Origin of the sequence: Pseudoalteromonas luteoviolacea (genome assembly GCF_001750165.1) — a bacterium.
GTDB classification, from domain to species: domain Bacteria; phylum Pseudomonadota; class Gammaproteobacteria; order Enterobacterales; family Alteromonadaceae; genus Pseudoalteromonas; species Pseudoalteromonas luteoviolacea_G.
This window is the reverse complement of sequence record NZ_CP015412.1, coordinates 403,699-519,041: the sequence shown is the minus strand read 5'-3', so window position 1 is coordinate 519,041 and position 115,343 is coordinate 403,699. Positions and strand designations below refer to the sequence as shown.

Annotated in this window: 63 protein-coding genes (1 of these 63 running past the window's edge); 14 read left to right on the top strand and 49 right to left on the bottom strand. The window is 40.5% G+C overall.

Annotated elements, in window-relative coordinates:
• The 10 genes from S4054249_RS22810 to S4054249_RS22765 form a co-directional block, all read right to left on the bottom strand.
• On the bottom strand, positions 1-536 hold the beginning of the coding sequence (locus tag S4054249_RS22810) for a tetratricopeptide repeat protein (protein ID WP_046357518.1). It extends 769 nt beyond the left edge of the window; the window shows 536 of its 1,305 coding nt (coding positions 1-536); its start codon is at positions 534-536; the stop codon falls past the left edge of the window.
• A gap of 20 nt (positions 537-556) precedes the next feature.
• On the bottom strand, positions 557-1,162 hold the full coding sequence (locus S4054249_RS22805; RefSeq protein ID WP_046357517.1) for an energy transducer TonB: 606 nt from the start codon (positions 1,160-1,162) through the stop codon (positions 557-559).
• Positions 1,163-1,171: 9 nt separating this feature from the next.
• Positions 1,172-1,582: an ExbD/TolR family protein gene (locus S4054249_RS22800; protein ID WP_039610430.1), complete on the bottom strand. Its 411-nt coding sequence runs from the start codon at positions 1,580-1,582 to the stop codon at positions 1,172-1,174.
• Between the two features lie 18 nt (positions 1,583-1,600).
• Positions 1,601-2,128: a MotA/TolQ/ExbB proton channel family protein gene (locus S4054249_RS22795; protein ID WP_046357516.1), complete on the bottom strand. Its 528-nt coding sequence runs from the start codon at positions 2,126-2,128 to the stop codon at positions 1,601-1,603.
• Between the two features lie 2 nt (positions 2,129-2,130).
• Positions 2,131-3,450 carry a MotA/TolQ/ExbB proton channel family protein gene (locus S4054249_RS22790; protein WP_419555216.1) on the bottom strand — a complete coding sequence of 440 codons (1,320 nt, stop codon included), beginning with the start codon at positions 3,448-3,450 and terminating at the stop codon, positions 2,131-2,133.
• A gap of 60 nt (positions 3,451-3,510) precedes the next feature.
• Positions 3,511-4,263, bottom strand: coding sequence for a DUF3450 domain-containing protein (locus tag S4054249_RS22785; protein ID WP_046357514.1), 753 nt, complete (start codon positions 4,261-4,263; stop codon positions 3,511-3,513).
• 186 nt (positions 4,264-4,449) lie between these two features.
• Positions 4,450-6,339, bottom strand: coding sequence for a methyl-accepting chemotaxis protein (locus tag S4054249_RS22780; RefSeq protein ID WP_046357513.1), 1,890 nt, complete (start codon positions 6,337-6,339; stop codon positions 4,450-4,452).
• Positions 6,340-6,516: 177 nt separating this feature from the next.
• Entirely contained in the window at positions 6,517-7,278 is a 762-nt protein-coding gene (locus S4054249_RS22775) for a basic secretory protein-like protein (protein WP_052961083.1), read from the bottom strand.
• A 2-nt stretch (positions 7,279-7,280) separates the two neighbouring features.
• Positions 7,281-9,608, bottom strand: coding sequence for a GH92 family glycosyl hydrolase (locus S4054249_RS22770; protein ID WP_230851957.1), 2,328 nt, complete (start codon positions 9,606-9,608; stop codon positions 7,281-7,283).
• A 185-nt stretch (positions 9,609-9,793) separates the two neighbouring features.
• On the bottom strand, positions 9,794-11,065 hold the full coding sequence (locus S4054249_RS22765) for a sugar MFS transporter (RefSeq protein WP_046357511.1): 1,272 nt from the start codon (positions 11,063-11,065) through the stop codon (positions 9,794-9,796).
• A gap of 235 nt (positions 11,066-11,300) precedes the next feature.
• Between S4054249_RS22765 and S4054249_RS22760 the strand changes: the two genes are divergently transcribed.
• From S4054249_RS22760 to S4054249_RS22745, 3 genes are all read left to right on the top strand, one after another.
• On the top strand, positions 11,301-12,491 hold the full coding sequence (locus tag S4054249_RS22760) for an AGE family epimerase/isomerase (protein ID WP_046357533.1): 1,191 nt from the start codon (positions 11,301-11,303) through the stop codon (positions 12,489-12,491).
• Positions 12,491-13,441 (top strand): carbohydrate kinase family protein, encoded by a 951-nt coding sequence (locus tag S4054249_RS22755; RefSeq protein ID WP_046357510.1) that lies wholly within the window; start codon positions 12,491-12,493, stop codon positions 13,439-13,441. Before S4054249_RS22760 ends, S4054249_RS22755 begins: the two co-directional genes overlap by 1 nt.
• Positions 13,442-13,846: 405 nt before the next feature.
• Complete coding sequence (locus S4054249_RS22745; protein WP_046357508.1) at positions 13,847-14,941, top strand: MBL fold metallo-hydrolase; 1,095 nt, start codon at positions 13,847-13,849, stop codon at positions 14,939-14,941.
• A 49-nt stretch (positions 14,942-14,990) separates the two neighbouring features.
• Here the strand turns inward: S4054249_RS22745 and rnd are convergent, their stop codons facing one another.
• From rnd to S4054249_RS22730, 3 genes are all read right to left on the bottom strand, one after another.
• On the bottom strand, positions 14,991-16,121 hold the full coding sequence (gene rnd, locus S4054249_RS22740) for a ribonuclease D (protein WP_046357532.1): 1,131 nt from the start codon (positions 16,119-16,121) through the stop codon (positions 14,991-14,993).
• A 52-nt stretch (positions 16,122-16,173) separates the two neighbouring features.
• Positions 16,174-17,823, bottom strand: coding sequence for a long-chain-fatty-acid--CoA ligase FadD (fadD, locus tag S4054249_RS22735; RefSeq protein WP_046357507.1), 1,650 nt, complete (start codon positions 17,821-17,823; stop codon positions 16,174-16,176).
• Between the two features lie 118 nt (positions 17,824-17,941).
• Entirely contained in the window at positions 17,942-18,817 is an 876-nt protein-coding gene (locus S4054249_RS22730; protein WP_052961082.1) for an alpha/beta fold hydrolase, read from the bottom strand.
• 130 nt (positions 18,818-18,947) lie between these two features.
• Between S4054249_RS22730 and S4054249_RS22725 the strand changes: the two genes are divergently transcribed.
• Positions 18,948-20,243 (top strand): alkaline phosphatase, encoded by a 1,296-nt coding sequence (locus S4054249_RS22725; protein WP_046357506.1) that lies wholly within the window; start codon positions 18,948-18,950, stop codon positions 20,241-20,243.
• A 62-nt stretch (positions 20,244-20,305) separates the two neighbouring features.
• Here the strand turns inward: S4054249_RS22725 and S4054249_RS22720 are convergent, their stop codons facing one another.
• Positions 20,306-20,821, bottom strand: coding sequence for a DUF2867 domain-containing protein (locus S4054249_RS22720; protein ID WP_046357505.1), 516 nt, complete (start codon positions 20,819-20,821; stop codon positions 20,306-20,308).
• A 500-nt stretch (positions 20,822-21,321) separates the two neighbouring features.
• Positions 21,322-22,164, bottom strand: coding sequence for an alpha/beta hydrolase (locus tag S4054249_RS22710; protein WP_046357503.1), 843 nt, complete (start codon positions 22,162-22,164; stop codon positions 21,322-21,324).
• Between the two features lie 943 nt (positions 22,165-23,107).
• On the opposite strand from S4054249_RS22710, the gene S4054249_RS22700 reads away from it, so the two are divergent.
• A complete protein-coding gene (locus S4054249_RS22700; protein WP_046357501.1) occupies positions 23,108-23,482 on the top strand; it encodes a hypothetical protein in 375 nt (124 codons plus the stop codon).
• A gap of 247 nt (positions 23,483-23,729) precedes the next feature.
• On the opposite strand, the gene S4054249_RS22695 is transcribed toward S4054249_RS22700, so the two are convergent.
• A complete protein-coding gene (locus S4054249_RS22695; RefSeq protein WP_046357500.1) occupies positions 23,730-25,769 on the bottom strand; it encodes an alpha/beta hydrolase family protein in 2,040 nt (679 codons plus the stop codon).
• A 586-nt stretch (positions 25,770-26,355) separates the two neighbouring features.
• Here S4054249_RS22695 and S4054249_RS22690 point away from each other — a divergent pair.
• Both S4054249_RS22690 and S4054249_RS22685 read left to right on the top strand, forming a co-directional pair.
• Complete coding sequence (locus tag S4054249_RS22690) at positions 26,356-27,933, top strand: S8 family serine peptidase (RefSeq protein WP_046357499.1); 1,578 nt, start codon at positions 26,356-26,358, stop codon at positions 27,931-27,933.
• Between the two features lie 1,002 nt (positions 27,934-28,935).
• On the top strand, positions 28,936-32,217 hold the full coding sequence (locus S4054249_RS22685; protein WP_046357530.1) for a TonB-dependent receptor: 3,282 nt from the start codon (positions 28,936-28,938) through the stop codon (positions 32,215-32,217).
• A gap of 101 nt (positions 32,218-32,318) precedes the next feature.
• Here S4054249_RS22685 and S4054249_RS22680 read toward each other — a convergent pair whose 3' ends face one another.
• From S4054249_RS22680 to S4054249_RS22665, 4 genes are all read right to left on the bottom strand, one after another.
• Positions 32,319-32,909, bottom strand: a complete 591-nt coding sequence (locus S4054249_RS22680) for a hypothetical protein (protein WP_046357498.1) — start codon at positions 32,907-32,909, stop codon at positions 32,319-32,321.
• Positions 32,910-33,101: 192 nt separating this feature from the next.
• Positions 33,102-33,755, bottom strand: a complete 654-nt coding sequence (locus S4054249_RS22675) for a hypothetical protein (protein ID WP_046357497.1) — start codon at positions 33,753-33,755, stop codon at positions 33,102-33,104.
• Positions 33,756-33,940: 185 nt separating this feature from the next.
• On the bottom strand, positions 33,941-34,414 hold the full coding sequence (locus tag S4054249_RS22670) for a hypothetical protein (protein WP_046357496.1): 474 nt from the start codon (positions 34,412-34,414) through the stop codon (positions 33,941-33,943).
• A 51-nt stretch (positions 34,415-34,465) separates the two neighbouring features.
• Entirely contained in the window at positions 34,466-35,572 is a 1,107-nt protein-coding gene (locus S4054249_RS22665; RefSeq protein ID WP_046357495.1) for a M35 family metallo-endopeptidase, read from the bottom strand.
• A gap of 390 nt (positions 35,573-35,962) precedes the next feature.
• Between S4054249_RS22665 and S4054249_RS22660 the strand changes: the two genes are divergently transcribed.
• Positions 35,963-37,921, top strand: coding sequence for a methyl-accepting chemotaxis protein (locus S4054249_RS22660; protein ID WP_052961081.1), 1,959 nt, complete (start codon positions 35,963-35,965; stop codon positions 37,919-37,921).
• Between the two features lie 88 nt (positions 37,922-38,009).
• On the opposite strand, the gene S4054249_RS22655 is transcribed toward S4054249_RS22660, so the two are convergent.
• The 3 genes from S4054249_RS22655 to S4054249_RS22645 are packed head-to-tail and all read right to left on the bottom strand — an operon-like array spanning position 38,010 to position 42,294.
• Positions 38,010-39,110: an NAD(P)/FAD-dependent oxidoreductase gene (locus S4054249_RS22655; protein ID WP_063881478.1), complete on the bottom strand. Its 1,101-nt coding sequence runs from the start codon at positions 39,108-39,110 to the stop codon at positions 38,010-38,012.
• A 9-nt stretch (positions 39,111-39,119) separates the two neighbouring features.
• Positions 39,120-41,276: a LodA/GoxA family CTQ-dependent oxidase gene (locus tag S4054249_RS22650; protein WP_046357613.1), complete on the bottom strand. Its 2,157-nt coding sequence runs from the start codon at positions 41,274-41,276 to the stop codon at positions 39,120-39,122.
• Entirely contained in the window at positions 41,269-42,294 is a 1,026-nt protein-coding gene (locus tag S4054249_RS22645; RefSeq protein WP_052961092.1) for a ferritin-like domain-containing protein, read from the bottom strand. Before S4054249_RS22645 ends, S4054249_RS22650 begins: the two co-directional genes overlap by 8 nt.
• A gap of 392 nt (positions 42,295-42,686) precedes the next feature.
• On the opposite strand from S4054249_RS22645, the gene S4054249_RS22640 reads away from it, so the two are divergent.
• Positions 42,687-44,585 carry a di-heme oxidoredictase family protein gene (locus S4054249_RS22640; protein ID WP_046357614.1) on the top strand — a complete coding sequence of 633 codons (1,899 nt, stop codon included), beginning with the start codon at positions 42,687-42,689 and terminating at the stop codon, positions 44,583-44,585.
• Between the two features lie 145 nt (positions 44,586-44,730).
• Here the strand turns inward: S4054249_RS22640 and S4054249_RS22635 are convergent, their stop codons facing one another.
• The 4 genes from S4054249_RS22635 to S4054249_RS22620 all read right to left on the bottom strand — a co-directional run bounded on the left by S4054249_RS22635 (position 44,731) and on the right by S4054249_RS22620 (position 50,962).
• Positions 44,731-45,324 (bottom strand): pentapeptide repeat-containing protein, encoded by a 594-nt coding sequence (locus S4054249_RS22635; protein ID WP_052961093.1) that lies wholly within the window; start codon positions 45,322-45,324, stop codon positions 44,731-44,733.
• A 251-nt stretch (positions 45,325-45,575) separates the two neighbouring features.
• Complete coding sequence (locus S4054249_RS22630) at positions 45,576-47,189, bottom strand: alkaline phosphatase (protein ID WP_080928432.1); 1,614 nt, start codon at positions 47,187-47,189, stop codon at positions 45,576-45,578.
• Positions 47,190-47,208: 19 nt separating this feature from the next.
• On the bottom strand, positions 47,209-48,264 hold the full coding sequence (locus S4054249_RS22625) for an alkaline phosphatase D family protein (protein WP_046357615.1): 1,056 nt from the start codon (positions 48,262-48,264) through the stop codon (positions 47,209-47,211).
• Positions 48,265-48,610: 346 nt separating this feature from the next.
• Complete coding sequence (locus tag S4054249_RS22620; RefSeq protein WP_046357616.1) at positions 48,611-50,962, bottom strand: TonB-dependent receptor domain-containing protein; 2,352 nt, start codon at positions 50,960-50,962, stop codon at positions 48,611-48,613.
• A gap of 208 nt (positions 50,963-51,170) precedes the next feature.
• Between S4054249_RS22620 and S4054249_RS22615 the strand changes: the two genes are divergently transcribed.
• Together S4054249_RS22615 and S4054249_RS22610 are read left to right on the top strand one after the other, a co-directional pair.
• On the top strand, positions 51,171-51,884 hold the full coding sequence (locus S4054249_RS22615; RefSeq protein ID WP_046357617.1) for a UTRA domain-containing protein: 714 nt from the start codon (positions 51,171-51,173) through the stop codon (positions 51,882-51,884).
• Positions 51,885-51,996: 112 nt separating this feature from the next.
• Positions 51,997-53,304 (top strand): DUF5690 family protein, encoded by a 1,308-nt coding sequence (locus S4054249_RS22610; protein ID WP_046357618.1) that lies wholly within the window; start codon positions 51,997-51,999, stop codon positions 53,302-53,304.
• A gap of 64 nt (positions 53,305-53,368) precedes the next feature.
• Here the strand turns inward: S4054249_RS22610 and S4054249_RS22605 are convergent, their stop codons facing one another.
• On the bottom strand, positions 53,369-54,415 hold the full coding sequence (locus S4054249_RS22605) for a fibrinogen-like YCDxxxxGGGW domain-containing protein (RefSeq protein WP_063881479.1): 1,047 nt from the start codon (positions 54,413-54,415) through the stop codon (positions 53,369-53,371).
• Between the two features lie 474 nt (positions 54,416-54,889).
• Here S4054249_RS22605 and S4054249_RS22600 point away from each other — a divergent pair, with 474 nt between their 5' ends.
• On the top strand, positions 54,890-55,663 hold the full coding sequence (locus S4054249_RS22600; protein WP_046357620.1) for a hypothetical protein: 774 nt from the start codon (positions 54,890-54,892) through the stop codon (positions 55,661-55,663).
• A gap of 157 nt (positions 55,664-55,820) precedes the next feature.
• Here the strand turns inward: S4054249_RS22600 and S4054249_RS22595 are convergent, their stop codons facing one another.
• Positions 55,821-56,642: a hypothetical protein gene (locus S4054249_RS22595; RefSeq protein WP_145925097.1), complete on the bottom strand. Its 822-nt coding sequence runs from the start codon at positions 56,640-56,642 to the stop codon at positions 55,821-55,823.
• A gap of 475 nt (positions 56,643-57,117) precedes the next feature.
• On the opposite strand from S4054249_RS22595, the gene S4054249_RS22590 reads away from it, so the two are divergent.
• A complete protein-coding gene (locus tag S4054249_RS22590) occupies positions 57,118-58,026 on the top strand; it encodes an IS5 family transposase (RefSeq protein WP_069949100.1) in 909 nt (302 codons plus the stop codon).
• Positions 58,027-58,582: 556 nt separating this feature from the next.
• Here the strand turns inward: S4054249_RS22590 and def are convergent.
• Positions 58,583-59,131, bottom strand: a complete 549-nt coding sequence (def, locus tag S4054249_RS22585; protein ID WP_046356047.1) for a peptide deformylase — start codon at positions 59,129-59,131, stop codon at positions 58,583-58,585.
• 706 nt (positions 59,132-59,837) lie between these two features.
• Here def and S4054249_RS26735 point away from each other — a divergent pair.
• The gene (locus S4054249_RS26735) at positions 59,838-59,978 is read left to right on the top strand and encodes a hypothetical protein (RefSeq protein ID WP_167354865.1); all 141 of its coding nucleotides are present in this window, start codon (positions 59,838-59,840) and stop codon (positions 59,976-59,978) included.
• A 134-nt stretch (positions 59,979-60,112) separates the two neighbouring features.
• Here the strand turns inward: S4054249_RS26735 and S4054249_RS22580 are convergent, their stop codons facing one another.
• From S4054249_RS22580 to S4054249_RS22490, 19 genes are all read right to left on the bottom strand, one after another.
• The gene (locus S4054249_RS22580) at positions 60,113-60,469 is read right to left on the bottom strand and encodes a ribosome recycling factor family protein (protein ID WP_046356046.1); all 357 of its coding nucleotides are present in this window, start codon (positions 60,467-60,469) and stop codon (positions 60,113-60,115) included.
• A 272-nt stretch (positions 60,470-60,741) separates the two neighbouring features.
• Complete coding sequence (locus S4054249_RS22575) at positions 60,742-65,727, bottom strand: ATP-binding protein (RefSeq protein ID WP_145925098.1); 4,986 nt, start codon at positions 65,725-65,727, stop codon at positions 60,742-60,744.
• A 28-nt stretch (positions 65,728-65,755) separates the two neighbouring features.
• A complete protein-coding gene (locus S4054249_RS22570) occupies positions 65,756-66,196 on the bottom strand; it encodes a hypothetical protein (protein ID WP_046356044.1) in 441 nt (146 codons plus the stop codon).
• 828 nt (positions 66,197-67,024) lie between these two features.
• The gene (locus S4054249_RS22565) at positions 67,025-68,047 is read right to left on the bottom strand and encodes an Ldh family oxidoreductase (protein ID WP_046356043.1); all 1,023 of its coding nucleotides are present in this window, start codon (positions 68,045-68,047) and stop codon (positions 67,025-67,027) included.
• A complete protein-coding gene (locus S4054249_RS22560; protein ID WP_046356042.1) occupies positions 68,044-69,300 on the bottom strand; it encodes a PLP-dependent aminotransferase family protein in 1,257 nt (418 codons plus the stop codon). The genes S4054249_RS22565 and S4054249_RS22560 overlap by 4 nt, the downstream gene beginning before the upstream one ends.
• A gap of 53 nt (positions 69,301-69,353) precedes the next feature.
• The gene (locus tag S4054249_RS22555) at positions 69,354-69,842 is read right to left on the bottom strand and encodes a VOC family protein (protein WP_046356041.1); all 489 of its coding nucleotides are present in this window, start codon (positions 69,840-69,842) and stop codon (positions 69,354-69,356) included.
• 1,566 nt (positions 69,843-71,408) lie between these two features.
• Positions 71,409-72,467: a S41 family peptidase gene (locus S4054249_RS22550; protein ID WP_046356040.1), complete on the bottom strand. Its 1,059-nt coding sequence runs from the start codon at positions 72,465-72,467 to the stop codon at positions 71,409-71,411.
• Positions 72,468-72,654: 187 nt separating this feature from the next.
• Positions 72,655-75,738 carry an efflux RND transporter permease subunit gene (locus S4054249_RS22545; protein WP_046356039.1) on the bottom strand — a complete coding sequence of 1,028 codons (3,084 nt, stop codon included), beginning with the start codon at positions 75,736-75,738 and terminating at the stop codon, positions 72,655-72,657.
• Positions 75,735-76,727, bottom strand: a complete 993-nt coding sequence (locus S4054249_RS22540; RefSeq protein ID WP_187301407.1) for an efflux RND transporter periplasmic adaptor subunit — start codon at positions 76,725-76,727, stop codon at positions 75,735-75,737. The genes S4054249_RS22545 and S4054249_RS22540 overlap by 4 nt, the downstream gene beginning before the upstream one ends.
• 155 nt (positions 76,728-76,882) lie before the next feature.
• Positions 76,883-78,232: an aspartate aminotransferase family protein gene (locus S4054249_RS22535; protein ID WP_046356037.1), complete on the bottom strand. Its 1,350-nt coding sequence runs from the start codon at positions 78,230-78,232 to the stop codon at positions 76,883-76,885.
• Positions 78,233-78,260: 28 nt separating this feature from the next.
• The gene (locus S4054249_RS22530) at positions 78,261-85,622 is read right to left on the bottom strand and encodes a non-ribosomal peptide synthetase (RefSeq protein WP_046356036.1); all 7,362 of its coding nucleotides are present in this window, start codon (positions 85,620-85,622) and stop codon (positions 78,261-78,263) included.
• A gap of 2 nt (positions 85,623-85,624) precedes the next feature.
• On the bottom strand, positions 85,625-95,434 hold the full coding sequence (locus tag S4054249_RS22525) for a non-ribosomal peptide synthetase (protein WP_046356035.1): 9,810 nt from the start codon (positions 95,432-95,434) through the stop codon (positions 85,625-85,627).
• Positions 95,431-98,718 carry a type I polyketide synthase gene (locus S4054249_RS22520; RefSeq protein WP_046356034.1) on the bottom strand — a complete coding sequence of 1,096 codons (3,288 nt, stop codon included), beginning with the start codon at positions 98,716-98,718 and terminating at the stop codon, positions 95,431-95,433. The genes S4054249_RS22525 and S4054249_RS22520 overlap by 4 nt, the downstream gene beginning before the upstream one ends.
• 304 nt (positions 98,719-99,022) lie before the next feature.
• Entirely contained in the window at positions 99,023-104,557 is a 5,535-nt protein-coding gene (locus S4054249_RS22515) for an SDR family NAD(P)-dependent oxidoreductase (RefSeq protein WP_046356033.1), read from the bottom strand.
• Positions 104,538-107,777, bottom strand: a complete 3,240-nt coding sequence (locus tag S4054249_RS22510) for a non-ribosomal peptide synthetase (RefSeq protein ID WP_046356032.1) — start codon at positions 107,775-107,777, stop codon at positions 104,538-104,540. Before S4054249_RS22510 ends, S4054249_RS22515 begins: the two co-directional genes overlap by 20 nt.
• Before the next feature lies 1 nt (position 107,778).
• Positions 107,779-109,518 carry a cyclic peptide export ABC transporter gene (locus tag S4054249_RS22505; RefSeq protein WP_046356031.1) on the bottom strand — a complete coding sequence of 580 codons (1,740 nt, stop codon included), beginning with the start codon at positions 109,516-109,518 and terminating at the stop codon, positions 107,779-107,781.
• A gap of 9 nt (positions 109,519-109,527) precedes the next feature.
• Entirely contained in the window at positions 109,528-112,008 is a 2,481-nt protein-coding gene (locus tag S4054249_RS22500; RefSeq protein WP_145925099.1) for a penicillin acylase family protein, read from the bottom strand.
• A gap of 72 nt (positions 112,009-112,080) precedes the next feature.
• On the bottom strand, positions 112,081-112,851 hold the full coding sequence (locus tag S4054249_RS22495) for a phytanoyl-CoA dioxygenase family protein (RefSeq protein ID WP_046356030.1): 771 nt from the start codon (positions 112,849-112,851) through the stop codon (positions 112,081-112,083).
• Positions 112,852-114,315: 1,464 nt separating this feature from the next.
• Complete coding sequence (locus tag S4054249_RS22490) at positions 114,316-114,834, bottom strand: hypothetical protein (protein WP_046356029.1); 519 nt, start codon at positions 114,832-114,834, stop codon at positions 114,316-114,318.
• Between the last annotated feature and the right edge of the window lie 509 nt (positions 114,835-115,343).

Sequence of the window (115,343 nt, the reverse complement as noted above, 5' to 3'; positions counted from 1 at the left end):
TTTTTATTCTGGTAAAGCGCTTGGGCTTTTAACGTATAGTAATTGGTTTTAATAGGTTGGGTATTTAAAGCTTTCCAATCATCTAAATATGCGACCGTTTTACCGTAATCGCCATTGGCCATAGCAAGCTGCGCTAAACTAAAGGTCGTCGACAGCTTTAAAGACTCAGGAATGGCCTCTTCAGCAACAACTTTCTCAAAAGATGAAATTGCTTTATCTAATTGATTTTCGTTGTAGTAAATAAACCCATAAAAGTTATGCATCATCGCAACTTCATAAGAGTTCATGCTCGAAGCACGCCCTTTTATCGAGTCTAAAACATCGAGACCTTCTTGTACATTGCCATCATCAGCAAGCTTTTGCGCTCTCGCAAGCTGGCTATATACCTTCTCTCTCAATGCCGGTACACGCTTTGTTTTGGTCGCAGCATACGCACTTGAAAGTGAAACTTCTGGTATCAAAGAGATCATACTGATAGAAGCATTCATGGCTAACGTCGTCGCACTAAGAACCAGTATATTTTTGATTAATTTCATAATACAAACTCCTAACTTCACTAGCCATTAATTTGGAAGGTGATCTTGTTTTGTACACCAGCCACTTCTACAGCCTCACCATTTACAACGCGCGGCTTATACTTAAACTTCAATGCAGCATCCATTGCAGCACGATTAAAGATATTTTCAGGCTCAGCTTGCACAACAACAGGGTCACGCACTGTGCCTTGCTTAGTTACAACAAACTCTACGATGACAAAGCCTTCAATTCCTCTTGACAGTGCACGTCTTGGATAAACTGGTGCAACTTTTACAATCGGTAAGTACTCACCATCACTGGACTCAAGTGCCAAGCCACCCGCTAAATCCACATCAGTATCAACGTTGGCTGAAAAATCAAAGTTAGCACCTGCTGCATCAAGGTTATTTGCCTGCATTTGCGGAGCATCCATTGGAGGCGGTGGCTCTTTTGGTGTTGGCGGTTTCTCAGGCTTGCGCTCTTTCTTCTCTATTGTCTCTTCTTTTTTTAACCTGACAAAGTCAAGCACATTACCCTTAACAGGTTCTGTTGCAGTACCTTGACCACCGTTGATCAAAGCCTGCATACCCAGAAACAAGAAGAAAGTAACGACACCTGCAACTAATAATGCAATTATGTAACGCATCGTGTGCCCTTAAGATTCTTGTGCAGCGATAGACACATCAAACGCACCTGCTGCTCTTGATGCATCCATTACTTTAATTAGAATTTCTGTCGTCGCTTTTTTATCTGCTTGAATAACGACACTGCCTTGCGGGTTTTCTGCCTTTAAACGTTCGATATTAGCTTGCACTGCACGAATATCGATTTGACGTTTATTAATCCAGATTTCCCCTTTGTCAGAGATTGCAACTAATATATTTGCTCTTTGCTTTTTCACAGCAGTTGCCGCTTCTGGTCGGTTAACATCTATGCCTGCTTCTTTCACGAATGAAGCAGTTACAATGAAGAAAATAAGCATGATGAATACAACGTCCAACATCGGCGTCATGTTAATTTCTTCGGTTTCTTCTTCTTGGAAAACTTTTGCTAGAGGGGCTCTCATTTCTTTACCTCAAATTCTTTAGTGGTCTAACAGCAATTTATCTTCTAAAAGCTCAACTTCACGTTTTGCTTTGCGCTGTAAATAGGTAGAAGCAAATACACCAGACAGTGCGGCTACCATTCCGGCCATGGTCGGTATGGTGGCTTTTGATACACCCGCGGCCATCGAGCGCGCGCTACCTGAGCCAGTAATTGCCATTACATTAAATACTTCAATCATGCCTGTAACGGTACCAAGTAGGCCAAGCAAAGGACAAAGCGCGACCATCACATTGATAAATGGCAAGTTACTGTTAAGTGCAATACCTGCTTTTGATATCATGGCTTGACGAATTTGTTCTGCATTCCAGCTATTTCTTTCAGCTCTACTTTGCCAAGTCTCTACTGTGTGTTTTTTATAGCCTCTGTACTTGCCAAAAAAGTACATAAAACGCTCCAGGATAAGTAACCACATAGCAAAGGTGACTACTGCGATGACCAGGAGAACCTGGCCACCCGTATCAAGGAACTCTTGTAGTGCGGTGATAGCATCTACTAGTAGCACCATGATTACGCTCCCTTTTCACTTCGCTCTGCGATAATACCTGCGCTTTGCTCTTGAAGGATAAGAAGCAGGTTGCGTGAACGTGTATTCAATACTGTGTATAAAAATACCGTCGGGATAGCGACGACAAGACCAAGTACCGTAGTGACAAGTGCTGTCGAAATGCCACCAGCCATAAGTTTAGGGTCGCCCGTACCAAACAAAGTAATTGCTTGGAAGGTATTAATCATACCGGTAACAGTACCTAATAGACCGAGTAGAGGCGCGACCACTGAGATAATCTTAATTAATGTTAAGTTACGCGTAATTTTTGGCATTTCGCGCAATATGGCTTCACTTAACTTAAGCTCTAATGTGTCATAAGCCACATCTGGATATTGATCTTTGACTTTCATTACGCGTCCAAGCGGGTTGTCATCTTTTGCAACATCTGATTTAAGCTGGCGCTTAATCTTGGCACCAATCAACATAAGCGAGACAAAGCGCTCAAGAGCGATTAATAAGGCAAGTGCACCTACAGCCAAAATTACATAACCAACAACGCCACCTTGCTCAACTTGCTCTTTCCTATTTGGTGCCTGAACAAGTAAGCCCAAGATTGAACCACCGGTTGGGTCCAATGCAAAATCAACATTACCTGAGTTTGCACCTTGTAAATCAGCCGCGCTTTGTTGGAAACGAGATACAGGCTGACGAGTCAACTCTGAGATTGTGTTTGTTTCAGGGTTAAACGTGAGATATTTCCCATCTGCAATTAGGTTGAATGCGCCGACACGCATCACTTCTTTATTCATCTTCTCGCCACCAGCAACAATGACATCAGTGTTATAGCGGGTAACCTTACCCTGCTCAGTCATTTCGCGCTGAAGCTCAAACCATACCTTTTCGATGTCTTCTATCGACGCAAGCTTAGATGTAGAACCCATTTTTTTAGCCATCTCATCCATCACATCACTGCGATTTTGAATTTCGGCAGAGACGACAGAGGTTCTGAATTTAGAACTAGCGTCGCCTGAAGCTTGCTGCAAAACGCCAAATAATTCTTTTAAAGAGCCCATACGCTTAGATAGTGTATCGCTTAGATTACCTAATTTGATCTCGTTTTCTTCAAACTGGGTTTCCATACGTTCAGAGCGATTCAACTGATTGTTACGATCTGATACAAGTGCGTTCAACATTCTTACTTGTTGGTCTTCACGAGATTTGAATTCAGCTTCACGCTGTTTATTTTGTTGAGTTTGCGCAGCTTGACCTGACTCTAACGTTTTAAGTAGTGCATCTAAATCCATCGCTTCATTTGCAAATGCTGATGCACTTAGTGCCATTGAAGATACAAGTAATGCTTTGCGGCTAAATGATTTTAAAAAGCTCATTAGTTATACCTCTTATTGAGCAGCTTGGACTGGCAGTGTTAACATATCAGGGGCAAGTTGCTTACGCGCAATACGTACACCCTTATTAATTTGGCTAATGTTGGTATTAGGCAGAGCGACAAATTGCTTTGACTCTTTATTCCAACTGCCAGCTTTTGCAGCGTCTTTAGTGACATACAATAGCTCTAGACGACCAATACGCAGCATGTCTACTTCACGTTCTTGTCCATCAATAGTAATCAGAGTTGAATAAGCTTCGATTGTGCGACCGTATTCAACCTCAACTTGATAAGCCTCTAAAACACGGCGGAATTTTTCACTTGAAGTGATGTCAGCTCTGTCCATCATTGCTTTAAGCGTCGCTATACGATTAGCACGCTCTTCTGATAAAAAAGGCACATCTAACGCGACAAATTGCTCAAGACCTGCAATCATTCGAAGCATTAATGGCGTTATCTGACGCTCAATAACAGACACTTGGTCCATCGACGCATTGATCGCTGCCATTTCTTCTAATTGGTTATTAATTTGCTTTTCTAATTGGCTGTTGTATACAACAAGGCCTTCAATTTCCTTATTCAGCGTTCTAAATTGCTGCAGACGAGACTGCATATTATCTGAAATCGCATCGATTTTATTTTGAGAAGTTAGCGCTGATTTATTAATGGCAGAGCTAGAGTCTATTACTTGATTGAGATCGTTTGCCTGCGCACTGCTTGCTACTGCAAACGCGCCCGCTAAAAGCAATTGGTTAACGCACTTCATCTCACACACCTTTTATAATATTTGCTTGTTCCAATTTTGAAGTGTGTGCAGTTTAAATACGAAAAATGACAACCGTGTTGCGCAATTAATACATTACTGTGACAGGTGTAATATAAGTTTAAAGAAGGGGTTTATACTAAATAATTCAATATTAAAAAGGGCTGCATTTATACAGCCCTTTAATTGTTATACTTTAAATTTATTCATCATGTGTTCTAATTCATCAAATTGCAATTTTAACGTTTTGCATTCATCCAGCGTTTGCTGCAAACTTGCACTGCCCTGAACACATAAATCGCTTATGCCGTGAATATCCCCATCTAAGGATTGTATTACGGTATTTTGCTCCTGAGTTGCATTTGCAACAGCATGATTCATGCCATCAATGGACTCAATAGCATGAGAGACCTCTTGCATTTTGGTGCCCGCTGACTGAGCTTGCTCAGCACTGGCACTAGAGTCCTCAATACTCAGTTTCATCACCGCAACCGCAGAAGCAGAGCCTTGCTGTAATTCACCAATGGTGTTTTCAATTTCTTGCGTCGATTCTTGAGTACGCTGTGCAAGTTGCCTTACTTCGTCTGCAACAACCGCAAACCCTCGACCCGCCTCACCGGCACGTGCAGCTTCTATCGCCGCATTAAGCGCAAGTAAGTTTGTCTGCTCACTCACCCCTTTGATAACTTCCAATACCTGACCGATACTTGCGGTCAATCTATCCAAACCATCAATGGTTGACTGGGCTTCTTGCATTTTAGAGCTCAGTGCGCCGATCTCTTCAATATTAGAGTTTAACGCTGATTGACTTTCATCCGATAGCGTATTGGCACCCGTTGCTAATTCCGATGCATGCTTGGCATTGTTTGAAATCTCAATTGCACTTGAGGACAATTCATTGATAGCTGTTGCCACATTGTCTGTACGCTTGGTTTGCTCGGTGTAAATATCAAGCGCTTCCTGAGTTTGTTTTTGCAACCCTTCCATCACACTTTCGAGCGCATCTGTAGTGCTTTTTACTTTTGAAATACTCTGATGGATTTTCTCAACAAACAAATTGAAGTAATTAGACAATTCACCAAACTCGTCGTTATTCTCAACAACAAGACGTCTAGTTAAGTCACCTTCACCTTGAGCGATATCTTTAATTGCTTCGTTAAGATGAGTCATTGGTCTCATTAAATACTTAAGTAACAATTGCATCATCACCACAATGACAACAACACCCAATAGCATATAAATCAGAGCCATATTTCTAAACGAAGAAATTGATGAATATGCTATTTCTTTGTCGATAACCACACCTAAAAACCAATCAACATTTTTAATACCATGCATTTTGACAAAAGAGACTAGCTTTTCTTTGCCGTCTATCTCAAGTTCAACAAATTCCTGTTGCAAATTGAGCTGCTGGCCGAATAACTGACGCATATTTTTGTCATTCATCTGTGTATTTGGGTGACTTAAGATACGCCCCTCACCATCGAGCAAAAACCCATATCCAAAGCCAAGAAAATCAATCTCATTGATGATTTCTGTGATAGTTGCCATATCTATGTCACCACCGGCAGCGCCAGCCAAGACACCGTTACTGTATACAGGTACCACGGCCGTGATGGTCAGCTCATTGGTTGTTGCATCTGTATAGGGTGTGGTAAAGGCCGTGTCACGCTTTTGCACCGCAAGTTGATACCAAGGGCGTGTTGTGGCATCAAAATCGCTAGGTAAGACAATAGACGCATCATTTAACACAAATTGACCATCCGGCGTACCTATGAAGGTATTTTTGAAATGACCTGCTGCTGCGGCTGTTTGCAATCTTCGGCGCACATCTTCATTACTGTCAGACTTTAAATGACCTTCAGCAACCGACTGAACGATGTCTAAGCGGTCATTTAACCAGTTAGCAATATTTTGTGATACTGATTGAGAAATTTCTTGTAATACAAGTGTTAACTGGTCTTGAGTCTGAGAACGCATCAAGACAAAGTTATTCACTGTAAATAGACTTAAAACGATAACAAGTACGACCGAGGCCGCAAGTGTGATTTTGGTGGTAAATTTAAAGGCGCTAAACATGCAGATCCTGTTGTTGTTCTTATCTACTACTAAGTAGGTTGTATCAAATCTTTAAGAGTTTGTCCCCCTGTTATCGGCAGTTTTTATCTTTATATTATAAATTTATTGAATTATTTTTAATTGGCAATAAAAAAGGCAAGTTAGACTTGCCTTTGATATAGTAAAAAAGAACTAAAATTAGAGCTTACTTTGATAATTTGACCAAGCTGTATCGAGATTGATTTCCATCTCTGATGAAAAGCTCTTCCAGCTCCATTTTTTGTTATCAGAAGGATCTAATTGGGCGTTTAGCTCTACCAACAAGTTAGGGTGATGATTTTCTTCTAACCAATGCAAGAAAAACGCAGTGGTCTTATAACCTGTGTCATAATTTCCACCGATTTTACGGTGCTCAAAATCAACATACCCACCTTTCATGCGCACAACATCAGCAATACCTTCAATAATTGGCCCAATCTCTTGGTAATTATGATCATCTAGCTGATATGCATGGGCAATTTCATGATAAAGCACGCCAATTAACTCATCATATAACGCTTGTGCACTCTTGTTTTGTGCAAATTTATTGAGATATTGCGCACTGATATGGATTTTAGCGCCATCGAAGGTCCCTTCTTTATACGCAACGCCATCCATATCTTCGATGATAATCTCTAATAATGGTAACTTTGGTGCACGCTGTTTTTCACTATATAAAATACGTGCAACGTTATACGAGATCTGCTTTATCAAATTGACATTAATGTGCTGCCAAACAGGCACAGTTTCTTTGCTGAAGTTTCTAATTTGCACATTAGGCAAAGGAAACTGTTGCCACGCAATGTCAGCTTGAAACTGTATTGGCTTTATTGCGGTATCAATTTTGTCTAACGCTGATGCGCTATGGACCATAAGGCCCATAGCCACTGCAAGCGAAGAGATTGCAGTTGTCACTTTCATGCTTAGTTATACTCCGACATTGATGGTGGACGCGCGGTAATTTCGCTTCCCCATGCCTTGTTCGGCTTATCGCTCATTACATACTTAAGTTCACCACCAGCCATAATGTCTGCATGCGTTAAGTAGTTACGGTTAAGTGGCTTGCCATTTAAGCTCACAGACTGAATATACTTATGTGTTTTGCTTAGACCTTTAGCAGTGGTTGTAAATGTTTTACCATTTGCCAGCTTTAAAGTTACTTTTGGTGTTTGCGGCGCACCAATTGCGTATGACAAATCACCTGGGGCTACTGGATAGAAGCCCATCGCTGAGAAAATATACCAAGCAGACATCTGACCAACATCATCGTTACCCGCAAGGCCATCAGGCTTATCAGAGCTTAATGTATCCATGATTTGGCGGATACGCTCTTGTGTACGCCAAGGCTTACCAGCATAGTTATAAAGATAAGCAATATGGTGACTTGGTTCGTTACCATGAGCATAGTTACCAATTAAGCCAGCGATATCTTCATGTTCTTTGATCATGTCCGCAGATAAATGGGTATCGAATAAGTCATCTAAACGTTTTTCAAATGCGTCATCGCCACCCATCAAGTCAATTAAGCCAGCAACATCATGCGGTACATAAAAGCTGTATTGCATTGAGTTACCTTCAGTAAATGCGCCCATATACTTTGCTTCATATGCATTAAAGTCTGGGTTCCAGTTGCCTTTAGTATCACGGCCACGCATGAACTTAGTTTCAGGGTCAAACACGTTTCTATAGCTCATTGCACGCGCATAGTAATCTTTAGCAAGCTCTGTTTTGCCCATCGCTTCAAACATACGAGCAATTGCATAGTCGTCATACGCATACTCTAGCGTAATAGACACTGACTCAGGCAATACATCCATTGGTACATAGCCATACTTTTTATACTCTGGGATTGCGTCATACACCTTGTTATTTGCGGTGTTAGTTATCGCTTCAACTGCTAAATCAATATCATAGTCACGAATGCCTTTAAGGTAGGCATCAGCGATCACTGATACAGCATGATAGCCAATCATTGTCCAAGTTTCGTGTGCATGGAAAGACCAGATAGGTAGCATCTTTTCATAGCTCTGTTGATAATGAACCAACATAGATTGGATCATGCCTGATACACGATCTGGATCAATATAAGTCAGTAACGGGTGAAGAGCACGATAAGTATCCCAAAGAGAAAACAGTGTATAGTGCTCAAAGCCTTTCCCATCATGGATTTCACCATCAACACCACGGTATTGACCGTTTACATCTTGGTAAATGCTTGGTGCTTGTAATGCGTGGTAAAGTGCTGTGTAGAATTGACGTTTCTCAGATACCGTGCCTTCCACATCAACTTTATCTAAATAATTAGCCCAAAGTTGTTTTGACTCAGCACGCACTTTATCAAAGTCCCAATGAGGGATTTCTGCATTTAAGTTTTCAAGCGCATTGGAGCGACTCACTGCTGACAAGCCAACTTTAACATAAAGCGGTTTGTCTTTTAGACCATTGAATGAAGCTACAAATTTAACCGCTTTACCCGCCGTCATTTTTACTGCTTTGTTTTCAATCGTTGAGTGCTTTTGCTTGGTATTCAGACAATTCATACATCTGTAACGCATGTTGTCTTCATTGATGAACTCATAGTCATCGATAGGCTGCGAGAATTGAATCGCAAAGTACATTTGTCGGTTGCGTGCCCATCCATTTGTCGCACGGTATGCAACTAACGTTCTGTCATCCACTTTACGAATGTCACTCCAAATAACCTTACTTTCAAAGTTATAGATAGAGCTTGTTAAATCAAATAGGACATGACCGTCATCATGACTATTAAAGGTATATTTGTGCATACCCACACGTGTTGTTGCCGTTAGCTCGGCTGTAACATCGTAGTCTTGTAATTCAACGCCATAATAGCCTGGTTCAGACCACTCTTTATCATGTGAGAAACGCGAGCGATAACCTGTATCAGGTTTTTCTGCAGTCCCAGCTGTTAGCTTCACATCGCCGGTAATTGGCATTACCAATAAGTCACCTAAATCAGAATGACCGGTACCAGAAAAGTGCGTATGAGAGAAACCAACAATCGTATGATCATCATAATGATAACCTGCACAACGCTTATATATTTCTGGTTGTGGTGAAACGCCGCGCATTGGGTTATCAGTATCAGGACTTAATTGGACCATACCAAATGGAACAACTGCACCAGGGAAAGTATGACCATCCCCCCCAGTACCGATGAATGTATCAACCCACTGCGTGTTTGATTCGCTTGCAACACTTACCGAAGAAACAGAGGTAAGTGACAACATAGCTGCAGCCCAAATAGAGCGATGCATGTGCCTCTCCTTTATTCTAAATTATGATTGGATCGTTCCAACTGAGTTTAATATACAACGTCTATGAATACGTATTCAATACTTATGAGATAGAAATTTATAAATTTAAGTTAAAAAAGGCAAGTGAACACTTGCCTTTTTAGAAAGAAGTTTTTTCGCTACGCTATTTTGTCATGCCATTGCTTGGATAGCTTTTCGACATTTAAGCCGTACCAAGCGATAAAAATATAGCAAACAAGTGGAACAATGAAGCTGATTTGAATATGCATGGTATCTGCTACAACACCTTGTAGTAGTGGAATAATTGCACCACCCACTATGGCCAAACACAACCAACCAGAACCTTTACTTGTCAGTGAACCTAGACCTTCAATAGCCGTTGTAAAAATAGTTGGGAACATGATTGAGTTAAACAAACCTATCGCCAACACAGACACCATTGCAATATTACCTTCTGTAAACATAGTCATTGCCAGCAACAACATGACAAATATAGAATTGAATACTAATGCTTTAGACGGTGCCACAAATTTAAGCGCTTGAGAGCCAATGAAACGACCAACCATCGCCCCACCCCAGTAATAACCAAGCAATTTAGCTGCCGTTGGCGCATCTAAGCCGCCGATATGTTCTTCAGCGAAATAATTAACAATAAAGCTTCCAATAGAAACTTCCGCGCCAACATAACAAAATATAGCCACTACACCCATTATTAAATGCGGTGCTTCTTTTAAGTTCTTGTCTTTGACTTTACAGTCTTCGGTTTCGATATGCGCTTCGATTGTAGGTAGCTTTAAAAACGCAAATACGACCGCGATTGCAAGCAAACAACCTGCAATAACCAAATAAGGAACTTTTACAGAATCAGCATTGGCAGCTTCTACAACTGCTGCACTGCCTGCACCAAAAAGTAGCATTCCACCAGCAATGGGGCCTAAAGTAGTCCCTAGTGAGTTTAACGCTTGCGCCAAGTTTAATCGACTAGATGCCGTTTTAGGAGCTCCGAGTGCTGCAACATAAGGATTAGCAGACACTTGTAAGATAACAATACCAGATGCCATTACGAACAATGCCGTTAGGAACACCCAGTACTGATGCACGATAACCGCAGGATAAAATAATAAACAACCTGCTGCAGCGACGATTAAGCCAATAATGATCCCTTTTTGATAACCTAATCGCTTAACTAAATTGCCTGCTGGAAGAGAAACAACGAAATAGGCAATAAAGAAGCAAAATTGGATTAACATTGCTTCTGTATAGTTTAAGTCAAAAACGCTTTTTAACCTCGGGATTAAAACATCGTTAAATACCGTAATAAAACCCCATAAAAAGAATAGGGTTGTCATTGCAGCAAGCGGAAAAAAATAGTTTTTTTCGTTGTTCTGGGTGCCTGCAGCAAAGCTTTGATTCATGTTGATTTCACTCACTCGGATTACTCCATGTTAAAGGATGTAATGATTCTACACATTGTTACAAGAAAATCACAAATGTTTTATTGGATCGTTCCATTATTTTTTTTAAGATGCTACAGTAAATGAATAAATGAGAAAACACGGTCAATACACTGAGTAGAGAAAATTCAGATAAATAATGTATACATCGCAGTTTATTAAGCGATTACATGCATTGACCGCTAAGCGATTTGAGAGTGGAGCACAAATAATGTCGCTAGATTTTAAAAGTAGAGATTTTTTACAGCAACATATCGATAAAACTATGGCGTTTTATCACCCTAGATGCATAGACAACCAGGGTGGGTTTTATCAATTCTTCAAGGACAATGGTGACATTTATGATGACAGCACTCGTCATCTGGTTTCTAGCACGCGCTTTGTTTTTAACTATGCCATGGCCTATATCAACACGGATAAAACGGAATATCTGGAATTAGTCCAACACGGTTTAGATTATTTAGAAAAGTTCCACAAGCAAGAAACCGGCGGATATGCCTGGCTTATCGAAAATGGGGAGGCAAGCGATCTCACCAACCATTGTTATGGCCTTGCATTTGTATTGCTTGCAAATGCGATGGCTGTAAAAGCCGGTATCAACTCAGCAAAAGATACTATCGAACAAGTCTGGTCACTATTAGAAGAAAAATACTATGACTCAGCATTTGGCTTATACCTAGATGAATTTAACACCAACTTTACAGAAGCAGATAAGTATCGAGGTCAAAACGCAAACATGCATATGTGTGAAGCACTGCTGATGTGTTTTGAAGCAACCAATGATAACAAGTTTTTAGACCGCGCTTACACACTTGCCCACAATATGACGGTAAGACAAGCAAGCTTAGCTGATGGTCTGGTTTGGGAGCATTACAACAACAATTGGGAAATCGATTGGGATTATAACAAAGAGAATCCTAAGCATTTATTTAGACCTTGGGGGTTCCAGCCAGGTCACCAAACAGAATGGACCAAACTGTTGCTTATCTTACATAGACATAAACCTGAAGCATGGATGGTAGACAAGGCTAAGTTCTTATTTGATCAAGCGCTTGAGTATGCGTGGGATAAAGAACATGGCGGAATTTGCTACGGCTTCGCACCAGATAAAAGTATTTGCGATGGCGATAAATACTTCTGGGTTCAAGCTGAAAGTTTCGCTGCAGCAGCGTTATTAGCAATTGAAACTAACGATGATAAATACTGGCAATGGTATGAGAAAATCTGGCAATACAGCTGGGATAATATGATCGACCATAAATATGGCGCTTGGTATCGAATTTTAACTCAAGACAACCGCAGTTACAGTGATGAAAAGAGTCCAGCTGGCAAAACAGACTATCATACAATGGGTGCCTGTTACGAAGTGTTAAGAGCATATAATTTAAGAGAGAAAAGTTAATGGCTGTTGTTTGTTTTGGTGAAGCTCTAATCGATTTCTTGTCCGATGGCGGTACGCCAGAGTCTTTTACAAAATATGCTGGCGGCGCGCCAGCAAATGTATCTGTTGCTGTTGCTAAGCAAGGTGTAAAAAGCACATTTTGCGGGATGCTAGGCGATGACATGTTTGGACGCTTTTTAAAAGAAGAATTGTCAGGTCATCAAGTAAATACTCAATTCGTAAAGTTTACCGCTGAAGCAAAAACAGCCTTGGCTTTTGTTTCACTAGATAGTGAGGGCGAGCGCAGTTTTAGCTTTTATAGACCACCTGCAGCCGATTTACTTTTCCGTGCAGAAGATTTCGAAGAAGAGATGTTTGAGCAAGGTAAAATCTTACACGTATGCTCTAACAGTTTAACTGAGAAAAACATCTATCTCAGCACTGTGACTGCAATGGAAAAAGCGAAACAACATGGTCTTATCAAAAGTTTTGATATGAACTTACGAGAAAACCTGTGGCCGTCGATGAATCATTGCCTTGATAGGATTTGGCATATCATGTCGCAATCTGATGTCGTCAAACTTTCTAAGGAAGAGCTGATTTTCTTAAATACTCATGCACATCCATCTAAAGACGAGCAAAATACCATCGAAGCGATATTATCGAGTCAGGTTAAGCTGCTGATTATCACAGACGGTGCGAATGACATTCGTTATTTTACAGAGCAATTTTCTGGTTACATTACACCACTAAAAGTGAATGCTGTAGATACAACGGCTGGTGGTGATGCATTTGTTGGTGGTTTGCTGGCAGAAATCACAAGGAAACTATCTCAAACTTCATTCTCAGACATTGTAAATTGTGAAGCTAAAATACTAGATTTAGTGAACTTTTCAGCTAAATGTGGTGCATATGCTGTGACAAGATATGGTTCATTCTCATCGCTTCCAAGTAACCACGACATAGACTAAAACAAATTTCCTAAGTGTGAGACAGGCTCAAGGAAGAGCCTATTTAGCCTCTAGACATAGACTAAATATTCATTGTAAAACCAAAAGACAATCGGTCCACATATTAACCACCCAATGAGAAAAGGTTTAAAAAAACCGATTCGTTTCGCGTCTAGCTCTTCCACAACGGACTCATGATCAGAAGGTTTTACAGGAAACACTTTTCGATACATTTTAAATATTGCTAGCCCTATTAAAAAAGGTACTATTATCAGCGAGAAAAACAATAAAACTGCGTACCAAGTTTCGTCTGACACTCGATCCATAACACTCCCAAAGTGACTTGATGTTAAATAACGTTTGAGTAGTTAACGCAATTTCAGGATAGAGACAGACAACACTAAATACAATAAGAAATTTATATCTATGATAAACAAATATCTACCGCTTCCTTTGTGCTTACTAATAGCAAGTTGTGCGTCACAAAATAATGTCAACCGCTTAGAACCGACTAAGGACATTAAGTATAAAGTCACAGAAGGTTATACTCACCAATTTGCCAATACTTACAAGATGCCTGAAGATTATCCTTATACTTGTAAAGACAATTGCTACCCTAAAAGTCCAGAAATTCAGTGCGAAAATGACATGGAACGGTGCCAGTATGTTGGCCACAACCCTACCCTCTCAATTGCTACAGAAAATACATTCCATGTCAGGTGGTTAGGCCATGCTAGTTTTACTGTTACGACACCTACTGGAGAGACCATATTAATTGACCCTGTCACCGGCCAATTCGACTGGCCAGTAGATTGGGCATTTGTACATTTGGCTGGTGGCTTTTACCGGACAGAGCCAAATGCTTATTCAGAACAGACATTAAAGAACACCAAAGCTGTTGTGTATTCACATATTCACTATGATCACTTCAATAAATCGGATATAGAGAACATTGGGAATCATCCCACTTATCTCACTCCATTAAATTTCGCTGATTACTTCCCCACAGGAGGTTATAGCATCGTCGAAATGCCTTGGTTCTCACAATATGATATTGGCGAGACAAAGATTCACTTTGTACCTGCACACCATTTTAGTAGCCGTATTGTTGTACCGATGATCACGAGTGATGATGATGAAACACTTTGGGGCGGCTGGGTATTTGAAAGTAAAGGCAGAAAATTATTCTTTGCCGGAGATACTGGTTACTCAGGGCATTTTAAGGATATTCATCAACAGTATGGTGATATGGATGTCTGTCTCATCCCAATCGCCTCTTACCATCATGAAAAACATGGAAAATGGTATAGAAACGTCCATTTAACGCCAGAAGATGCACTCATTGCAGCTGATGAGCTAAATTGCGGTGTTATGATCCCTTGGGGGCATGGAAATATGAGCTGGAAGATGGGTGACCATACATCTCACTCTGCGCTTTTCAGACTATTACATATGAAGGAAGAACTGAAACCCCTTTCACCCCTATATATTTTGAATGAAGGTGAACAAGTTAAGCTCTGACTTTGTCAATCTAGCGAAGCCCTAGCTTCGCTAGAATAATCTAAAGAGGTTATATTTCCCACTTTTTAAGTGCATCACCAATGAGTTGTTTACGCCAACCTTGGAACAAATCGGGTTTAATCATAACCTCGCGCTCTTTGTCACTGAGCTTCCAGTTCCAACTAATCACTTGATTGATTTGTTTTTTTGAAGCAATTACATCCACTGGCAAATCGAACTTTTTAGCCACATCTGTAATATCAGACTTTATTTCCTTAGCTGCTTTCTTGTACTGGGCAAAATCAATCAACCTTTTCACTTTTGAGGGTAATACATCTTCAGAAACCGCTTTACCAGCCTCAATACAAGCTAAAATTTCTTTTCCTGAGCGATTTACTTCCATTGCGTCAACTTCAGGTATATTTCTCATGCTTGAAAGGGAACTCGGGCGCCTTTTGGCAATTTCAACCATGTTGAGTTCTTTTAAAATGAAATTAACAGAAATGTTCTTTTTCTCTGCTTTATTCATCCGCCATGCAGCCAACTCCCTTAATACCGCAAGGTCTCGGCCTCTTAACTGCCAAACATTTTTAATATTTAGATAAAGGTACTCATCAGGGACTCTAAAGGCACGCTTTTTAGCGATCAGCTCACTTTCAGATATAACAACATCAAAAAGTTGTTTTTCTTCTATTTTAAGAATCAATTTTTCAAAACAAGGTAAAAGATAAAATACATCAGCCGCTGCATATTCTAGTTGTTTGTCAGACAGAGGGCGCTTCAACCAATCCGTACGTGACATACTTTTATCAATTTCTACATCCAACAGGTTTTTGACCATGTTTGCAAAACCGACACAATTACCCTCTCCCAATAGCTGTAATGCGAACTGAGTGTCAAACAAGGGTGAAGGAACAATACCAGCAAACTTTTGAAATACTTCAATATCTTCGGAAGGAGAATGAATTATTTTTATTACTTCTTGCGAGTTAAACAATGCCCATAAAGCTGAAAAGTCCATATCAATTAAAGGATCGATCAAAGCAAGATGAGCACCATCAAATACTTGAAACAAGGCACTTTCCGGGTATAGCGTTCTACGACGCATAAACTCGGTATCTATTGCTAAAATTTTACTATTAGAAATGAGCTTAACAAACTCATCTAACTCAGCTTGATTTTGAATAAACTGATACTGCAACATTGACTCCTTCGCTCTTAGCGAAAAAAAACCGGCTTATGCCGGTTTTTCATTATTTTAACGCCCTACGTAATATCTTGCCCACATTCGTTTTTGGCAATTCATCTCTGAACTCAACCATTTTTGGGACTTTGTAGTTTGTTAGGTTTTCACGACAATGCGCTATTATATCTTTTTCTGACAAGGATTGGTCTTTTCTGACAACAAAAACTTTGACTTGCTCGCCACTTACCTCGTGAGGTACACCTACAGCTGCAACTTCAAGTACCCCATCATGACTCGCAACAACCTCTTCAATCTCATTTGGGAAGACATTAAAGCCAGACACAAGTATCATGTCTTTCTTACGGTCTACGATATAAAAGAAACCTTCATCGTCATAGGTAGCAATATCACCAGTAGCAAACCAACCGTCTTGTAAACACTCTGCGGTTGCATCAGGTCGATTATAATAACCTGCCATAACCTGTGGGCCTTTAACTAAAAGCTCACCTGGTTCTCCTTTAGGTGCCTCTTCCCCGCTTTCAAGCACAACTTTTAAGTCTGTACTCGGAGCTGGCAGACCAATTGAGCCATTGTAACCTTCTAAGTCCAGCGGACAAATTGTTACAAGAGGGGCACACTCGGTCAAACCATAACCCTCTAATAAACGAGAGTTTGTTACCGACTGCCATCTTTCAGCAACAGGTCGCTGAACAGCCATACCCCCGCCCAGAGATACTTTTAGTTTAGAAAAGTCTAACTGTGCAAAGCCATCAGTATTGAGTAAGCCATTAAAAAGTGTATTTACACCCGTGATAACCGTAAATGGATACTTAGCCAAGTCTTTAACAAAGCTGGCCATATCTCGTGGATTAGTGATCAAGATATTATGACCACCATATTTCATGAAGGTTAAGCAATTCGCTGTCAATGCAAAGATGTGGTAAAGCGGCAATGCGGTTACCACTACTTCCTTGCCTTTATCCAATACCTTATCTAAACAACCAGATACCTGCTCTAAATTCGCCACCATATTGCCATGAGTTAGCATAGCGCCTTTAGATACACCGGTTGTACCGCCTGTATACTGTAAAAACGCCAGATCATTTTGACTAACATCGGGTTTGCTATACCCGTTAGGATCTGCATTCATAGCTTGCGTAAATGGAATGGCTGACGGTAAGTTATAGTCAGGCACCATTTTCTTAATCTTTTTGACGACAAAATTGACTAGGTGTTTTTTTACGCCGCCAAGTAAATCGCCAATTTGTGTAAGCACAATGTGCTCAACAGGTGTTGAAGGTAATGCTTTTTCTAATGTGCTAGCAAAATTAGCCAAAATAAAAATAGCCTTAGCTTCTGAATCATTTAACTGATGTTCAAGTTCTCTAACGGTGTAAAGCGGGTTTACATTTACAACGGTACAGCCAGCTCTCAATACACCTAAAATGGTAATTGGCGTCTGCAATAAATTCGGCATCATAACCGCGACTTTATCACCTTTGCCAAGTTTAAGTGTATTTTGAATATAACTTGCAACCGATTTAGTTGCGTCATCAATTTCTTTATATGTCAGTGTCTTACCCATGTTCGAATAAGCAGGTAACTGAGCATAATTGGTGAAACATTCGTCTATTAAATCTAGCAGCGAGTTGTAGTGTTCTGGATCAATCGTTGCCGGCATGCCTTCTGGATAGCGCTTTAGCCAGATTTTTTCCACTCTTAGCTCCTGTGTTCTCGTTCTTTTTTTACATTTACCTTAAAGCAAATAAGGCACTTAAACAATTGAGTAAATACTCTAACTGAGGGATATTCCCATATTTAAAGCAAAGTTACAATCAACAAAGCGTCTGCTCTTCGATATGTTTAACAATCTTTTTTAAGATATCTTCAGGGTATTGCATATGGCAATGATGGCCTCCTGATACCCTTGAAACACTAAGCTTATCAAAACACGAAAGAAATTGTTTCATGTTATCACGCATTTGAGCATATCCTTCTTCCGGTAGAATAAGCATAGTGCCTACTGAAATTTTATCTAATAAGCTCATCGCCTGTTCTTGGTTTAGTCTTATAGTAGATGGCAGTTTTAGTTTTGGATCTGAACTTAGCCTATACTGGCCTTGCTCAGTAATAATATTTCTTGCCATCAGAATCTCAGCTAATTTTTCATCAAAGCCACCAACTTGGGCCCTTGCTTTAATGATAGATTGTTTGTCATCAAACCAACGTTTATTTTGTTTCGTTAACTTTAATCGCTCTTCAAAGGCTTTGATTAGGTTTGCTTTAGCATGTTGATGTCCCTGATATATGAGTCCAATACCATCAATTAAGTTCAATGACCGAACGTAATTTGGGAAAATACTCGATAATAGATTAGCAATAAGTGCCCCCATCGAGTGGCCCACGAAATGCGCACTATTAACGTCAATCACATTCATGAAGCGTATAACATCATAAAGATACTCAACGAAGTAGTATTGCGCGTCATCAGATTTCCACGAGGACAGTCCGTGCCCAGGTAAATCAAGCAAATACCAAGTATACTTTTTTAACTCACTTTCAGTCAGCATGTCGGTCATAGGTATAAAGCTATTGCTATTATCTAACCACCCGTGCAAACAAACTACAGCTTGCTTACCGCAGCCAACCTGTTGCCAAGCAAAGCCGTCTTTAAATTTGTCTTTCATCTCATTTTTTTTATTAATCAGCATTTATTGATATTCTTCACAAACACATTTAGTTAAGATCATACGCGATAAAATCTAGACGCCTAAAGAAATAATTAATTCAATTATTACATATTAGGGTTTAAATCAAACACGGGAATTCAAAGGAAAAACTATGTCACGCAAAATTTCGGCAGTTGCAGCGGCTATTTCAATCATGGCAAGTAGTCAAGCCTACGCTGCACCAAAAAACATCATTTACATGATAGGTGACGGCATGGGTCCAGCATATACAACTGCTTATAGATACTACAAAGATGACAAAACAACAAAAGTAGTAGAACCAACAGTGTTTGACTCAATTTTAGTTGGTATGGCGCATACTTATCCAGACGATAACACAGTAGTGACAGATAGTGCGGCGGGTGCGACGGCACTAAGTACGGCAAAAAAGAGTTACAATGGTGCAATCGCAGTCGACACAGCTAAAAAGCCACTTAAAACAATGTTGCAAATGGCAAAAGAAAAAGGCATGACTACAGCGTTAATCGCAACATCACAAATTAACCACGCAACACCTGCAAGTTTTGCTGCACATAATGAGTCAAGAAGAAACTACGATGAAATCGCCAACGATTATGTAGATGTCAAAATAGCAGGCAAATTACCTGTCGATTTAATGTTAGGTGGTGGTACAAAGTACTTCATTCGAGAGGATAGAAATATCGTTTCGGAATTCAAACAGGCAGGCTATCAATACATTGATGATTTAAATAATTTAAACTCACTTAAATCAGTTCCTGCAATTGGACTTTTTGCCGAAAAAGGCATGCCGCATGCTATTGATGAAAACCCTATTCGCCTTACTCAGATGACGAATAAAGCACTCACCCTACTTGATCAAGACAAAAACAAAGAAGGCTTTTTTGTCATGATCGAAGGCAGCCAAATTGACTGGTGTGGACACGCTAACGACATTGCGTGCGCTATGCAAGAAATGGATGATTTTGCTCAGTCGATTGAATTAGCTAAGGACTATGTCAACAAAAACCCTGATACACTCTTAGTTATTACAGCGGATCACTCTACCGGAGGTCTGACATTGGGTGCAGATGGAGACTACAAATGGGAACGTGATGTCGTTGCCAATGTTAAAGCTTCCGTTAAAACCATTACCTCAAAACTAAAAGATAGCAAGAACATAGAAAAAGACTGGGTCGCACTCACTGGTTTAGAGTATACCTCTGAAGTCGCAGAGGAGCTTAAAGAAGCAAAAAATGAAGGTGATAGAGCACTTTTTAAAGCGATAAACGAGCAAATAAACGAAGCCAGTTACACAGGATGGACAACAGGTGGGCATACCGCCATAGATGTTCAGGTGTTTGCACACGGAAAAGGCCGCGAAGAGTTTATTGGTTCACAAAACAACACGCAAATTGCAGAAAAACTAATTTCATTTATTGAACGTTAGATTCTCATTGAGCAAGGGGTTGGTTGTGGCTTTTAGCAACCAACCTGTCAAAGTATTGCCTATCAACATTCATTTTTCATGCTGCAAAGCCGCTGTAATAATGTCGGTACTATCAACTTATGTACTGGCTTTATAAAAAACATATACCACTTACCAAATGTATTGTTTATATGGACAACCGTAGTCGCATAGATTTGGGCACCAGAACAATTTGGTACGACATAAAACGATACTTTAACGTTTAAGTGTTTATCTTTGTCCTCTAATATCACTTCATGTTGCGTATTTTTATAAAGAGTAAAAATCCCGACTCTATCTCCAACATTTATATTCTCTAAACTTATCTTCAGATTAACATCGTCAATCGCACCAAGATCTTTCATGCCAAAGCGAGAAATAAGCTTATTGCGTACGGCCATTAAAAAGTTAAACCAACCGGGTGAGCGTGACACTGAGGCTACAAATAACTCAAGTGCTTTTTCGCCTCGATAAAAATCAATATCAGACACAAAGCAGTCATAAAAATCTGCATCGTCAACATATGACTTAATAAGAGAAGAACTCGGTATTTCATTCATAAAACGGCACTCGTACTGAAGTGTATTAAATAGACAGTATCAATATCCTGTTTCATGCTCAAGCGCCTCTAACTTTATATAATTCAATTCATGAATATAAAGCAACAAGCTTATAACGAACTGAATGGCCTTTTATAAGCGAGCAACTATTGTCAGGAACCACCTCAAAAAAACGATTTAAAACAATTTGTTTACATTTGTTTCTAATTAATATACGTTAATTAGAACCAAGTTCATTTAAGGAAAAAACAATGAAAAAACTAAATAAAAAAACACTAAAAAGTTTATCTAAAGACAAGATGAAACTGCCACTAAATATGACTCCCCGTATTGCAGGGGGTGATCACACTGATAAATATTCTGATGAATGCGGTCCCTCGGTACCTCGTAACCCTACTTGGTATTCTGAGTGTGGTTGTCCAACATCGCCCTGCTGATACGAAGGACCTATTTAAAAGTTGGGTTAGCAAAGGCTTGATGCGAGCCCAATACACATATTCCTATAGGCTCATAACAAAATCATCATAGGAACGACGTACTTGTTTATCTTCAAACATTTGATAATGACCCGCTTCATCAGAGATCACGATTTCCTTGTCCTTACTTTTACTGGCAGAGTACAAGGCATGTGATAGAGAAACTGGTGTTTGTTTATCTTCGCCACCACCAATAACTAATAAAGGTCCTGAGTAAAACTGACTTACTACCTCCTTATTATCAACAGTGAAAAAAACGTCATCCACTTGGACATCAACAAGCAACTTTTTATACCAAGGGACCGCTTTATCTATCCACTCACTAATATTTGTCGCAGAGCCTTGCATGACTAACCCATCAATAGGCTTAGTTTTAGCAACTTGAGCAGCAACGAAACTACCTAATGAAAATCCATGTACAACTATTTTATCTGCTTGTAGTTGACGCTGTGTATAATCAAAAGTAAGTTGAGCATCCTTAACTAAACTTGCAATTGTAGAAGTTCCATTGCTGGCCCCCAACCCTCGTCGATCAAACACAACAATATCAAGATTATATTGAGCTAACTCCACCAATGCTTTCTCTGCAGAGTTTTCAATACTCATCCCATTTCCAGGGATATACAAAATTGTGTTATTTGTATTGGGGTTGTCTAAATGCACTCCGTGCAGCTCAACGCCCTCATCACGAAGCGGTATAGAAATCATGTTAATAACATGGTTAGGAGTTATCTGATCCACTTTAGTGATAAACTCTTTTGTGTAAGGTGTAACTGTATCATCCTGTCTGATAAAGCTCTTTTCATTGATCGATACTGAGCAGCCAGTTAGAGCAGTTGCAGCGAAGGCAATTGCAAGTTTTTTCATTGTGATGGCCTTATTAAATTTAAATAACAACCTACAACTTATCAGAAACATTTAACTTAGTGTTGCTTAGAAATATTTTGTAACCATAAAGGGGCCATTAGACCCTCTATTTAATATGTAAAATGAACAATAGCTCAATGCTTTTTGTATGCGAATAGACAATTAAAAAGTAATCTTTATTTGCTGATAAGTATTTTAATAGCGCTTCTAAGGTGACACAGGTAATTAAACAATTATAGGAAAAGTCAGGACACCCTATATTTCATCTTCCCGTCAATTTTTAGACATAACAAATCCGTAAAATAAACCTTCATTCACATACATTGTTGCTTTATAGATTTTTTTATTTATGACATGAATTATAACGTTAGAAGAATAAAAGAGATATTGACGAACAGATAATGGGCGAAATGACTCGCACCAGACTTAACACAATACGTGATTCAACAAATATGTTAGCCAATTTTCATAGACTGACCTCAGATATCCGAAAACAACAGATAAACAACAAAAAAACAACGCAAAAATGTAGTTTAGCTAAAAAAGGTACTCAGTCACTGTGCTTTAAGCATCACACGTGTACAAAAATATTTTTTATTCAAACAACTCATGAGTTTACAGAAAAAAAATATCAAAGAGATTAAAAGTTTACACTTAAGCGTAATACCCAAAGCCATTTTTAATTTCAAACTACACATTATTGCACTATAAATCTAAAAATAAGAAGTTAAAACATATGCTTCACATGCAATTACATAAAATGCAACACTTAAAAATAAGAATAACCTCACCAAATAAATAGAAAAAATCAAATATATATTACCCGAAAAAGGTCATAAAACGAACAAAACCACCCTTGACTCATACCTCGAATATTTACTAATTTGTTAACTCGCATAGAAAATGCGTTTAACGATAAAAAATCAATAAACAGGAAAATAAAATGAAAACAACTTTAAAAGCTTTTACTCTGATCGCTGGTACTTTCTTTGCAGGCTCAGCTTTTTCTGCTCAACTTGTATGTGATGTATACGCAAAAGGTAGTGGTAACTCATGGGGAAATGGTACTAAAAACTGTATGGCTTTTGACTTCTCTTTCGGTAGTTCTACTACTGGACGTTTTTATTTAAAAGATGTGACAAAGCCTATTCAAGAGGTGCAATGGAGTGGCGTTGCAAGATGTAACGGCGGTACAAGTTGTAATGTTACAGTGAGAGCATACTCTGGAAACAATAATGCTTCAGCAATTATTCTATACAAGGATGGTACATGGGAGCAAACAAACACAGCCAATGCTTCATATGAAACTGGCCACTAATTAGCAGCAACTAGATCTAGAGAGCGCCTAAAGGTCGTTTAGGCGCTCTTAAATATATGACTTTTTGGCTACTGAGATTTGAGTAAATTGGTCGCAACGCTATCTTAAAAGCAAGATCACATAACATGAAATGGTCATGAACAGTACAATCTTGCCTTTAAAAAGTCTTTAATAACTAAATTCGCACATTGACCCATCTCGTTATCTACAAAAATTGCATTTTATTTTAACTTTAATTACTCAGCGACTACTTTGCGCCTGGCTCAGCAAAACGCGCCACCCACTTTTCGACCTCGTTGTACCAGTAGATTGAATTGTTTGGCTTCAAGATCCAGTGATTTTCATCAGGAAAATAAATCATCCTAGATTCAACCCCTTTTGTTTGCAAAGTTCTGAATAACTCAAAGCCCTGCCCTACAGGTACTCGATAATCAAGTTGACCATGTACAATTAAAGTTGGAGTATCAAAGTTCTCCGCATAATAGTGTGGTGAGATCTTTTTATAGATATCAGGCTGCTCCCAATAGTTACCAAAACGAGGTGAGTGAACTGCGAAATCTGCCGACATCTGAGAGTACATATTGTAAACAGCAGCATGAATTAAAAATGCTTTGAAAGAATGTTTATCTCCAAGCAAAGTAGAGCTTAAAAAACCACCATAACTTGCACCAGCCGCAACCATACGCTCGGGATCTATCCATGACTTTTGCTCAAACCATTTTGTTGCCAACTGTACATCTTTGAGCGGTTTCGTGCGCCAATCAGGGTTGATGGCATCAGCAAAAGCTTGCCCAAAGCCACTGGAGCCATGGAAATTTGGCCACGCTGTTACATAGCCCCAAGAAGCGAAAGTCTGTGCATTCCAACGATAATGAAATCCATCTGTAATTGCATTATGTGGCCCACCATGAATTAACATCATTAATGGGTACTTTTTAGATTTATCAAACCCTGGTGGATAATGAACCCACATTTGTATGTCCTGTCCTTCAGCACCCTTGTATGTTACAGACTCATAAGTGCCTAACTCAACCTCTGACATAACGGCTTTATTCAAACTATCTAAGCGATTTATTTTACCGTTACGTGTATTTACTACCACTAAACGCTTCGGATACAAAAAGCTCTCGTTTGTAGTAACAAGTTTGCGTGAACCAAGTAATTTGGGATCACCAAAATTAGTGTCTTTAGTGATGGCGCGAGTTTTACCACTCTTACCGCTAATGTGGTAAATACGCCTAGTACCAGCATCGTCTATCGAACTATAAAAGTCACGACCGTTATCAGCCCATGTAATATTTGTAACTGAACGATCTTTGTCTATGTTAAGTGTTGTCGTTTTTTTGCCTTTTAAGTCATATCGTTTTATTACCGCAGTGTCAGCGTAAAACCCCAGAATACTTCGACTCAAATAGGCTAAGACTTTTCCGCTTTGGTTAAATTTTGGTGAGAAATCGGGGGCATTATTATCAGGTGTAATATTTACAACATGCTTAGTGCCAATTTTACCCACAAAAATATCGGTCTTTGTATTAACTTGGTTTTCCCAACCATTAGAATTAAAGGCAATGTGCGTCTCTTGTGGATCAATGTCATAACTCAAAGCAGATTGACTTGAACGAACTAGCTGTTTTCCCATAGGCTCGGTAATGGATTCTACTTGGCCGCCGTGTGCTGGGATACGAAAAATATGCGCTTGTCGGTCTTCATCAATGAAGTGATCAAAAGAAGAGTAAGGCAGCGCGTTCCACTGGCGCGCAGACACCTTCGTTTCTTTTTGCTTTTTTACAAGGCCTTCCATTTCAATCCACGTTTTTTGAGGCCAAACTGAACTGATAAAATAAAGATGCTGCCCTACCCACTTTATACCTTTCACACCGGTTGGAATACGCGTCAATCTTTTTGCTTCTCCAGGCTCTTTTAGAGGCAAAATATAAATTTGACCAGCCTTATCATCTGCACGCTTGCTGATAAAAGCCAGTTGAGTTGAGTCAGGAGAAAATACAGGCTCACTCGCTCTCAGTTTAGCTGATGTTAATGCTCTAGCAGGTTTCCCTTGAGCATCAAACAACCATAATTGCGTATCGCCTTTATTCTTAGCAACATCAAACTTAGTCACAGGCGCGACGATAAAATTTCCATCTGACGAAACAACAGGCGAACCGAGCCGTTCCATCTGCCATAAGCGCTCTACGTTAAGAGCAGTACTAGATTGTGTAGAAGTTGCATGCACATTGAACGTCCACCCAACCAACAACACGAACATTAAAAATAAACGAGTTTTCATCGGTTTGTGATACCTCTAATATTTGAAAGATGCAAAATACCACTTGGCATCAAATGAATCATACCAATTGGGATAAATTGCCCTAAACATGTGTTTACTTAACCTTTAGCGTCGAAGCTTAGCTTTTTAGTTAAAACAACTGGCTAAATATGCTTGTATTAAAATGTCATAGAATAATAGTCACAACGTTTGAAATCTTCAGCAAATTGACTGAAACAATGTTTTCGAGGATAAACAAACACGCTGCATATTTTGCACCCAACAGCAATTCATGTACCCACAAATCTAGCAAAAACCCCTGTATTAATATTTTTCAAGTTGAAGTATATATTCATATATAACAACAATTTCTGGTCAAAAATCAACCGAACAAGACAGCGCTATATCACTTTAATACATAAAGAACATTGCCATTAGACCGTTCCAAGTATTATGTTATTTAAAAGAACACAAATTGTTACTGATATGTATATCACATATTACAGACACACCCTGTCGCACATAAATTAAAAATTTAGTGCAAACGGCTGAATAAGTGATGCTGTGGATCAGCTAACAAGAAACTTAAACAACGAAGGAGCAAAACATGAGTATCAAGCGATTTAAACTTTCAGCAATCACGACGCTAATGGTAACCGCAGTAAGCTTGCCTACATTTGCGAGTGAACCGGTACTTGAAGGGTACGAGTCAGATCAGAAGTTACAAACCAAAGCCGTACAAAGTAACCGTTATATTGTTAAGTTTAAAAAACAAAAGTTCGGTGAACAAAGAGCATTTAACGATTTTATTGCACTAAATTATTTGTTTACGGCGGGTGCTGAACCATTGTTTGCGCTCAACGATGAGCAAGCCATGGTCGCTGAGCTAGATGATTTTAGTCTTAGAACATTGCGCAAAATGTCCTCTGTGGAATCAATCGAAATTGACCCAAAACGTTACCTGTCAAAAACAGCCTCTCAAGATTCTATTGTACCTTACGCACAAAGCACACCATATGGCATAAACATGGTACAAGGGAATCAACTTTCACAAACTAACACCTCAGCAAGAAAAGTATGTGTTATAGACACGGGTTATAACTTAGGCCATCCAGATTTACCTTATGGTAATGTAACAGGCGTTGCTAATAATAATGCAGTGGGCAGATGGAATAATGATGGAAATGGCCACGGTACACATGTGGCAGGTACCATTGCAGCTGAGAACAATAATCAAGGTGTCGTAGGTGTTTACCCTGGTGTAGATCTGCATATTGTAAAGATTTTTGATGACAACGGTCAGTGGACTTACGCGTCAAATCTAATTAACGCGATTCAACAATGTAAAGACGCAGGTTCAGACGTCGTGAATATGAGTTTGGGAGGTGGGAATTACTCAAATACAGAGAATACTGCAATGCAGAACTTTGTTAATGGCGGTATGATGTTAGTTGCAGCAGCGGGTAACGACGGCAACGGAACAAAGTCATACCCTGCGTCGTATAATTCTGTGATCTCAGTTGCTTCTGTGACATCCAATGAATCACGCTCTTCATTCTCACAGTACAATGATCAAATTGAAATATCAGGACCTGGTTCAAACGTTAACTCTACCTATCCAACCAACACTTATAGAAGTTTAAGCGGTACTTCTATGGCATCACCTCATGTTGCCGGTGTTGCAGCATTAGTTTGGAGTCATCATACGCAATGTACAAACCAAGAAATACGTGCCGCGATAAATGCAACAGCCAAAGACAAGGGTGCAGCAGGGTATGACATTTATTATGGTCACGGTATTGCACAAGCAAGAAGCGCATCTGACTACTTATCAGCCAATGGTTGTCAAGGTGGTGGCGATCCCGGAAACCCGGGAGATGTTAAACCAGTAAATGGGTCATTACCTAATTTGCAAGGAACACAAAATGGCTGGACTCATTACACTTGGGATATACCTCAAGGAGTAAAAGAAATGAGTTTGAATATCACAGGTGGTACAGGTGATGCGGATCTCTACGTTAGATACAACGCGCAACCTGATTCAAACAACTATACCTGCCGACCTTGGAAAGATGGCAATGAAGAGCAATGTACTTTCACTAACCCAAGTTCTGGTACCTGGCATATTAGTTTATTCGGATACAGAAACTACAGTGGTGTTACTTTAAATTACGCTTATAAATAGCACCTAAATAAACAAGCGGGATATCCTCCCGCTTGTTCAAAACCAACCAACATAAAGACAGTTAATTTGATGATTTTAACCTTACAGTAAAAACCACACAAAAAAGGACAATAAATTTAACAATAAAACCTTTAATATTCACAATAATAGAAATAACTTATTTTCATCTCAAAGACCGCTCATGCAGTGCTGCTTTTAATAGCATTAGTTCATAAAAAAACTAAAATCGACATTGAAAATAAACATAATTACCATACCTTACATATATATAAGACAAACTTATTACTTATGTAACGTCTAGATTATATAGCGCCCAAAGCACTGTAAATAAAAACAGTACCCCATAAAAAAATTGCTTAACAACTAAAATATATACGCAAAATATGTGTATTTTTTATTCTTTTTGATGATAATTACTTTGATAACTTAATCAAGCTTGAGTTATAATGCGCGCCCATAATTGCACAAAACCAAAGGGTGATTAGTTCTACTCTATGATGTTCTTAGGACGTTTGACTGTAACTTTCAAACTACTGACTTGAACGAGGGGAGCGAACTTTAAAGCACACTTAATTGAATACACAGGATGAATGTCCGGTAAATTCAATTTATTTATTACATAACAGTGTGTCAGCCTGTAAAGATGATCGGAAAGACTAGAAAGTGGTAAGTCAGTACGTAATGTTGTTAAAAATTAAAATTGCAAATTTCGTGAACCCGCGTGTCAAACGCTTGGTGATGGATCCCCTATCTTCTCTAAACCTAGTTCATCCTGGTCAATATACTCTTTGGTACAAAAAAAACTAAAAGCAGTCATTCCTATCTATTGAAATTCATACGCGACCAACTTCAAGTTAGCCTCCTTTTGGAAGCTCGCTTTTTTTTGGCCTGAAAACGTAGATAGGATAAAGCAGTTTTTGACCCGCTATGAGATGTACAAATCACATAGCTGGCTTAATTAAATTTAAATTGAAACAACCTAAACACACGGGAAACAACACAATGAAAAACGTTCGCTTATCGAAAGTGGCCGGCGCTCTAGCACTCGCTATAGGTGTGTCAGCAAGTGCATTCGCATCTGACACGTCATCAGCAATGCGTGGTAAAATTACAACACCAAATGGTGACGCTGCCGCTAACGTTAAAGTTACGGTTATTCACGAGCCAACAGGCACAATTAACACTTTTACAACCAATGACTCAGGTGCGTTCATCGCAAAAGGCCTTCGAGTTGGTGGTCCTTACCGAGTAGTGATTGATTCTGATACATATTCAGATGCAGAGCTTAACGGTATCGAACTTAAGCTAGGTGATACACACCGTCTTACAAGACAGTTAGAACCATTACAAACAATCGAAAAAATTCAAGTAAGCGGTTATACGTTAGTTCAACAAGCTGGCGGCTCAAGCAGCGTTTTTGGTGAAGACACCATTAACAACGTACCTAGTTTCAACAATGATATTAAAGACGTTGCACGCCTGAACCCACTTGCAAGCATTAATGGTAACGGCGAGTTAACTATTGCAGGTAACAACCCAAGAACCAATGCTTTAACGGTTGATGGTATTGGTCAAAACGATGACTTTGGTTTGAATTTTGGCGGTTACCCAACAGCTCAACCACCAGTTGCACTTGATGCAATCGAACAGATCTCTGTTGACAGCTCTCCTTTTTCAGCTAAAAAAGGTAACTTTGGTGGTGGTACCATCAATGCAGTAACAAAGTCTGGCTCAAATGAGTTCACTTTCTCAGGTTTTTACGAAACAAGCACGCCTAGCCTTGCAGGTAAAGTAGATAACATCTCTGAAGCTAAATACAAAGATCACGTTAAAGACGAAAACGGTGAGATCATTCACTACGCTGGCTCTAACAAGCTAGACGAAGATGGTCACAAAACATTTGAAGTTTCAAGCACAGATCCAATTGAAACTGAAGCAAGAATGGGCTTTAGCACTGGCGGTGCAATCATCAAAGACGAGCTATTTTTCTTCGTGAACTACAACTCTTGGAAACAAGAGAGAGAAATGGACTATGGCTTTGATGGTTCAGGTACTTCACATGAATTTGATATCTCTGAGCAGGATTACAACAGATTCAATAGTATCTTAAACGAGACTTACGGCCTACAAGACGAGCTTGGTGGTGATCCTGAGAATACCAGTGACAGCCTACTTGTTAAACTTAGCTGGAACATCAGCGACCTGCACCGCGCAGACTTTACTTACCAGTGGCAAGACGAAGAGAGCGATAAAGGGTATGCAACGGGTGGTAACACCATTACTATGGCTTCAAGCCGCTACCAATATGTAACTAAGTTCAATAACTTCGCTACTAAACTATATTCAGATTGGTCTGATGATTTCTCAACAGAAATTGGCCTTGCATATAAAGATGTTTCAAACAACAGCCTTACAAATTCAGATTTAGGTCAGATCCAAGTTTACCTAAACAATAGTGACCGAGGTGAGTCTATCCAGTTTGGTCGTGACGATATTCGTCACATCAACGTATCTGAGACTGAAACGTACGCTTTCACATTCGATGCAACTTACTTAATGGGCGATCACGAGATCAACTTTGGTGCTCAACTGGAAAGCAAACGTCTTTATAACCTATTTGGTCAAAACTCAATGGGTACTTGGAAGTTCGGCAGCTTAGATGATTTTGAAAACAAAAAGCTTTATCAAAACAGATGGGATGACTATCAGTTCTCATACATGAATGCAAATTCAAATAATGTAAATGATTTAGCGTATGATGCAACACGTGAGCAACTAGCACTTTATATAGAAGACAAGTTCTATTTGACAGATGATCTAGAAATCACAGCAGGTGTTCGTTACGAGCGTCTATCATCAAATGATAAGCCGAACCTTAACGAGAATTTCCTGAAAACATACGGACACACAAACCAAGAAAACCTCGATGGCGCAGACATCATTCTTCCGCGTATTGGCTTTAAGTTCTACGCAACGGATGCATTAACAATTAATGGTGGCATTGGTCGTTTCCAAGGTGGTATCCCGAACGTTTGGTTTAACAACCCATTCCAAAAAGATGGCATCACCCAGGTTGTTGCAAATCAAGATGACATCAATGCCTACTTTGCTAATGTAGAGCAAGTTGACATCACACGTGTACCTGAAGGAATTCAATCGACGCTTACTGAAGGTGCAGGTAACACAGCTTATACAGATCCAGACTTTAAACTACCTTCAAGCATCCGTGCTCAGATTGGTTTCGAATATGAATTCGATTCAGAACTATTAGGTGATGGCTTCAAATGGTCTGCTGAAATTGCATACCAAAATAAGCAAGACGAAGCCGTTTGGCACAATACTGCGATTGAGGCAGTGATGGAGAACGGTGAAGTTGTTCGTTCTGACACGGGCCGTGTCATCTATCAAAGCATTTACGCAAATGACCCTGTACGTAAAGACAATCACGACATCATGATGACGAATTCAGATCTTGATGCACGTTCAATCATCTTCTCAACAGCAATTGCCAAGCAATTTGATAACGGACTTTACGTTTCAGCAAGTTATACACACCAAGATGTTGAAGACATTGCGCCAGGTAGTGCTTCACAAGCCGAAGGCAACTATAAGCACGCTACAACTCACAGCCGTAACGTAGACTTAGTTGGCCGTGGTCACTACGAAGTTGAACATAGCTTAAAACTAAACTTACGTTATGAAACTGAGTTCTTTGAAGGTTATGCATCGAAGTTCAACATGTTCTTTGAACGTCGCTCTGGTCGTCCATTTAGCTACACTATGGGCTCATACAATGATGGCGATTTTGGTGATACACGTGGTCTAGACAGAACTTCAGCATACCTTGCATATATCCCAACAGGTCCTGATGATGCAAACGTTAACTGGGAAAAATCTAAATTGTCATGGGATGAGTTAGAAGCACTTCTTAACAGAGCCGGTATTTCAGAGCGTGGCCAATTACTTGACCGTAATACAGGTACTCAGCCTTGGGTTACAACAATGGACGTAAGCTTTACTCAAGAAGTGCCTGGTTTCTATAAAGAGCACAAAGGTGAAGTTTACTTCATGATTGAAAACTTCGCGAACCTACTTAACAGCGATTGGGGTGTTGAGAAGAGACTTGGCTACAGCGACCAAAAACTATATGATTTTGGTGGTCTAGAAGACGGTCAGCTAGTTATTGACCCTCGTTACCAAGGCTCAGACGTTCGTAACTACTCTCAGATCACCAAAGGTGCTTCTGCATGGCAAGCTAAAATTGGTATCCGCTACTCTTTCTAATAGCGTGAAGATTTAGTTTTAAAAGGCCAACTTATGTTGGCCTTTTTATTGTACGTTTGAAAATTATGTTAAATTAGAGCTAACCCTGTTTTAGGCAGTATTTAGTCACATCCAACACGCTTCTGTTCATGCTTGATAAAATCACTAACTCGATTTGCATTAAAAGGTAAATGCTCAACAGGCTCATCCCCTTGCGGGTATGACTTGGCTCTTGCAAGTAATGCATTTGCTAGCGCTTCACACTCTTTATCTTTTTCACCCAAAGCGTAATATGCTGTCGATAGACTCATATACAACTGAGTCTGTAAGTCATAATTGGCCTCTGTTCCGTTGTACGTTAACGCTTTTAAAATGTGCTCAATTGCATGTTGATATCTATTTTCATAAGTCGCACCAGGATCATGAAAGCCCCAAAGGCTAAAAAATTTTTTATGCTTTTTAAGCAACGGCGATACATAAAAGTGCCCATAGTATTTATGGGCTGTAACCAAACACTCGTTATTTTGGATCTGATTACAATACTCAATGACCCGATTAAGATTATAATCAATTCGGCCTGGGGTAACGCCTTTTTTTAACAAACGAGCCGCGTTGAAAATATCCTTATCAGCTTTAGCCTGATCATATGTTGCTTCGCAACCGCTCAATATTGTAGCCGTAGCAGCTATTGATAAAATTGTTTTTATACTCATTACTTCTCTGATATCAGTTGGTAATATTGGCGTTACTATAATTCATATAAGTTGCACGCCTAAGTTTGGTATTTAGGGTGTCTAATGTATGTAACATAATAAAATCACTATACTTTCCTTCAATAAAGACTCTGTTGACCGAGCAATAATAAGACCTATCAAGTGCCTTACATACCACAGGCTATACAGTACCTAACTTTTTATGGTTAATTTGTCACATCCAGCTCTTTGCTTTTGGTATTCTATATAATCACTCAAGCGCTCAAAACTCAAAGGGACTTTTTCAACAGAGATATCATCATTTGGATAAGCTTCTAAATGGAAAGCTAAGCTTTTGTCTAATGCATCACATTCTTTAATTGGATCTGCAATTAAGTAATAGCTTAAAGATAATTGTATATAAAGAAGTGAAATGGCCTCTTGGTCATTCGTGCTATCCAGATAGCTGATCGCTTTTTTAAAATGTTTGGCTGAATAATGGTATTTATTTTCATAAGTAACGTTTGGCTCGATAAAGCCATTTTTCAAGTAATAATCTTGCTCTGCGATGACTCTTTTTGAACGATATAGATGGCCATAATATTGATGTGCTACAGATAAACAATCTTTGTCTTCCTCTTTAGTACATATCTTAATCGCATTTTGGAGGCGACGCTCATTACTGACAGGGTTTCCCGATCGCTCTATTGATTGGCCAGTATTATGTAAATTAGCGTATACATGAAATAAATCTACAGTACTACTACATCCATTTAATAGCAGAAACAAACCACACATCATCAGGCCGAAAATGGTTTTTTTTGTATTTTTAAACTCGTGATTTGGATTGGTAACTTTCAATGACATAATAAGCGCTTGATAAAAATAAACCGTGCCATTGTATGCTATAAACACTGAAAATGGATATCAAAACAAGCTCGCTATGGTTTCGATCGCTCAATTTAAATACGCTTAGAGTGAAAATCACTGTTATTGTAATATATTTATCGACTCCACAATCCCATCCAAAGACATATGTTAAACGTTCGAATCTATGGCCGTATTGGTAAAAGACTTACCGAGCAGTACGCCTCCAATTTTTCTGGATGAACTAAATTATTTTGGTAGGTGATTGTAAGCGGTGCTTCAACATCAAACTGATAAGCTTGTGCTAAATCTATTAAAGCTACTTTTGTTTCATTGGGTAAAAACGTTATGTAGTCATCTTCATCCGCAGCTGAACGTTTAGCCATCGGCCCTAAGTAATCGAGTTTCTTTCCATTTTGTTCAACGAGTAGAAATTTACTCCACCATCCCTCAAATGGTGTATGCCATGTTAACACCCGCACCGAGCTATCAGACATATTGGTAAATCTAAACTCTACAGGGTAACCCATATTTGGAAAGGTGGCGTTTGCCTGAGCAATGTCGCACTCAAAATTGCTATCTATACCAATATTAAAGGTATTATCCTTGCACCCTGTTATAAAGAGTGACGCTATCAAGCACATCCATTGTTTTTTCATATATTCTAGGGCACGACGGTGCGCACCCTACTCCGTTGATACTAATTACGATTAATTTTGATAAGGTGTATTTTCAGCAAAATATTCGTAACTGTCTGCATTTTCGATTGCTTTTTTAACATCTGACGATGCTAACTGCTTTGCACCACTGTGTCCATAGGCATGGTCATCAGTGCCGGCGACCGCATTGAAATGACTGACTTCATGAATAATGGTACCTGCTTGAGAGTCTGTACCGGTACGTGGAGCTCCCCAAAACGCACCACAAAAATAGATTTTATAAGGCTGTGAAGGGTAAACGTAGGCATACGTACCAGAACTGGTGCAACTACAATCAAATGATAATGGTTTATTTTTAATTGCATCTGTAGTCTCGGTAAAGTTGTCCTCAACTCGCTCATGTGCTTTAGTTAACCACAAAAAACCAACTCTCACAGTTGGGTCTCCAAACCAAGTGGTATAACGAGCTGAGTTTTCTAATTGGCTTGTGCTTCTGCCAGTCAAATAGCTGGTCGCATTAGCAGACATCGTTTTTGCACTGCTCCAAGCTGAATTAATAGTGGATTTTTGACTGTTACTACAAGACGTGTAACTGGTGGTTGCGAAAATTAAGTCGGTTTGCAAGTCATCATTATCAAATACCTGCACTTCACCGTCTAACCAAGTCACAGCAACATTCGATTTAAGTGCGCTGACTTTACGAGGCAACGATTTGCTTGTAAAAGCCTGTATGTCTTTATTTCGATACAAATGTATAGATTCAGCATTGTAGCTTATTTCGTATTGCCCAGGTGCAGAAAAGTCATATAGTGCTGACAACTCGATTTTATAGCGCACACTCTCACCAGGTAAAATCTCTAAGTAATCCTGTTCAGTTGGTGCTCTACGTTTATAAAGCGCGCCTAAGTAAGGCACCTCTTTTCCATCTCTCTTAACAGAAAATAAATCTCCTGAAATTCCCTCATCAGCAGTTGCCCACTTTAATAAATCGACAGACTTACTTTCATGATTTGTCAATTCAAGTTCAATATGTATATCCCCATCAATGCTGTGAAGCTGCTGTGCAAATTGTATCGTTGCACTGACATTTTGCGCATTAGCAAAACAAGACAGTAATAAAGCACTCGAAACACAAGATAATTTTAAAATACGCATCATAACAATTTTCCTTTTTTAATATATGCAGCTCTAAGATAGATCAATTTTTAATCTAAAACCAACATTAAATTAACCTTAAATGAATTTATTAATCCCAATCAACGTAATACAACATATCGATTTATTAACCAGAAAAGGACAAAGGAAATACGCTAAATACATATAAATTATGCCGTCGGTTATGACGACAGGAGTCAATCGTTCCAACTTCAAATTGAATATTCTAGAAACTTCTACATCAGTACATGATGAAATAATTTATATAATCACTTATATGACTGAATAATATAAAAAACCAGAATATAATTGCGCTAAAATCACCAATTAGACTGTTCCAATTTGAAGATCTACCAAAAACTATACTTATCATTTGCTTCTGTAGTAAGCTTAATGTTCATCAGCAGTGTGATTATTTGGGCTAAGTCTCAATCTCTCACTGATACTCAAAACGAAATAAAAACAGATGACGTGCCCGGCGTTATTTACTATATGCAATTGAATGCAACGCTTGCTGAAATCGAGACACATTTATTGAGTTATCTTGCAGGAGAGGAAGAAAGTAAGCATGCATTTTACCAAGCACATAAAAGATTCAATTTAGTACTTTCTGATCTTAAACCTCTAGAATCAGCAACAATCTCCGACAGAGAAAAAATACAAAAAGTTTCAGATTTGTCCCGAGAAATTAAAAGTCAAGCACATACTCATATCTTCAATATATATAACCCTTCAATGCAGAAGTCTGCATTTTCTGCAGTCGATAAACTAGAAAACCAACAAGTTGCGCAAATATCAAAACTACTCAAACGACTGAAACAACAAGAGTTCGAAGATGCAATGAGATCCGCTGACCTCCAAGAAACTCTTGCTGATGACTTGCCAGGTGTAAAACTTTACTTTGAGCTATACAGTGCTCAGGCAATGATGATCGCATCATTGACTGAGTACATTACGGGAGAGGTCGATGAAAAGGGTTCATTTGAACAAGCGTCGATTCAGTTTAAAAAGCACTTAACTGCATTAAAACCCCTTGAAAATAAAAGACAAGAAATCGATGATTTAGCACAAGTGGAAAAGTTGTTTGAAGCAATTTATCAGCACGCCCAATCTGTCTTTGCTCAATACGACCCCAGTGTTTCAGTCCAGGCGAAACAAGTCGTTAGGCAGCTTCGACAAGTCCAGTTTAAAGAGCTTAAAACCATTTTAAATCGTTCAAGTGAAGAAGAAAAAAATGATAGTATTCAGGCTTTGATAACCTTATCAGCAGGCATGTCATTGATGGGCAGCACCATTGTGATCGCAACATGTATCGCAGCCCTTCTAAGTATGTTAATTGCTTACAAATTAAGTCATTCCATTAGTAACAGACTCAACACGCTGTTGACTGTATCCAAGCAGACCGCAAATGGGAATATTTCTACAACTAAACTTGAGCCTAAAGGAAGGGATGAAATTGACGATTTAGCTCATGCCTCTAATGATATGACAAGTTCATTAAACAGCTTAATCACTCAAATAGGACAGTTAGCAGGTCTAGTAAATATTGCGTCGAAAGAGATTGCGAGATCAAATGACAGTATTTCTACGCGCAGTCAGGCAAGCTCAGAGCAGTCTACCTTGATTGCCACGGCAATAGAGGAAATGAGCACCAGTATCGCAGATGTCGCAAGACAAAGCCAAGATGCAAATACACAAGCCAGCCAAGCGAAAGAGCTAGCATTGCAAGGCGGAAAAGTGGTGGACCAAACCATCTCTGAAATTGACGATGCTTCACAAGCTGTACAAAAAACGTCTGAACAAGTCATCAATTTAGGGGAACTAGGTGCACAAATAGAAGAAGTGATGGGTGTGATCAGCAGCATTGCTGAACAAACAAATCTACTCGCGCTTAATGCTGCTATCGAAGCTGCACGTGCTGGCGAGCAAGGTCGGGGATTCTCGGTCGTCGCTGATGAAGTACGCACACTGGCAGAGCGGACCTCACAAGCGACCAATCAAATTGTTGAAACAGTCCAGACTATTCAACAGCAGACAACTCAAGCGGTGAATGCAATGCAAAACAGTGTGGACAAGGTATCAGGGTGTGTGCACTCAGCACAGCAAGCTGGCAACTCCCTATATGCAATTGTAGACAGTGCAACCAGCATTGCTGACATGGTCCAGTCTATCGCGACAGCAACAGAGGAACAATCTGTGGTTTCCAGAGAAATGGCACTAGAAGTTGTAAAAATAGAAGAAAGCAGTAAATCCACTTTTGATGATACTCAATTAGCATCGGTTGAGGCGAATAAACTCGCTGAGCAAGCACAAGCTTTATCAAGTTCTGTTGGCCAGTTTAAACTGCGATAGTCATATCGACATATTTCAAAATACTGCGGTACTTTTTATTACCGCAGTAAATTATGACCATATTGTGTGCATAAAGATAGAACTGACATTAACTTGCTCGTCGATTAGTCCAAAACTCTGCTTCATTCCAACGTTGCTCTTGCTGGTAAAAATAGGCCCGTTGCTCTAAGTAATTTATGAAATCACTCGCAACGCTTTTTCGATAATCAATTAACAAACCTGGATCGCCCTCAAGCCATTGTATAATGGCGGGTGCAGCTTGCAAGCCATTTGATAGCGCTTTATAAATACCTTGTGAGCTAATCGGATCATAACATGAAGCAGCGTCCCCCACTGCACACCAACCACTTCCTGCCGGCGGATTTAATATACTTGAGGGTGTTTTCCAACTGTTTAAGCGCTTTGGCGCACGGAGGCCATAAGTGCGTGATTTGACGTATTGAGTCTGTTCAAGCAGTGAAAACCAGCTAGCAGGATCTTTTGCCCTAAACGCTTTGAGCAGATTAGCATCGCTGGTAAGGCTAACAATAAGCTGGTTGTTTGGCAGTGCTGCACAATACCACCAGCCATATTCAACAGCTTCTAATAAAGTCAGTTTATTTTCTCCAAGCTTTGTATCTTCACAGTTAAAGTAGGCTGCGATACTCATCATGGAGTCGTGCGTGTTAACCTGGGCACCAAATTTACGAGCCAACTTCGCTGACTGACCTGTTGCATCAACCACAAAACGACTACGGATGTCTTGGCCAGTTACAAAACTAAGTTGTATTGGGTATAAAGCCCCTTGATTGACAGCAACATCATCAAATCGATTATTTTCTATAAGCTCGCCACCTGATTTTTGAAACTGTAATGCCATAAACGAATCAAATCGACAACGATCTAAATGCCAACCATGACCATGTGGGTTAAATACATTATCGTTAAAGCCCAGACTTGAGTCTCCCCAACAAGAATAGCTACCCAAGCAGTGCTCGTGGTTCTGAAGAATAAAATCATGGGCAATACCTAAACGCTGGAAGAGCTTAATTGTATCTGGTGGTATGCTCTCGCCTACTTTAGGCTTTGAATAGGTACCCGCCTCTACGGCTAGTACCTTTTCAAGACCTAAGTTTTTTAGCGCGATCCCCGCTGCCATGCCAGCAGGACCTCCTCCAATTATGACGACGTCGTAACAAAAATCGCGCATAACAACTCCTTATTTTTTGCGTGTTGCGCTACCGCTACCAGCCAATAAAGGCCAAGGTTTGGGTGGGGCCAGCATAGGTTCATCGCCTGTTAAACGGCTTTCAACTTCCAAATACACATCGGGTTCGTAAGAGCGATTATCATCAATAATGGTCGCTTGGACGACAACGCCGATGTCATCCCATTTAGTCAACATGTCTCTGTATTCCCAAAAACGTCCTGCGTTCGCCAAATCATGCTTATCACTTGGCGTATTTTCTAGCGGATATGTACCTGTGCCTCTTACAGAATAACGCTGAGGTGGCAGCGTTTGGGTTTCAGTATCATAATCCTGAGCGACATACACGGTAACAGGGCGCTGTGCAGGCCAAGACCAGTACAAGGTCTCTGATTTAAGCTCATTGGGAGATGTTTGATGAATTGCACAAGAGTTATAATCAGCATGCCAAGGTAAAGCCATGAATTTAGTGGCGTCGCCTGGTTCTAACCCTAAATGCTCAACCGCTTCATGACGTGGCACCCAACCTAACCCCAAAAACGCGGTGTGCGTATTATCAATGTTTGCATAGTTAAGTGGCTTATGTTTTATCCTAAAAGGACCGGCCCCCGATTGCCAATCTTGATACATCGCCGTCTCTCGGATAATCCAAGTCATATCGATCCCAGGACTGAATCTCCCTCCGAGACAGTTTTGTAATGTCGCTCTATCTAAATACTCACCTTCTCCCAACTTTTGCTTCGCAGTATCGACATATTGGTGATTAGACCAACTATGTAAAAACTGATATTGCGTGATGGTCGGAGTTAAAAATGGTTTACCTCCAGCTGCACTTGAGTCACCAAGTGATAAAGGCATCAATGGTGCGCCTTCATCGATTGACTGAGATCGCCAAGTCGCTTCTGTACCAGGGTTTGGCTGCCGAATATATGCGAGTCCCGCCAAGATTGTCGTATCGGGATCATCGCTCGCTTTAATTGAATCTACTGACTTATGTGCCTGAACTGCTATCTCCGGTAAGTATGCATTCCAAAGTTGTTGTCCAGTGGCCTTAAAAATTGGCTTTATATGATCATCAAACGCAGGTTTGTAGTCAGGATTAAACTTACCGCCACTGAAGACTTCAGGCTGCAAATTCAGTTTCCTTACAAAGGTGTCATAAGCTTCATCAAATAAAGAAACAACATTCAAAGTTTGTGGCGCATAACTTGGGTCTGTGACAACCACCCAACCGCCAAAGACTTCTTCCGTTGAGCCATCTTCAAATTCAACCACCGCTGTAACAGGGCCATCCGAAGTATCATCAAACCATTGGTCATTGTTAACAGGCCCATCTATAGGAACGGGTTTATCTATGTTATCTAAACGCCAACCTACCGCCTTTCCATAACCTCCAGCCACTATAAGACGACCATTTTCATCCGTATGCATGCCCCCAAGGCTGGTTATCCCTGTCGCAGTAGTATTTTTTTGCAGACGCGCACCTTTGCAATCCGATAGTTTTTCCCCTTTCTCAGGTACATCTAAATAATCAAAGTGCATAAAAGGAAATGAAACCGGATAATCTTCAACGCTTACTTTGTCACCAGCTTGTAGGTAAGCAGCTTGCTTTTGGCTTTTGCTGTCGAACTCTGCCGTTCTACATTCGTTATCAAGCACTCTGGGACCTGCATCAATGACTAGACGCCGCAATCTACTTTCATTGTATGGGTCTAAGCCTTCTGCCAAGTTTCTTAACACTGGAAAGTTGCTATTTTCATATGCAACGACGCCGTGGTCGTCATCATTCACAAACCAAGCTGCTTTTTTATTGGCTAAATGAACACACCATTTAATGTCAGTGACAGTTTTTCCTTGTATGACTGAGCCTATTGTAACTTCTTGGTTTTCTGCTTTTTCTGGATAACTTGGCTTATCGATATCACTGTATGCAAATATCCGAAAGCGTGCAGCTTGGCGTTTAAACGCGCCATGTTTGTCCCTGAGTTGAGAGCTTTTAATAACCTCTCCAGATTCGGGGTCAAGTGGTAGACCACCAGTGGTTTTATCATCTGGCTTGTTAGGTTGCTTCAAAGCGGCAATGCTCTCTGGAGCTAGATAAAACTCCTCGCTATTACCAACACGTGCGATCCCAATTGCTGGGTGTACTCTAAAAATTGCCTTAGACATGAGTTTGCTCCTTGTCACCATCTGACAGAGCAAACATAGGAAGAACACCATTTTGCCAACATGCCGCTATCGCAGCACCATTTTTATACATGACTGTAGGAAAATCATCAGGGGTTTTACCCGTGGTAAATGTTTGGTTCATGATTTCTAAAAATTCATTAAAATGTGATAACTGAATTTGTTGAAGTTTTCTCTGTCTTTCCCCGTACGCCTGAATTGGATAAGTGTCTGGTAAAGGTTGCTTTAGTAAATAGGTGAATTTTTCGTAGTGATCCCACGTCGGCTGAATGTCATCAACACGGTTTTGGTATTCCGGCGGTATATACTGTTCGTCTTTTTTAATCCCCTCGCCTTGGTCGACAATCAAATTAATTAAATTATTTACTTGGGGTAACCCCTTCTCTTTGGAGTCAGTGATTGTTAACTGAGTATCTGGGTAAAATCGTTCAAAGTGATTAACTTGCTTATGATTTCCTATAATACATTCTTTCAACAACTCACAGCCATGTGCGATAGCATCATATAACTCACCGATAGAGCCATATTCATCCGTAGCTTGTAGGCTGTTTGAGCCAGACCAATCTGGATACTCAATGATACACATGGTATTAAGCCGTTGAATGTCAAATGCACCAATTGCTGTCGAGTAAGGATGATAGATATTTTTTGGATTTGGCTCATCTAAGTCAAAATCTAAGTGAGGGATCTCAGCACCATACAAAGGTGCCTGTATCTTCAGTTTGGTACCATACGCATTGGCAATATTTGCCGCGCTTTGCATATGCAGCATCTCTTGATTTACTACGGACTTGATCAATCGACCAGCTTCTGTAGATTGATCTTTTATTGAATACATTGCCGACATGTAAAATGGAATAGTATACAACTCTACATCTACAGCCCACTGTAAGTGAGCCTGCAACGCTGGTAGAGTCCAGTCCTCATCACTTGCTACTTTTTTTGGCTTGTTCAGATTTTTCGCCTTCAAATATGGCGAAGGGTTTTGAAGATTAATCATGATAATTCCTTTATGAGTTTAGCCTCTCTCAACCGGTTTATAATTCTGAAATTGCATATATTTTTTAAATATATACTCTCTATAAACGCATGATTTAAGGAGGCTTTGACGGTACATAAGGTGTAATTAAAAAGCGGTAAACGAACCTATATCAATATTCAAATCAACAGCCAGACCCAAGCTATCGAAAGATAAATTTGATGATACTTAGTGAATTACTCGCCCCAACGAAAAGCTAGTACCAATGAGGGAAAAAGACATTACACAATATTACGCCGAAACACAGACCTGATGTAACAAAGTGTAATAACAAAAAGTTGTTCCTATCTTATTATTCTCTGAGTGTTCTTTTTTGAACATGCAATTTACGTCACAATGAGCAAGGGATTATCATGAAAAACCGTCCAAGCATATCAAACGGCAAACTTAAGATCGGGCTGGCATCTACCGCTTTAGCTTTTACGATTGTTGGCTGCAATGTTTATACACAAGATGAAAAAGCTGAAGATCCAAAGGGCTTTAAATTTACAAAATCAGGTATACGAGAAATATCAACAGATTTATACGTGCCTTTCCCTAAAGGAGGAGAAGAAACACCCCAGCGTCTACCCAACATTGAACAAGATGATCTACTCGCTGGGAAGTATAGTCTCGCTCAACTACTCGAGGCTGGACAAAACCAATTTAACGTCCCTTTTGACCCGATAAATGGTCATGGTGAAGGACCAAAAGGACCACGTTCAAAGCAAAGAGCTATTTGGAATAGTCGCGGTGGGACTATCAAAGACCCAGCAGCTTGGCCTTTTTTACGCGTTAACGGTTTGGACTCTCAAAGTTGTTTTGAGTGCCACAATACCATAGGCCAATACAGCCCTCCAGGCGCGAAAACAGTGGCGCAAGTCAGAAAACCAGCTGCACAAGGTGGTTCCGCGGGGCTTGCCAGTAATGCTTTTATCAATGACCAGTTCCCAGAAGCACTCGAACAATTGTTGATCAAAAACCCAAGTACGAAAGCGGTAATGACAAAATTTGTACGAAACCCACCTCATGTATTTGGTACAGGCTATACGCAACGCCTAGCGACTGAGATGACGACTGAATTAAAAGCACAAGTCGAAGCGGCAAATATCGCGGCCTTATTACATCACAACAAAGAACATAGTATTTCCCTCAAATCCAAAGGAATAGAATTTGGCCGTTACTCAGTCTCCTGTACAAGTGACAATTTCGAAGACTGTCACCCGGTTAAAGAGCACATCGTCGGGGTGCAAGATGACTTGGTTGTTAGACCATTCCAATGGGGCGGGATAGCTTCAACAGTAAGGCATTTTGCGCGAGATGCGTTAGATTTCCACTTCAGTGTACAGGCGGTAGAAAAAGTAGGAAATAAAGATTGCGATCTCGATGGCTTGATAAATGAGATCTCTGTGGGCAATGTTTCAGCCTTAACAGCCTATGTGACTATGTTCAGACCACCGAATCAAGTTATCGATTTCAACAATGCGCCAGATATTGAACTGGGCAGGAAGCATTTTGAGCAAGTTGGCTGTATCAATTGTCACGCCTCTACCTTAAAGATGGACAATCCAACCTTAACAATTATGACTCCGCCTGAAGTGCCTAATAGCGAACCGTGCCCACGTGAAGTTGCACAGCTTAGCAACCCTATTGACGGACTAACAGATTCTGCAAAAGAAGCGACCATGCAAGTCAAACGCGCCTTTAATAGCAATAAGTTAATCGCTTTACGGCGCTCGACAGGCCGAGTGACCGCTGAGCAACTATACCAAGCTGTTTTGCCTGAGCTGCATGATGCGAATGTGAAATTCCTTGCTAAGAGCAACTTTCAAATTGACTTAAATCTGAGTAAATTTAAAAGAGGAATGCTACCTGATTACGTGTGGCCAAGATTAGATTATACTCCTGGTCAACCGACATCTGTACCTCTGTATAGTGACTTAAAACTACACTATATGGGTAAGCGGTTATCAGATGATTACCCTCAACCAACTGATACAGAGGGATATGAAGCAAAACCTGGCGTATACGTAACAAGACCTTTGTGGGGAGTGGCAGACACAGCACCATATATGCATGATGGCAGAGCTCGTACACTTACAGAGGCCATCCAATTGCATGGTGTGAATGGCAGTGATGCTAAGTCCGTTTACGACAACTTCAATAAATTGCGTAAAGAAGAACAACAGCAGCTCATTAAGTTTTTAGAGAGTCTTCGTTTACCGATTCAAGAGGGTGTCAAAGAAGCAGAGTACCTCAGTGCTGCTAGATAATGACTGTGCTTTTTAATAATCACAGCTCACGTACGATGGGGCACTATCGATATAAGCAAAGTTACTTTATGCGTATAATCCAAATAGAGTGACCCATCAAGTTAATATGGATAAGGCCATTTGTTTGGCCTTTTACCAGGGCAAATTATACCAATTCAACCTCTAAGCAATTAAGCAGTCTCGTTGCTTCAAAACGGTCAAATTTAGCTTTGTTGATTGTGTTGCTAAATATATCGATATCAAAGCCTGTCGCATTTGAAAAGTCTGTGGCTGAGAGGTTAGTGCTAGAAAACATTGATCCAGCGAACTCGCTGTCTTTGAAGCTTGCGCTTGCAAAGTCGCCATCTCTGAAGTCTACACCACGCGCGACACAGCGTTCTATTACGACACCTTGCAACTGTAAACCATAAAAAGAACTGTCATTGAGTATGCAATCGTAAAACTTGATTGGCGCGCTAAGCATTAGCCTAGGCCAAGCGGCTTTGGTCCAATCAATACCAATTGCTTTGGAATCACGAAAGACCACATCTGAAAACTGACTATAGTGCATTTTTGCAAGGCTTAAATTGCACTTAATAAACTCACAATCAACAAATTTACAACTGCGAAAACTGGTTTCTGAGAAGTTGCAGCCTATAAAAGTACAATTTTCAAACTCTTTAGATATGAATTCATCTGTGGAAAAATCTTCACCATCAAATGTCTTTGACCACAATTCATCGTGTTCATGAATACTCAATTTACTTCCTTTTTAATTTGCTCGACTCGTCTATGTGTATTCTAACGTCAAAAGTTAAATTTTGTCCTATAAATGAAAAATAGATTTTTGCAAAAGGCTCCCCTACGCGATTAAAAAAAGATGAAACCTGCCAACTCCCTGCGAATCAAATGAATCGATACATCCAGCTAAATTTCACTGCACCAATATTTATTGGGGCGCATTAATCTCCCTTTGACTTAACTCAATACCCTAAAAAAAGCTGACATGGTCTAATACCCAAACAGAACTCGTTGCATTATCTTGCCAAGCTCAACATGAGTATGTAATCCATTGAACTGTTCAATAGCATATGAGGGACCTAAAGCAAAAACACCTACCGGAGTGTGCGTGTGCGTGCCAGTCGACCATACGATATTTTGTTTCGCAGCAAGCGCCCTACCAATTAAATTTAATGGTCTTTCATTAAGATAAACATAAAATGGGGCAAAATCATTTATCTTACCAGCTGTTTTGAGGCCTAAACTTTTATGTCCCCGTTTAAAAAAGGCATTTTTCTGCTCTGCTAAAATAGCGTTCGCATCTGTGTTATCTATTTTGAATTCACTGTTTTGATTAACTATTTCTACTAACTGTTCTGCCTCAGGATGCGCTTTGCCTCCCTTAGCAGCTTTCCACATCTCAGCATAGCTTCGCTTTTGCAAATAAAGTTTATCTAATATCGCAAGCTCACCAAAATTATAATTAGGTTTATATACATCTCTATTTAAATTATCGAGCTGCACAGCTTGCGGTAAATTCATACCACTATAACTAAAGCCAAACCCACCCGTTTCATGGTCAGCGGTTACAATCACGACAGTATCGTCTCTGCCATTTGCCCATTGTAAAACTGATTCAACCGCACTATCGAACTTCAACATCTCGTGTAACAAAGTACCTGCATCGTTGTTGTGACCAGCCCAGTCAATTTGACCGCCTTCTACCATCAAGAAGAACCCTTTTGGATTTTTTGATAACTTTTTGATGGCAACTTCGGTCATATCTCGTAGACTTGGTTGGCCTAAATAACGTTTATTAGACGCTTCAATACCATCCACCATCGCACTGTTAGCAAACAAACCTAATATACGTCCTCTTTGCGCCTCTAGCAGTTGGCTTTTAGTAAAGACTAATTCATAACCCTGATTTTCAGCTTGTTGCAAAATATTGTTGCTATCTTGTCGTTTTGATTTTAATGATAAACCACTGTTTGCAAGTTTGGTCTCCAAAACAGTTTGTTGAGCTGATAAAACATAAGCTTTGGGTATGAAATGACGTAATCCGCCAGACAACATAACGTCAACAGAGTCACTAAGTACCATCTGCTCTGCGATTGCATTTTCCATAGAGCGATGAATTTGGTGTGACGCAAAGGCCGCTGGCGTTGCATGCGTCAGTCTGGTATCAGAAACTAGCCCCGTTGATTTACCAAATGCTTTTGCTTTTTGCAAAATCGTCGGCACTTTGTGTCCCGCACGATTTAACCCTATCATCTCACTACCTGAAGCAACACCTGTCGCTAATTGGGTTGCAGAGCACGCAGAGTCGACAACCAATTTATCAGCAGGCCCATGCAGAGATAACCCCGTTACCCCCTGATTGGCAAGTTTCGCTATCGCACTACTTTCACCTTGATAAACAGACTGCGGCGCTCGTGTCGCATACTCTTCCAACAAACCCACTTGCTGTGGACCCATGCCGTCACCAATTAATAAGATGACGTTTTTAATTTGTGGCGATGATATTTTTTCTTGATAAGCATTACTTTCAATTAGTTTGCATCCGCAAAGACTAAGAGGTAAAACAACAGATAGTGGCAATAATTTTTTTAACCCTAACAGCATTTCGAATACTCCCCACAAACTAATTAAATTGCAGCGATGAAAGTGGCATGCTCTGCAGGTGTGTAACATCCCCTTGAATATCCTTAAGCCCGAATCGAATATTCGGGTCAGCTTGTTCCCAATCAATTTCTATAAAGCCGTAATTGACTTGAGCTGTATACGCGCCTACACGGTGGCGGTTAGGGCTTACATCTTTCCATTTTTGCGTCAAGCCTGAGCTTGTGATCTCCCAAAGCGGATAGCCATGTTTAGAATCGTATCTCGACAATTCTCCCCAATGGGTGTCACCACTGATCATCAGTACACCACCAATTTTATGCTTCTCGATAAAGTCAAAGAGCCTTTGTCTATCAGCTGGAAAGTTTGCCCAGCTTTCCCACCCGGTGAAGTCTGGAATGAGCTGTAAGCTCGAAGCGATTATTTTCACCTTTGCTGGTTTTAAAAGTTCTTTTTCGAGCCATTGCCACTGTGCCTCGCCCAACATAGTGGTCTTATTATCAACAGGTCGATAAGGGCCTTTATTATTAAAAAAGCTACCAACCCAATAGCTTAACTGTCCAATCGAGTTAAGCTCAGGCCGATTCCAACGTAAGTCAGGCAGGATCACTTGCACATTTTGATGCTGATCGCCATACATATACGAAGTATAAATACCAGACGAACGTGTGCGTCTTGGACTATTTTCCGGCTCATCCCAAAAGTCCAACATAATTTGGCGAGATTGCTCCTTAAAGAGATACTCTTTACCCGCGTCATTTTCACCATAATCATGGTCATCCCAAATGGCGATGGTCGGCGTTGTCGAACGCAGCGTTTTAAACCCCTCTTTGCTTCCCAATTTTTGATATTTAGCGGCTAGCTCAGTCATATTCTCGGTGTCGCCATACACATTATCACCAAGAAACACAAATAGGTCCGACTGCTCTGTGTTAATTGCATCAAAAACCGGAATATCTTTGTCTTGGTGGCTACATGAACCAAATAAAATTTTATCAATGGAGCCTGTCGCCTCAGCATTGGCAGCTAAACAACCAAAGACAAATAGTGTAGATAGCAAGGAACGTCTGAAATTCATGCGCTTATGACCTCAAGTTAGTACTGCCTGCCTGTGATTGACGTTAACTCAATAATTCCCGCTTTATTGCTGAGCCAATAGAGTTTCACGTTGGACAGATAGTTACTTTTGTTTAGTTGAATTCTTACTTAAATGTATTTTTTTAAAAAAGAGCTAAGTAGTCAGGGGAAGGAGAATACTTAGCTCTCGTGCGGCATAGTGTTTTAGAGCGAGTTACGCAGTGATATCCATGCTTACGCGGTATGCACAACTCAAGAGCCTATCAACAACTATTAATATCCTTTCATACCGCAGTCATGGGCGAAAGAGATGACGAATGAGTTTTATCGTCCGTCATCAATAAAGATTAAAAACGTGTTTGGAAGTTAATAGCAGCAGTGCGTGGCGCACCAATCCAGCCACCCCAACCGCCTGCAACACTACCAATATAACTTTCATCAAATAGGTTGTTCACTGTTAAGCGAATTGAGGCACCTTTGAGCACACCAACTTCTTCTAAATCTACAGCTACATATAAATCACTTACTGCATAAGCATCAATACGTTGAGTATTGTCTGCGTCCATCCAACGCTCACCAATCCACTTCGTAGACAGGCCCGCTGAGTAAATATCAGATTGCCAGTCAAGTGATAAAACAGCCATGTCTTCTACTGAGCCAAATACTGTGTTGCCGGCTTTAATATCAACTGTACCATCGGTGTACTCTGAGTCATTACTTGTGTATGACATGTATACAGACAGAGATTGCGTTGGATAATATGTTAGTGATGCTTCAACACCTGATGATTCGATACCACCCGTATTGATGTACTGACCACTAGTACCAACTAGGTAATCGTTACCAGATGCAGACTCAGGGGCAACAAACGTCAAACGGTTTTGAAAATCGATGCTATATAAGGTGATGCTGGCATCAAAATCGCTATTGTCATAACGGATACCAAAGTCCATATTTTCAGCCGTTTCTGGTTCGATGTTACCAAGTGCTGATGCATCCGCTTCTAGTACTTGGTCTTTAATTGCTGCAAAGTTCTCAGCGTAACCCGCAAATACTTCTAAACCTTCTACAGGCGTATACCAAACAGCACCCGCTGATAACAATGTATCTGAATCTGAATTAACTGACTTATTGGTACTTGTGAATTTGTCATGGCTGTCTAAATCAACTAAGTACTTTTTCACACCTGCACGCAATGTTACCGTATCCATCTCTATCGAGTCTTCAAGGTATAACATGGTTGTTTCTACTGGGTATGTACGGTCGTACTGTATCCAATATGGGTTGTGGTCAAAGTCAAAGCTGCTTTTTGAGTCTATGATTTTGTGCCAATCACGATACTCAGAGCGCTCGTAATCTTCATACCAAATACCGCCACGTAAGATGTTGTTGTAGTCACCAATCTTGGTTTCCCAAGTCAGGTCTGCATTAATACCAAAACGTTCTTTTTCATAGTGGCTATTACGGTATGATCCCACTGGGCGTGCGCTCGCAGCGTAGCAATTTGGATCATATTCAGCATCTGCACCGCCATATGGGAAAGTGATTGAACTTTCGCAACCTTTCATTGGCTGAAGTGATTTACCGTCTGCATCAACAAAATAAATCTTACCTAAAGAACTACCACCTTGATAAGTAGTACCTGATACAAGCTCTGAATGGCCATTCGCGCCATCATGATTCACATCGACGATATAAGGTGGTACCCAGTCACCACGGCCTTGGTTTTTATGGAAGTAAGCATTAGCAGTGACCTCCACTTCGCCAAACATAGTGTCGACTTCTATGTAACCAAATAAGTTCTCACGCAGTGTTGACCAACCGCGACGATACACCTGATCAATATAAGGAATTCCTGTCCACTCACCAGTTAGTCCATCTGACTCTGGATTTTGTTTGAAGCTTTCCAATGAAACACGCTGATAGTTATCTTCATGAACGTCGTCGTAAGAAAGGTATGCTGTGATCTCCAAATCACTGTCCATACCTTTAACAAATTTAGCTGCAAAGTGGTCACGAGTGTTTTCTGCTGTGCCTGTGATCCAGTCGCTATTGCTGGAGTTTGAATAGCTCAACCAGCCATAGGTATCATCCATTACTTCGCCGGTTTCAATTCGCATATAGTATTTTTGTGCATCGAAATTTGCCAAAGATACACTTGCAACAATACCCTGCTCAGTACTTGGGTCTATTGTCGTAAAGTTTAGCGTACCGCCAAGTGCTTCGTTAGAACGAGAGCCGATATCTGCCGTACCTTGAGACACTTCAACCGCCATTAGGTTTTCAGTATCGATATAACGGTTTGCTTTAGCACCTCCACCATAATTAGAATTACCGTTTGAAATACCATCAATGGTAATACCTACTTGTTGCTCATCTAAGCTCAGCTGAAAACCACGAATTGATACTGTTGTTGACCAATCGTCAGAACCAAATGTATCACCTTCATTGATTAACACACCTGGTAAGTTATCAATCATTGCCATCGCACTGGTCATTGATGACTGTTGCTTAAACATTTCTTCAGAAGTTGCGTTATTTGCGTAAGAAACACTTTTACCAACAACCATAATCTCTTCGATTTGCTGGTCCGCTTTTACTTGATCATCTTCTGCAAAAGCCGGTGCCGATAAAGCGGCTGCGACCGCCATTGCCAGCATAGATATTTTTGTAGAGCCTGTAGAGTATAAAGTTTTCATTATAATTCCCGAAAGTGATTGGTACATACCAAAATTACGAACGGGGCAAATCTTAGTTCTGTATCATTACAGGGACTTTACAGAAATATGTAAGTTTAAAAACAATTGGTATGGACCAAAATTTATTAAGATGAGTTTCTATTTTGTTAAGTATGTTGTAATGTGATAACAATTAATTTATCAGCACACTGCAAAGAATAAGTCATCTATGAGCGACACCAGTTTTGCCTATGCCCAAGTAAGACAGGCTATTAGCCAACAAATTGTTGAACAAAAATTAACAGGTAGTTTGCCTTCAGAACGAGAGTTATGTGTCAAATATGATGTTGCACGTTCTACATTGAGGCAAGCACTCGGCCAGCTTGAAAATATGGGATTAATCTACAGGAAGAACCGAAGTGGATGGTATGTTTGCCCTCGAAAGCTAAAGTATGACCCCATGCAACATACTTCTTTTTTACAATACACGACAGCTCAGGGCTTTCAACCAAGCACTAAGTTAGTTGAACAAAAGAAGCAAAAACCGTGTAAAGAAATAGCCAATGCACTCGAATTAGATGGACGAACAAGCTTGACAAGCATATTGCGTGTTCGTTCAGTAGATGGTCGCGCTGTTGTGGTAGAAGAGCTAAATTTTAGTAATAAACACCTACCTAATATTGATAAACATGACTTGTCTTTGTCTATTAGCGTGCTGCTTAAAAATACGTATCAACATCATAACGTCCTATACGACATTTCCGTTGAATCATGCTGTTTGTTCAACCCTATCGCACAATATTTAAATACCTATGACGGTGCTTTGGGGCTAAAAGTAACGCGAATAGTGAGAGATCTAGAAGGAACAGCATTCGAGTTTGACCGCGAATATTGGCGCCATGATGCATTGATGATCGAGAACAAAGCTAAGCTACATTTTTAGCAATAAGGCCGTTGTAAAAAATCTGAAATATCGCCCAATTAAACTTTATGCAAATTCAGATACGCATGAATTTGGTCCGTACCAAATTCATGCGTTCCAATATGAGTGTCAAATGTATTACAAATTGGGCAAACAGATTCAAAATCTATTGAGTGCCAATACTTTCTTTTTTTGCTTATTCGCCATTGTTGCCGCGTGCAGTACCTATGCATTCATGTACGGCTTTCGAAAGCCAGTTGCAGTCGGCCTGTATCAGGACGCAGCTTGGTTAGGCTTATCTTTAAAAACGCTCTATTTGACTGCACAAATTTTAGGTTATGCGCTCTCTAAATTCATCGGAATTAAAGTTATCTCGGAACTTCAAAGTCATGGCCGTGCCAAGGCCACCCTCGCTTTGGTTCTGTTTGCTTGGTTTGCCCTTTTTGGATTTGCTATATTCCCTGCTCCATGGAATTCAGTGTTTATGCTATTAAATGGCCTGCCATTGGGTATGGTCTGGGGCATCGTATTCAGTTATCTAGAAGGTCGTCGAGTAACCGAAATACTCGCCGCAGGCCTTTGCACTAGCTTTATACTTGCCTCAGGCATAGTAAAAACAGTGGCCAGTATCTTGTTGATAGATTACCACGTGAGTGAAATTTGGATGCCGTTTGTTACAGCCTCTTTATTCTTACCTTTTTTATGTGTTTCAGTTTGGATGCTAGATAAACTGCCGCCGCCTAATCAGGATGATATTGATCAGCGCTGCAAACGTGTGCCAATGAATAAGACTAGTCGTAAAGAGCTACTCAAATTATTAGGTTTGGGTATCATCATGCTTATTTTTGGCTATATCCTGCTAACGATTTTACGTGATTTGCGTGATAGCTTTGCTGCTGATGTTTGGCAAGCAACAGGACTAAGTGGCGCACCAGCCCTGTTCACGCTCACAGAGCTGCCAATCGCACTGGTTGTTTTAGTCATCATTGCACTACTTAAGCTAGTGAAAAATAATCATACAGCCATGATAATTAACCATCTTTTAATATGCCTCGGCTTTATTATCACGCTGATAAGTTCGCTGGCCTATGAGCACAATAAGATCGGCCCCATCAGTTGGATGATCTTTAATGGCATCGGTTTATACTTAGCCTATGTGCCTTTCACCACCTCATTATTCGAGCGACTGATAGCAACATTTAATCGCCCTGCCAATGTTGGTTTTTTAACCTATCTGGCAGACTCATTTGGTTATTTAGGCACGGTGGGCGTCATGGTTTATCAGAGCGCAAATCACCATACAATTGACTGGAATATTTTTTTACGGGAATTGAGCTATTTTACGGGCATTATCGGCTGCATTTTAACGCTCTTCTCACTCTGTTTTTTTATGTATAAAGAACAACAAAGTGATAATAATCGGGAAAGGGCAATTGCTTAGCGTTAGTTAAAATGCGCAGTATTATATTTTACTCTGATACTGCGCATTGAGAATATGAGCTTTACTATCTAACCCATAGCAGTCCCCATCTGGTACCATTTGCATGCGCATTATAGCTACAACGTGCACTACCTTGAGCGGCAGGTAAATATAAGCCATGTCCTAACCAACATGCGTGGTGGCTTGTATGCACATCACGCTGCCAACCAATTACATTCATGTTGTTGCGATCAGGGTTAATCAAACAGTTAGTATACGTCGTGCCATTTGCTACATATCTTGTACGACAATCAGGTAACGGCGTTGTCGCTTGCTTTTCTTGTTGGTCTTTATAGCCCCATGTATAACGGATCATATCTAATTCAGCTTCGTTTAAAGAAGATTGATATGCAGTGCTTTTACAACCTGCAAAGTCACAAGCAACTTGCTCTCTGATATCTCTAAATGCACTGAGTGAACCTTGATATAATCCCGTTGCTGGGTCTGTTGCCGTTACACCAGGCAAAGGATTGTATTCACTGATACGCTCTTTCCCACCTGGCTCAGTTCTCGCGTACGTACCTATTAAGGTCCATCCGCCTTCATCGGTATCCATGTCACAATAGGCGTCAAAGCTATCATGTACCCCTTCACCATCAGGATCAATTGAATAAACGCCTGAGGCAGCCTCTGGATTTTCACTGAGAATTTGTGCACAACTTACCGGAGCCTTAACCACGTTTACTTTTGGTCCCAATGTAAAGTCACCGGAATCGTTATTTGGACCATACCAAGTGCCTTGGTAACCCTCTTGCGAGCTACCTTGTCCAAGATAATAAAAACGTCTGCCGTCTTTGGAGATAGTAAATTGAACACGTTGAACGGTGCCAGATCCTAGTTCAAACGTATTTGGGTGTTCAAACTCACCTTGAATAAGAATAGACTCTGTTGCTACAAGATCTGTTGCACTAAAGGTGTTAGACAAAACCGTCATATCTAACTTTTGAACATGTGCATTAGAGGACTCAAGCACCCCATTTAAGTTTGTATCTGAAAATAACTCCCACTGCGCGCTTGCAGACGCACCACAGGATATACTCGCCACTAATATTGCTGTTATTTTATTCATCATATTTCATCCTTATATTGCCACTCCTATAATGACATAATAAATTCCATTTAAAATAATAATTTACCATTAAAAATAATTAATAAAAGTTAATCACTTACACCTTAAAAATAAAAACACAATATAAACATAATCTTAAAAGCTAAAATTGACTTAGATAGAACTTAGAATAAAAGGTCTCATTCTTAAAAAAGAAATTTAATATCCATAAACCAAGTGCTCACGGGTTCAATAATTAATCTGGCATAACAATGCTCTGCTAAGATCTTTAAGCTTGAGAAATAAGATTAAACATTGATTGAAGTTAAAAAAACACATATTTGTAACGCTTGTAACTTTTCTTTATTTTAGAATAATTAAAGCGTCTAATGTGCTTCATAAAGTCGCTTTTAAGTGCAATTAAATCTGAATAACTTACTTGCGCTTGTGAGGACGATTAACACTCATAAATTACTGTAAAACTAACAAGGAAATATGATGAATTTACGTACATTATCAATTGCTGCAACGCTTCTAGGCTGCGTGATGACAGCCCAAGCACAAACAGTTACGTTCCAGCTTGCAGCGACAAACGATGCTGGTGAACCCTCTAATCCAACATCAGCACCTGGTCAAAAAGCCTATTCTTTCGATATTGAAATGGCCTATGAATACGGTACCACTAAAAAATGTCGAATTAACTATAGTGAAAATAGCTGTGTATTAGAGGGAGTAAACAACGGAAATCACCTTGTAAGATACAAATGGAATGGCCTTTTTGCTGGAAAGATGAGTCAAATGATCGCAGGATGGATGAACGTCAACTTATACTCTCCTGCTAACGTTTTAATTCCGTCCAGTAACGTTCATTTCTACATGGTAGATAACAAGCCTTATGATGGCTCGGTACAGATTTATGGCCGCACATCTTTTGAAGCAATGATGTACGGATATGGGAGCTTGCAAACGACTCAAAACTCAAACAACCTGGGCAATCATATCGCTACAATGGAGCGCTGGGATATGCAAAATGGTAAGAAGTTCCCAATGTTAGCTGGATGTATGAGCTTAGCTTTATTACCAAAGACGACCAATACCATCAAGCGCGTTACGTACCCTCAACCAACTCTTGACACAGGCCCACAAACCACACTCTTGTGTGTCCCTGGTAATGACACTGATACATACGTTGGTATTGACGCTGAGAAGTTAAGAGTTACAAACATTTCTTCAGTAAAACCAGCTGAGTTACTGGCCACTAGTGCCAAATAACACACGAAGAAATTGAATAAAAAAGCGCATATCAATGCGCTTTTTACAACTCTCTTCTATCAAGGTATTAAGGCCTTTAGAAATCGATTATCCCTTCTCTTATAAATGAACTGTCTTTGACGATACCTTGTATATGACCGACTTGAAACAGTGCATCTTAATAAGCACGATAATAAATTGGCGGGTTAATAGCGTTAAGCGTCTTATCCTCTCTAATTTCTCCATTCAGTAGTTGACGGTTTACCGCATCAATTAAAGATAAAGGCTGACCATTGCTTTCGAATACAACCGTAACTTCTTTACCAAGTTCACCAACATCACTACAATACTTCAACCGCATGTTATCATTGACTTTTCGCCATGAACATTGGAGTAAAGTCTCTTGAAATCCGTCGACAATACGGTGTTTGGGGTAACCTCTAAAGTAAACCGGGCCAACATCACATGCATTTGGCGAAGGCTTTTTGTCAACAATCGCTACACCATCCTCGAACAGGGCAAGTGCATGTTCATTGAAGTTCATCATACAGCTATTCGAACCTGCAATTTGAAGTTTAGTTGCGATAAGCGTGTTTAATGTGCGGCCCTGTACATCATCGCATGTCAATTTATGTGCTTCATTATCCGTATTCGTCCAACGGCAATCTAAGCGGCGCTCAATAACGCCGTCAACTAATCGTTCACTTGGAGATGATTGAAAAGCAGCATAGCCGCCATAACAAGAAGACCGATCCCCCACTACTTTGACCGTCCCTTTTAGTTCAGTACGATAGCCATCATGCCAAGTCACAATACATGTATTTTGACTAGGTATATTTATTTTATTGGTCACAAGTACATCTGAAGCATTACCATCAAGAGGGTTAGTGCACAGTTGGCTCTCCCACGTACCAACCTCATTTTGATTATCTATTTGCCAATAACATGACATTGGGGTTATATCTTGAGCAAGTACTGAAGCTGCAGAGCAACTTGCCATTATCATTACTATATTTATTAATTTATTTAGCCTGTATGCCACAATGATCTCCTTTCTAATAATTAAATCTTTATTTATTTCCATCCGAATGCAAATAAACTTTAGCACTTTAGAAATATAAAAAAATAAGCTTCAACAATTACTTACAATCCATTACTTTAGGGTACAGTTGCACATTAAGACTTACATAAAAACGAAGGGCTAATACGTTATATTCATGTTTGATAAAGATATGCTGTTGTAAGTCAATGGCCAATAAATTAGACTGTAGGTAATGAAGGACTCAGGGTTATTTTTTTGGCAATTCAAAAATAGCTCAATGTAATTATTTAGAGAACATAACTAACTAAAAAAGGAGTTATACATAATCAATCGCTCTACAGCTCATGCTGTGAGAGGCCTTGTTTCCTAAATAATTGAACTTCTGACCTTTTGCGTGATCAGATCAAAAAAACATAACGCAACTCGACCCACCATGACAAAGAAAATTAAAAATTGGTCTGCCTATAACCGAGCGTTGATACAACGTGGTAATATTGCTATTTGGCTCAGCGACGACGCTATTCAACAATGGCAAACCACAGAAAAACACGGTGGGCGTGGTCGTGGTCGTTCAAATAAATATACTGACTTTGCAATTGAAACTTGCCTGACACTTCGGTCTGTCTTTAATTTGCCACTTCGAGCACTTGAAGGGTTCGTTAATTCCCTCCTCAATTTAATGGATGCACCTATTCATTCACCTGGTTACAGCTGTTTGTGCAAGCGAGGAAAGACACTAGATGTTCAATATCGAACCAAGCCAACCACGCAGGGATTTATTGATATTGTTGTCGATAGCACCGGCCTAAAAGTTTATGGTAATGGCGAATGGCATACCCGAAAACACGGAACCAGCAAGCGTCGAACTTGGCGTAAGTTGCATTTAGCGATAGATGCAGCCAGTCATGACATTGTCAGTGCAGAGCTATCAATGGTGAATGTATCGGATGGTGAGGTGTTAGGTGATTTACTACAGCCACTACGGCGAAATGTTGACAGAGTCACCGGTGATGGTGCTTATGATACGCGTGATTGCTACGATGAAATTGCAGCCAAAGGTGCCGTAGCTCGGATCCCCCCAAGGGAAAATGCCCAATATTGGGAGAAAGGTCACCCGAGAAACAGTGCCATAATATTAATACGTCAATTTGGTTTAAAACACTGGAAGGAAAAGTCGGGTTATCATGAGCGTTCGCTGGCTGAAACGGGCGTTTATCGTTTTAAACAGCTTACGGGTGACCAATTAACAAGCCGTACCTTCAACAGCCAACACACAGAAGTAATGATTAAAGCCAAGGTGATCAACACGATGAACAGGCTAGGTATGCCTGAATATCAGTAAAAATGACAAGACAGTTAGGAAGAGCATATTTGCTCAACAAGGCCGCTGTGAGAAAGTTTTTCTTCTGGTACATCACCGGCTCAATCAGTCTCACACAATGCCACAGTTCGACAAACGCATACTATAGGCTCTGGCAAATTTCGACTCCCAAAAACACTAACAAATCAAAATATTCATGTTCACTGCCCTATTCTATTAGCCCAGAACAAAACGAAACGTTTAACTTGGGACTAGCATAATTTAATGTAACCAGTAAAAATCCATTTTCAGAAGATCCTGTACACACAAACTTCAAGGTTGGCTAGTCCGGCGTTAGATTATAAACAACAGACGAGGTATTAGAATTTCCTTCTAGGCTCAAGGTGAGATCACCAACCGAATATGAATTCAACTTACAAGCTTATATCAATTACAAACTACCAAGCATTTATAACAAGATTTTATCTGACGATTGTGTCTACTAATTGAAATTGCTTTTATCGATAGTTTTTAGAGCATTTTATCGCAGGCATTTTAACTGCATAAAAAGTTACTATTGCCATGCTCTACCACCAAATTACAATTGTGGTGAGATATGCTGGTACCAATAACTTTCGCTTACTAAATCCTGTGGTGATGTTAGACGATCAATAAAGGTTAACCCATTCAAGTGATCGAGTTCATGCTGGAAAACCCGCGCTATAAAGCCTTCCAAGACATTTATCTGTACTTTACCCTGCTGATCATAATACTTGATAGAGATACGTGTATGCCTTGGCACAAAACCGCGCATGCTTGGTACACTCAAACATCCTTCCCAGCCTTTTTCTAACTCGCTACTCGCTTCTATTATCTCTGGATTGATGATTGCAGTGGGAGCCATCAGCGGTGCATTTGGGTACCTAGCATTAGGTTTGGAGCACATAATAAAAATTCTTAGACTCTTATATATTTGTGGCGCAGCGATCCCGACTCCACCAGCTCGCTCTACAGTAGTCATCATTTCTCTAATTAAGTTTTGACACTCATCAGCTAAAATATTATCTACCGTTTTTGCTCGAGCCCTTAATATGGGATGACCTAGCTGAGCGATATCAGGTTGATTTGACCTACTTTCAGACGGCATTTGAGCACCTTATTGAAACCGATAAACTTTAATACATAGGATAAATTTACCAGAGGCTCGAGCGAACGGAAATCAAAAACTCTTATTCACCCACAATAAACCAGCCATGTAGACATTTATCGCGGATAGCGCTTATATTTTCCTCAAAAACACACTTCTAAAGTACAGCAATATGTTAATAAAATTGCAGCCCAACCATTTTGCCATTACAAGAGCCCACAGTCTCAATCAACCAATACATGGTAATTACTGTAAAGGTCCACCATAAAACTGACATTGATTTGATATAAAACAAACAATATCGATTAAAATCGATGTAAGGTGCAGTAGCCCCTAGGTAAAGTTAACAGAATTTTAACGCGCCAAATTTAGCACTAACCACAAAGTTTCAATTATTTCTAAATGTTCTGCACACTCTAATAAAAGTTTGACAAATTTATCCTAGATCAATATATTGTCGACTTGAGCGAGTTGCTTTGAATCATGTACAACGGCCCTATAACATGAACAACCTCTACAAACCCATTGCTAAACTTCAAGTTTAGTTTGTTCAAAAAAGGGCTATTAGAGTACCCAGATTGCTATTTTGCAGGGTTTGGATAAAAGTTAGATTGTATAGTTCTAATACATGAGGTAACGATAACTAACAATTTAGTAGTATCGCTCTTCATTATGGTTAATGACGTGTAATTTTGTGGAGTTTGTGATGGAACATTGGTCAGATTTTTTCCCATATATTTTCATGGGAGTTAAAGTAATAGCGTTAGGCATAGCTGGTTTTTTTGCGGTTAAATGGCATTTCGATCAGGATCGGAAATTAAAAGCTAAAGAGTCAAAAGAAAACTAAAGAACCGGACTTTATAAAGACCCGCAAATAGCAGTGCTTAGTTCGCGCGACAAGCCTCTTTTTAATTAAGAGGCAGCATCGGTTACTTTCAAAACGTTATAAGTCTCAAGGACGTTAGAGAGCTCAGTTTACACCTACTCCCACTCTGCAATGTCGAAAACCTTTCTTGCTTCAACAAGTGTGCACTGCGTTTGTGTAATCAACTGCTGCTGTGTCATAGTCGGATTTTGCCTCACGATATTCACCAGTTCAGCCAATTCAGGCTTTGGAATTTGTTTAGTTAAGGTTTCTATGACCCACAACCAACTGGCTTCATTTTGCTGCTGAGCACATGCAACAATATACTCAAATTGCGACTGGCAACCTTTGAGCCTCCAGTTTCTTGAACGACCTACTCGGCTCAATTGTGCACCTGATGATTTCATAATCTCTTTTAAAGCATGCGCTTGCTCAATACGACGTACGAAACTATTTAATTGAATATCCAACATATAAAAGATAAAAAGTACAATCTAAAAAAGTTATGGTTAGCAAAATACCTGAAAGGCCCACATTGTAACTATTTCCAGTAGTTTGTTCTAGATTAGACTTACAGTGAATGTAAAGACAAATGCGACCATATGATAAGTCAGTGTACATACTCATGATTCCAATATTTATGGATCGAAAAAACGAATTACGCTTACGAAAAGTTATCAAATACTGGCATTTAAGCTGTGCTTCAGACCAAAAAACACACTGAATAAAATATGTATTGGTAGCATTAAGGCCAGCGCTGATGGACATCAATCATCATTTCTCTGGCAGGTTGATAGTAATCGTTAAGTTTATTGTCCAGCAGTAACTGGGTAATTTCACCCAGCGATTCGCTTCTTTCACCTTCACTGAGTTCATCTAACCATGTTTGCAGTATGACTTTTTTATCCACCTCTGGCAAAAGTGGTAAGAGTTCGCGTAATTCACGGCAATTCAGTTTAGTCCCCTTTAATTGGCGCATTAAAGGGTCTTTGAATACCATTCTCAATCGCTCATCCCCCCATATAAACATATGCAACATCTCGCGCAAACGCTCTTCATCAAGCACATAATGTGTCAACTTTCTTAATGCTTCTGGGCTCATATTATCCAAGCTCTCATCTCTTTTACTATCTAACAATGAGTAAAAGCTATTTATCTCTAAAGCATCAATTTTCTGCGCAATCAACACAGTGAGCTTGTCATGTAAATCTGGAAACAAACTTTTCAACTCAATCAATTTTTCTATCTCATAAACACGATTTTCATGCTTTTCCAACAAAGCGCTATAATGCTGAAATACTGACACAACTTGAGGATAGCTGAGCACTGTTGCGCACTCTCGCAAACACTGAGCGATATATGCGCTCTCCTTAATATTGAGTATCGAATCCAATATTTCAAAAGACAGATTAGAGCCCTCAAACTGCTGATAAAACCGAATCAAAGCCACTTCCGCTCGCACTCTATAGTTTTCATCCAAGGAATCGACAATCTGCCTTACCTTATCCAAATGCTGTCGCTGTAAATTCGGTGAGGCTGCTCGTAAAATGCCTAGTCTCAAATAGCCATCTCGAATATTTAAACACTGCTCCAGTACTGGCATCATTAACCTTGATTGCAAGTGTGCTGCCATGCACTCCAATGCCTGACCTTTTTCAACGTTATTTACCATAGAACACACAAAAGAGAAGATTTTCATTTGCTGCTCTGTATCGCAATGTTTAATGATTTTATTTACATACTTATCAAAAGACTCTTCCCGCACCTGACCTAAAAGAATATCAATAGCTTGTTTTAGCAAAAACGCCTTTTTATCTGAGTCGGCATATGGCAACCACAATGCTAGTAAATTGAAGCGCTTTTTATCATTTAACAACCCATCCAAAATATCGGTAGTTAATACGTCATCCTGCTCGCCATGCTCACCCTCAAGTCGGTAAACATACCCCATCAACTTATCAGCATCGGCAATACTTAAAATCTGATTATGCACCGCAACAATCTGATCTTTATCGAGATGTTCGGCTATATTGTCTATTACTTCTTTGCGGTATTTAGGGTCATTGAGTTGAGCAATGTGAAACATGACTTCATTGACTAAATGTCGTGGTAAATAGGGAACTAATACTTCTATCACCCGTGCTATAAGATAATCTCCTGGCTCTGCTGTGCTTACAATTGCCGAAGCAATACTTGCAAGTAACTCAAAACAATTTTTATGTTCGGGATCTACCACTTTCTTAGCATCATGTTTGAGACGCTTTAAATCAATTAGGTATTGCCATGCACAAGCAATGTCTAGCAAAGTGACTCTAGGCATTATCTGTTTTAATAATTTTATTTGCTCATCATCTTTTACAGTAGGCAGAACAGTAAATAATGCGGGTATTGCACAGACTGGCATATCTGGTAGTAACACAGATAGAATTTGGCCAACTGCTTTTTTATTCTTGAACTGAGTTAGTTGATCAAACAAGCTCTTATAAAAACTATCTGGCCACTTACCTTTAAGAAACTCAAGATCTTCCTCAAAAAAATAGCCATCATCCAGAATGTGTGAATAAGTTATGATTTGCTGAAGTATCGAATCACTTTTCGACTCTGGCTGCGCTCTAGCCAGTACAACTAACAATTGAATATCAGTATGTTCACCACGAGATAGTGCATACTCAACAACTGCATCAAGCAATTGGTCGTCTAGATATGGCATCAAACTGAACAAAGTTCGGCTTTGAGGTTTTTCCTTTTTTAAGGCCCACTCATAAACCTCATAACGCAATTGCTGATCCAACTTAGGGATCAATTCAAACAGATAGTTATCTTCCTTTTCAGGCAGGTAATCCCATACGTATGACAACAACGAAGACGCTGTCAATTGACACGCAGATTTAACAGCCTTATTCAACACGTAATACGTATCAAATGCTTCAAATAATCTCAAAACTGCCAATCGTTCAAATAATTGAGAGATCCAGCGTGATTTGTTCTTGCTCGGTAAGAAATACAATAGTGAGCCGAATATGCGACATAAATGTTCACTATTTTCAAGGTATTCCGCCTCTTTCGTCCCTAAGTTCTGTACCTTAGGGTTCGCTAAAAGCGGTCTTAACTCATCAAGACACTTAAAAACGGGTTGTTCATCAGAACCTACAAACTCGGAACATAGCTCAGACATTTGTTGGTCTAGTCGACCTATTACATGTGTTAGGGTGACTTCAACCTGCTCAGGAAAGCTTTGACAAATTGCTTCACTCAACTGCTCACTGAAATCTTGACATACATCCTCGATAGTCAGCTCTGTGTTCTCAATCAGGGTTGAAACGCTTTGCAACCAATCAAACAAAAGGAGCTTCTGTTGCTGCACAGATACATCAGTGCACCATCTACCTACCTCAGAGAGCAAATCATCTAACGCTTCAAACGTCGTGTTATCACCGTTCAAGTGCGAAATTCTTTCTCGTAATTTGTCAACCTGACGTTGAGCTATAGCATTACACTCAGCGCCACTCAGGTACGGCCGAATATGCTCAAATAACTTAAAACTAAATAGATAAGGGTCATTTTCGCAAAACTGCCAAATCATGTTTGCTTGGTGTTGTGTCACAAAACTCATAACCTGAGATTCTGAAATCACTTCATTTTTATTCCAGTTATCTATCGAACAATCGTGGTTTCGATATTTTCGTCCAGTAGCTAAGTCATGCTCGGTAAACATATCAACAAAAAGGGCTATAGCTTTCGCTCTGGCAGGTTTTTCCAAAAACTCAGCACTCAAAACCAATTCATAGAATAACGACCCACGATTACTGCAACGGCAAATAAAGTCTACCAACTCATCATATTGCTGCGGAGCAACACGCTCTGCAAGCACTTGTATCACTGACGAGTCGGTATCAATTTCATTTGCTTCAATCAGCTGTATCAGGCGATCTGTAGCGATACATCGCAGTAAAGCAACAGGAATATCTTGCCAATAATTTCGACTTTTTGAAAGCCAAAAAGACATCGCTAGCACTAGTCCCTGTTCATTGAAAAAAGGCGCTGCAGCCTGTAATGCACTTATGGCATCTTCGTCATCGGGAAATTGCCGAATCAACTCAAATACTTGGTTCTGTGAAAACAAGCCATGACGTAATCCAAGCCCACATAATTTGGGTGAAAAAACCGTATTTAATGAATGGATGGAAGAGAGGATCATGGTGCAATTTAGTTGCGCGGCAAAATAGTTGGGCAACCCATCACTTTCGGCGTCGTCGGTCTTTGCCAGTACCTCACTGATGCTTCTGATATCGTCTGCATAAGCTTTATGGCTGCCGTAAAAATTAAAACAAGCTTCATACCAAGGCTTACCCAAAAGCATAATCAGCTTTTGTGGATTGGCATTGCACTCTATTAAGTGAGTACAGTAATGCCTGATAAGATATTCAGCTGGTTCAAAATCTGGATTTTTTTCGAACTGTTGAAGCTGTAACTCTCCCCAATTAATGTAACTTTGAGCTGCCCTTTCAATCGTTGATGTACAAAGAAACTCCGCTTCACCGCTTACCAAAAATTGTGCCAGTGCAGGGTGACTTAACGCATACCCTTCAAGGTTACCATGACCGATAACAAAGCGACTTAAAGCGTTACTCAAGGTAGGCAAGTTAATTGGCGTGTCAGGGAGCATAGTCTCTAACAGCTGCTTCATGTCGTGTGCTTGAATTGGTCCATAAGCATGAGCCAACAATGCCAAAAAAGCCAGTACGCTGTCTTGGTTAAACGCATTAGATCCGCAGGTTAACTCCTCCTGCTCAGCAAACCACTGACAAAAATAACCATTATAACCCGGTGCCAATTGGCCTAGTGATTCATTATCGACCCTTTTACCACATTGCGCTTGCTCAATCATATACTCGACATAATATTTGATGAGTAATGGTTCCCCGCTGGAGAGTCTATAAATCTGCTCAACCAAAGCGTCATCGGCAAACAGATGTTCAAAGTTGCTCAGCGGCAGGTATGCCTCTTTCTGCCGTGCCACTTCACTCAATAGCTCCATAATATTTGTTTTATCAAAGGCAGGTAACGTCATCACTTGACAACAATCTTTGTGTTGATGCCAATTAAGCGCTCTTAGCCAACCATTGATATCGCGGTCAGCCGTACCTAGTCGCGCAGAAACCAGAAATTTTAATCCGGCAGATAAACGAGCAGGTATGAGTGATTTCAAAGTCCAACCTTTCGCTTCATCTAAACCGTCAATGACAATTAATAGTTGTTGATTTTGGTGTTGAACAAACAAGCGTTCAATAATATTGCGATAATAATTGGCTGTATCTCCAACCGGAGAATCTTCGAAATCTTGCGCCAAGGCATCAGCTAATGCGCCAGCGAACATCTGCAAAAATACATCTTCGCGACAGGTGTCAAAACGAACACTGATTGGCAAAAATAATACTTTAAAGTCGGTCAGTGAGCGTGTCCAATTGGCTAACAAAGCACTTTTACCGCGACCAGCAGGAGCACCGAGAAACAAACGATCAGATGAAGGCTGATTAAGCCATAGATCGAGAGATTTGAATTGCGCTTCTCGGCCACCAAATACCAGATGAGTTCGTTCATCTCCTAAATATTCAAAGAGAAAATTCTCTACCCTCTGTTGATATTTAGGCTCAATTGAACGTGGAATAAAATGGTAAACCTGACAAGTGACCGAAACATCGCGTACCTGGCTCTGACTGATATTGAACACAATTGGGGGGCCAGCCTCCCCAATTGTGTCAGTACTTTTGAGAAGCACTTACCTCAGCAATCTTGATGTCCTGAGCACTACCATCCTTTATTGAAAATTCGGCATGATGATCTGCTGATATTTTACCTATGGTAACATTACCAACAATACTGTCTGTCACTGCAACGATTGCTTTAGATTGCTCAGGTGTGGCATGTTGTTTTAATGCTTGTTTTAGCTGAATACACAATTGCGCTAATTGTGGGTCTTGGTGCGCCCTATCGTCTACTAAATCTTCCGTTAAAGATTCTTGCTTAGCTTCAGATTCTGGCTTTTTTTCTATATTGGCTAAATTCACCGCGGGATATTTTGTTGCCAAATAGGCTTTAAGGGTCTGATAAGATTCTTTGATCGCTGTTGATGTGGTCTCTTTGAGCGCAACTGACGCACCAGCAACAATTGCACTAACCAAGGCTGTTAATGTTTCCATGTACACACTCCACTATCTATTCAAGCTATTGTTTAAATGGGCATATCACTTTAATACAGCTAGTACTTATAGTGTCTTATCGTTGCGCAATTTTCAAGCATTAATCCGACAAGCTGAAAATGTAATGGATTAAGTCACACAAGTACATAACAGTATGAACCCGTGGCACCTAGCCTGGTAATTGGGCGCCTTTTCATAGACCAGCTACACCTGTCCGTATAGCCCAAAAAAGTATTTATATTACGGAGTTTTAGAACATCAACCATGAACAAAGAATGAAAATATAATTTCTAATTTTGGCGTTAATTCATATCCATAGCAAAGTCTTTCAAACCTTAAAAAATCGCTATGTCATATTACTACGCTGCACGGCACCATCATATTCATCTGAACCTCTATCTTGAACATAGAAAAACACTAATTAATGATATATAGATTTTGTGCCATAGCTATTTTGCTTAACCAACTCTATACGTGAATTAAGTCATGGGCGTTATTGATGGGGAGTTTTATTTCAAAGTTACCAAGTAACTTCCGCCCGACAAAATCAAATTACTAAAAACTGGTATTGGACGAAACCAGCAAGATCATTAGAGCCGGTACCATGATCTTTATCAATTCAAATCAGGGGAAGTGATTTAAGAGCAATGTATTTAAGTCTAAAACACGCTCAATATTATTTGGCCACATAGCGTGCCTCGTTAGTAGATAAGGCGATATTAAAACCGTTGGAAATATAATTTAAAAATGACAAGCTCTACCCAAAGTCAGTGCTTGTCATAATTACATTGTTAGCCGATACGACATAACATTGATATAGGGCTTATCTTAGTTAGTTTCGCTAAGCTCAAGAAACCAATTATAAAATTCAGGAGAAACAGGGATCCCCGATTGCGCTCGAGCAGACTTACACTGGCGCTCTTTGTCACCTGGTAAAGTGACTCCATCTCCTTGCTCTCGAGCTGTAGCCATCAGACCAGACAATCTGGATTTAAATCCATCGACTGAGCCATTTGTAGGATCAAACATCGCTGGAGAAAGCACTACCATTGTATGCGCTATATTTCTGGGGCTGTCATAAGGTTCACAGTAAAGATGCGATAATTGATTGTCAAAAGGTGTATCAGCAAGCACGGAGGTTAAAATTTGTACCATAAATCCAATCCCCTGCCCTTTATAACCTCCTAAAGCTTCTAAAGCATGAAACTCATTTGTGCAACTTGTATCATTACCTTCGGCGTCTTTGGCCCACCCAGACGGTATAGGTTTGCCCTCATTTAAATGCCTCCTGACCTTTGAGTAAGAAACCTGACTGGTTGCAAAATCAAGATCAAAGAGCTCACCGCCTGCACCCGAAGCGGTCATAGCTATAGGGTTAGTACCCAAAAATGGTTCTTTACCATTTTCTAACCCGACTAATGCATCACTATTTGATAGACAAATCCCTATCATGTCTCTTTCTGCAGCCATATGTGTATAAATGGACGCAGCTGCAAAATGGTTTGAGTTTCTTACAGATACCACAGCAACGCCATAAACACTGGCAACTTCAATTGCACGCAGCATCGCATGGCTTGCTGCCACAACACCATTTGCGCCATCAGCATCAAGTTTTAAACAACACGGCAAAGGCTGCTGCCACTGTAAATTTGGCTTAGTGCGGCTTCTACCACCTCTTAACTCTTCAAGATAAGTAGGCAACAACGCAATACCGTGTGTATCTATACCTCGCATTGAGCTGTGCAATAGACCTTCAACTAAATACTTAGCATCTTGTTCAGGCATATCCAATTTGCTTAGCTCACTGAAAACTACCCGACGGATAGCATCTTCTTTTAAATAGTTAGTCATGCCATATCCTTATTATTTTTTCTATCGATAGCATCCAGTAAATAATCAGTCAATCGTATTACTGCGGCCTTTAGTTCATCACCATGGACATAGGAAATACTAATTCTAATAAATCGTCGCCAATTATGCTCAAAGCGCTGTGAAGAGAAAAAGCTCATAGGCATACAAATCACTTTATTTTCTTGAGCGCATCGAGAGAGGTCTTCTTTGCTAAACTCATAAGGAAGTTCCAAAGCCAAAAAGAATCCTCCTTCAACCTCAGTCCAGCTAAACCCTGCGACATTTCCCAGTCTAGTCGCTAATACATCGACAACAATCTTTAGACTTTCTTTGTAATGAGGGATAATTTTATTGACTCTTGGGCGCAAGGAATATTCATTCTCAATTAAATATCCTGCAACTACAGATTGTGCCATTTGGCACGTATTCAAACTAACGAATGATTTAGCCGCAACTAAATTTTTATACAATTGAGAAGCTGCTTTAGGTATTACCATGTAACCTATACGCAGGCTAGGCCACAGTGTTTTTGAGAAGGACCCTATATGAATAACAGAGCTATGTTCATCTAGATTATACATTGACGCATACTGCTCCCCTTCATAAACAAACTGGCTGTAAGGACTATCCTCTAGTATGTATATTCCATATTTGTGACATAGCGTGATGAGCTGCAGGCGCTCCTCCTCGGTAAAGCTCATACCGAGCGGATTGTTATAATCTGGATTCAAATAAAGCGCGACAGGTTTTTTACCTTTCAATAAAATTTCACGAATAGATGCTTCAACGCGTTCAACACAGATACCATCAAGCGTTGCTTCTATCGGTTCTATATTTTTACCCGCAATCATGGCCGCACCTGAAAAACCAATATAAGATGGGTCAAAAGTTAATAAAACATCATCCTGCCCGGGGGCGAGCACCATAGCGAGCATTAACATAGCCTCTTGCCCGCCATTGGTAATGAGTACTTGTTGAGAATCTGCGTCTATATTGTAGTCTTTTAGTAAGTGTTCAGAAATTATATCACCTATCGAACCAGCGGCTTTACCATACTGGAACATAGGCAGCTCGACAGTTTCTGGTTTTTCGTTTTGTTGCTGAGCCCTATAATTAACATAAGATTTTCTAAAAAATTCCTCACTTTTTTCTATGAGGTATAAGTCTGATGGTTTTCCAGATGCTAAAGAAGTTGCATCCGGGTAGACCATAGATATTTCATTTAGGAAGTTCATAACTTCAGTATCATACATAACTGTTGCCTTTTATTATTAATGTATGTAGCTATGTTTTAAAAACTAAGAAGTTAGTATGCACCATTTTCTTCAAGTTGATTAAACAAGTTCTGAATATTATCTTCCAAGAAACCTTCCTGTTCTGTTCTTTGTATAAATTCGTACATCATTCCACTAGTTTCTTCCCTTCTAGTGAACATTTGTTTTACTCCAGGCCCTTCAATAATGTCTGTAGAAAAATCAACACCAGCTTCGATAAGCTTTTCTCTTTCTGATTCAATATTATCCACTTTAAACGCGACGTGCTGCACGCCATAATTATGCTTATCTACAAACATTTGTACTTGTGATTCAGGGTGAGTGGACTCTACTAATACAATAGAAAAATTACCCGCAGAGGTAAGCTCTGCAGAGCGCATGCCAGTGTAAGTACCTTCAATTTCTCTTATGCATTTTAGTTTAAAATTTAATTTTTCTGTATAAAAACAAATTGACTCTTCCAAGCTACTTACTGCAATCGCTAAATGATCAATTTCTGTGTAATTTCCGATCTGAGACATTAATTTTACTCCTTATAAAACCTTGCTGTCTGTCACAATAAATAATTTATAATCGTTATAAAATATATCTGATATATCTAAAACGATAATAAAACTTAGAATTAAAAAATACAACAATGCGAGTAACAAAAAATTAAACACAAGATAAAACATAACAACAAATTCACATAGAAAATAAATCCTATTTTTATCAACAATGAAAATCACAACATACTTAAGAGACATGCCAAAATAAATGGGAGTGGAAATAAAGTCGTAAGCTGTAAAAATAAAACACTGGCCGTGAGTTCATATGAACTCACGGCATAAAGATACATCTTAAAAACAGGGCACCTAACAGGTATGCCGTTTTCACCTGAAAAGCTTAGTTCAATCGATTTTTGTCTTATAATAATGAATGGCAGGTGTTTTAGAGTAGGCACAAAAAATTTAAGTTGTTGATAATATTAATATATATTTCATTTCACGTTCGTACCAAGAACACGTCATTAAAATTTTCATCTTCAACCAAGTCATTGTTCCTCTGAAATACCAATAGCAGGCTTCAGGTTACTTCCCTTGCGAAGAAGATAGCGCTAAAGAATAGTAGAACACTCAAATAAATGAAATTTTCATACGAAATAAATGGATATAAAGCGAAGAACAATCTACTTAATGGGTATCTTATCCATTGAATTTTCACTTTTAAGGTTAGATCAACTATTTCTATAAGACCTGATATTCTCTTATTGAACTTAGTTCTACCCAAACAAATACATGATAATAATAGATATAATTTCAATCAGTAATAAATACAGCATTAGAATGGACTTTAAGCATAAAGCTATTAATTAGCTAATAAGCATTAAAACTGATTGAGAAAAATTGTTCTATATTATGAATTTTTTTATAACTAGCTTTTGAATTGTTATTATAAACTCACTTAACAACCCATGTTATAGCTTGATGTTTTAGAGGGAGTTCAATTACATAACACAGGGAATATACTTCCAACTACAAAGTGAATATGTAACTTTTATTTCCCATAAACTATATTTAAAATTCCTACTCAGTGTAATAGCCCTATTATTATATGAATTGAAATTTATCAAACAATCTCATCAAGAAAATCTATAAAAATCACATAAAATTTACATGCCATCATTAAATGTACACTAATACCTTAAACGTATGGAAAAACTTACTTCCCTATTCAATGTTTATTGATAAATGTATACTGATTACTTAGAAAAAATCGCGAACATCTTGTCTAAAATATTACTTATTTAATTTCAGGGCATCAATAAATTGTTGCTAATAGTTCATTTAAGGACACTCACATTTGTTCCTTTCCGTTTTACTCTGGCCTTATCGCCAGCAACAATTTTGAACTGCTATCTATTTGATAGAATCATTTTAATTTTTATTGAAATATCACTGTTAACGATGAAAGTCATTGAATCAACTTTAATGCACTAAATTAAAGTCAAGGCATCACGGAATAACCAGTCAGCCTTGAAAAAGACTAAGAATTTTAAGATACCACGCTGAGATAGTAACGGTGAGAACGAAAAGCAGACTCCATTTCTAATTATTACTGTTAGCATTGGCATTGCTAACTGCAAGCTGCGTCGATAATTGGCGCATCGCCTCCGTTCGCTCTTTAATCAAATATGGATTTGAAGTTTTCCCAGCTAACTGCTGTAACGCCATCAAGTAAGCTTGTGACTTCGCAAATTCAACTTTAGTGTTGATATCTGGCATAACCCCTTTTCCTTCCCAGTTTTCATGTGTGATTGGGTTAATACTGGTTCCAATAGCCACAAACGCAATATAATCGTGTGATAATCTAAATTGCCTGATCGGATTTGCGCCTCCTTTCGACGGCTCACCTAATACAGTTGCTCGCCCTAGGTGTTTCATTACATAAGCAAATGCTTCTCCAGCTGAGAAAGTTTCAGGGCCAATCAATATGTATAACGGGAGCTCTCGTAATTGACTTGCCCCAAGAGGCTGACCACTATGGAAGGGAAAACGACCTCCATTTCGAAATTGGTAAGAGTGTAATAAAGTTGGTTTTGATAGAAAGTAACTAGCAAAATGGGGGATCATATACCCATCGCCTCCACCGTTTTGGCTTAAATCCAAAATGATTGCATCGGTTCTCTCTAACAAGGTCATCGAGGCGTCAATTAATTCCTTAGCTTGAGAAGATACGGAATCAAAGCCCCACATTTCTAAATAACCAATATTTCCTGCCAAAACTTCCACTTGACGTACACCAGAGTTTTTTCGCTTCAATTCAGTAAACCAAGGCTCTCTGGATTCTTCACTGTGACGACCTTCGTTGTCAACTCGAGTGACCAACGCTAGATGTTTATCATATTGATTCACTATATTGGTGACTTTTTTTGAAAGCCCCTGTCGAGATTGCACATGGTCAAATGTCAATGCGCGCAATTGCTTCGCAATTTTCTTAGCAGTGTCGGTAAATACATAGTTTTGTTCCAAAGATTGAGCAAACTCTTCCACAATTAATTTAGCTTGAGCTGGTTGTAGCTGTTGTGCAATGTCAATATCATTAGCATGTGCTTTACCAAGACCAAGCGTCCATAAACTCAAGCACAATAAATATCTAGCGATCATAAACTCATATATCCTTTTAATAGAGCGAGCTGTATCGTTCAAAACAGTCAAGCCCTGAAAAATACTTTTCGTAGAACTCGCACCACTTCAGTCACAGCTATCATTGAAAACTATATGGTGGAGATGAAAATAACGGTCTCTACCATGACTTCTCCAAGTAAAAGTAGCCACGGCAGAAACCAAACCTTTATTTATTTTCTAACAAAGGTTCATTTACTGTTTCAGAATCACCCGTTGATTGAGTCTGTTTATTGAATACAGGTAAGGACAGCAAAGCGGACATAAAGCCCAAACTAAACAAGGCACTGAACGTCATACCCCCCACGATCACAGCGGCCAGACCACGATATATCTCCGAACCGTCACCAGGGCTGAGCATGAGTGGCAACATACCGAAAACACTTGTCCCCGTACTCATATAGATAGCTCGCATTCGATAACCCGTAGACTGAATAATCGCTTGCTGTTGACTTTGTCCGGCAACCATCGCAGAACGATATTGACTCGCAAGTAGAATGGCATTGTTTATGACTAAGCCCATTAAGATAATAAAGCCAATCATAGTTACAATATCCAAATTTTGCGGCGCAAAATAGTCGACAATTTTCAAACAAAGCATGCCGCCTAATATAGCCAATGGCATCGACAACATAACAGCTAACGCTAAAGACCAAGAGTTAAGCGCGATCCGTATCAATAAAAATAATATCAGTAATGAAACTAAGAACATTTGCAAGAACTCAGCTAAAAAGCCACTCAACTGATCTGCACTACCACGATAATTTATAAATAAGTCTTGATCTGGCCGTTGTGCTAAATAAGCTGAAACCTCGGCTTTAACTTGCTCAATAAAAGGACCTACTGGTTGGCCATTGGCTGGCACCAAGTTAATCGACATACTTACTTCACGATCAGTACGGTATATAGCGCTTGGCGCCAAGCTTAGCTGAGTTTCAACCAAAGAGCGCAGCGGATGTAACCCTTGATTTGGTATCATCACTTCAGTTTGCAATAGCTCTTCAAGGTGATCTGGGGTTTGACCTTTTAAATAGAAAGGCAAAGTATCACCGTCCGCGTAAAACTGACCGAGGTAAGCGCCGTCTGTTAGAGTTACTAAAATCTGATTCAACTCAGATTGAGACATCCCCAGAAAAGCAAGTGTATCCGCTTTAGGTTTAAACTCTACTCTAGCCACTGTATCACGCATTGGAATAACTTCGGTGATCCGCGCACCTGGGAAGGTCTTGATTAAATGAGCGAGCAGTTCTTGTCCCGCAATTTGTAACTCTGGCATACTCAGCCCTTTCAAATCGAGCTGACTTGTTCTCGCGTCTGGCAGCGCTAAGCGAAGTAAAGTACCTTGATAAACATATGTTCTCGCATCAGGTAAGTCTTGGACTATTTCAGTATCTACCCACTTCTTAAAAGTAGGAAAGTCCCAAGTACCCTCAGGGTAAAAATAAAGCAAGCAGTAGCCAGGATGACAAAAAGAGCCGTGAATATTGAAAGCAGGATGATCACCAAGTTCTTTTTGAGTGGCAATACGCTGTTCTATTACATTACCTATTTGTGCTTTAGCGGCATTGACAGAAAGCGGCTCATCAAAAGCGGTATACACCATAACAATATTTTCTTTTGGATTAGGCAACAAGTCTAATTCAGGTTTCATCCACCAACTGACAAACAAAGCGCCAGGAATTGCTAATATTAACCACGCACGCCCTTGAAGCTTAGATCGAGATGGTGCCGTGACAAACATCGTCCATTTTTCAGACAATTTTTTACCAGTCGTCTCTGTCTGACCAGGCAATAGCTGCCGCGATAAAGCTGGTAATAGAAACAGTGCAACCAAAATTGAGGCGACTAAAGCACTAGAAATCGTATATGCGAGATCACCAAATAACTGGCTCACTTCCGAGTGCATTAAAACGATAGGTACAAAAATTACAATACTAGACAAAGTAGAGGAAATTAATGCTGCACGAACTTGTAAAACACCTTGGCGACAGCTTTCCAAAAGTGATAGCCCAGTACTCCGTAAACGCTGAATATTTTCCACAATGATAATTGACGCATCGAGCAGCAGCCCGACGGACAGCGCCATTCCTGCTAACGAAATTAAGTTTAGGCTTCGCCCACCCAATTGCATCCCCAGCAACACCAACGACAAACACACTGGAATACTCACAAAAATCAAAAATACCACGCGCAAATTGCGAATGAAATAATATAAGAAGCCGCAAGCGAGTAAAACACCCAGTAATAAATTACCATAAACCAATAGCAGTGCTTGTTTAATTGGCAGTGAGTTGTCTCTACTCATCACAACCTTAAGGTCAAGTGATGATAGCGGCCCCTCGTTGAGTTCATCTAAGGTTGTTTTGATGAGGTCTATCGTTTCTAGTACATTGATATCTTTATCTGGCTGTAAGAAGAAATAAATTGCCGGATTACCCTTAAAAGTTGAGTATGACCAATCATATACAAATCGCTTGTGCACGGTCGCGACTTCGCCTAAACGTACAACCCGGATGCCTGTAACCGCAATCGGCAATTTGCGTAACTCATCCAGCGTCATCTGACCTTTAAAATGCAAGTCGTACTCTTTTGAACCTAGTAATAAACTGTCACCTGAACGGTCAATCAACCCCTGTAGCTTACGAGTCACTTGCGCTATGCTCAAGGAAAATTGAGTTAGTTTTTGTGGATCGAATTCAATATCTACCCGTTGTGCCAATCGATTATTATCCATGTTAATGTTAGTGATACCTGGAATATCTGTCATCGCAGGTTCAACATAAGCTCGATAAGCATGCATAAAATCTTCTTGTGACTTTTCTGTCTCAGAATACAAAAACAAAGACGCGAGCGTTGAACCAGCGCCATTGCTAAAATCGATAACTCTGGGTTTAGCAACCTGAGAGGGCCAGTCAGGCACTTGATTTATTCGCGCCAAAACCTCCATATAAATTTTTTCCATATCAGCTTGATAATGGAAATTTAAGGTAGTCCAAGCTTGCCCGTTAGAAATATTAGTTTGTAAGTTTTTTAATTGACTCAAACCAGCTAGTTGGCGCTCCAAAGGAGATATTAGGCTCTGCTCAATCTCAGCAGCAGTTTTCCCAGGCCAAGCTGTAACTACAGCAATTTGTGCTCTGTCGATTTTAGGTAATAACGCATTAGGAAGCTTTAAACCAGCTACAACACCTAATACGACTAGTAGGAATGCAAAGGCTATGATTATCGAGCCATATTTTTCAACTAATCTCATAGCTTGCCCTGACCATTAATTGTGACTTCAGTATCATCTTTAAGTGCGATCTTCCCTTTAACAACTACTTTATCACCGGCTTGAATATCCGCTTGAATCACAGAAAAATCTTTATCAGTGTCTATGATCTTTGCAACAACTTTACTCACTTTATTGTCCTGGCCAACACGCCAAACGTAATACTCATTCTTGTTAATTGTCAAAGCGTCGTATGGCACTTTGGTTAAATTGTTAGCTGCCATTGACACATCAACGACATACCGTTGGCCTATAAGAAATTTTTCAGGGCGATTATTTTTGAATTTCAAATGTAAATTGATAGTTTGATCTTGACTACTCACCAAACCTGCATCTCGGTCTAAATACAGTTCTGTGCCATCGGCCAATGAGAGTTCCACGTTTTCAAACTGATTAAACTCTTGATACAAATCTAGTGCAACACGGCATGTAACTTCCTGCTGCTCAGCTGGCAAAAATTCTAAAATACTTTCCCCTTCGCCAACCCATTGTCCTGGCTCCCCTGACAATGAAAGAACGATACCATCAGCTGGTGCCCGATGTGTTAGATTATTCAACTGATGCTTAACTAATTGGTATTGTTCCGCATAAATTTTATTTTGCTCTAATGCGGTTTGATAATCTCTTTTGTGTTGTTGCAATTCAGAACTTGAGACAACGCCACCTTCATCTAATTTGCTAAGTCGCTCAAATTCATTGAAAGAATAAATATAATTTGCGTGCGCTGCTTTACCGTTTGCATCCAGTTGAGCAAGCTGACGCTTCAGGTAAAAGTCATTTTGTTTCGCTAATAACTCACCTTTTTTAACTCGGCTACCAGCAGGTAACAACCAAGTTAATTCAGCAGATACGTGACTTGAAATTTGCTGACGAAAAGGAACGTCAGAGTGACAATACAAAGGCTTTTCTATTCCTCGCTGCCATTGTTGAGCTTCGCCAACCCTTACTACAGGCGTTGAGTTTGCTTGCACTGTGGAAACTGAGGATCCAATTACTGCAGAGGTAAAAATAAAATTTCGAAAAAAATTTGGCACTAAAATTAACTCCCTTGTTATTTTTGTTAATTCAAGGTTGGCATTGCTTCATCACAGATTCCTCTGCCAACCTTGACGCTAATTTGTGTTATTTAAGGATGAGCACGCCTGAGTTCATCCATTTCTTGTTCTATAGCAACGGCTAAGCAATGACACATATGATCTATTTGCTCTCTGGTCAATGTTAAAGGCGGAGTGATCAAAATATGATCTCCAGCATAACCATCAACCGACCCCTTGCCCGGATACAAGATTACTCCTTGTTCTAACAAACGTTGACCTATATTTGCACTGACATTAAGCTCAGGTGCAAAGGGTTCTCGTGTTGTTTTATCACTCACGAACTCAATGCCGATCATATAACCGACCCCTCGAACGTCTCCGACGATATCATACTGAAGTAAATCTTGTAACTGCTGCTTCATATATAATCCATCCGCTTCCGCTTTAGCTACAATATTATGCTCCTTGATATAATCCAGAACATACTGACCGACAGCAGCGGCTTGAGGAGTACAAGCATGGGTATGGCCACCAAGAAACGCCTGGTTGTTGCCAACAAAAGCATCTGCGACGCGTTTGTTTACGATAAATGCAGACAATGGAAAGTATCCACCACCGATACCTTTCCCCGTTGCTAATATGTCAGGTTCACAGTTATAGTGCTCGATTGCAAAGTTACGCCCAGTGCGCCCCATCCCGCTCATTACTTCATCGACAATCAGCAAAATGCCGTACTCATCACAAATTTCACGAATTCGCTCAAAATAACCATCTGCAGCGGGTACAGCTCCCAACGCAGCACCAACAACCGGCTCAGCAATAAAAGCAGCAACCGTTTCTGGTCCTTCTTGCTCAATACAAGCCCTTAAAGATTCAGCGGATTGTATGCCATAGTCGGGATCTCCGTCCGCAAATCGGTAGCTATAGCTTGCATCCACCTTGGCAAAGTCACTGATCAAGTGCTTGTAAGATGCCCGACGCATTGGCATACCACCTACACCCAGATTAAAGATCGAATTACCGTGATAACTACCGTGACGTCCGAGAATTTTAAAGCGCTCAGGTTGACCGTTAATTTGATGGTACTGCAATGCTACTTTCATCGCGTTTTCAACGGCTTCCGTGCCACTGGAACAAGTCCAAGCACGGTGCCCAAAACCCGAAAATTCACAAAGCGATTTTAAGTAACCTTGTATTACTTCGGCACTTAAATAATGGGCAGGCAAAACAGCAACTTTTTTCGACTGTTCAGCCAACGCTGTCACGATGTTCTCATCGCCATGCCCTATGAGTGAAACTGCACAAGAGCCCGCTGAAGCATCTAAGTACTCCGTCCCATCGGTATCGTATAAATAACAGCCGAGACCATGGGTAATGCTTGGATAGCTTTTATTATAATCGGGACAAACAATTTTCGAGCGTAATAGGTTTTTTTCCATATTGAGCTTCCTTCTTCCTATGTTTTTATTATTTTTTTTCCAACAATCGTTCTACAACAGCAGCAACATGAGGCTGCTCGACAATTTCAAAATGGTCAGCCTCCAAAATATCAAGTGAATAATTGACACCAATACTCTGTACTTTTTGTTTCAGCGTCTCAATCTCGAGAGGTTGAGGTGCTTTGCTTGCCTGGAAGTAATGAATTGGAGATTCAATTTTATTAAATTTATGGTAAGTCAAAGCAACTGTATTTGCAGTGTATAATTGCAATAACCTTGTAAGTGCTTCCGAATTCAATGTGTCAACAGTAGCGCTTAGGCGGTAGGTATCGATTAATAGCTGCTTAAACGGCTCGTCAGTCAGCAAATGGCTATAGACCTGTTGCGCACTAGCTTCTGCCGTAAGCCCCAAATGTTCATGTAGTTGATCCAGCTTATTAGCCTCTGTTACTGGGCTATCCAACATCACAACTTGCGACATCAATATATCCCGAGACTGCCAATGCCAAGCCATTTGTTGTGCGACTAAACCACCAAATGACCATCCCATGATGATTTCAGGCTTTGCCAAATTCTGCTCATCTATATAGCTTTCTATCGCAAGACAGTAATCAGTGGCTAACTCGGTTATCGATAACTTGGGTTCATCCACCAGACCCACAAAATAAGGGTGCTGTACCGAAAGAATCGAGAAGTGCTCCGACAAAGCAAGGTGTAATTCACGGTAACAGAAAATGTCACCACCAATTGGGTGGATCAATAGTAATGTCGGCTTACTGGTGTCTCCTAAATGCTCAATAAAGCTCTGTGACTGTTGCGGCTTTTCGGTATCTAGCAACTGAGCAAAATCTTTTAGAACCGGAAAGCGATACACATCTGTTACAGCCACGGAATTACCAAGCTTATTCTCGATTGCCTTTGCAACTTGCACACACAATAATGAGTGGCCACCGACCTCAAAGAAGTTATCATGACGATCAAACTGCTGCTGAGGTAGCAGTTCACTCCAAGCCTCGGCAATAGCCCGTTCAGTATCCGTATTTAAACTACAGTGCTCGCTACGCTCAATCTTCATTTCAGCTAACATCTGCTTAGCTTTACGACGGTCAACCTTGCCATTTGGTGTCAACGGCATTTGCTGCAACACTAATAACCTTTCAGGGATCATGTAGCCGGGAAGCTTCGCTTGAGCGGCTTGTAAAATCTGCGATTGTGTAATTTCAGCGTCGGCCGATAAAGCAACACAAGCACCGAGAGTATGTGCATCAACCGCAACGGCAACAGCATGACTAATGCCTTCGATATCTTTAAACGCAGCCTCTACATCACCTAATTCAATGCGGAATCCTCTGATTTTAACTTGATGATCAATACGGCCCAATACTTCCAATTCACCATTGGGTGCAATACGCCCCATGTCACCTGTAAGGTATAAACGGCCCTGTTGACCAATGTGGTCATTAATGAACTTCTCAGCGGTTAGCTGTTCATTACCCAGGTAACCCTTTGCCAAGCCCGCACCACCAATCACAATCTGTCCTACCATGCCATCAGGCAAGTAGTTCAGTTGTTTATCGACAATGTAAAGTGACAAATCAGCAAATGGACGACCACATAAATTCACCGAGCGGCTTTGAGCATCCTCAGCAGTCACTTCACGATAAGTTGCATGTATAGTCGTCTCAGTAATTCCATAGGTATGAATTAAACACGGGTTTACACCATCACAAAATTCAAACCATGGCTGTAAATTAGCAAAATCAAGCGGCTCTCCATCAAGAATAACCATGCGAAGTTGCTGCCATAACTGATTATTTTTGTCAGCTAACGTCTGATTGATAACCTGCATGAATGCCGATGGCGTCTGATTCAGAACAGTTACTTGCTCCTGCTCCATAAGTTCAACAAATGCTTGTGGCGATCGACAAGTTACTTCATCAATCATGACAATAGTGCCGCCATATAATAACCCGCCCCAGAACTCCCACACTGAGAAATCAAATGTGTATGAGTGGAATACACTCCAAACATCACTGGCATCAAATGAAAATACATCTTCAGAAGCAGTAAACATGCGCAGCACATTACCGTGAGTGGTCATGACTCCTTTTGGTACCCCAGTGGTGCCCGACGTGTAAATAATATATGCCAAGCTATCTGCAGATGGAGCAATTGGTCTAGACCAAGTCATTTCAGTGTTATACAGGTAGTTAACATCAACAAAGGTTATTTGTGGAAATAGCTGTTTCAGTTCAGTTGGTACGTGCTGATCAACCAAAATCAATTCAATATTAGCACTGCTAATAATGTGCTGTAAGCGCTCCTCGGTAATGTCTAACCCAAGAGGTACATAAGCAGTAGCAGTCTTCAAAGCACCGATAATAGCGGCTACTTGTTGCAATGAACGGCCGATCATAAGGCCTATTGGTTGCTCAGGCCTCACTCCCATTTGCCATAACTGGCCAGCAATAGAGTCTGCGTGGGCATTTAATTGTTGATAACTTAGCTTTTGATCAGCCATCACAACGGCCGTCTTGTTCGGATCACTCGCCGCAACCTGCTCAAACACTTCAACTAAACTACGCGACTCCTGATTTTGCATTCGCGCAGCACCGCGTTCAACAAGCTGTTGCTGCATTTGCGGCGCAACTAAGCTCAGCTTATTAACTTCTGTTGTTGGCTGACGTAAGGCTTCAGCTAAGAAAACACTAAAGCGCTCACTCATGTGTTCGATGCTTGCACTTTCAAATAAATCAGTCGCGAATTCCCAAACCAGAGCTAGGCCGTCGTCTTGCTCATTAACCACAACATTGAGATCAAATTTCGCAACAGGCCACTCTTGTTCGAATGGCTCCAATGTTAAATCACCTAAGCTGATCTGCTGTTGTCTATTATTTTGTAATACCAACATGACCTGGAATAATGCGTTGTAACTTGGGCTTCGTTCAATATCCAACGCCTCTACCAACTTTTCAAAAGGCAGCTGCTGATGCTCATAAATTGCCAATAGTTCTTGTTTAGAGCGCTGTAACAAGGTAGCAAAGTCAGGATGATCATCAATGTGAGTGCGAGTCACCAAAGTATTGGTAAAAAACCCAACTAATGGTGCAACATTTTGTTGCTGACGGTTCGCAATTGGTGTGCCTAGTAACATTTCATCACTATTACCATAGCGTGCTAGGAATGCGCCTAAAGCCGCGTTTAGCAACATGAATAAAGTTACTTGGTGCTCTGACAATGCTTGTTCAATCTGTAGCCACAGTTGACCTGTAATTCGTTGGTGAACAACATCACCACGGTGGCTCATCACCGGTGGACGTTTGTGATCTAACGGCAAGCTGTGCACAGCTGGAGCACTGGCTAAATATTGTTGCCAGAAATCCAACTGCTGTTGCAATGTCTCACCTTGTAGGTATTGCCTCTGCCAATAAGCGTAGTCCTGATATTGTGCGCTGAGTTCAGTTAACTCTAATCTCTCACCTTTATCATAATGATGATAAAACGCAGAGATCTCATCAATTAAGATTGCCGTCGACCACCCATCAGAGGCGATATGATGACTTGTAAGTAGTAATACGTAATCTTGTTCAGCATACTTTATTAGCCCAGCCCTTAGCATTAAATCTTTAGACAAATCAAATGGTTTCATCGCTTCGGCCTTCGCCAATTCACTTAATGCCAGCTCTGCATTTGCTTTGTCTGTTAACTCAACAAAATTAATTTCAAAATCATTATCAATCAAGACAGGTAGCCCCTGCCCCTGTTGATCCACACGATAAACTGTGCGGAGCACCTCGTGACGATCGACAATGCTGTAGATCGTTTTTTGTAAAGCCGTTAAGTTTAGCTGTCCGCGAATGTTCAGTGCTAAAGGCATATTATATTGACTTGAACTGGCCTCCAATTGACTGAGTAACCATAATCTCTGCTGCTGGAAAGACAGCTCAGCTTCTGCATTTTCTGGACGAGGAACAACATTTTCCATCTCAACTTCAACATAAGGTTGTTCTAATTGCATTTGCTGTTCAACATAGTTGGCAAGAGTCGCTACCGTTTGATGGTCAAACAAGTCTTTTACTTTGAGTGATAACTGATATTGTCGCTTAATATGTGTCACCACCGAAGTTGCTAATAAAGAATGCCCCCCTAAATCAAAGAAATTCGCATCTATACTAATCTGGTCAGCAGGCCTGTTCAGTAAACTTGCCCAACAAGCCACAATAGACTCTTCAACCTCAGTCTCAGCCGGGCGATACGCTACATCTAACGATGACAAATCAGGCTTTGGCAAAGACTTTTTATCGACTTTACCATTGGTATTTAACGGCAGATGAGCCAAAAACTCATAAAATTGAGGCACCATGTACTCTGGTAACACAGTTTGTAGATAGGACTTTAGCTCAGATACAGATAATTCAGTTTCGCCACTGGCAATATAGGCATATAACTGTTTTTCATCAGGCAAATAAAGTACACAACTCTGATTGACCAATGGGTGGTCATTCAGTGCACTCTCAATCGCGCCAATCTCGACTCGGAAACCGTTAATTTTTATTTGCGAGTCTATGCGTCCAATATATTCCAACTGATTTAGCTCATTGAAACGAACTAAATCGCCAGTTTGATACATTCTGGCATCCACCTCATCAACAAATGGGTCAATAACAAATTTTTCGTCAGTTAAACGTTTATTTCCCAAATACCCAGTTGCTATACCTTCACCGCCGACATACAGCTCACCAATTGCGCCTTTGGCTACCAATTGACGCTGTTTGTCTAAAACATAACAGTGCACATTTGCAATAGCATGGCCGATAGTCGGTGTTGCTGGCCACTGCTCTGGATCACCTTCTAATACCAACGAAGTACACACGTGGGTTTCTGAAGGCCCATAGTGATTTACTAACTCAACATGAGTATGGCGGCGGAAAAATAAACGCACATCAGGCGTAATCAATAATTGTTCCGCAGTTGACAAAATCACTTTCAAATCAGGGAAATACAGTTCATTCTCATTACTGTAACAACAGAGAGCTTGCAACATCGCAAAAGGTAGATTTATCAAGGAGCACTGACGCTTTAGCATCAATTGAGCCAATTGAACTGTATCAAATTGATCTTCGTCATTAATTAAGTGTAGTTGTCCACCTTGAGTCAAAGCCAAGAAACTATCGGTGAAGCTCATGTCAAAACCAATAGACGCAAATTGTATAATGCTGTGTTGACCGCGAATAGCAGAGCAATCAAATTGCATTGCGTACAATAAATTCACCAAAGGTCTATGAGGCATCCCTATTAATTTAGGTTCGCCAGTAGAACCAGATGTAGTCAACGCATAACAAGTTTGCTGACTATTAAACGCTTTTTCTACAAGCTGTTGCGATTCAGATGATATGGCTGTTTGAAGCTCTGTCTCGTCAAGATCAATCACAATAACAGAGTCATCAAACCAGCTCGAAAAACTCTCCTTGCTAATCACCAAACTTATCTGAGCAGCGGCAGCACGCTTTTTCACGACTTCAGCAGATAGCTTAATATCAAATGGTACGTATGCAGCACCCGCTTTCAGAATAGCCAATAGTGCAATATGCATATCAAAACCACGAGGCAAGCACAAACCGACTAATTGATTGGCGCTAACTTCATGATGTTGAATCAAATAATTAGCCAATTTATTTGCTTTCTGCTCGTACTGTAAATAGCTCAACTGCTCAAGCTCACCGTGATGGTTGAGCTGAGTCAAAGCAATTGATGAAGGCGCTTGAGCAGCTTGCTCAGCGACAAGCTGATGTATTCCTTGATGTTTAGGGAATTCAAGTTCAGCACTACTTAAAGTCTGTAACAGCTCTGTCTGTTCAGAGTGCGACAACAGCTGTAATTGACTCATACTCAATTTACTACCAATTTGAGTCACCGCATGCTGTGAGAGTTGACTCAACAAAGAGCACAAGTGGCTATTGATCTGCGCTACGTGCTCAGCAGAGAACAAACTGGTGTCATAATTCCAGATTAAATTCACCCCATCCTGTTCAAGGGCAATATCTATATTCAAATCAAACTTTGCGGTCACTGTATCCGCTTGCAAAGGACTAAACTCTAGTCCTTGCAATTTAAGTGAATCAGCCTCTGCTTGTTCACCTACAGCGAAATTTGTATTGGTGGTCAGCATGATTTGAAATAATGGTGGATATGCGCGATTACGCGGAATGTTTAACATTTCCACCAATCGCTCAAAAGGCACATCCTGATTTGACTGTGCATCAAGATGTACAGTCTTTACGTGCTCTAAATAGTCAGACAGATTGTCAAAATCTGTTTTAGTTCGTAAAACCAAAGTGTTAACAAAAAAACCTATCAGAGGCGTTAATTCTACTTGTCGTCGATTAGCCACAGGAGTGCCTATGACAATATCAGAGCTATTACTATGCTTTGATAAGGTATAAGCCAAGGCTCCATGAATTAACATAAACGGCGTTAATTGATGCTGTTTAGCAAGCTCAGTGAGTCCCTGTGCCACGTCTGCACTCAAACTATGGTAAATATTTGCACCTTGGTGTGACTTTTCTGCTGGGCGCGGATAATCTAGGCTCAGCCCGTGTATTGTCGGTACATCCTCTAATTGCTGATGCCAGTATTCCAGCTGCTTTTGTAGCATGTTTTCAAAATCACCCTGACGTTGCCAATAGGCAAAGTCAGCGTATTGAATTGGCAACTCAGACAGTACGGTATCCAACGCCTGCCCTTGTTGACAACCGCGATACAGAGCGAGGAACTCCTGCATCAACACATTCATCGACCAACCGTCAGAAGCGATATGGTGTACGTTGAACAACAGTACTCCTCGCTGCTGTTCGGCTTGAGGACCAGTTAGATTGATGTAACTGACACGCAACATGAAATCAGCGCTAAGATCAAACGGTGTTATCACATCCGCTTCTATTAACTGCTGTAGCTTGTCCTGCTGTTCCGACTCTGCCACTTCACTTAAGTCATGGCTAAGCACTGCAAAATCTTTAGTATCTAGTATTTTTTGAACTACGCGCTGAACTTGCAGCTCAGCGTTACTATCGCTTTGCTCAACATAACACGTCCTCAATACTTGGTGGCGTTCGAGAATGCGGCGGAACACTTGATCTAACAAGTGTCCGTCCAATCGCCCCTCGACAGCGAAGGCTGCAGGCATATTGTATTCTGCCGAGCCTCCTTGCAATTGATCTAAGAACCAAAGACGTTGTTGAGCATATGAAAGCTCAACAGTCTCAGCCGAATCAGGGCGACGGGTAATCGCCTGATAATTATTTGGCTTGGATTGGTTTTGCTGCTTTTTAAGCAGCATTTCTCGTAATTTAGCTTTCTTTTCGGCTAAATTTAACACTTTATTTTGAGACACAACTACTCCTCCATCTGTGCCATAAGCGCATCAATTTCAGCTTCACTCAAGTCATCTAAGTTATCCAACACATCTTGAGTTGATAAGAATGACTGCAATAGTAGGGCCTGCTGACGTATGGATTGATTATGGAATAAACTCGCAATTTCAATCTCAACGTCAAACTGACGATAAATGCTTGCAACCAAACGAGTTGCCAACAAAGAGTTACCACCAATATCAAAGAAATTATCTGTAACACTTACTTTGTTAACTTGTAATAGCTCTTGCCAAATTTCAGCCAGTTGCAGCTCCACTTCTCCCTCTGGAGCAATGTAATCGCTAGTCGATACTGACGCCAGGTCTGGTTTTGGCAGTGCCTTACGGTCCAACTTACCATTGGCAGTCAATGGCAACACCGGTAGGAACATCAGCACGGCAGGTACCATGTAATCAGGTAAATTTTCAACCAAATGTGCCTTAATCACTTGATTAAGTTGAGACTCGTCAAACTCATGTTCATTACTGGTAACCAAGTAAGCAACAATATATTGAGGCTCATCTGTGACCATAATTAACACGTCTTTAACCAGTTCATGCTGACGCAAGCAATGTTCAATTTCACCCAATTCAACTCGGAAACCACGGATTTTTACTTGGTGGTCGATTCGACCAAGGAACTCCATCTGTCCTGGCATGCCGTGCTCATCAGCCATCAAGCGACCCATATCACCGGTCTTATACATGGTTGGATGACGATCTGCGTGGAAGGGATTTGGCAAGTATGATTGAGCCGTTTTTTCCGGATCTTGATAGTAGCTCTTAGCGACACCAACACCACCAATATACAGTTCACCCGCCACACCCAAAGGTACTGGCTGAAGGTGTTTGTCTAAAATATAAAAAGTATTGTTATCCAGCGGACGGCCATACGGTACACTCTTACGCTGACTCATATCCTCTGTAATGGGATAAAAGTTTGACCAAACTGTGCCTTCTGTTGCACCCCCCAATGAAATTACTTGCAGTCGATCGAAATGAGATTTCGCTTGCTGCGGCAGCGTAGTTGGGATCCAGTCCCCACTTAAAAACGCCAATCGCAACGAGTTATTGCTAAAGTCCATCTGAGTCAAGTCTATGTAATCAACTATCATTTTTAGCGTGCTTGGCACTGAATCCCAGTATGTAACCTGATGTTGATCGATCAAGTTTAATAACCGTTTAGGTTCCAGTTCATCACCGGACTTAGAGACTACCAACTTTGCACCAGCAGCCAATGCACCGAAAATATCATAAACAGATAAATCAAAGCCCACCGACGTAATACAAAGTACTGTATCTTCAGCGTCAATATTGAAGTTGCGATTAACCAAGGTGATTAAATTCACAGCAGAGTGATGTGCAATCTCCACCCCTTTTGGTTCTCCAGTTGAACCAGAGGTAAAAATCACATAAGCAGTATCATAAGCAGTTGCAGTAAAGGCATGATTAAAGTCTAAATCTGCTTTTTCTGTTGGCGATGAATCCACAGCCACAACTCGCTGAAAGTCAGTACTATTTTTCTGATCAGCAACGACTAATGCGATCCCAGCTTTTGCCACAATGCGTTGCTTTCGCTCCAGTGGATAATTAGGGTCTAACGGTACATAGGCAGCATTGGCTTTCAAAATACCGAGAAGTCCAATCACCATTTCCAGCGATCGTTCTACACATAGGCCTATAGGTTCCGCATGGCTTACCCCGTGCTCACGTAACACAGCAGCTAGTTGATTAGCGCGGCGATTTAACTCAGCATAAGTCAAGCTTTGCTGCTCAAAGACCACTGCAACAGCATCTGGAGTCAGTGCCGCCTGTTGTTCAAATGGCTGATGTAAACCTTGGTCTGCAGGGTAATCGACCTGAGTGTTGTTCCAGTCATTTACAATCAGCTCCTGCTCTGTCTCGGTAATCATTGGTAACTTGCTAACTTGGCAACTAGGGTCATTGACAACAGCCTCTAGCAATCGTTCAAAGTGACCTGACATACGCGCAATCGTTGTTTCTGTGAATAAATCAGCTGCAAATTCCCAGTACAAGGTAAGACCGTCACTACCCTCATTAACCGACAAGGTAATATCATATTTCGCATTAGCAATGTTTTCACTCGCTAAACTCAACTGCAAATCAGCTAAATCTAGCGATATCTCTTCATTGTTTTGCAATACCAACATAACTTGGAATAGCGGACTATGATTCAAGCTTCTCTTTGGATTTAATTCTTCAACTAAGTGATCAAATGATACCTGCTGATTTTGATAAGCATTTAATAAATCTTCGCGTGAACGCGCTAATAAATCGTGGAAACTAGGATCATCATGTAGCTCGGTACGTAAAACTAAGGTATTTACAAAAAACCCAACTAAATCAGAAACTTCAACTTGATCGCGATTGGCAACTGCAGTACCTACTACGATATCAGTTTCTCCCGAATGTCGACTTAACAAGCAAGCAAATACGCTGTTGAGCAACATAAACAAAGTCGCATCATTGGCAGCAGCTAGCTTGGTTAACCCTGCAAGTAATGATGGAGACAACTGGTGTTGATAATATGCACTTGCACCACCTACCGCTTTATTTCGTGCAAAATCCAATGGTAAATTGTGGACTGTTGGGATCCCATCTAAGCGCTGACGCCAGTAGTCAATTTGACCCTCTAACCTATCACCACTCAACCAAGTGTTTTGCCAATGAGCGTAGTCATAATACTGAATCGGTAACTCAGGTAATGGATTCGGCTTTTGCTCGCTATAAGCAGCGTACAACTGTGCTAGCTCTTTAACCATCACTCCTTGAGACCAACCATCAGATGCTATGTGATGCATGGTCACCAATAATACATATTCATCTTCTGTCAGTTGAATTAGACAGGCTCTGAGCATGAGGTCATCAGTGAGGTTGAAAGGACTTTGGCAAGATTGTTTACTGTGTCTTTCCAACTCAATTTCTCGCTCAGCAAGCGGTAAATGAGTAAGGTCGATACATTCGATCACAGAGTTAGGCACTGGGTGCAAAAAGATCTCAGCTTCGCCCAAACTGTTACGACGGTAACCTGTCCGTAACACTTGATGACGTTCAACAATGGTCAATAAACTCGTCGATAGTGCCTCTACATCCAGCTGCCCTTTCAGACGCAGCACAGAAGGCATATTGTACTGAGAATTATCAACTTGAATCTGATCAATTAGCCAAAGTCGCTGTTGCGCAAAAGACAGGTTGTCTTTGAGACCAACCGGCGCTTTTTCAATACGCCCTAAATTACTCTTCCCTTGATGTTCAATGTACTCAGCTAAGCTCTGAATCGTCTGATGGGCAAAAATATTTTTCACCGATAGCTCGACTGAAAACTCATGACTTGCCAATGTAGCCAAACGAGTTGCCAATAAAGAATGACCACCTAGCTCAAAAAAGTTGTCTAAAACGCCAATCTGCTCTCGATTCAAAAGTTGTTGCCACAAATCACATAAAGCTTGCTCAAGTTGAGAACTAGGTGCTTGGTAATGCGCTTGCTTAACCATAAGCTCAGCAGGACGAACTAATTGTTTTCGATCAAACTTACCATTGCTATTCGTCGGTAAGCTTTCCATCAATTCTATGCTGTCGGGGATCATATATTTGGGCAAAGCTCCACCCGCAGTTTGATAGAACTCATCAAATAGCTGTTGTGCTGTCAATGATTCTTCACAAACAACATACGCCACCAAACAGTCTGGCGAACGCCAATAACTAACTAATGCTTCTTTGACCACAGGTAGTTGCTTAAACGCTGTTTCTATTTCCGCTAATTCAACTCGGAAACCTCGAATTTTTACCTGTGTATCTATACGCCCCAAAAACTCGAAACTACCATCTTCAAGCCAACGCACTAAATCGCCAGTTCGATAAACGCGTTCTCCGAGCCACTCAATATCGGTTGTAGCGTATTTTTCTGCCGTTAACTCTGGTCTGTTAAGATAACCGGCAGTTACCCCGGGACCTGAAATACAAAGCTCTCCAGGCACGTTCACAGGCAACAAGTTACCAGCTTGGTCCATTACCACCGTTTTGACATGTTTAATAGGATGACCAATGATTGACTTATTGTGCGCAGTTTCAAAGTCAGTCACCTTTCTCATAGTAGAAAAGACAGAACATTCAGTTGGACCGTAAATTTCGAATTTCTCAGCCTCAGGGAAGCTAGCATGCATGCGTATTAATAAATCTCTGGATACCTGCTCACCACCCGTTGCCAAAATTTGGAGCTTAGGTAAAAACTGTTCAGAATCATCCAGCTGATCTTTGTAATACAACACCTCACTCATCAATGATGGTACTGCATGTAACAAGGTACAGTCTTTTAAAGACTGACCGAACAATTCCATATCCATAACTTCATCAGGGTGAACAAGTCTTACTGACGCTCCATGACACAATGGCATTAAAATCTCAGCTATAGATAAATCAAAGCTTAGTGAGCCCAAGGCAGCGCCTTGAGTTCCGGGCTTAAATTTCAACAGCTTATTCGCTTCCATACACAATGAAATAACATTACTGTGTGTGGCCATTACCCCTTTTGGCTTTCCTGTAGAGCCAGAAGTGTAAATGATGTAAGCAACCAGATTACTATCAGCTAAGGTTGGTAGATTATGATCGTCAAATTCAGATAGTTCTGGATATTTATCTACTAAAATAACTCCGCCACATTCTGGCAGTCGCTCTTCATGACGAGATAAGCTAAGTAACAGCTCAATGTTGGCGTCTTGAATAATATACTCAACTCGCTCTTTTGGATTAACAGGGTCTATAGGCACATACACTGCACCCAGCTTCATAAGTGCCCATATAGTGGTAACAGCTTCATTGGACCTCTCCATGAAACATCCAATATGATCACCTTGAGAGACCCCCTCAGCACTGAGCGCTCTTGCCAACTGATTCGCCTTTTGGTTGAGTTGCTCATAAGTTAACTGCTCATTCGCGCAACTCACCGCTAAAGCTTGTGGGAAAGATTGTGCTTGGTTTTCAAATACCTGATGCAAATGTTCGTAGTCATATTTAATATATTGAGTGACATTCCACTGCTTCGAAATAAGCTCAAGTTCGTCATCAGCCAACATATCAGCTGCTGACAACTGACGGTCTGGTTGCTCCGTTACTGATTGCAATAGCCTAACCAATTGACTATTCATTCGCTCGATTGTCGACTGCTTGAATAAAGCTACTGGATAATCCCACTCAAAGACCAAACCATCAGAAGACTCCAATACATTTAAACATAAGTCGTTCTTCACAATCAGGTGGTCTGACTCCAATTCATTAAACACACAACCGTTAAGCTGTACATCTGCAGCGTCATTGTTTTGTAAAGCCAACATAACTTGATAAATTGGACTGAAGTTGCTGTGACGCTCTGGCGCAAGCTCATCAACTAATGCATCAAACGGTAATTGCTGATGTTGATATGCGGCTAGTGAATACTCTTTGCTTTGCTTCAATAAGTCATTGAAACTAATATCCGCAGAGAATTTTAATCTCATGGCTAGCATATTAATAAATACACCTACCACATTTTCAATTTCATGACGCTCACGATTGGCAATTGGACTACCAACCACAATATCATCTGAATCTGAGTAACACTTTAAGAGGTACGATAAAGCACTGTGCAATACCATATACAGAGTGACGTTTTTATTGAGTGCTAATCGCTGTACAGCTTGGCTAGAAGACAAATCTAATTGGTAGCGAAAACGTTTACCACGAAAATCAGGCTCAGTTGATCGAGTATAATCTGTCGGTAAACTTAAACATTCAGGGATCCCATCAAGTGCATCGCGCCAAAAATCTAATAGACGTTCACTGCGGCCTTGCTCCAGCCAATTTCGCTGCCATCGGGCATAGTTATTGTAGCTAGTCAATAAAGGCGGAAGTTTAGGCTCTCTTTGCTCAGTTAAGGCATTGTAAACCTCAGCAAGATCACGGTTTAGAATAGCAAAAGACCACCCATCAAATGCAATGTGATGAATAGTCAATATTAGCACCCAATGCTGCTCACTCATTTTAGCTAAACCAGCGCGCACCATCATATCTTTTGTTAAATCAAAAGGCTGATCTTGTTCTAAAGTAATTAACTGTTCCAGTTGGCTTTGGCGCTCAGCAGCACTAACAAGACTCAAATCAAATTGCTTCAAAGTAAAGGGAGCAAATTGTTTCAATTCCGGCTGACATTCACCACTGGCTGTAGTCGTGTACACAGTCGTCAAGATCGGGTGACGTTCAATCACGATATTGAAAGCTTGAGTAAGCTTCTCAATGTCCAAGTCTCCACGCATGTGGTAAGCACCAAACATATTGTACTGCGTACTATTAGGCTCCATTTGCGCTGCCAACCAGAAACGCTGCTGAGAATAAGACAGTACAGGTTGTTCATTGTCGTTGGTAAGGCTTAAAACCAAATCATCACACCCTTCTGAATTGTCAATAAATTCAGCGAGCGCAAACAAAGTCTGATGTTCAAAAATGTTGCCGATTGATACTTCAACCTGCAGCTTTTCTCTGATGTGGTTCACTAACTTAGTTGCTAATAATGAATGCCCACCAATGTCAAAGAAATTATCGTTTCGCCCAACTTGAGTAACCGACAGTAATTGCTGCCAAACACTAGCGAGTACCTTCTCAGTTTCACTAACAGGCTCCACATATTCAACTTTTTCAAGTTGTGATAAATCAACAGCTGGTAATGCTTTCTTATCAACTTTGCCATTGCTTGTCAGTGGTAGTTTATCCATCGCAACTAGCCCAGCAGGTATCATATAACTGGGAAGTAGTTGGGTTAACTGCTGCTTTAACTGTGTTAAAGAGGTCACAACAGAACCATCGATCACAACATATCCAATCAGAATTTGTTGCTCAGGCTCTAAAATAACCACAGCATCACTCACGCCAGCTTGTTGTATGAGTGCCGTTTCGATTTCACCCAATTCAACGCGAAACCCTCGTAACTTCACTTGTTGATCGCCACGACCAAAGTATTCCAACGCTCCATCTTGAGTCCAGCGCACCAGATCTCCGGTACGATATAAGCGCTGTCCATCAGACTCAGAAAAAGGATCCGCAATAAACTTTTGTTCTGTCAGCTCAGGGTTATATAAATAGCCTTGTGCCACACCAGCACCACCACAATACAACTCACCCACAACACCAACAGGCACAGGTTGTAATTTTTCATCAAGTACATAACAACTGACATTGGTAATGGGCTTACCGATAGCGGGTATCTCCGGCCAAGTGTCTGCATCACCTGTCAACTGATGCGAAGTAACAACTTGCGTTTCGGAAGGTCCAAAGTAATTAAGTAGCTCAGCCTTAGTCCAGTGATTAAACAATTCTCGAATATCATCTGTGATCTTGAGCTGCTCAGCGGTAGAAATAATTACATTAACATCATCAAGTTTCTGCTCAGAAGAAATCGTATGGTGCGCAAATGCCTGCAACATTGAGTAAGGCAAGTGGAGCACTGAAATACGCTGTTCAACAATGAGTTGGCTCAAGCTAACCACATCATGCTGCTGATGCTGCTCAATCGCGATCAACTCTCCACCACTTAACCATGCCAAAAAGATATCAGTAAAACTAATATCGAAACCAATCGAAGCAAATTGCAACACTCGAGCGGGCTGTGCAAGCGTTGGACAATCTAGCTTAACCGCAGCAATCAAGTTAGTGAGTGGCGCATGATTCATTGCGATGGCTTTGGGTTCACCTGTTGAACCAGAAGTTGTCAATACGTACGCTAAATCTTGTGACGAAAATGGCAAGTTTAACTGGCTAGCATCCACATCAGACCAATCTACATTGGTGATATTCAATTGCTGTTGCTCCTCAGCAATTAAGGAAGCCGTGATTTGATCACATAACACGATATTTGGTTTGATCACTGACAGGCGTTTCGCTACCACTTCTGCAGGGAAACTGGCATCGAGAGGTACATACGCTGCACCAGCTTTTAAGATTGCCAGTAGTCCAACATATAAATCTACGCCGCGTGGTAAACAAAGACCAACCAACTGGTTTCGCTCAACACCATGCTTTCGCAATACACGCGCCAACTGATTCGCTCGTAAATCTAGTTCACGATAACTCATCACTGTTTGCTGAAAGCGAATGGCGACTGCATCAGGCGTTAACTGCGCTTGCTGCTCAAACAACCCATGCAAACTTTGCTCCACAGGTGTTTCGGCAGTTCTGTAGCTCCAATCACCCAATAGCAAGTTCTTTTCAGTTTGATTTAGCAAGCAAATATCTGCGATCTGCACATCACTATCAGCTATCACTTCGGCTACTAAGCGATCAAATAGTTGGCTTAAATGCGCTATCCGCTGACGGGAGAAAATATCGCTGTTATATTCCCAGTTTAAGCGCAGCGCCTTACCGTCTTCCTGAATATTCAAAGTGAGGTCAAACTTTGCGCTGCTATTTTCTTGATAAAAACTATTCAAGGTGAGCCCAGGTAAACTCAAAGCACCACCTTGGTTATTTTGCAATACCAACATAACCTGAAACAGCGGACTATGGCTCAAGCTACGCTCTGGCTGCAAGTGCTCAACTAGTACCTCCAGTGGCATGGCTTGGTGGCGAAATGCTTGCAATAAATATTGTTTCGCCTGGCGCACGATCTCGTTGAAGCTGATATCACTCGAAAAGTCATTACGCAACACGACAGAATTAGCAAATAACCCAACTAAAGATGACAACCCTGAGTGCTCACGGTTTTCTACCGGTGTTCCCATGACGATATCAGACTCACCAGAGTAGCGATGTAACAGAGTGGCAAAAGCTGCTTGCAATACCATAAATAAGGTCGCGTTTTGATCACGAGCAATCGCCTCAAGACCCGCTACCGTCTGCTCGGAAAAATGAGAAGACACAGTATCGCCAGCAAAAGTCTGTCGTATTGGTCTCGGATAGTCTGTACCAATACTATGTAAAACTGGAATATTTTTTAGCTTTTCTTGCCAAAATGATAGTAGCTCAGGGCCTTCTTGCTCGAACCAATCAAGCTGCCAACTTGCATAGTCAGCATATTGGATTGGTTGAGGCGCCAACTCAGCTGTTTTACCTTGACTAAATGCCTGATACAAAGCACTCAATTCAAAAGTCAGTACCGCTAATGACCCACCATCAGCAGCAATATGGTGGATACAAATAAACAGTTGGTAAACTTGTTCCTCAGTTTGAACTAATTGACCACGGATCATTAAGTCTTGTGTTAAATCAAAAGGCTGCTGTGTTACCTCTTGGCGAATACTCTGACAACGCTGTTGTTGCGCATCAGCTTGAAGTTCGCGTAAGTCTTGGTATTTCAATTCTAAATCAGCTTGAGGCATAATTTGCTGATAAGCGCCCTCGTCATCGCTGAGATAACAAGTGCGCAGAATTTCATGGCGCATCACCAATGCTTGCAACGATTGCTGCAAGGCATCAATATTTAGTTCACCTTTGATTTCAATAGTAATTGGAACATTGTAATGACTGCCTTGATCAGACAACTGATCAATAAACCATAAAGCCTGTTGAAAAAAGCTTAACGGCAACCTTTGATCGCGATCAATTGCAGCAACCTCTTTGAGATGACGTTGGTTTTGACTAACCTGCTGTTGTTGGAAAAACTCGACCAAAGCCAGTTTATTTTCTTTAAGCAGAGCTTGGATTTCAGCAGTCATAGCGCCCTTAGGCGCTTTTATTTTGAGGGAGTCATCAGCATAACTAAGCTGAATTCCCTGCTTTCGTAAAGTGTTTAATATCGACAGCGGGCTCATAGTGTGAACTCCTCGATATCATCACTTTGTGCATCAGTCTCTTCCTGCTGTTGTTCATTTTGCTTCAACCAAATCTTAGTTTCTATTAAGTCACATAGCAGTTCAACTGTTGGCAACTCTAATAACTCAACCAGAGGGACTTCAAAATCAAAACGCGTACGTAACTTAGTTACCAAGGTTGCTGCAAGTAGTGAGTTACCGCCAATATCAAAGAAATTATCATGGATCCCGATCGTATTGATCCCCAATATTTGTTGCCAATGTTCGGTAATCTCCTTCTGCAACTCGGTAGTCGGAGCAACATAAGGCGTCGTAATATTAGGACGATCCGTTAAGCTTTGATTTAATGTAGAGTCAGCATGTTCAGCACTGCCATGACCATAAACACCTACAGGCGACACATTAACTTCGAGCTTATTTGTGTCTAAATACTCGGCACATAACTGCTGAATACGCTGACGCAGTTCGAGCATGTTTTGTACCGCTTGTACCCCTTCCGCTTCAGTTTGCTCATCGTTAAAGTTCAACTTAACATCAAACTTACACTCATCTAATGATGCCAATTCTTCTGATGCTGTTTGCTCCAGCTGCTGACTATCAACAAATTGGTGTTTAGGCTTTTGCAAGAAGTCACCATCACGTACCTCTTCAATCCAATAACGCTGGCGCTCAAATGGATAAGTCGGTAGTTCAAGACGCAGTCGTTTTTGTGTCTCGTAGTAGCTGCTCCAACTGACATTAGTCCCAGCAAGCCATAAATTTGCAACCGCCTTAGTCAACTGCTGCTCAGCCTGTGAAGCTTGTTTAGCAACAGGTAAAGAGCTCACCATACGTAAACTGCTGGCTGCCGAGTGACGCTTAGCAAGCTGCTGTAAACTTTGACCAGGTCCTACTTCCAACAATAAACGCTCTTCATCTTCTGCCAAGACCGTTAGTCCACCTGCAAATTGTACTGGTTGACGTAAGTGATCTACCCAGTAATTTACATCAGTTGCTTGCTCAGCAGTGATCCAATCACCCGTTACATTAGAGATGAAAGGGATCGTCAATTCAGCAAATTCGATTTGCTCTAAACATGCTGTAAACTCAGCCAACGCTGGGTCCATCATACCTGAATGGAAACCATGCGATGTACGTAAACGTTTTGCTTCAATACCCTGTTTTGCTAATTTAGCCTCTAGCTGTTCAATGGCAGCCTCTGTACCTGATACCACAGATAGGCCATCACTGTTCTCAGCTGCTAGCCAAAGATCATCTGAAAGTTGTTCTGTTACCTCAGAAGCTGCTAGGTTAACTGAAAGCATAGCGCCAGGAGCCATTGCGTTCATTAACTGACCGCGTTTAACTACGATATTTAGCGCGTCATTTAAACTAAATACACCAGATAGGCAAGCCGCGACATATTCGCCGATTGAATGCCCCATCATTGCTTCAGGTTCGATACCCCAGTGTTGCCATAATTTAGCCAGTGCGTATTCAATGACAAACAAGGCCGGTTGTGTGAACTGAGTCTGACTTAACTTTTCCTCTACTAGTGCTTTATCGTCGCCAAAAATCACGTTACGAATATCTTCGCCCAAAATAGGCAGTAATATTTCGGCACAGTTATCAACATATTCAGCAAATACAACCTCAGTTTGATACAAGCTCTTTGCCATATCTGGATATTGAGAACCTTGGCCCGGGAATAAGAATACAACAGCTCGATCTGTGCTCTTCTGCTGACTGACAAATACACCATCAAAGCTCTCACCACGTAACTGTGATAACAACTGTTCCTCATTTGAGGAAACGAAACCTTGACGATGTTCAAAGTCATTACGACCAACCTGTAATGTGTATGCAACGTCAGCTAGTGACACCCCTGGATTATTAGAAATAAACTCAGCTAAGTTTTTCTTCATAGTGTCCAAAGCAGTATCTGTTTTGGCTGAAAGCGGGAAAAATAGCGCTGAACGACCTTGATCGCCCTCTTCAACTACTGGCGCTTCTTCCAATACAATATGCGCGTTAGTACCACCGATACCGAATGAACTTACTCCAGCTCGCAATGGATAACCCATTCTGCTTTCCCACTCACGTAGCTCAGTATTAACAAAAAACGGGCTATTTTCGAAGTCGATCTTAGGATTAGGTCGTTCAAAGTTTAAGCTTGCAGGGATCTGTCTGTGTTGCAAAGCCAGTACCGTTTTAATAACACTAGCTACACCACCCGCAGTTACTAAATGGCCTATGTTGGTTTTAACTGATCCCAGAGCACAGAACCCAGTCTCTTCTGTTTGACGTTGGAATGATTTAGTCAAACCAGAAACCTCAATCGGATCACCTAAGTTAGTACCTGTACCATGAGCTTCAATGTAAGTGACTGATTCAGGCTCTACTCCTGCCATTTCTTGTGCTGCTGTGATAACAGAAGCTTGTCCCTCTGCACTTGGTGCTGTATAACTTGCTTTATCACTGCCATCATTGTTAATGGCAGTTCCTTTGATCACCGCCAGAATGTTGTCGCCGTCTTCTACAGCTTCTTCCAAGCGCTTCAATACTAAAACACCTAGACCACTGCCACTTACAGTACCGGCAGCTCGTTCGTCAAATGCGCGACAATGTCCATCTGGCGCACCAATATTGCCTTCCTGATAAAAGAAAGCTTCATTACGCGTAATTTGGAATGAAACACCACCAGCAATCGATAAATCCGTTTGAAAGTTAAGCAAGGATTCTACTGCTAAATGAATCGCTACGGCAGATGAAGAACAAAGAGTATTCACGTTGACACTCGGGCCGGTTAATCCCATTTGATAAGATACTTTGGTTGATAAGAAATCTTTATCGTTTGCCAGCATAGTCTTGAATGTACCAACACGTTCGATGAGGCCGCGATTAGATTTAAGGTTTCTCATCATATAACCGCTCAATGCAGTACCAGCATATACGCCGACTACACCGTCATACTTTTCTGGTGCGTAACCCGCTTTCTCCATTACTTCCCAGCTTGCTTCCAAGAACAAGCGCTGTTGCGGATCTGTAATTTCTGCTTCTCGTGGTGAAATGTTGAAAAAACGAGCGTCAAACTGGTCCAAATCATCTAACACAGCATCGGCTGCGACAAATTTAGGGTTGTCTAACAAATGCTCATCAATACCCATTCCTTTCAATTCTTCATGATCGAAAAACTTTACTGACTCCACACCCTGTGACAAATTTTGCCAAAAATCTTCCACAGACTCTGCACCGGGAAATCGTCCAGTCATCGCAATTACCGCAATATCGTTACTTGCTTCCATAATCTATTTCCTTATCAATATTTTTATTTTTATGATTAATGATTAATTTGTATTTGTTATTTATTTTTTAACCGCGGCTTGGGCGGTGCGACGTGCAATGGCTAACCATTGCAATTACCGTAATTTCGTTGCTCACTTGTGCAATTTATTTCCTTATCAATATTTGTATGAGTAATTTTATTTTTATATCCGCGACCTGGGCAGACGCGATAAGCGATGGCGAACCATCGCTATTACCGTAATATCGCTATGTTTCTACAATCTATTTCCTTTTAAATATTCTTATGATTAATTTTGTTTCTGTTTAACCACGACCTGGACGGCGCGACGGGCGGCGACGAGCCATTGCAGACTTTTGTTTTTCAACTCGAGATACAGCTCGTTTTACAGCATTATCTTTAGGCTTATCCGACTCATTACTCAGAACAACAGCTAACTTTTTAATCGTTGTAAGTTCATACAAGTCAGTCATAGCAACCTTTTGCGTAAAACTATCTTGAAGTTTTTTATGGAACTGAACTAAGAGTAACGAATCACCGCCAAGCTCGAAGAAATCGTCTTGAACACCCACTGTTTCTAACGCCATTATCTCTTGCAATATTCCGGCTAATTTAATTTCAACTTCAGTCTTTGGCTTAACATATGCGACATCAAGTTCAGGTCGAGGTGATTTCTTCGCTTTCTTTTCCGTTTGAACTTTTAGGAAGTCATCATACTGATCAATGCGGTGATTAATATTTCCTTCGGACACGACTATACTGGCACTATCAAGTTTCATCACTTGATCAAATGCAGCTAACGCAGCAGCATTGGTCAAGCCATCCCCACGTAATGCATCAAGCGCTGAGCTTTTACCTTCTGTTGGCTGCTTGTGAGACAAAGAACGATCGATACTAGATTGATCTACTTCCCGCAAAGTAAAGCGTTTCACCTCTACCAAAACTCGCCCTGTACTGTCTAACAAGGTCACATCAAAGCTCTGTACACCTTTTTGGTTGTTGACTTGCGATGAAACCAAGCTTGCATGGCTATAAACAGTGTCTGGCAGCGTGTGATACACTCGCATTTCATCATACGACAATGGCAAAAACACGCCTTCATAATGGAATGGACGCAAAAATGCAGTCGCACAGTCAAGTAACGCAGGATGTAGTGGAACTTGAGTGAAATCAGCTGCAAACTTCTCAGGCAGTGATAGCTTGGCAATACCTTGTTTATCTCCCAAACGGATCCAGTCCAAATTCTGCCAACGCTCACCAAATTCCACTAACTCAAATTGAGCTTCACCATCTTCCTTAGTAGTGATCTTACCCAAGTGTGCTATTTCTTCTGGATTATCGATAATGCGTTCATCACAAGAATCAATCAACTGTTGTAAATTAACAGTCGACGCTGATGGCTGTGATTGAACTACAACACGGCCCTTAGCATGTTCATGTTCTTCCGAACGTACGACAAAGTCATAACCTTCAGCAGTTTGAGTTAACTGAGTGGTCACTTGGGCGTGTTCCCCTTGATTCAGAGCCAAAGGAGATAAGAATGCAATGTCTTTAAAGCTAAACTGTTGGATATTAGCTGCACGATCTAGTGCCATCGTCACCATGTTTAAGTAACTAGTACCAGGCAATGTTGGTACACCAAGAATCCAGTGTTCGCTCAATGCCCATTGCGTTTCTACGCGATAAGTTTGACTAAACGCAATATCATCAGATTCAACAGCTTGCCCTAAACAGTCAAGGTCTACTTTTATGCCTTTACTTGGATCAGCTGCCATCCCTACTTCTTGCCAGTTATCCCAGTTAATCGAGATCACACGGGTATCACTATTTAAAGACTTAGCTTGAGCAAATGCATCCAAATAAGCATTGGCTGCACTATAGTCAACTTGGCCAAAACCACCCAAAATTGCGGTCACTGATGAGCAAAGCACCATAAAATCAAGAGATTGGTCAGTAAATGCTTCTAGTAATAACTCAGTACCTTGTACTTTAGCCGCTAAAATTGCTTCCATGTCTGATTTCTGCTTGCGCATTAGCGCACCACCACCAGGTAATCCGGCAGCATGAACGATACCATCCACTGAACCAAATTTAGCTTTCACCTCAGCACGTAATCTATAAATATCTTCACTGTTGGTCACATCAGCGCGCAGTACAGTTACAGTAGAGCCATTCTTCTTCATCGCCTCTATAGAGGCAATTGCAGCTAAATACTCAGGTCTAGCATCTGTCGATTCTATATAACTTTGATATTCATTCGCCTCAGGGAAGCTGCGGCGAGTTACTAACACTAAGTTGACAGGCTGTTGGTGTGCAAAATGACTTGCAAGGGTTAAACCAATTCCGCCAAGACCACCGGTGATAACATAAGTTCCTTTAGGCTTAATGTAACCTTCGAGCGTTAATAGATCTGGAGATTGAGCACTTAGGTAATCCAATTGCCAACGTTTAGCTGCACGAAATGCAACTTGTTGCGCAAGTTCACCTGCCTCATTCGAAGCAAAAAGCTGTAATTCACGGCATAATTGAGCAGACTCTAAACGATGTGCACGCTCAGATGATGATGCACCGAAATCGATGGCTCTGGTTTTAATATTAGCAAATTCGTGAGCGATAACTCGCAACGGCCCTTGCACTAAAGCCTTCATAGGATCGACAGCTTCGGAACCCGAAATATTAAAACGCTGTCGAGTTGTCAAGGTTAGCGTCAAAGCTGCGTTACCTAGCTTTTCTGCAACTGTCTGAGCTAAGAATACAATACTATAAAAATTGTTATCTAGTTGTTGTTCAGCAGAAACACTAGTTTGGTCATCCAAAGCCCAACCATGGATCAGTGTATCGGGGATCTTATCCAATCGAACTAATTCATCAATTAAGAGCTCAAAATCTCTATGCACGGCTGGGTTTACACAATAGTGGTCCGGTGCTAATCGCTCAAACGCGCTGCCCTGTACTACAGTAATTACGGTTTTATCTTGCTGTTGACACAACTGATTTGCGGCACTTTCGACCACACCCTGCTCGTCAACAAAAGCAAGAGCCACATTACTAGTAGACTCAGTCTGTTCGGCTGGCACAACATGATTATCAAGAGGCGCTAAACGCCATTCAGGCTGGTATAAATTAACTTCCTCAGACGATGGTTCTGGTTTTGAATCAGCAACCAATGACTCTACAGGTTCAGGCAAAAATTCGGTTGGAGCAAATGCATAACCCGGTAGTGGTAAACGACGTTTCACAGATGCTGTAAATAACGGTTTGAAATCAACTGCAACGCCCTTCAAGTGCAGACGGCCCAAGCACTGTAAAAACTTATAGGTATCATTATGTTGGTCTTTAATATGACGAAGCGCATTGACAACCAAATGCTGAGCATCTTTGGATTCATGTTGTTTTGCAAAGGTTGATAAAGCTCGCCCTGGACCAACTTCGATTAAAATGGCTTCAGGGTTTGTTAAAACATTTGTTAAAGCGTCATTAAATCGTACACAGCCACGCAAATGCTGAACCCAATAGTTAGTAGACTGAACTTGTTCAGCTGTAACGAGTTCACCTGTGACGTTAGAATAATATGGAATTGTCGGCGAGTTGAATTTCACTTGAGCAAGAGTTTGCTCAAACTCAGCCAATATAGGCTCCATAAGATAACTGTGATAGCCATTAGACACTTTCAATCGCGTACAACTGACATCTTGATTTTGAAGCGCTTGCTCAAACTTTTCAATGGCGTCCGCATTACCTGACACCACACATTGTTTAGAACTATTCACAGCAGCTAAACTCAATGCTGGAGTTAATAGCTCCGTAATTTTCGCTTCACCTAGAGCAACTGAAAGCATTGCACCAGTTTCAGTAGAAGCCATCAAACGACCGCGCTCAACGACTAAAGCAATGGCATCTTCTACTTTAATGACACCAGATAGGCATGCCGCGACGTACTCGCCGAGACTGTGACCTACCATCACATCAGGTTTAACACCAAATGACATGAGTAATTTAGCTGTAGCGTATTCAACCATAAATAACAAAGGCTGAGTAATATCGGTGCGATTTATCAAAGCTTCACGCTCCGCCGAGTGCTGACTGTCAAACAGTAAAACCTCAAGCGAAACAGACATCTTCTCCTGCGCCAACTTTAATAGCGGGTCTAATTCAGCTTTAAAAACAGGGTAATCTAAGTACAACTGTTGTGCCATACCAAGAAACTGTGAACCCTGACCTGAGAACATAAAGACATTAGACAGATGGCCATTACTTGCTTTACTCGATAGCACTGCGCCAGAATCGTCATCAAGTAATTGCAGCAGCTCTTCTCTATTTTGCGCTACTAGCATACGACGATATTCGTGATGATCACGTCCTTGCAATAAAGTATGAGCTATTTGTTCGATAGAAGTTGTAGGATGCGCTTTCAAGAACTGTTTGAGCTCTTCCTGCCAACTTTGAGCAGATTGCTCAGTCTTCGCTGACCATGTAAATACTAATGGCTTGCTAACCGGTTGCGACGCCAGCTCTGGTTGCTGATACTGCTCTAGAATCATATGAGCATTCGTACCACCGATACCAAACGAACTCACTGCTGCACGCAATGGCATATCGCTCTGCCAGTCAGCCAGTTGTTGGTTTACTCGAAACGGAGAGTTTGATAGGTCCGTTTTCGGGTTTTGTTGCTGGAAATTCAAACTTGCTGGTAACTTTTCATTCTGCAAAGCCTTAACGACCTTGATCAAACCCGCAATACCCGCTGCCGCATCGAGGTGACCGATATTCGTTTTTACTGAGCCAATAGCAACGGATTGTGGCGGTAAATCTCCATACACTTTTTTCAAAGCTGCAATTTCAATAGGATCACCAAGTGGTGTACCAGTACCATGCGCTTCAATATACGAAACAGTACTTGGCTCCACATCGGCAAATTGCAACGCTGAGCGGATCACTCTAGCCTGACCTTCAACACTAGGCGCCGTATAGCCTATTTTGCTATTACCATCATTATTAATTGCACTTCCTTTAATAACAGCCAAGATGTTGTCGCCATGCTTTACAGCATCTTCTAAACGCTTTAACACAACCAAACCCATACCATCGCTAGGTACAGTGCCTTGAGCTTCAGCATCAAACGCTCGACAATGGCCGTCTGGCGATAGGATCATGCCTTCTTGGTATCGGTATCCACCCACGTCTGCTCGGCCATTAATATGGCTGGTATGCACCGCAATACCACCAGCTAAAGCCATATCGCATTCACCAGCCAATAAGCCTGATACAGCATGGTGCACAGCAACTAACGAAGTAGAGCATGCTGTTTGCACAGTTACTGCGGGACCTTTCAAATTTAACTTATAAGCCGCTCGAGTAGCCAAGAACTCACGACCATTAAGACTACTAACCTCGTAATTTTCGGCAAAACTACGACTTATTTTAGCAAGGTGGCGTGCCATCCAGAAAGGGTTGTTACCCGCGCCAGCATATACACCCACCAAAGAGGGGCAATTCTCTGGAGCATACCCAGCATTTTCCAGCGCATGATAGGCAAGTTGGTGAAATGCACGAACTTGCGGATCCATCATTTCAGACTCGCGGGCACTATAACCAAAGAAGCTAGGGTCAAACTGGTATACATTTTCAACGACACCTTTTGCCGGAACAAAATCTGGGTGATCAACATTTTCTGCTGTCAGTCCTGCTTCCAGCAAAGTATCGCGATCAAAACGGCTGATACAATCGCGCTGCTCTACTAAGTTATCCCAAAATTGCTCTACATTATTTGCTTGAGGAAAGCGTCCACTCATGCCAACAATGGCAACTTCAAGCCCTGTTTCAACATATGAATTCTTCATTATTTCTCCGTTTTCTTCCCTGCATTATTCTTCTTTTTCCAGCGTATACCTCTACACTGCGGTCTTCTTCTATAACTTCATTTTCATTTGTAAGATAACGAGCTAGTGCTCTAATACTGGTATGCTCAAATAAATTAACTGTATCTAATTTACGGCCTAACCTTTGCTCTATCATCTTGCTGGCACGCATCACATCCAAAGATGAGGCGCCTAGCTCAAATAGATTTTGCTCAACACTCAGCTGCTGTACAGACAACAATTCCTGCCAAACCGATAAGATTTCCTGCTCTACCTTACTATTAGGCAATTGTATTTCACCTAATTCAACAACAGGCATCACAGCCTTAGGTAAGGCATTACGGTCTTTTTTGCCATTCGGGGTCATCGGAAAATGTTCAAGAGGCACAAAAACTGATGGCATCATGTACTGTGGCAGTAACCGTGATAAAAACTGTTTTAAATCAGATACATAAACCGAACTTGCGGTCGTGTAATACGCAGCAATAAAGTCGCTTTTTTCGCTGTTATCGTCATGGCTTTGAATCGTGACACAGCTATCTTCAATTTGCTCAAAACGAACTAACGCGGCTTCAATATCACCTAACTCAATGCGGTAACCGCGAAACTTAACTTGATTATCGCTACGCCCATGATGAATTAAATGACCCGCGTCACTATAGCTAGCCAAATCTCCTGTATCGTAAATGCGAGTTGTAAGACCCTCACGAGTCTGCCAGTCAAAAAACTTAGCAGCTGTTTGTGCGCTATCATTTAAATAGCCATCAGCCAAACCGCTGCCCGCGATAAACAATCGACCTTTTTCACCATAAGGAACTTGTCGTAGTTGATCGTCTAACAAATACACCTGTGTATTTGCAATTGGATGACCTATTGTGATCTGATTGTGATTGGTGACTTGGCTAATAGTCGACCAAATTGTCGTTTCAGTCGGCCCGTACATATTCCAAACTTCAGATGAACGTTCAAGTAATTGTTGTGCCAAGCTACTAGGTAGTGCTTCGCCGCCACACAAAACTTTGAGCTGTAATTGTTCAGGCCAACCGGCCTCTAACATTAACTGCCAACTGATCGGGGTTGCTTGCATTACTGTGACTCTATGCTGTAATGCCTGCTGCACAAGCTGTTGCCCATCACGGGCAGCCTCAGCAGTGGCCAACACCAAAGACCCCCCGCAAAGCAACGGCAAATACAATTCCAAACCCGCAATATCAAAAGACACCGTCGTTACCGCCAAAAGTCGATCACTAGCAGTAAAGCCGGGCTTTTTCGCCATACTCAATAAAAAGTTGAGCAAGGCTCCATGACTCACGGCTACGCCTTTTGGAATGCCTGTTGACCCTGAAGTGAATAGCACATAAGCACACTGTTGAGCTGTTAAATTCAGATCAAGATTCTCAGTTGGCATTATTTGATAATCTTGCATCAACGTCTCTAATGAGAGCCAGCTACTATCAACTTGATTGTCGGAAAGTTGCTTTAATTCTATGGCCAGTGACTCTGTACTGATCACAGTACCCGGTTTCGAATGCTGCAGCATCAACTGCAAACGCGATACCGGGAAGCTCGGATCCATAGGAATATAAGTTGCCCCCAATTTCATTACCGCCAACAGCACAACTAACAACTCTGCACGACGCGGTAAACACACAGCAACCATATCACCCGCTTCAACGCCAGTAGCTCGTAAAACCTGAGCGTACTGATTCGCCAAACTATTGAGTTCACTGTAGGTGTAAAGCTGATTTTGATAGCAGCACGCAGTTTGCAAAGGGGTACGTTCAACCTGCTGTTCAAAGGCCTCAACAAAATGATTGACTGGCCACGATTTTTCCGTGGTATTCCACTGGTCAAGCTGATTTAACTCATATGAGCTTATCAAATCTAAGTCAGCAATCGGTAACTGAGGTTGTTGAACCATTTGCTCAACAATATCAGACCAGCGATGCAACATAGCCTCAGCTTTGCTGTGGTTAAAGTAGCTCAAGTTATAATCAATCTGTAATTCAACGTCTTGATGAGAGCCATAATCACACACAGTAAACGTCAAAGGGATTTGCTCAAACCCATTACTCAAGTAATGAGTCGATGTTGTCACCCCTTCAACCGACACTTCATAATCTAGCTTCTGGTAGTTAAAGCTAATGTCGAACAATCGAGATTGGCCCTGCTGACGCAAGCTCAAATCCTGATGCAATTGACCTAAAGGGTAACGTTGGTGGCGAAATTCAGACTTTTGCCTTTTGGCAATCAAGCTGATTAACTCTTCAACTGTTACATCCACTGCAGCAGATAGTTTTGAAGGGTACACACTTAATGCAGAACCTATGGTTTGCTTAGCCGATGCGGTACGTCGGTTATGAGTCGGTAAAGAAAATACCAAGTCTTGCTGTTGGTGCACCCGACTAAAATAAACATATAAGGCGCCTAGATATAACTGAACAACACTCACACCATGAGCTGTGGCAAACTGTTTATGCTGTTCAAATACGGGGTAAGCTAACTTTTGCTCAACGCGTTTACTGCATTTTTGTTCAGCTTCACTCAAACGTAAACGTTCCTGAGGCTCTATTAGTAACGAGGGTAATTGGCTAAAAGATTCGACCCAAAACTCTTTGTCTTTAACAACACGTGTGCCTTGAATGTATTTATTTTCCTGAGCTAATAGCTCTACAAACGAGGGCATGAGTAACTCGGGCTCTTCCGAACGTAGTAGTTTACTGTAAATACTACACATCGATTTTACCCAATTCGAAAAGCCCCAACCATCTAACATCAAATGATGAGCGATACCATAATACCAACAACGTGTCGGTGATAACTGAATGAAACCACTTAAAAACATACCTTGAGTCAAGTCAAAGTTTGTCTGATACAGCTGATGAATGATCTCCCTTGCTGCTGCTTCAGGGTCCTCATGTTCACTGACATCGTGGATAACTACCGCTGCTGGTTCAGCATCACAACTCAGTGACAATGCTTCTGTATCTGAGTGGTTTAGTCGCAGTGAAAACGCATCTGCGTTTGTTACTAACAAATGATGTGCCTGTTGTAACAAATCGAGTTGATAACTCCCCTTAAAATCAACATATCCACCGATGTTGTACAAAGGAATATCTTTATGAATCGCTTGATCTAAATAAATATCAGTTTGCTGCGGTGACAACGGCGCTTTTTGTAAGGTTCTATGTTCAGCCATCATATTAAACACTCCCTGTTAATTCAGGTTTATGGTCAACAGTTTTACTTGCACTTAATTGGCGTTGGTTTGCATCAGGCTGGTGAACTACACGATCCACATGACCACTTTCCATAAAGATTAGCTGATCGGCAAATTCAAAATAACGATCGTCGTGTGACACCACAATGATTACCTTGCCTTGCTGTTTTAAATCTTGAAGAATTTTTGAGTAAAAAATATGCTTAAAACGCGGATCTTGATCTGCAGCCCACTCATCAAACATACAAATGTCGCGGTCTTCAAGTAATAATACCAGTAGGGCTAAACGCCTGCGCTGACCATCTGACAACCTCGTTGTACTCAATCGACCATCTTCAATCTTCACTTTTTCATCAAGCTCTAAGTAACGTAAATAGGACAATACTTTTTGCTGTTGACTACTGTCTTTAACTTCAATGCCATAGAAGTCAGAAAATAAGTGATAGTCAGAATAGATAGCAGAGACAAACTGTCGTGCATCACGGCGGTTGTCATCATTTATCTGTTGCTGATCGAATGACAAATAACCTTCTGTGGGTAGGTAATGTAATGACAAGCACTTACTTAAAGTCGACTTACCTGAACCATTGCCGCCAACGATGAAGTTCACTTCTCCCCTGCGAAAGGTTAAATTTACTTTGTTTAGAGCAAACGAATCAGGTGCTGACGAATAAGCATAGGACAAGTCAGATACCTCGAGCTGCTTCCACGGCGTATCCATTTTCTCATCTTTACCAACGGGTTCTTCGCTAAGCTCTGTGTAAAACTTCTTAACTTTTGCTAAAGACACTTGGCCTTGACGCACTAGATTCATCGAGCTGAGGATCTGACCTGCAGGACCGGTTAGATATAACAGTGCCATAATGATGCTAAACAATTCAGCTTGGCTGATTTCAAATCGGTAAGGTAAATGGAACAGCACCACACCAATCACTAGAAAACACACAATACCACCGTAATTCTCACCAAAACAAAAAACAGAATAGCCTTTAATTACAGATTTCAATGCTTTACGCTCTGGCTTCATTAATGACTGCTCAAAGAACTCGTCACTGCGACTTTGATTAAGTTTTAGCTCTTTTGCGCCCAAAATTAGACTTTTTACACCTTCTTGGATCTCGTCATAATGTTCACGCGATTCAGCATACAATCGAGTACCTAGAATTAATGGCAGTTGATAAGTAAGCATGGCTAGCAACAAACTAACTGTCACAAACAAAAAGATACGAATATCTAAATAAATCAGATAACCCAAGGTGCCCACGATTGTGATCGCGTTACTCCAAATTACAGGCAGTGTAGTAGCGGCTGTTGTTATATGCGGAATATCAACATTTAATAGGTTGATAAGGCGAGCCTGGCCTATTTTCTCCAATTCAGCATACGGTAAATTCTGAATACGATGATACAGACTAATTCGATGCTTAACTGAAGCACGCTTTGCTAGAAAAGTGGAGAACACTAAAGATGTTGTTCGGATCACAATAATTGCTGAGATGGCTACTAAAAAGAAAATAGCCAGCTGTGATGTAGGCGAAGAAAAATAGAAATAATCTTCAACTGTTAGTTGTAAACTTTCGGCATTATTACTGCTCATCGCATACATGATAAAAGGAATAAGCATGGCGTAGCACAAACCCGTGAAAATCCCGAGTAACACCGAAAAGTAGAATGAATTAGGAGAACAATTCCAATACAAATCACTGATTTTCTTTAACTGCATTTGATTCCCTTACTTATTCGTTGGATGTAAAGTCAACTGATGTGATTTCGTTGAATACATCGGCAATAACTGCATCCCGCCGTGTTTTGAAATCATGTCATCATAATGTTTACTAACCACGTTACCCGATTGTCCAGTATTGAGAATAAAGTAGTTTTCATTCTCATTACCCAAATCAATAACTTGTCGGTAAGTGGCGCCAAAGAACTGCTTGTACTTGGTTTCGTCATCCAAACTAATCGGTGCGACATTTACAGTTTCGCCGCCCCCACTTGAATTAGCTTCTCGGTGGAATAACCGACTGAAGAAACTTTCATCAGACTGAGGGGCATGAGGCGCTAGCTCAGCCTCGCTCAATGGAAAGTGTGGAAATTGATTCTTGTGCAGCTCATTCCATTGCCAGTTTGCTACATTGCTGCCCAGCTCTTTATCCAATTCATTGATGGCATGCTGTAAAGATACTTGCAGAACCGTCTGACAACTCTCAACAACATCAGTTTTTTGGAAGTCGCACCAACTCGATGCCTGCTCAGTTAGCACACGCTCGATAAATGGATAGTTAATTTGAAACTCGATACGAGATAAGGCAAAGCTGGAAGCACCTGAAAGGTCCGCTTTTTCAATATCATCTCGTACTAAGAGTCGCTGGAAATGAGAAATCCAACTAACAAAAATACTAGAAGCAACGCTATCACCTGTCATCATGCCATCCCAGTCAGCTAATACCTTTAACGCATCTGCTTCTTGTTCTGTTGTGGCCTCAATAGCCAGCATTCGATGTTTGACTTTATCAAACATCGGGTTCAATACATCTCCTTGGATCTCACTCATTATTGAATGGTCTATGCTGCCTGAGCGTTGTTCAATATTCGACTTCAATAACTCGGTAATGCGATCTGCACGGTATCCAGGGGAAAAATCATATCCAAGGTGATGTGGATACTTTTGCTCTGGATAATATTGACCAAAATACTTCTCATCGGTCACATTATTGTTTGCCGTGACCAATATACCTGATTCAGGGTTATATACTCTTGGCACTTGAGTAAAGTCTAACCAGCCCTGCCACTGAGTAGAGCTGTCCCAACCTAAAGCAGGTACATCTCCATTGCCTGTTGCACGAATTGGAAACTTGCCCGGCGCGACATAACCAATATTCCCTTCCATATCTGCATAAACGAAGTTATGCACTGGTGCAACAAATGATTCTAAAGCCTGATTGAACTCGGTCCAATTCTTCGCGTAGCCCAATTTAACATAACTATCAAAAGTGCCACCATCTTGGTCATCACCCGCCCAGCGTAAGCTATATGCAAAATTTTCTAGCTGAGGATTAATATCACTTAAAACGGGGCCATTTCTAGTTCGACGAATGGTTAATTCACGATCCGGTTCAGGTCGACGCAGGAGATCAGCGCGAACCTTTATTTTTTCGCGAAACACTTCCATGTCATACCAGTCACCATCGACTAAATATTGATTTCGATTTAGAGGATTAATTTTCTCCAAATAAATATCTTGAGTATCCGCCATCATGTTAGTCACACCCCAAGCCAGGTGCTGATTACGGCCAATAACTACAAATGGTAAACCAGGGAAGGTCGCTCCAACGGTATGTAAGTCTTTGCCTTCAAGGCGTGCTAAATACCAAATCGAAGGAATTGAATTAACTAAATGAGGATCGTTTGCCAATAAAGGTTTACCGGTTTTAGTGTGCTTACCCGAAATTACCCAATTGTTACTCCCCACATGCTTTTTGGGAATATAATCTGGATTATGGTACTCACCCAACATTTGATCAAAATCGGTATTGTTTACATGCTGTGCAGCTAATTGCAGTTGCTCCATCGGCACTTCTGGCAAAAATTCATTTGCTTTTTCAGCACCCAAAGCCTTAACAACTAAAGCTCTTTGTATCTCATACCGATAATTGTTAGACAATTGCCACGTCATCAGTTGCATCCAAACTAAAGAATCAACTGGCTGCCAGGGCTCCGGCTCAAATTGATACAAATAATATTCAGCAGGTAACAAATCTAGATGACTAATGCCCTGATTAACGCCAGCTACATAAGCTTCTAAAATTTTCTTATTTTCTGGACTTAACTGCTGCCACATTTTTTCAGCATTACGCCTTAAGCCCAAAGTTCGAATAAACATGTCTGAGCGCAGTGATTCAATCCCGATGATCTCACTCAACCGACCAGAACCAATACGGCGATTCATTTCCATTTGCCATAGACGATCTTGAGCGTGTGTATAACCCAAACCGAATACGGCATCTAAATCATTGGAAGCTTGAATATGAGGAATTGAGTGTTGATCCCTATTGATCATCACTGGTGCTTGGATCCCTTTGACTTCTTTGTCTCCTTTTACATCGGGCAAGCTTTGCAATAAAACTTGATACGCGATGAAAAGCAACAAAAAAAGAGGCAAAATCATCCAAACAATGGTACGACTTACCATTGGAAATTTTTGAAAAAACAAAAGACTAAATCCTTCTTTAAACTATCAAAATAGATTTTGAGAGTGGTTTCAAACTGGCGTTGACTTAAGTGCTTACAAACTCTCTACAAAAGGTGAGCACAAAAAATCGGGCCTTGATGACGTTTTTAATGGTAAGTTTGCCGATTGGTTGTAAGTGATAATCAATAACCGACGTGAATTATCGGATAAATTATTAGCACTACAATGCACCAATTGAGGGTTGAAAAGCACGACATCACCAGCCTTCCCCGTCATAGCTACTGCCTGCTTTGACGGTGATAGCTTAGAGACTTCATCAGCTGGAACTTGGAAATTCAAATATTCAGCAACATTGTCTTTCCAACTTTCGCCTTTTTGATCACTTAACTGGTTGGCAGATAAGTCACCTAAGGTATGACTCTCAGGAATGAACCACAATGGACCACCCAAATAATCCACATCATCTAAAAAAATAGCGATATTGATTAAATTCGGTGTTGGTACAAAGTCCAATTCACGCCAAAAAACATAATCTTGATGCCACGGCCAGCTTTTTCCACTATAGGACTGTTTAAAGTTGACTTTAAACTGATGGACATAAACATCGCCATCAAGCGCTTGCCGAGCTAAAGGTAGGATTTTTTCATTTTTCGTGAGTTCTGCAAAGAAATCATCGAATAGGTGTAAGCCGTGGGCACCACGTACTGTCTGCCCATCTTTTTCAAATACAACGCCTTCTTTTATTTTTTCTAAATAAGCGCTCAAATGATGTTCTATCCCGTGTAAAGCATCATCTGAAAATAACTCAGGTAGTACCGTAAAACCTTTATTCTGGTATTCTTTCAGCCAAGAATTCCTTTCCATCGTGTTTTCCTCCAACATACAAATTTTTTTTTATTGTTTTGAAATGTACCGCGCAACAAATCCTTGCCACTCTTCAAAGGAACTTTTTCCGCACCTTAATAGTAAAAATTACCTTTAATGGTATTTAGTTGTTTTTGTTAATAAACTCCTCAACAAATTGATTATAAAAAACTTCATTATTAATCAAAGCAACTTAAATAACTGCGCGAAATCAGCACCAAAGAAGCATGTAAAGTAAAAAGTAAAGCGATTAACGACCAGATAACAGCCCAACGACAACAAAGCCGATTAAATAGACTATCAATAAATTTATATTTCTATATGTCTCCCCAAACAGCAGAAAAACATCAAAATCGTTATCACAAGGTAAGTAAAACAAAAATATCTAATTTAATAATTTACTTTCCGGTGACTAAAATAGCTATTTAGTCATTGTTTTGTCAACCAAATAAATTGTAGATTATAGGACAATAGCATAAAAAAAAGCTTGACAGATTGAAATTGACAAACCCAACAAAAGGAATAGTTTAGGGGTAAAATTAGAAAAAATAAAAATATAATTTCCAAAAACAACACATAAAAACATAAAACAGTCAATAAAGCATAAAATCAAAATAAAAAAACCTAAAATACCTAAATTAAAAACAAATCAATACAATTTATGACAATATATCCTGCTAAACTAAATTGCTATGAACATGCCAAAATACACAATTCCTCTTACATCAGAGTCAACACATCTTGTGAACTCTTATATTTCACTATAAAGGTAAATACTTAATATTTATTGTTAATTTTTAATTTCTTTACGACTTAGGGGACTGTACTTATTAAAGAGAACGATAGCCTTTCATTTCTAACTGCATAAAATTCAAGCGAGGCGATTACTATTCTAAAGAAAAAACCACTAATTAAAAGTCCGTGGAATTAAGACTGCAATTGAAGCATATATACAATAAGACTTTACGAAAACGATGAAGATAGTCCAGCAAATATGAATAAATTTATATGGCTATTTTTATCGCTAAAGAAGATTTTGCAGTTCTAGTTTTAGTCTTCCTACTCTAAAATTCATGGCGTTCTATTATTTCTACATTGAGCGCCACTAAATTCATTAAAACTTAATATATTAACGAGCCAAAATAGCTTATCGTCAATAACTTTTGTAGCCTAAAAACTAGATAGGATAGCTCAGAACTTCAGTCCCCTCTGCTACCCTCTGCCGAATTTCACTCATTTAAATCTATATCTCCTAACATTATTCTATCTTCTGCTTAAAGGCGTCTACATCCCTCGTCATGACATTCAGATATATCCAACAAACTTAATTCTCAAAATTGATTTGATATCATGCAGTACACAAATAAAATTTGAATAGTGATTTACTTAATTTTGTTGTCCGTGATTATGCTAACTTATAAACGCGCTATAAATGGAAAGTACCAATATAGACATAATATAAATTTATTGTATGGGTATCGAACACTTCACATAACTACGATCAATGTAAGTGCTTTCATTGCCCTCTCCTAGTACATTAATATCTCTAATTTTAAGATTTGAGACATCAAAACTAATCACAATGTGTTTAACCCATCGATAGTTACCATCCTTTAAAAAAAGGTCTTTAAAATCAATATTAAAAGAGACTAACCTTTCTACTTTGTCTTCAGAAATTATGCCAAAAGAATTGATGCGCTCAATAGAAGATAAAAAAGGGAGTATCGACAATCTATACTTTATAAAGTGGTAACCTATCTTAAACTCATCCTCTATGTGCTCCTTGTAGCTCTTGTACAATACCGGATCATATGAAAAATAATCTAAAAATTTTTTTGCCGAAGAGATTGATTTAGTGATGTTTTTAGAGTCATGAACGATGTTTAAAAACACTTCTGACTCGGGAGTATCACAACTTTTACCGAGAGCACTTTCACTTGCAACGAGCAGCAATATTGATAAACCTGTGATATGACTTAGCAAGATGAGCCCCCCAAAAATCCATCGTAGTTATAATCAGTTACTATATAAGCCCTTCACTGTTAATTTGATATTAAAGTCCATTGGCAAAGATACAGTGGTGATAGGCTGACACGTTTAAGGAGCAGAAAAATAATAAAAACGAAATAAAGTGAATGCCATATCCATTCAGGAAAACGCTCGCGTTAAGATTTTGGATACACAGCAATAGAAGTTGGTATCATCAAACCTAACTTATTTCTTCCTTGCCATTGTCACAAAGAAAGCTATCCAGACTTTACCTAACTGTAAAGCATAGACGGTTTCTGCCAAGAGGCACTAATTGAAGTGGTTACTATGCCAATTACCCACAGACCTTAAATGTGTTTACTTTAGTGCTCAATAATTCCCCCCAACAATAGCATGATGGTTATATCCGCTGGCAAAATGCTAAACGCTCGCTGAGAAAAGCCTTACAGTAAACCTGAACCCTTAAACTATAAAGGTAGGAATAACGCAATCAAGAACTTAAA

What these genes read in the sequence shown, in the direction of transcription:
- S4054249_RS22745 (WP_046357508.1), top strand. Translation starts at nt 13,847, where the DNA reads ATGATAAACAAATATCTACCGCTTCCTTTGTGCTTACTAATAGCAAGT.
- S4054249_RS22675 (WP_046357497.1), bottom strand. Translation starts at nt 33,755, where the DNA reads ATGTCATTGAAAGTTACCAATCCAAATCACGAGTTTAAAAATACAAAA.
- S4054249_RS22510 (WP_046356032.1), bottom strand. Translation starts at nt 107,777, where the DNA reads ATGATGGCTGAACATAGAACCTTACAAAAAGCGCCGTTGTCACCGCAG.
- S4054249_RS22725 (WP_046357506.1), top strand. Translation starts at nt 18,948, where the DNA reads ATGTCACGCAAAATTTCGGCAGTTGCAGCGGCTATTTCAATCATGGCA.
- def (WP_046356047.1), bottom strand. Translation starts at nt 59,131, where the DNA reads ATGCCGTCTGAAAGTAGGTCAAATCAACCTGATATCGCTCAGCTAGGT.
- S4054249_RS22770 (WP_230851957.1), bottom strand. Translation starts at nt 9,608, where the DNA reads ATGTTGTCACTTACCTCTGTTTCTTCGGTAAGTGTTGCAAGCGAATCA.
- S4054249_RS22570 (WP_046356044.1), bottom strand. Translation starts at nt 66,196, where the DNA reads ATGGAAACATTAACAGCCTTGGTTAGTGCAATTGTTGCTGGTGCGTCA.
- S4054249_RS22695 (WP_046357500.1), bottom strand. Translation starts at nt 25,769, where the DNA reads ATGAAAACTCGTTTATTTTTAATGTTCGTGTTGTTGGTTGGGTGGACG.
- S4054249_RS22535 (WP_046356037.1), bottom strand. Translation starts at nt 78,232, where the DNA reads ATGGAAAAAAACCTATTACGCTCGAAAATTGTTTGTCCCGATTATAAT.
- S4054249_RS22755 (WP_046357510.1), top strand. Translation starts at nt 12,491, where the DNA reads ATGGCTGTTGTTTGTTTTGGTGAAGCTCTAATCGATTTCTTGTCCGAT.
- S4054249_RS22620 (WP_046357616.1), bottom strand. Translation starts at nt 50,962, where the DNA reads ATGAAAACTTTATACTCTACAGGCTCTACAAAAATATCTATGCTGGCA.
- S4054249_RS22505 (WP_046356031.1), bottom strand. Translation starts at nt 109,518, where the DNA reads ATGCAGTTAAAGAAAATCAGTGATTTGTATTGGAATTGTTCTCCTAAT.
- S4054249_RS22520 (WP_046356034.1), bottom strand. Translation starts at nt 98,718, where the DNA reads ATGGAAGCAAGTAACGATATTGCGGTAATTGCGATGACTGGACGATTT.
- S4054249_RS22640 (WP_046357614.1), top strand. Translation starts at nt 42,687, where the DNA reads ATGAAAAACCGTCCAAGCATATCAAACGGCAAACTTAAGATCGGGCTG.
- S4054249_RS22805 (WP_046357517.1), bottom strand. Translation starts at nt 1,162, where the DNA reads ATGCGTTACATAATTGCATTATTAGTTGCAGGTGTCGTTACTTTCTTC.
- S4054249_RS22700 (WP_046357501.1), top strand. Translation starts at nt 23,108, where the DNA reads ATGAAAACAACTTTAAAAGCTTTTACTCTGATCGCTGGTACTTTCTTT.
- S4054249_RS22560 (WP_046356042.1), bottom strand. Translation starts at nt 69,300, where the DNA reads ATGTATGATACTGAAGTTATGAACTTCCTAAATGAAATATCTATGGTC.
- S4054249_RS22760 (WP_046357533.1), top strand. Translation starts at nt 11,301, where the DNA reads ATGTCGCTAGATTTTAAAAGTAGAGATTTTTTACAGCAACATATCGAT.
- S4054249_RS22665 (WP_046357495.1), bottom strand. Translation starts at nt 35,572, where the DNA reads ATGATGCGTATTTTAAAATTATCTTGTGTTTCGAGTGCTTTATTACTG.
- S4054249_RS22660 (WP_052961081.1), top strand. Translation starts at nt 35,963, where the DNA reads ATGTTCATCAGCAGTGTGATTATTTGGGCTAAGTCTCAATCTCTCACT.
- S4054249_RS22655 (WP_063881478.1), bottom strand. Translation starts at nt 39,110, where the DNA reads ATGCGCGATTTTTGTTACGACGTCGTCATAATTGGAGGAGGTCCTGCT.
- S4054249_RS22580 (WP_046356046.1), bottom strand. Translation starts at nt 60,469, where the DNA reads ATGTTGGATATTCAATTAAATAGTTTCGTACGTCGTATTGAGCAAGCG.
- S4054249_RS22685 (WP_046357530.1), top strand. Translation starts at nt 28,936, where the DNA reads ATGAAAAACGTTCGCTTATCGAAAGTGGCCGGCGCTCTAGCACTCGCT.
- S4054249_RS22790 (WP_419555216.1), bottom strand. Translation starts at nt 3,450, where the DNA reads ATGGCACTAAGTGCATCAGCATTTGCAAATGAAGCGATGGATTTAGAT.
- S4054249_RS22605 (WP_063881479.1), bottom strand. Translation starts at nt 54,415, where the DNA reads ATGATGAATAAAATAACAGCAATATTAGTGGCGAGTATATCCTGTGGT.
- S4054249_RS22730 (WP_052961082.1), bottom strand. Translation starts at nt 18,817, where the DNA reads ATGCTGATTAATAAAAAAAATGAGATGAAAGACAAATTTAAAGACGGC.
- S4054249_RS22795 (WP_046357516.1), bottom strand. Translation starts at nt 2,128, where the DNA reads ATGGTGCTACTAGTAGATGCTATCACCGCACTACAAGAGTTCCTTGAT.
- S4054249_RS22595 (WP_145925097.1), bottom strand. Translation starts at nt 56,642, where the DNA reads ATGGCAAGTTGCTCTGCAGCTTCAGTACTTGCTCAAGATATAACCCCA.
- S4054249_RS22775 (WP_052961083.1), bottom strand. Translation starts at nt 7,278, where the DNA reads ATGAAAGTGACAACTGCAATCTCTTCGCTTGCAGTGGCTATGGGCCTT.
- S4054249_RS22565 (WP_046356043.1), bottom strand. Translation starts at nt 68,047, where the DNA reads ATGACTAACTATTTAAAAGAAGATGCTATCCGTCGGGTAGTTTTCAGT.
- S4054249_RS22650 (WP_046357613.1), bottom strand. Translation starts at nt 41,276, where the DNA reads ATGTCTAAGGCAATTTTTAGAGTACACCCAGCAATTGGGATCGCACGT.
- S4054249_RS22525 (WP_046356035.1), bottom strand. Translation starts at nt 95,434, where the DNA reads ATGAGCCCGCTGTCGATATTAAACACTTTACGAAAGCAGGGAATTCAG.
- S4054249_RS22495 (WP_046356030.1), bottom strand. Translation starts at nt 112,851, where the DNA reads ATGGAAAGGAATTCTTGGCTGAAAGAATACCAGAATAAAGGTTTTACG.
- S4054249_RS22800 (WP_039610430.1), bottom strand. Translation starts at nt 1,582, where the DNA reads ATGAGAGCCCCTCTAGCAAAAGTTTTCCAAGAAGAAGAAACCGAAGAA.
- S4054249_RS22680 (WP_046357498.1), bottom strand. Translation starts at nt 32,909, where the DNA reads ATGAGTATAAAAACAATTTTATCAATAGCTGCTACGGCTACAATATTG.
- S4054249_RS22615 (WP_046357617.1), top strand. Translation starts at nt 51,171, where the DNA reads ATGAGCGACACCAGTTTTGCCTATGCCCAAGTAAGACAGGCTATTAGC.
- S4054249_RS22780 (WP_046357513.1), bottom strand. Translation starts at nt 6,339, where the DNA reads ATGTTTAGCGCCTTTAAATTTACCACCAAAATCACACTTGCGGCCTCG.
- S4054249_RS22785 (WP_046357514.1), bottom strand. Translation starts at nt 4,263, where the DNA reads ATGAAGTGCGTTAACCAATTGCTTTTAGCGGGCGCGTTTGCAGTAGCA.
- S4054249_RS22590 (WP_069949100.1), top strand. Translation starts at nt 57,118, where the DNA reads ATGACAAAGAAAATTAAAAATTGGTCTGCCTATAACCGAGCGTTGATA.
- S4054249_RS22625 (WP_046357615.1), bottom strand. Translation starts at nt 48,264, where the DNA reads ATGAATTTCAGACGTTCCTTGCTATCTACACTATTTGTCTTTGGTTGT.
- S4054249_RS22515 (WP_046356033.1), bottom strand. Translation starts at nt 104,557, where the DNA reads ATGAAGAATTCATATGTTGAAACAGGGCTTGAAGTTGCCATTGTTGGC.
- S4054249_RS22550 (WP_046356040.1), bottom strand. Translation starts at nt 72,467, where the DNA reads ATGATCGCTAGATATTTATTGTGCTTGAGTTTATGGACGCTTGGTCTT.
- S4054249_RS22710 (WP_046357503.1), bottom strand. Translation starts at nt 22,164, where the DNA reads ATGAAAAAACTTGCAATTGCCTTCGCTGCAACTGCTCTAACTGGCTGC.
- S4054249_RS22645 (WP_052961092.1), bottom strand. Translation starts at nt 42,294, where the DNA reads ATGATTAATCTTCAAAACCCTTCGCCATATTTGAAGGCGAAAAATCTG.
- S4054249_RS22670 (WP_046357496.1), bottom strand. Translation starts at nt 34,414, where the DNA reads ATGAAAAAACAATGGATGTGCTTGATAGCGTCACTCTTTATAACAGGG.
- S4054249_RS22610 (WP_046357618.1), top strand. Translation starts at nt 51,997, where the DNA reads ATGTATTACAAATTGGGCAAACAGATTCAAAATCTATTGAGTGCCAAT.
- S4054249_RS22545 (WP_046356039.1), bottom strand. Translation starts at nt 75,738, where the DNA reads ATGAGATTAGTTGAAAAATATGGCTCGATAATCATAGCCTTTGCATTC.
- S4054249_RS26735 (WP_167354865.1), top strand. Translation starts at nt 59,838, where the DNA reads ATGGAACATTGGTCAGATTTTTTCCCATATATTTTCATGGGAGTTAAA.
- S4054249_RS22690 (WP_046357499.1), top strand. Translation starts at nt 26,356, where the DNA reads ATGAGTATCAAGCGATTTAAACTTTCAGCAATCACGACGCTAATGGTA.
- S4054249_RS22600 (WP_046357620.1), top strand. Translation starts at nt 54,890, where the DNA reads ATGAATTTACGTACATTATCAATTGCTGCAACGCTTCTAGGCTGCGTG.
- S4054249_RS22630 (WP_080928432.1), bottom strand. Translation starts at nt 47,189, where the DNA reads ATGCTGTTAGGGTTAAAAAAATTATTGCCACTATCTGTTGTTTTACCT.
- S4054249_RS22720 (WP_046357505.1), bottom strand. Translation starts at nt 20,821, where the DNA reads ATGAATGAAATACCGAGTTCTTCTCTTATTAAGTCATATGTTGACGAT.
- S4054249_RS22555 (WP_046356041.1), bottom strand. Translation starts at nt 69,842, where the DNA reads ATGTCTCAGATCGGAAATTACACAGAAATTGATCATTTAGCGATTGCA.